This window comes from Mycolicibacterium tusciae, from assembly GCF_002086795.1.
GTDB classification, from domain to species: Bacteria; Actinomycetota; Actinomycetes; order Mycobacteriales; family Mycobacteriaceae; genus Mycobacterium; species Mycobacterium tusciae.
In genome coordinates, this window is the sequence record NZ_MVIM01000006.1 from 56,880 (window position 1) to 171,116 (window position 114,237).

A 114,237-nucleotide genomic window follows, 5' to 3' on the forward strand; every position below is an offset into this window, starting at 1 on the left:
GGCCGCGACAATCGCCTCGACCGCGGGGGCGGCGTTGCCGCCGATGAGACCCTTCAGTCCGAAGAACTGCGTCGGGTCACCGACCACATTGGAGACGTCGTTGCCGAACGCCATCGAGTAGCCGTACAGCACCCACAGCACCGTCACCAAACCCATGGCGCTGAAGCTCATCATGATCATGTTGAGCACGCCCTTGGCCCGAACCATGCCTCCGTAAAAGAAGGCCAGGCCCGGCGTCATCAACAAGACAAGCGCTGCGCTTGCCAGCATCCACGCGGTATCACCGGTGTCCGGTATACCGAGGGTCGGGAATCCATCCACTCGCAGTTTCCTCCTTCGACATGCCACGGCCGCAACGCTTTACGACCGTTGACCTGGTCCAAGACTTTGCTGAGTGGTTGTTTCGTCGAAGACGCCACGGTGTTTCACTCGTGTGAACGGATGGGCACTCGACGTTTCGTCGGTGTTACATCACGTGTTTTGCGGCCGCTGACTAACCGAGCAACGCGTCGACGAATGCCGCCGGCTCGAACGGAGCGAGGTCGTCCGGGCCCTCGCCCAGACCGACGAGTTTGACGGGCACACCCAACTCCTGCTGCACGCGGAACACGATCCCGCCTTTCGCGGTGCCGTCGAGTTTGGTGAGCACGACGCCGGTGATGTCGACGACTTCGGCAAACACGCGGGCCTGTGGCAGACCGTTCTGGCCGATCGTGGCGTCGAGCACCAGCAGCACCTCGTCGACCTCGGCGCGACGGCTCACCACACGCTTGACCTTGCCCAGTTCGTCCATCAGGCCGGTCTTGGTGTGCAGGCGCCCTGCGGTATCGATGACGACCACGTCGGCTCCGGTCTCGACGCCGACGTCGACGGCGTCGAACGCCACCGACGCGGGGTCGGCCCCCTCGGCGCCGCGCACCACCTGCGCGCCGACGCGAGAGGCCCAGCTCTGTAACTGGTCTGCTGCGGCCGCGCGGAAGGTGTCGGCCGCACCCAGCACGACGCGGCGTCCGTCGGCCACCAGCACCCGAGCCAGCTTGCCGACGGTCGTCGTCTTGCCGGTGCCGTTGACGCCCACCACCAGCAGCACGGACGGCTTGTCGGCGTGCGGAAGCGCCCTGATGGACCGATCCAGGTCGGGCTGCAGCTGGTCGATCAAGACGTGGCGCAGCACCGCGCGGGCGTCGGCCTCATTACGCACCTGGCTGCTGGCCATCCGCGCACGCAACGCCGCGACGACCGAATCCGTCGCCGCGGGGCCCAGGTCGGCGATCAGGAGGGTGTCCTCGACGTCCTGCCAGGAGTCTTCATCGAGGTCGCCACCGCCGAGCAGGCCGAGCATGCTGCGGCCCAGCGTGCCCTGCGACTTGGCGAGACGGCCCCGCAGCCTCTCCAGACGGCCCTCGGCCGGGGCGATCTCGTCGAGCGCGGGCGCTTCAGGCTCAGCAGGCGCTTCAGGCTCCGCGGGGGCTGCCGGTTCGGCGGGGGCTGCCGGCGGTTGTTGGACGACCGGCGGCTCCGGCAGCTGTACGTCGGCGATCACCCGCTTCGGGGCGTCCCGCGGAATGGTGGCATCATCGCCGACGGCGGGTAGCCCGTCGGTATCGATCCGTTCGACCGGCTCAGCTGGCGCTGATTGCGAGAACGTGATGGTGGACGAGGCGGTGTAGCCGCCCGAGCGGTCGAGAGGAGTGGCGGTGTCCTTGGACGACAAACTGACCCGTCGGCGCCGGTACCGCACCAGGCCCACAACTAGCGCGGTCACGAGTAGAACGGCGATGACCGCGATCGCGATCCACAACTCGACAGTCACCACGTCATTGTCTCAGGAGGGGTAGCCGGTGACTTCCGCGCCCGGGAACTCCGGCGGCCTCATGGAAACCCGCAAACGACGTCACATCGACGCGTGCCTCGGCGATGCGGTCGAATTCCAGACGGTGACGACGGGGTTGGAGCGCTATCGGTTGCCGTACAACGCGCTCACCCAGACCGACCTCGGGTCCATCGAGTTGGCGACCGAATTCCTGGGCATCCACTTGCGCGCTCCCGTGCTCATCGGCGCGATGACCGGTGGTGCGGAGTTGTCCGGCACCATCAATCGCAACCTCGCCGGCGCGGCCCAGCAGCTCGGTGTGGGGATGATGCTGGGCTCGCAGCGCATCATGCTCGACAACGGTCCGGCCTCCGCGACGTTCCGGGTCCGTGACATCGCACCGGACGTACTGCTGATCGGCAACATCGGACTGAGCCAGCTCACCGCGCAGACGGTGCAGGCCCTGGTCGAGGCCTTGGATCAGATCGGCGCCAACGCCCTTGCGGTGCATACCAATCCGTTGCAGGAAGCCATGCAGCACAAGGGTGACACCGACTTCTCGGGTTCGATAGGACGCCTTCGCGACATCGCGGCAGCCATCGGATACCCGGTGATAGTGAAGGAAGTCGGCCACGGTATCGGGGCCAAGGCCGCTGCCGAACTGTCGGACTGCCCCATCGCCGCGATCGACGTCGCAGGCGCGGGCGGTACGTCGTGGGCGCGCGTCGAGCAGTTCGTCCGCTACGGCGAGATCCGGTACCCGGCGCTGGCCGAGTGGGGCATCCCGACCGCACAGGCACTTCTGGAAGTGCGGCGCACACTGCCCGGAGTCCCGCTGGTCGCCTCCGGCGGCATTCGCACCGGGATGGACGCGGCCAAGGCGATCGCATTGGGCGCCGACGTGGTGTCGGTGGCGCGACCGTTGCTGGCGCCTGCGATCGAATCGTCTGCCGCCGTTGTGGATTGGCTGCAGCGCTTCATCGACGAACTGATGATCTGTCTGCACGGCAGCGGCGCGGCCAACCTTGCCGAACTCCGCGAGGGCGGCGTCACCCCGCTGTGATTCGTGCACGGAAATCGGCGTTCAGCGCCGGAAATCGTGCACAAATCGCGGTTAGTTGGCGGCGCCGACCAGTTCCTGGCCGCGCATGCGCTGACTGATCACCGCGGTGATGCCGTCGTCGCGCATCGTCACGCCGTACAGCGCGTCGGCGATCTCCATCGTCGGCTTCTGGTGCGTGATGATGAGCAGCTGCGACTGGCTACGCAACTGCTCGAACAGCCCCAGCAGGCGGCGCAGGTTCACGTCGTCGAGTGCGGCCTCCACCTCGTCCATCACGTAGAACGGCGACGGCCTCGCGCGGAAGATGGCCACCAACATCGCGACGGCGGTCAGCGACTTCTCGCCACCCGACAGCAGTGACAGGCGCTTGATCTTCTTGCCGGGCGGGCGGGCCTCGACCTCGATGCCGGTGGTGAGCATGTCGTCGGGGTTCGTCAGCAGCAGCCTGCCCTCGCCGCCGGGGAACAACGTCGAGAACACTTGCTGGAACTCACGTTCCACGTCGACGTATGCCTCGGAGAACACCTGGAGGATGCGGGCGTCGACATCGTCGATGACGTCGAGCAGATCCTTGCGGGCCGCCTTGACGTCCTCCAGTTGGGTGGACAGGAAGTTGTAGCGCTCCTCCAGTGCCGCGAACTCCTCCAGCGCCAGTGGATTCACCCGGCCCAGCTCGTTGAGTTCGCGCTCGGCCTTCTTGGCGCGACGTTCCTGGGTGGGCCTGTCGAACGGCATGGGCGCCGGCGCCATCACCTGCTCGCCGCGCTCGCGCGCCTGCTCGTACTCAGCCATCTCCAGCTCCGACGGAGGGAGCGCGACATCGGGGCCGTACTCGGCAACCAGATCCGCCGCCGCCATTCCGAACGTCTCGAGGACATGCTCCTCGAGCTGTTCGATACGAAGTGCCGCTTGCGCTTTGGCGATCTCGTCGCGGTGCAGGGCGTCCGTGAGAGCGTTGATCTTGGCGCTTAGCTCGTTGACCTCCTCGCGCGCCTTCGCCAATGCGGTTGCCCGGTGCTGACGTTCGGCGGCGACGTCGTCACGTGCTTGCGACGCGACGGCCACCGCCGCGCTGAGCCGCTGCGCGACCAGGCGTCCCGACTCCGCCACGGCGGCTGCGACCGCCGCGGCGTGCACGCGTGCCTCCCGGGCACGCTGCGCACGCAAGCGGGCATCACGTTCGGCGGTAGCCGCCCTGCGCATCGAATCGGCCCGGCCGCGAACGGCGTTCGCTCGCTCTTCGGCCGTACGCACGGCCAGCCGGGCCTCCACCTCGGCGCCGCGGGCAGCCTCGGCGGCCGCCGTCGACTCCTGGCGATCGACCGGTTCGGATTCGAGCGTCGGCTCCTCTTGTGCGTTGTGCAGTCGCTGCTCTAGCTCGGCGAGCTCCTGGACGGTCCGATTGCGGCCGGCCTCGAGTTCGTCACGCTGCCGGATCAGCCGCTGCCATTCGTCATCGGTCGCGCGGGCGTCCTGGCCGAGCCGCCCGAGCTGTTCGTAGACCGCCGAGATCGCCGCGTCGGACTCGTTGAGCGCGGCGAGGGCCTGTTCGGCGGCATCTTGACGGGTGGCCTGCTCGGCCAAGGCACCGGCGAGGGCGGCAGACAGTTCTGCGGTCTGTTTCTCAGCGGCTGTGAGCTCTTCGCGGGCCTTCTCGACCTCGGACGCGATCTCCAGCGTGCTGGGCTTGCGATCGGAACCGCCGGTCACCCAGCCCGCGCCGACCAGATCACCGTCGGCGGTGACCGCCTTCAGCTGCGGACGCGCTGCGACCACGTCGAGCGCGGCGGAAAGGTCACTGACCACCGCCACACCCGACAGCAACGCGGTGATCGCCCCTTGCAGTCGGTCAGGTGCGTCGACAAGATCCAACGCCCACTGCGCGCCCTCGGGCGGCAGACCCGCGTTCGGCACCGAGGGGTGGGGCCAGTCACCGAGCACGATGGCCGCGCGGCCGCCGTCAGACTGCTTCAACGCGACGACGGCCGACCGCGCCACACCCGAGTTCTCGGCGGCGACCGCATCCGCAGCAGCCCCCAGCACGGCGGCGATCGCCACCTCGTAACCCGGGCGCACCTTGACCAGATTGGCGATCGATCCGAAAAGCCCTGCGCCACCGTGGTGTTTCTGCAGCCACGCGGCGCCGTCCTTGCGGTCGAGGCCGACGGACAGCGCCTCGATGCGAGCACGCAGCGAGGCCACCTGACGTTCGGCGCCGCGCTCGGCTGCCTGCAGTTCGGCGACCCGCTCGTCGGCGAGCCGCAGCGCGGTCACCGTGCGATCGTGGTGCTCGTCGAGGCCGACCTCACCCGCATCGAGTTGGCCGACTCGGCCCTGCACGGTCTCGAACTCCGCCTGTGTCTGCTGGGCTTTGGCTGCGGCCTCGTCGATCCCGACGGTCAGCCGTGCGACGGTCTCGTCGATCGACTCGACGCGGGTGCGCATCGTGTCCACCTGGCCGGCCAGCCGGGCCAGACCCTCACGGCGGTCGGCCTCGGCGCGGACGGCGGCCAGATGGGCGCGTTCGGCTTCTGCGGCGACACCTTCGCGCGCACTGAGTTCGGCGCGGGCGGCTTCCAGGCGCTTGCGCGATTCGTCCAGCTCCGCAAGCAGTCGGCGCTCCTGGGCGGCGACCTCTTCGGCCTTGGCCTCAAGCTCGTCGGGGTCGGGGCCGGTCGACGCTTCGGGCTCGCTGTCCAGGTGCTGGGCCCGCTCGCTGGCGATGCGCACCGTGGCGCTGACCCGTTCGGCCAACGCCGACAGCGAAAACCAGGTCTGCTGAGCGGATTCCGCGCGCTCGCTGAGGGTGCCGACCGCCGACTCGTGCGCGTTCAGCTCGACGGTACGCGCCTCGAGCCGCGCCGCCAGATCGTCGTGTTCGCGGCGCAGCGTCGTCTCGGTCTGGTTGGTGTTCTCGAACTCCGCCATGCGGACGACGAGGTCGTCGGCCGCCAGCCGCAACCGGGCGTCGCGCAGGTCGGCCTGGATGGTCTGGGCGCGGCGAGCCATCTCCGCCTGCCTGCCCAGCGGCTTGAGCTGACGACGCAGCTCGGTCGTCAAATCCGTCAGCCGCGCCAGGTTGGCCGACATCGAGTCGAGCTTGCGGACGGCCTTTTCCTTGCGCTTGCGGTGCTTGAGGACACCCGCGGCCTCTTCGATGAATGCGCGCCTGTCCTCGGGCCGGGATTCGAGGATCTCGGAGAGCTTGCCCTGCCCGACGATCACGTGCATTTCGCGGCCGATGCCGGAGTCGGACAGCAGTTCCTGCACGTCCATCAAACGGCAACTGGCGCCGTTGATCTCGTACTCGCTGCCGCCGTCACGGAACATCCGGCGGGTGATCGACACCTCGGAGTATTCGATCGGCAGCGAGTTGTCGGAGTTGTCGATCGTTACCGTCACCTCGGCACGGCCGAGCGGCGGGCGCGACGACGTGCCTGCGAAGATGACGTCTTCCATCTTGCCGCCGCGCAGAGTCTTGGCACCCTGTTCGCCCATCACCCACGTGAGCGCGTCGACCACGTTCGACTTGCCGGACCCGTTCGGGCCGACGACACAGGTGATGCCTGGCTCGAAGCGCAGAGTCGTCGGCGAAGCAAACGACTTGAAGCCCTTCAGGGTCAGACTCTTGAGGTGCACGACGTGCCACACTACCGTCGCGCAGGCTAACGCTCGGTGAACCCCGATAGCGTTTCGCCGACTTCTGACCAATCCGCGATCACTTTGTCGACATGGCCCGGCGTATGGCCACCTTGTAGCAGGTCAAGTAACTTTTCGCAGGCCTCGCGCGGGCCCTGCGCGACCACTTGAACGCGGCCGTCGGGCCTGTTCGAGGCGTATCCGGTCAACCCGAGTTCCAGCGCGCGCGACCGGGTCCACCACCGGAAGCCGACTCCCTGCACGTGGCCGTGCACCCATGCAGTGAGTCGTACCTCAGCTAACTCCTGCATCATCTACCTCAAACGTCACTTTGGTACCGGACTTGAGTGTGCGGCCCACCGTGCAGACCTGATCGATCGCCCGCTCCACGACAGTGAGTACCCGCGCCCGCTCCTCTGCCGACAGCCCCGACAGGTCGAGTTCCATCCGCTCCTCCAGCAGCGGGTAGCGCTCCTGCTCGCGATCGGCCGGGCCCGACACCCGGATCGTGGTCGAGTAATCCGCCCCAAGGCGACGCTGCAAGGGGGCGTCGCTGGCCATGCCGCTGCAGGCCGCCAGCGCGATCTTCATCAGCTCGCCGGGGGTGAACACGCCCTCGACATCCTCGCTGCCGACGAGTACCTCGGCACCGCGCGCGCTGCGTCCGGTGTAGCGGCGGGCGCCGGTGCGCTCAACCCACAGTTCAGTCATGGTTCTTTCCTTCCCCGCGAGTGACCGCAAAATGCCATCCTTCGCGGCGTGTCGACGTACAAACACGGTCGCTCGCGGCGGTTATTCCCGCCGGACCCGCGGGCGTGGTTGGCATTTCGGGCAATAGAACGACGAGCGGTTCATGAACTTCTCCCGCCCCATCACCGCGCCGCACCGCCGGCACGGCTCACCCTCGCGGCCGTAGGCGTCCAGCGAACGTTCGAAATAGCCGGACTCGCCGTTGACATTCACATACAGCGAGTCGAAGGACGTGCCTCCCTGGCCGAGCGCCTCGGTCATCACCTCGGCGGCGGCGTCGAGCACCTCGGCCAGCTTCGACCGGGTCAGCGACGACGCCAGTCGCGCACCGTTGACGCGTGCCCGCCACAGCGCCTCGTCGGCGTAGATGTTGCCGATTCCCGATACGACCGTCTGATCGAGCAGCTGCCGCTTGATCTCGGAATGCTTGCGCCGCAACACCGTGACAACGCCATCGCGATTGAATTCCGGGTCCAGCGGATCGCGGGCCACGTGCGCGACGGGAAAGGGAACATCGGTGCCCTCGACGGTGACGAGGTCGGCCAACATCCATCCCCCGAACGTGCGCTGGTCCACGAAACTCAGCGCGGTGCCATCGTCGAGCAGTGCCGCGATGCGCAAGTGATCCTCGCGCGGCAGGGGTCCGAGCAGCATTTGTCCGCTCATCCCGAGATGGACGACGAGCGCTGAGCCATCATCAAGCGTCAGCCACAGGTACTTCCCGCGTCGCCCCGTTCCGACAATCCGCGAATCGAGCAGGCGCGCCGTCAGGTCGGCGGGCCCAGCCTCGTGACGACGCACAGCGCGTGGATGATGAACCCGCACAGCGGTAATGGTCTTGTCGACGACGTGTGCGTCCAACCCCCGGCGAACGACCTCGACTTCGGGAAGTTCAGGCATCTTCGTCTGCAGCGGACGTCAGCGCGTTCCACGCCGCAGCGGCCGCCTTGAGTTCGGCCTCTTTCTTCGTGCGGCCGACCCCCCTGCCGTACTCATCGTCGGCGATGATCACCATCGCGGTGAATTCCTTGTCGTGGTCCGGCCCGGTTGATGTCACCGTGTACGAGGGCACACCCATGCCGCGGGATGCGGTGAGCTCCTGCAGACTGCTCTTCCAGTCCAGCCCCGCACCCAGCGTTGGCGCGGTGTCCAGCAGCGAAGCGAACAGGCGCAAGATCACCTCCCGCGCCGTGACGATGCCGTGCTCCAAATAGATTGCACCGAGCAGGGATTCGACACCGTCGGCGAGGATACTGGCCTTGCCTGCGCCGCCGGAGTTTTCCTCACCCTTGCCCAGCAGCAGGTAGGCGCCGAGCCCGTCGTCCGACAGTTCACGTCCGACGTCGGCCAGCGCATGGGTGTTGACGATGCTTGCCCGCAGCTTGGCCAAATCACCCTCGGTGCGATCGGGGTGGCGGTGATAGAGCTCCTCGGTGATGGTCAGCCCGAGTACAGCGTCGCCGAGGAACTCCAACCGCTCGTTGGTGGGCAATCCGCCGTTCTCGTACGAGTAACTGCGATGGGTTAGTGAAATGGTGAGCAGTTCGTCGGGCAGGTCGACGCCCAGCGCCTTGAGCAGTGGCGTGCGGTCAGTCACGGGTGTCCTCGTCGAACATGCCCGAGAGCTTGGCCCATCGCGGGTCGATCTTTTCGTGCTGGTGTCCCGGTTCGGCCGTCGCCAACGGAACACCACAGTCGGCGCACAGCCCGATGCAGTCGGGGCCGCACAGCGGGACGAACGGCAACGCCAGGCCGACGGCGTCGATGATCGGCTGCTCCAGGTCGACGGTGTCGTCCACCACGCGGCCTAGCTCGTCGGCCTCGGTGGTCTCATCGGTGGCGCTGTCGGGATAGGCGAACAGTTCGGTGATGTCGATGTCAACGTGCCCGGTGATCGGCGTCAGACAGCGCGCACACTCACCGACCGTCGGGGCGGACACCGTGCCGGTGACCAGAACTCCCTCCGAGACGGCTTCGAACCGCAGATCCAGATCCAGCGGGGCGCCCTCGTCGATCGCGATCAGGTCCAGTCCGATACGCATGGGACTGGGCACGGTTTCGGTGACGGTCATCATCGACCCCGGCCTGCGGCCGAGCCTGGAGATGTTCAGCACGAGCGGCGATCGCGAGGCCCGCCGCGCCCCCGACTTCGCATGCGTCGCCATAGGGATCGATCTTACGGCGGCCGTCCCGGGGGCTAGCGAGCTGCGTAGTCGTGCGTCCCCGCCGCGGTCCGCAGCTGATGGCGGCCGCGGCCAACCGACCTCAGCGTGCCGTTGAGGAAGTCCTCGAACTCGGCCAGCTTGCTGTCGACGTAGATGTCGCATTCGCCGCGCAGTCGGTCGGCCTCGGCGTGCGCCGAGTCGATGAGGCGGGTGGCTTCCAGCGTGGCGGTCTGGACGATCTCGGTCTGGGCGACCAGCCGCTGCTGTTCCTTGATGCCCTCCTGCACGGCCTTCTCGTAGGCGAGGTTGCCGTTCTCGATGAGCCGGTCGGCCTCGTTCTTGGCACGTCCCGTGCTCGCCTCGTACTCGCGCTTTGCGGTGGCGGCCAGACGGGAGGCCTCTTCGCGCGCCTCTGCGACCATGCGCTCGCTGTGCTGGCGGGCCTCGCCGACCATGCGGTCAGCCTGGGACTTCGCGTCGGCGAGCAGTCGGTCGGCCTCGGCGCGGGCGTGGTTGACCAGGGAATCCGCCTCGGCTGTTGCCGACGACACCATGGATCCGGAGTGCTCCTTGGCCTCGCGCAACAACGAGTCGCGGGCGTCCAGCACATCCTGGGCGTCGTCGAGTTCGCCGGGGATCGCGTCCTTGATGTCGTCGATCAACTCCAGGACATCGCCGCGGGGCACGACGCAGCCTGCCGTCATGGGCACACCGCGCGCTTCTTCCACAATCGCGCCCAACTCGTCGAGCGCTTCAAATACTCGGTACACGGCAACACCCTCCAGGCGTAGTTGACAGTTACCAGTGTGCCTGGTGTTACGCCTGTGACTCAGCTACCGAACCGGTGTGTCGCGTCTCGACCGGTTTCACTGCGTCACCGCTCCCAGGCCGCAGGCCCGTCTGCTCTGCTTCGCGCAACATTATGTCAACACGCAGAGTGGGCGCGCGCCCCGAGCCGTGAGCAGCGGCGTGGCTAGCGAAGGGCAGCGGAGATCGCGTCACGCGCGCGGTCGAGCATCGAGGCGAACGGGCCCACGGCGAAGTTGGCCTTGGCCGACTCGACGCCCGCGTGCGGACGAGTGGGGGCGATGGCCTCTGCAGCCAATACGGCCTTCGCCATGCGACCGAGGTCATCGGCGTCGAGTTCACGCTCCAATCGGTTGAACTCCTCGAGTTCTTCGCGCTCGGCATGGTCGAGAACCGACCCGCGGAACAGCGACAACTCGTCGAGGAACTCTTGCGAGCCGATGTCCATCGCTTCGAGCGCGGATAGCACTTCCTTGGAGTCGTGCTCCTCCACGAGACGAGCGTCGACGATGATGTCGCCGCCCTCGACCTCGTGGCGCACCCGCGGATGGACCACCATTTCCTCGGCGGTCTCATGCACCGCCAGCAGTTGCCGCAGTTCGGTGAAGGCCTTGCGGCGCGCGTCATCGGACGACGCCGAGAACACTTCTTCGAACATGTCTTTGATCAAATTGTGCTGGTCCTTCAGGAATCTGACGACGTCATCGGTCGACTGAACGAATGTTTCGACCATGGGGTAACCACACTTTCTTGCGATCGAGTTGGGGCGCTATGGGCTGTGCGCCACCTTGTCGGTTACCCGTGTGAGTCCAGATCAACCCTTGAGCTTGGCCTGCAGCCGCACGTTGACGGCCTCGGGCAACAATGCGGAGACGTCGCCGCCGAGCGACGCGACCTCCTTCGCCAGCGAGGACGATACGAACGAATACGTCGGCGTGGTGGCGACGAAGAACGTGTCGACGCCTGCAATGTGCTTGTTCATCTGCGCCATCTGCAGTTCGTATTCGAAATCCGTCCCGGTGCGCAGACCCTTGACGATCGCGGTCAGCCCGCGGTTCTTGACGAAGTCGACCACCAGACCCGCACCGGACTCCGCCCGCAGATTCGGCAGATGCGTCGTCGATTCCTCGATCATCGCGATGCGCTCGTCGAGGCTGAACATCCCCTTCTTGTTCGGGTTGACCAGTACGGCCACCACGACCTCGTCGAACTGGGCCGCTGCGCGCTCGAAGATGTCGACATGGCCGAGGGTTATCGGGTCGAAGGACCCCGGGCATACGGCGCCGCTCATGGGGAACGACGGTACAGGGCGGTCAAGCCCGCTCGGCGAGTTCCAGCCGGGTGTCGCCGTAGGTGCGCGACGGCCACACCTCCCATCCGTCGGGCCACGTCAGTGCCGGTCCCGACGCCGGGCGTTCGACGACGACCACCGTCCCTGTCGTGGTCCAGCCGCCGTGCGTCAAGGCGGACAGCACTCTTTCCAGATCACCCGCGTCCACCGTGTAGGGCGGATCGGCCAGCACCAGGTCGGCGGGCCGCGCGGCGCCCGAAGCCAGCACTGTTGCGACCGCGCCGCGACGCACCGTCGCACGGCTCACGCCAAGAGCGGCGATGTTCTTGTCGATGATGCTCGCGGCCCGCTGGTCTGATTCGACGAATACCGCCGAGGCGGCTCCGCGGGACAGCGCCTCGAGGCCGAGCGCTCCCGAGCCGGCGTACAGATCGAGAACGGAGCGACCGGAAAGCTCCAGCCGCGCCGCCAGCAGATTGAACAGCGATTCCCGAACCCGGTCGGTGGTGGGGCGGGTTCCAGTGCGCGGCACTGTGATTCGCCGTCCACCCAGGGTGCCGGCGATGATGCGGGTCAGCTGACCACCACGAGCAGATCGCCACCCTCGACCTGTGCGGTGGCCGATACGGCGACGCGGTCGACCTGACCGGCCTTGGGCGCTGTGATCGCCGCTTCCATCTTCATGGCCTCGATCGTCGCGATGGTCTGTCCGGCGTCGACCTTGTCTCCCGCGGTCACGCCGACGGTGACGACGCCCGCGAAGGGCGCGGCGACGTGGTCCGGGTTGGACCGGTCGGCCTTCTCGGCGGCGGGTACATCGGTGGCGATGCTGTTGTCACGCACCACGACCGGACGCAGCTGACCGTTGAAGATGCACATCACGGTGCGCATGCCACGGTCGTCGGGATCAGAGATCGCTTCCAACCCGATCAACAGCTCGACTCCGCGTTCGAGCCTGACCCGATGTTCGTCGCCGTGGCGCAGTCCGTAGAAGAACTGGTTCGCCGACAGGCCAGAGGTGTCTCCGTACAGCTCTCGATGCGCCTCGAATTCCTTTGTCGGACCGGGGAACAGCAGCCGATTCAAGGTGGCTTGTCGAGTTGTGCCGGGTTGGGCCAGCGCCGCCTCGTCCTCGTCGGAGAGCTCCTCGGTGGGCGGCGCCGGCGCCCGTCCGGCAAGTGCCTTGGTGCGCAACGGTTCGGGCCAGCCGCCCGGCGGGTCGCCGAGTTCCCCCCGCAGGAATCCGATCACCGAGTCCGGGATGTCGAACCGCGCTGGGTCCGCCGCGAATTCGTCGGCGCTGATCCCGGCGCCCACCAGTGCCAGCGCCAGATCTCCGACCACTTTGGACGACGGCGTCACCTTCACCAGTCGTCCCAGGATGCGGTCGGCCGCGGCGTAATTCTCTTCGATCTCCTCGAAGCGATCCGCGAAGCCCAGCGCGATGGCCTGCTGGCGCAGGTTCGACAGCTGACCACCCGGGATCTCGTGGTGATACACCCGCCCCGTCGGGGATGGAGGGCCAGATGCTGCAACATCGAAGGGCGCGTACACCTTTCGCAACGCCTCGAAGTACGGTTCGAGATCGCACACCGCCGGCAATGACAACCCGGTGTCGTATTCGGTGTGCGCGGCTGCCGCGACGATCGAGGACAACGCGGGCTGACTCGTCGTTCCCGCCAACGGCGCCGAGGCGCCATCGACGGCATTGGCACCCGCCTGCCATGCCGCCACATACGTGGCCAACTGCCCGCCGGGAGTGTCATGGGTGTGCACGTGCACCGGCAGGTCAAACCGCCCGCGCAGCGCCGACACCAACGCGGTGGCTGCCTGCGGCCGTAGCAACCCGGCCATGTCCTTGATCGCCAGCACATGCGCACCGGCGTCGACGATCTGCTCGGCCAGCTTGAGGTAGTAGTCCAGGGTGTACAGGTTCTCCCCTGGATCGGAAAGATCGCCGGTGTAACTCATCGCGACCTCGGCGATCGACGTGCCGGTCTCTCGGACCGCGTCGATGGCCGGGCGCATCGACTCGACATTGTTGAGCGCGTCGAAGATGCGGTAGATATCAATCCCGGTGCCCGTAGCCTCGGCCACGAACGCCTTGGTGACCGATTCCGGATACGGCGTGTACCCCACGGTGTTTCGGCCGCGCAGCAGCATCTGTAGGCAGATGTTCGGCATCGCCTCACGCAACGCGGCCAGGCGCTCCCACGGGTCTTCCTTCAAGAACCGAAGCGCCACATCGTAAGTCGCGCCACCCCAGCACTCCACCGACAACAGCTGCGGGGTCATCCGCGCGATGTAGGGCGCCACCATAAGCAGGCCGGTCGTTCTCAGCCTGGTCGCCAACAGGGACTGGTGGGCGTCGCGGAACGTGGTGTCGGTGACCCCGACCGCCTTCGATTCGCGCATCCAGCGGGCGAACCCATCGGGGCCCAGTTCGGTCAGCAGCTGTTTGGACCCCGACGGCGGCGGCGACGCCAAATCGACGTCGGGCAGCTTGTCGTGCGGGTACACCGTCGACGGTCGCGGACCGTGCGGTTGATTGACCGTGACGTCTGCCAGGTAGTTGAGGATCTTCGTACCGCGGTCGGCCGGGGTGTGTGCGGTCAGCAGGTAGGGCCGGTCGTCGATGAATGACGTGGTGATGCGTCCCGCGCGGAAATCCGGATCGTTGACGACGGCCAGCAGGAACGGGATGTTCGTCGACACCCCGCGCACCCGGAACTCGGCCAGCGCACGGCGCGACCGAGCGAGCGCCGCCGCGTAGTCGCGACCGCGACAGGTCAGCTTGACCAGCAGAGAGTCGAAGTGCGCCCCGATCTCCGCGCCCAAATGTGTGGCGCCGTCGAGCCGGATCCCCGCACCACCCGGCGACCGATAGCTCGTGATGCGCCCGGTGTCGGGGCGGAACCCGTTGGCGGGATCCTCGGTGGTGATCCGGCACTGCATGGCAAAGCCTCGCGGCGCCGTCAATCCGTCCTGGCTCAGTCCGAGGTCCGCCAGCGTCTCCCCGTCGGCGATACGCAACTGACTCGCGACCAGATCGACGTCGGTGATCTCCTCGGTCACCGTGTGCTCGACCTGGATGCGCGGGTTCATCTCGATGAACACGTAATGCCCACGCTCGTCGAGCAGGAACTCCACCGTGCCGGCATACGTGTAGTCGATAGAACGGGCGAAGGCGACCGCATCAGCACACATCTGGTCCCGCAGATCCACGGGAAGGTTTGGCGCAGGAGCCAATTCGATGACCTTCTGATGGCGACGCTGCATGCTGCAGTCACGCTCGAACAGATGCATCACACTGCCGTGTTTATCGGCGAGGATCTGCACCTCGATATGGCGCGGGTTGAGCACCGCCTGCTCGAGGTAGACCATCGGATCGCCGAACGCCGACTCGGCCTCACGGCTGGCCGCCTCGATCGCCTCACGCAGCGCGGAAGGCTCTGTGACGCGCCGCATTCCGCGTCCGCCGCCACCGGACACCGCCTTGACGAACAGCGGGAACTCCATGGTCTCGGACGCAGCGACCAGTTCGTCCACCGACGACGACGGCGCCGACGAGTTCAGCACCGGCAGACCGGCGTCGCGTGCCGCGGCGATCGCGCGGGCCTTGTTCCCCGTCAACTCGAGGATTTCCGCGCCCGGACCGATGAACGTGATCCCGGCATCCGCACACGCCGCCGCCAATTGCGGGTTCTCCGAGAGGAACCCATACCCGGGATAGACGGCATCAGCGCCCGCCTGCTGCGCGATGCGGATGATCTCGTCGACCGATAGGTATGCGCGTACCGGATGGCCGGTCTCACCGATCTGATACGACTCGTCGGCCTTCAGGCGGTGCTGGGAGTTGCGGTCCTCGTGCGCGTACACCGCGATGGTGGTGATGCCCATCTCGTAGGCCGCCCGGAAAGCACGAATCGCGATCTCGCCGCGATTGGCCACCAGAACTTTGGAAATCACGCGCTACCGCCCCCGTCGGGTGTCTAGAGAAGGGTCGACCAGTAGTCCCAGAAGCGCACCAGGATCAATAGAAGAACCCCGGTGAACCACAGCGCCACCAGGGACCAGCGCCACGTATGGAGCACGCGCACAACGCCGTTGGATGCCGCAGCGCGGGATGCGATCGATGTCGCAACCACGAACAACGGAATCGTCACGGCCCACACCACCATGCAGTACGGGCACAGTGCGCCGATGCTGTACAGGCTCTCCCATGCCAACCAGTGCACGAATACGACGCCGAGGAAGGAGCCGACCGCCAGGCCGGTCCAATACCAGCGCGGCAGATCGACATTGGTGAGCGCCAGCACACCGGTCACCAATACGACGGTGAACCCGACGATGCCGATGAGCGAATTGGGGAACCCGAAGACCGACGCCTGCGGGGTGATCATCACCGAACCGCACGACAGCACGGGATTGATGCTGCAGGACGGCACGTAGTCGGGGTTGATCAAGATCTCGATCTTCTCGACTGTGAGGGTCGCCGCGGCGGCCAATCCGAGGACACCGGCGATCAGCACCCAGATCGCGCTGGGCCTGCCGACTGTGACACCCGTCGACTGCGCCGACGCGGGTTCGCTCGGCTCGACAGTGCTGGGTGTGGCGACGGTCATGGGGCAGGCGCGGGTGCGGGAGGTGGAGGTGCCAGCGGTGTGGGCTCGGCCGCCGGGGGCGGTACGCCGGCGTCGAAGGCCGGCAGCTTGCCGACTGTCTCCTCGATCTTGGCGACCAACGCCTCTGGGGTGGTCGGGCGGTAGTCCTCACCGTTGATGCGAATCGTCGGTGTCGAATTCACGTCGGTGGCCGCGGCGAGTCCCGACACCATGTCGGCGTTCGTCTCTTTGTTGATGCACTCGGGAACTTCGCCCGCAGCGCCGGCCTGACGCGCGATTTCGGCAAGGCGGGCGTTGTCGGGGAACGGTCCGACACCCTCCTGGGGCTGTTGGGCGTACAGCGCGGCGTGGAACCGCCGGAATGCCTCGGTCGAATCACCGGCGACGCAGTACGCGGCGTTGGCCGCCCGCGTCGAGTACCCGTCGCCCTGGCGATCCAGGATCGAAACCATGTAGTAGTCGGCGGCCACCGCTCCCGAATCGATCAGCTTGTTGATGGTGGGTCCGAACTCCTGCTCGAAGTTGCGGCAGGCCGGGCACAGGAAGTCCTCGTAGAGCCCCAGCACGACCTTGGGCTCGTCGGTGCCGTCCTTCTTGATCAACTGAGCCGACGTCGACGTGACCCGGATCGGATCCGCCTGGCCCGCGGTCGGCTTTTCGTCGGCCGACAGCACGATGTACATCACGAGCGCCACGGCGAAGATCACCACGATCGCGGTCAGGCCGATCTGGACCGCCAGGTTGCGCTTGCGGTCGGAAGCCTTCAGGTCGTATTTCGGTTTCGAAGCCACGCGCTAAGAGTACCGGCGGCCTTTCCCAGGTTTCTCACATGCGGGCCAGATGGGCCCGCAGCGCGGAGATCGATTCCGCGACGGCCGTCGCGCTGTCGCCCCCAACCGGGAAGAAATTGACGAAGCCGTGGATCAGCGACCCGAACTCTCGGTAGTCGACCGGCACCCCCGCCGCGCGCAGGGCGGCGGCATATTGCCTGCCTTCGTCGCGGAGCGGGTCGAAGCCGGCCGTCAGCACCAGCGCAGGCGGTAGTCCCGACAGGTCGTCGGCCAGCAGGGGCGATACCCGCGGGTCATCCGCGTCGACATCCGCGCCACCGAGATACTTCTCGGCGCCGAACCTCAGATCGCCCCCGGTGAGGAAGAAGCCTTCGCCGAACAACATTCGCGACCGCGTCTGCGCGTTCCACGCGGTGACCGGGTAGAACAGCAATTGCACCGCCGGGAGCTGAACATCCTGGTCACGGGCCCGCAGCGAGACCAGTGCGGCCAGATTGGCGCCGGCGCTGTCGCCTCCTACCGCCACCCGGCGGGCGTCGGCGCCCAACTCTGCAGCGTGATCGAGCGCCCAGGTGAACGCGGCGAACGCGTCGTCGACGCTTGCCGGCGCCTTGTGCTCCGGCGCCAACCGATAGTCGACCGACAACACATGCACGCCGCCATCCCGGCAGATTTGCCTGCACACGTCGTCATGCGTCTCGAGATCGCCGACCACCATCGCGCCGCCGTGAAAGAAGACCAATAGCGGCGCGTCGTCGTCGCCGTCGACCGGTCGGTAGTGGCGCGCAGGGATCGCGCCTGCCGGACCGGGTATGACAAGGTTCGTCACCGATGCGACGGGGAGGTCCTGCCGGAAGGCGTCTGTCAGCTTTCTCAACAGCGCACGAGCCGTCGGGACGTCGTTGTCCAGGATCAGCCTTCCAAGGCCCACCGCGTTCTGGCCGAAGAGCATGAACTGAAGCGTGGTGTCCAGGGTGTTGCCGTCGATGACGACCGACCGACCACCAAGCAGAAGCCGTTTGACCGAGTGCGGAATATGAGGAAGCGCGCGCAACGTAGTGCCGCCGATCTTGGCCAAGCGGGCTTTCCGACCGGTCGGCGTTCGGGCAGCCTGGACTGGCAGACTCGAAGTCATGGCCTCTCCTTCGATCACGCTGAATGACGGTAATCCAATCCCGCAGGTCGGACTCGGAGTTTTCCAGACACCCCCCGATGACACCGAACGCGCGGTGACCACGGCCTTCGAGGCAGGTTACCGGCACGTCGACACGGCAGCGGCGTACCGGAACGAACGCGGTGTCGGGCAGGCGATCGCGAAGTCCGGTTTGCCCCGCGAGGACGTCTACATCACCACCAAGCTGTGGAACTCAGACCAGGGCTACGACTCCACGCTCAAGGCATTCGACCGCAGCATGGACAAATTGGGTATTCCCTACCTCGATCTGTATTTGATCCATTGGCCGTTGCCCGCCAGGAACACCTTCGTCGACACGTTCAAGGCGTTCTCCCGGTTGCGCGACGAAGGACGCATCAAATCGATCGGCGTCAGCAATTTCGAGCCGGAGCATCTGCGAATCCTGGTCGACGCCACCGGCATCGTCCCCGCCGTCAACCAGGTGGAACTGCACCCGCTGTTTCCGCAGGAGGAGTTGCGTCAGGTGCACGCCCAACTGGGCGTCGCCACCGAGGCGTGGGCCCCGTAGGGCCAAGGCGCACTGCTCGACAATCCGAAGGTGACCGAGGTTGCTGAACGGCACGGGAAAACGCCGGCGCAGGTACTGATTAGGTGGCATATCCAACTCGGCAATATAGTCATCCCGAAATCGGTGACCCCCGAGCGAATAGTGAGTAATTTCGACGTGTTCGATCTTGAACTGAGCGAGGAGGACATGGCGTCCATTTCCTCGTTGGGCGATGGAACACGGTTGGGTCCCGATCCAAGGACCTTCGACTTCACAGGTTAGGTGACATGACACCCTCGGCCGCTGCGATCCCCACCGTCACGCTCAACGACGGGAACACCCTTCCGGTGATCGGTCTCGGCGTCGGCGAGCTGTCGGAAGCCGAGACCGAGCAGTCGGTGACCGCCGCGCTCGAGGCGGGATATCGGCTGATCGACACCGCATCGGCCTACGGGAACGAAGCCGCGGTGGGTCGCGCGATCGCTTCGTCGGGAATTCCCCGCGAGGAGGTGTTCGTCACCACCAAGCTGGCGACCAAGGACCAGGGCTTCCAGGCATCGCAGGACGCTTTGAAGGTCAGTCTGGAACGGCTCGGCCTCGAATACGTCGACCTCTACCTCATCCACTGGCCGGCCGGAAACCCCGGCAAGTACGTCGACAGCTGGGGTGGCCTGATGAAGCGGAAGGAAGTGGGCGACACCAGGTCGATCGGTTTGGCGAATTTCCACGCCGAGGACCTCTCCAACGTCATCGACCTGTCGTTCTTCACACCCGCGGTGAACCAGATCGAGTTGCATCCACTGCTGAACCAGGCTGAATTGCGCGCGACCAACGCCGAACACGGCATCGTCACCGAGGCCTACGGCCCCTTGGGCGTCGGAAACCTCTTGGACAACCCGACGATCGGATCCGTCGCGCAGGCGAACGGTAAGACGCCGGCGCAGGTGCTCATTCGGTGGAGCATCCAGCTCGGCAACATCGTCATCCCGCGCTCATCGTCACCGGAGCGGATCAAGTCGAACATCGAGGTCTTCGACTTCGAGCTCAGCGACGACGACATGGCCGCCCTCAACGGGCTGAACGACGGTACGCGTTTCCGTCCGGACCCCGAAACCTACACCGGCAGCTAGCCTTCGTCAGAGCTGGGCGCGTCGTGCTCAACGCCGCCAGAACAGGTGGTGGGTCACACCGCTCGGGCTCGGCACGACCTCATGCTGGTATCGCTCGTCCAGCTCGTCGGGCGACTCCCACAGACGCGATCCGCGGCCGATCTCGATTTCTGAGACGGCGACGTGCAGCGTGTCCACGAGGTCGGCGTCCAGAAACTCTCGAATGACCTTCGCGCCGCCACCGAGGCGGACATCTTTGCCTTGCGCGGCTTCTCGCGCTTGCTCGAGCACGGCGGCCGGCTCGTCGTTGACGAAGTAGAAGGTGGTGTCGGACAACGTGAACGAGGGGCGGTCGTGGTGAGTCATCACGAATACCGGAGTATGAAACGGCGGCTCGTCACCCCACCACCCAAGCCATTCGTGATCGGTCCACGGGCCTCGCTGTGGGCCGAACTTGTTGCGTCCCATGATCTCGGCGCCGACGTTGTGCGCGAAATCTCGCGTGAAATAGTCGTCGAGCCCGCGACTGCCGCCGGGGTCAGTCCGGTTGGGCCAGCTCGCCGTGGCGCCCGCCCAGGAAAACATGTCGGCAGGGTCGACATGGCCGAACGGACGCTCGAGGCTCAGGTTGTCCCCCGCCGCGAAACCATCCCGCGAGACGTTGAAATTCTGGACTCTGAGCAGTTGAACCACGGTTCCCTCCGAATGTTCGATCGACGCAGATTAGACCTTGCGCGCCCAAGAAACTCATCGTCGTTGAATCCCGACGCGGCGCGGTGGGAACCGTCAGCCGACCGGACAGGTTGACGCTGCGCCCCGCAATGCCACCGCCGATGGAGCATCAACCGGCAGCGCGTAGCCACGCAGCACGGCGATGAACTGCATGGCGTACTGGCAATGGAACGCCGCATTGGGCGGCATCCAGGTCGCCGGCTCCTGGTCGCCCTTGTCCTGATTCGCCCCTCCGGCGACGGCGATCAGATTGGCAGGATCGTTGGCGAATCGCAGCCGCTGATCGTCGGTCCAGAAGCGGGCACCCAGATCCCACGCCAACGCCAGCGGCACGATGTGGTCGATCTGCACTGCGGCGCCGGTCTGCTCACCGCGGGTGAACGCGATGTCCGCGTTGGTGTAGGGATCGTGCAGCAGTCCGGTCGCCACAGCGGTGGGACATCGCTTGATCGATACGTAGGCCTTGTCGACGAGGTCCCGGTCGAGGATGTCGTTGCGGGTGTCGCAGCCGTTGTAGCCGCCGGGTGCGGGGTTCTGGTCGGTCCAGCTGTCGCCGAACGCATCCCGGCGATAGTCATACCCGCGGATGCGCACCGGTATCTGGGCGATGCCCGCGAGCACGTCGACTCCCGGCGCGACGGTAGGGATGTCGGCACCAGCGATGAACTGCGACCGGTCGATCGACGAGTTGGTGACCTGAACGGCGACGAACACCGCGATGGAGACGGCCGCAACGAGCCACAGCAGGCGCTTGCGGTTCACGCCTTTTCCAAGTACTCGATGCGGTCGGTGTCGGAGAAGGGCGCGGCCAGTGCCGCCATCCCGGGGTCGCCCGGATTCCTCGAGTAGTGCGCATCGCAGAAGTCGCGCGCGGTCAGAATCAGATCGAGATGCTCGAAGAGCGACAGGAAGCGCAGCGTGATCGGGCGCCCGGATTGGCTGTAACCCAACACATCCCCCTCGCGCCGCTCCACGAGATCGAGATCGGCGAGCTTGAAACCGTCAAGCGTCGAGGCGACCGCTCGCAGGCGCTCCCCCGCCTTCGAGCTCTCCGGCAATTTGGTGACGAGCAGACACAGGCTCGGATGTTGGCCTCGGCCGATGCGGCCGCGCAGCTGGTGCAGCTGGCTGATACCGAACCGGTCGCCGTCCATTACCAACATCACCGTCGCGTTGGGGACATCGACACCGACTTCGATCACCGTGGTGCAGATCAGGACGTCGATGTCACCCGCGCGGAACGCGCCCATCACCGCGTCCTTTTCATCGGCTGACAACCGACCGTGCATGAGTCCCAACCGCAGGCCCGAAAGAGGACCGCTACGCAGCCGCTCGAACAATTCCACGACCGTCGTCGCGGGTGGACCCGCGTCCTTGACCTGGTTGCTTCCCTTACCTTTTCCCTTCGCCTGGGTCTTGTCGTCTTCGTCGATGCGCGACGCGACGACGTAGGCCTGCCTGCCGGCACCGACCTCCTCGATGATCCGTTGCCAGGCACGGTCGAGCCAGCCCGGATGCTCCTTGAGGAAGATCGTGTTGGTACTGATCGGTTGACGACCACGCGGCAGTTCACGAAGTATCGACGTCTCGAGGTCGCCGTAGTGGGTCAGCGCGACCGTGCGCGGTATCGGCGTCGCGGTCATCACAAGCAGGTGGGGCGTAACGCCTTCGGGCGCCTTGGCGCGCAGCCGGTCTCGCTGTTCGACTCCGAACCGGTGCTGCTCGTCGACAACGACCATCCCGAGGCGATGAAACTCGACGGTGTCCTGCAGCAGCGCGTGCGTCCCGATGACGATGCCCGCTTCGCCGGAGGCGACTTCGTCGCGCACTTGCTTTTTCTGCTGCGGCGACATCGATCCCGTCAGCAGCGCGATCCGCGTCGCCTTCTCGGCGCCACCGAGTTGACCGGCCATCGCCAGCGGCCCGAGGACATCGCGAATCGAGCGGGCATGCTGGGCGGCAAGGACTTCCGTGGGAGCCAACAGCGCGCATTGATATCCGGCGTCGACCATTTGCAGCATCGCCAGCACCGACACGATGGTCTTGCCGGATCCGACCTCGCCCTGCAGCATTCGGTTCATCGGTCGGCTCGTCGCCAGTTCGGCAGTCAGCACCTCCAGCACTTCCTTCTGACCTTCGGTCAGTTCGAACGGCATCTGATTGCGCATCGCCGCGACCAGACCGTCGTCCGTTGTGGCCGCGACGGGTCCAGCCTCACTCAGCTCGCCGAAGCGCCGCTGTGCCAGCGCCCATTGCAGTCCTAACGCCTCGTCATAGGTGAGACGCTCGATCGCGGCATCGCGTTCCACGACCTTTTCCGCCGTGTGGATCGCGCGCAGTGCCTCGTCCTCGCCGATCAGATTGTGTTCACGCAGAAACGATTCCGGCAGCGGCTCGTCGATGGGATCGAGAACATCAAGCACCTGGCGCACACACGCGTAGATGTCCCAGCTCTGCACCTTGCTGTCGGCGGGGTAGATCGGGAAGAACTCCCGCTCAAAGGCCTTGAACAAATCGTCATCGGTTGCGCCCGACGCCGAAGCGATGGTCGTGAGCGATTTTGTGCCGATCTGCTTACCCGCCGGTGCGTTCAATACAAGAAACGCGGGGTGGGTCAATTGAAGCGTGCGCCGGAAGTAGCCGACTTCCCCGGAGAGCATCAACCGAGTGCCCTTTTTCAGCTTCTCGATCATCCAGTCTGCATTGAAAAAGGTAGCCGTCACCTCTGGCTTGCGGTCCCCCAACGTCACGCGAAGCCACTTGCGCGACCGGTATTTCTTCGTCTTTTTGTCGAACTGAGGCTTCATTTCGCCGACATGGGTATCGGAAATCTCGTCGACGAACGTGACGTGCTCGCCCTCTTCGAGTTCTTCGCCTTCTTGGAGCACAGTCAATCCGTCGCTGTACTTGCGCGGGTAGTGCCGCAGCAGGTCATTGACGGTGACGATGCCGAAGTGCTCCTCCAGCAGATCGGCGGACTTCTTACCGATGACGAAGTCGAGCCGGTCGGTCAGCTTGGCCACGGTTACTCGACGCCGATCAGCAGAGCGTCGCCGCGATGGCCCGTGTGGTATGTGACGATCTCGGCGGCCAGGTGTTCGCGGTGGACGTGCTCCGCCAACGCCTCTCCGACCGCTGCATCGACACCCGCACCGGTGAGCACGGTGACGAGTTCACCACCGGCGGCGAGCAGCAGATCGATCAGTCCGGCGCCTGCCGTCGCGACGTCCTTGCCCACGATCAGCACCTCGTCGGCGGCAATGCCCAGGCCGTCGCCGGGCTCGCAGGCGCCTGCCCACGTGAGCGCCTCCTCGGTGGCAACACGTACTGATCCGTGCCTGGCGCCCGCGGCGGCCCGCGCCATCGTGTAGCCGTCGTCGACGGCTTGCCGATCGGCGTCGTGCATGGCCAGGGCGGCGAGCCCCTGCACCATCGACGCCGTCGGCACCGGCACCACGTCGATACCCCACCCGCTGGCGGCGGTGCATCCTGCCACCAGTTCCTCGGCGGCGACGTATCCGTTCGGCAACACCATGATCTGCGCCGCACCTGTGTTGACCAGGGCATGAAGCAGGTGTTTGGCGCTGACGGGACCGCCGGCCTGGAGTTGCAACACGTGCGCGCCCTCGCCCGCGAACAGTTTCTCGGCGCCGGCACCGTCGACCACGGCGAGCACGGCCCGCTCCCTGGCCCATCCGCCGGACGGCCGCGCCCCCACCGCACCGGTGAGCGATGTGATCTGGATACGGCTCAGCGTGCCCAGCGACAGCCCCGCTTCAACCGCGGCACCGGCATCATCGGCGTGCACATGCACGGAGTACTGGCCCGCGTCGGCCGTCGTCGCGATCGCCACCGACTCGCCGACCCGGTCGAGGCTGCAGCGAAGGGTCTCCACCCCGGCTGCGTCGCATCCGCTGAGCAGGTACATCACCTCGAACTGGGGCGACGTGCCCGTCGCGGCAGCGACGACGGAGGCCTGCGGCGGAGACGGCACGTACTCCTCGCGATGCCGGACGTGCCCGGTCAGGGTGGCGCTCATCGCATCCAGCAGTACCAGCAGGCCCCGCCCGCCGGCGTCCACCACGCCGGCCTCGGCCAGCACGTCGAGTTGGCTTGTGGTCTTGTCCAGTGCGACGGCCGCGGCGTCGGCCGCCGCCGCGACCGCCGCGGCGATCCCGGAATTGGCGGCCCCCGCGTCCTCGGCGGCACCCGCCGCATCGTGAAGCACCGAGACGATCGTGCCGGGAACCGCTTCACCCATCGAGCTGACGACCAGGGCTACCGAATGCCGCAGTGCCGCCCCGAACAGCGCCCCGCCGACGTCGGCGAGCACGCCGCCGCGATCGGCGGCCGCAGAGGCGGTGACATCGGCGAGCCCGCGCAAGATCTGGGACAGGATGACGCCGGAGTTACCGCGTGCTCCCTGCAGTGCGCCACGCGCGAGCGCGGCGGCGATATCCACCACGTTGTCGGACGCCGCCAGCGCGTCGGCCTGCGCCCACGCGCCACGCATGGTGAACAGCATGTTCGTGCCGGTATCGGCGTCGGCGACGGGGAACACGTTGAGCCGGTTGATCTCGTCGGTATGGGTGATGAGGTCGCCGACGGCGGTGTACGCCCAATCCCTCAATGCGGAGGCGTCGAGCCGCCGATCCGACATGCCCCACCTCCCGCCGCTATGTCGATACGCCGCTGACTCGAGGCGCCGCCGTCGGCGCTAGCCTAGCCATTCGGCCTGACACTGCCTTGGTGAACGTCCGCGCTTGTGGAGACCATTTTGGTGATCCTTGGCGTGGCCGGTATCCTGGTCAGGTTGTCGGGTCGACCCGCCGCCGGTAGCGGCGGAAACCCAGGCCCCCAAGTACTGATTCGAGGAGTTCTACATATGGCTGCCGTGTGCGATATCTGCGGGAAGGGCCCCGGCTTCGGTAAGTCGGTGTCGCACTCCCATCGCCGGACCAGCCGTCGGTGGGATCCGAATATCCAGACCGTGCGCGCCGTAACCCACCCCGGTGGCAACAAGAAGCGCGTCAACGTGTGCACGTCGTGCATCAAGGCCGGGAAGGTCTCGCGCGGCTGACGCGCTGACGGCTTGATCGCCGCGCGCGCTCGAGCTGCCGACGACCAATCCCGGCATCGGGTAGGAGCGACTAGGGAAGGCGCCAGTCAATCGGGTCGGCGCCCATCTTTTCGAGTAGTTCATTCGCACGGCTGAACGGTCGCGAGCCGAAGAAACCCCGCGACGCCGACAGCGGCGACGGGTGCGGCGACTCGATCGCCACGCAATCGGCGCCCAGCATCGGCTTCAACGTGGATGCGTCGCGGCCCCACAACACCGCGACCAAGGGCTGCCGCCGTGCGACCAGGGCCCGGATCGCGCACTCGGTCACCGCTTCCCAACCCTTGCCCCGATGCGACGCCGGTGTCCCCGGCCGGACGGTGAGCACCCTGTTCAGCAGCATCACGCCACGCTCGGCCCATGGCGTCAGATCACCCGTCGTGGGTGCCGGATAGCCCAGATCGTCGACGTACTCGGTGAAGATGTTGGCCAGGCTGCGCGGCAACGGCCGCACCTCGGGTGCCACCGAGAAACTCAGTCCGACGGCGTGGCCCGGCGTCGGATACGGATCCTGGCCGACGATGAGAACCCGCACTTGTTCGAACGGGAAGGTGAAGGCACGCAACACATTCTGACCAGCGGGCAGATATCGTTGGCCCGCTGCGATCTCCGCGCGCAGGAACTCCCCCATCTGGGCGACCTGTGCCCGCGCGGGTTCGAGCGCACTCGCCCATCCTTCTTCGACGATTTCATTCAGCGGTCGTGCGGTCACGATGGGTCAACTTAGCGTGCCCGAACGATTGGAGTCGATCAGAACGACTGCCAGCCCGCTTGCCCGTGCCACGGCTGCCCGTCCAGCAGGACCCTCGCCGGACCATCGAGCACCCGTCCGATCACCCGCCAGCCGGGCGGCGGTGGTCCCGGAAACGTCGCGACCAGCGAATGGTCCTCGCCGCCGCCGAGCACCCAGTCCGACGGATCGACGCCCAGCGCGGCGCCCGCTGCGGCGAGCGGATCGCGGTCCGCGCTCAGCAAATCCGACGACAGATCGATGCCGACGTCGGACGCCCGCGCGATGTGTCCGAGATCGGCCATCAGACCGTCTGATACGTCGGTCAGCGACGTCGCACCGGCTTCCGCGGCGACGCGACCCTGGCCGTACGGCGGCTCCGGTACCAAGTGGCGGCGGCGCAACGCCTCGAAACCGTCAATACCGTTGAGCAACAACGCATATCCGGCGGCAGACCACCCGCTGTCGCCGACGACCGCGATGGTGTCACCGGCTCGTGCACCGTCGAGCCGAACCGCGTCGCGGCCGCCCAGATCGCCAAGTGCCGTCACCGAGATCACCCACTGCGGCGCCGTCACCAGATCGCCACCCACGATGCCGGCGCCGAGGAGCCGCGCCTCGTGCCACAGGCCGTCGGCCAACTCCACCGCTTGTGCTGCGGCTGTTCGGCCCGGCGCCCCGAACGCGACGACGAACGCGGTGGGCGTCGCACCCATCGCCTCGATATCGGCGGCGTTCTGCGCGATCGCCTTGCGCCCGACATCGTGCGGCGTCGACCAGTCCAGCCGAAAATGGCTCCCCTCGACGAGCATGTCCGTCGACACGACCGTCGCCCCGCCGCCGGCCCACACAACCGCCGCGTCGTCACCGGGCCCCAGCGCCACCGAGTCCGGTTGCTCGCGGCCCGCGACAAGCCGGTCGATGACAGCGAACTCACCCACCCCGGCCAGCGTTTCAGGGGGCTCGTCGCTCATCATGTCGCCTCCCCTGAGCTGCGGTACGTTTGTTCCCTGCGGCGTGGAGTCTATGCAGCAAGAGGGAGGACAGCCCGGTGGTCGAGGCGTTCATGCTGATTCAGACCGAGGTGGGCCGCGCTGAAGTCGTCGCCAAACAGCTCTGCGCCCTGTCCGGTGTGGTGTCGGCCGAATACGTCACGGGTCCGTACGACGTGGTGGTCCGCATCGGCGCGCAGAGTGACGACGAACTGCAGGCCAGCGTGGTTCCCAGCGTTCAGCAGGTGCCCGGCATCACCCGCACCCTGACCTGCCCGATCGCCGACGGGGCGCGCCCATAGAGTTTGGGCCGTGGACGACACCGAAACCCGCGACGGCCCGCCAAGGGGCCTGATGATCGCGGCGATCGCCGTGGCCGTCGCCGCCATCGGCTCGATCCTGGTCTTCGCGGCGCTTCGACAGACCCCCACGACTGAAAAGCCCGTCGCGATCGTCGCGGTGCCGGCACCGTACGCCGACAGCGCGGACTGTCGGGCGTTGGTCGACGCACTGCCCGAACGCCTCGGCGACTATCGGCGCGCCGCAGCTGCCGACCCGGCGCCACCGGCCGCCGCGGCGTGGCGTGCGGGTCCCGACGGCGAGGCCGTGATCCTGCGGTGTGGTGTGGACCGGCCCGCGGAGTTCGTCCTCGGCAGCCCCCTGCAGGTGGTCGACAAGGTGTCGTGGTTCCGGGTGGGCGAAGCAGAGGCGGGCGAAGACCCAGGCGCCGACCAAGGGCGCAGCACGTGGTTCGCCGTGGATCGTACGGTGTACGTCGCCCTGACGCTGCCCGCGGGCTCGGGTCCCACGCCAATCCAGGAGATCTCCCGGGTCATCGCGAAGTCGTTGCCCGCCAAGGCGGTTGACCCTGCACCAGTGGGTTAGCGCAGACCAGTGCCGCGCTTGCGTGCTGTTTCGACCATGGTGGCCAACAGCGTCGGGTAGTCGACACCGCTGGCCGCCCACATCCTCGGAAACATCGAGATGGTGGTGAATCCCGGCATCGTGTTGATTTCGTTGATGATCGGGCCGTCGTCGGTCAGGAAGAAATCGACACGGGCCAGACCCTGGCAGTCGATGGCATGGAACGCGCGAATCGCCAACTGTCGCACCTCATCTGCAATGCTGTCGTCGACCTTGGCGGGGACGTCGAGCTCCGCGGCGTCTTCGAGGTACTTCGTCGCGAAGTCGTAGAACGAGTCTTCCCGGCCGCGGACACCCGCCACCCGGATCTCACCCACAGTGCTGGCTTCTACGCGGCCGTCGGGGAATTCCAGTACGCCGCACTCCAATTCACGTCCGAAGACTGCCGCCTCGACGATCACTTTGGGGTCGTGGCGCCGGGCCAGCTCGATCGCCGCGGGCAGCTGATCCCACGCCGTCACCCGGCTCACGCCGATCGACGATCCACCGCGCGCGGGCTTGACGAACACGGGCAGTCCGAGCCGTTCGCGTTGCTCCAGGTCCAGCAGCTCCTGCCGTGACCGGAGCACGACCTGGTCGCCGATCGGCAGGCCCTCCGCTGCCAACAGCTTCTTGGTGAACTCCTTGTCCATCCCGGACGCGCTGGCGAGCACGCCCGCGCCGACGTAGGGCACTCCGGCCAGCTCAAGCAGCCCCTGGATCGTGCCGTCCTCGCCGTACGGGCCGTGCAGCACCGGGAAGACCACGTCGACGGCCTCCAGCACCTCGGGAGCACCGCGGCCGACCGACAGCAGTTCACCACGTCGTCCCGGGTCGGCGGCGAGGGCCAGTTCCTTACCCGATTCGCCGGTGACCTGCGGCAACCGGCCGTCGGCGATGGCCAGGGCGTCGGGCTCCGCGTCGGTGAGCATCCACGCGCCCTCAGGGGTGATGCCGACGGCGACCACGTCGAAGCGTTCCGGATCGAGGTTGCGCAGGATGCTGCCTGCGGAAACGCAGGAGATCGCATGCTCAGAGCTGCGGCCGCCGTAGACGACGGCGACGCGAACACGCCGGGCCGCGCTCAAGCCCGATGTCGCCGCAGGCGTGGCTCCGTGCTCATCGCTGGCAGTCACAACCTAGAGAGGCTACCGTCCAGCCCCACTGCGGGTCGCCTTCAATATCCTGACCTGCGATTTCAGGATAACGCCTGTTCGAAATCGCTGATCAGGTCGTCGGTGTCCTCGATGCCCAGCGAGATCCGGGCGAATCCGTCGGCGACGGGATCGCTCCAGCGCGCGCGGCGGTCCAGCGAGGTGTGGATGCCGCCGAAGCTCGTCGAGGAGATCAGCAGCGCGCTGCGTTCCACGAGGGTGTGCACGGCTTGCGCGCTGTCCAGTTCGATTGCGACGAGCCCGCCGAACCGCTTCATCTGCAGGGCCGCGATCTGGTGTGACGGATCGTCGGGCAACCCGGGATAGCGGACCGAGCGCACCGCAGGATGAGTGCGCAACATCACCGCGAGCGCTTGCGCGTTGTGGCACTGCCGTTCGAACCGCAGGCCGGCGCTGCCCAGACTGCGCAGCACCAGCCACGCCTCGAACGGACCGAGGATTGGACCGGCAAGCAGACGCTCCCGTTCCACGGCGGCCATCAACTCGGGATGGCTGCCTGCGACATATCCCGCGATCAGATCGCTGTGTCCCGACAGCGATTTCGTCGCGCTGGCGACGACGAGGTCGGCGCCAAGGGACAGCGGCTGCTGGCCCAGTGGCGTCGCGGTGGTGTTGTCGACCACGAGCGTCGACCCCCGGCGCCGGCAGTCCATCGCCAACCGGTGCAAGTCGACGACATCGAGCCCGGGATTGGCCGGTGTCTCCGCGAGCACCACGTCCGCATCGGCTGCCGCGGCACACATCTCAGCGCATGCCACCTCTACCACCGTGACCCCAAGTGGCACAAGGTATTCCCTGGCATAGCTGCGAACCTGGTTGTAGCCGTCGGCAGGCACCACGAGTTTGGTGCCGGGCTTGGCCAGCACCCGCAACACTGCGGTGATGGCGGCCATCCCGGAACCGAACGTCAACGCGGTGGCGGCTCCTTCGAGTTCGGCGAGCGCCGACTCCAGTTGTCGCCACGTGGGATTCGAATACCGCCCGTACTTGTCAGACGGCTCCGCCTCGTCCGGGGAGAGATGAAACGTCGACGCGAGCACGGGAGGCGATACCACTGGGCTACCCGAAACCGGTTCCGAGCCAACTGCTTTGACGCTGCGAGTCGAATCGCCGTATAAACCGTCCACGTCCTACTCCGGTTTCGTACTGCGCCCGAGCAGCAGTGCCACCGCCTCATAAACCGATGCGCCTTTGTGGCAGACCCGATTCACGGCATCGGTGAGCGGCATCTCGACGTCGTAGCTGGCCGCAAGTGCGAGTATCGACTGGCACGACGTCACACCCTCGGCGACGTGGCCATCCGCGGCGCGCGTCGCAGACTCCATGGTGCCGCCTTTACCCAGCCGTTCGCCGAACGAGCGGTTGCGGGAGCGCCGTGACGTGCAGGTGGCGACGAGATCGCCGACGCCTGCCAGGCCGGCCAGCGTTGCCGGCTTGGCGCCCAACGCGATTCCGAGTCGCATGATCTCGGCGAGCCCGCGAGTGATGATCGCTGCTGCCGTGTTCTCCCCCAGCCCGACTCCGGCAGCCATGCCGGACGCCAGCGCGATGACGTTCTTGCACGCGCCGCCGACCTCGGCGCCGATGACATCGGCGTTGGTGTACGGACGGAAGTAGCCGGTGGAGAACGCACGCTGCAGCGTCACGGCCCGTCCGGAGTCGCTGCACGCGACGACGGTGGCCGCCGGCTGCTCATCGGCGATTTCACTGGCGAGGTTCGGCCCGGAGATCACCGCGACGCGCGACGGGTCCGCCCCGGTGACCTGAATGATCACCTGGCTCATCCGCATCAGCGTGTCGAGCTCGATGCCTTTGGCCAGGCTTACCAGCGTGGCGTCGCCACCGATCAGCGGAGCCCACTGCACGAGGTTGGCCCGCAACGACTGAGCGGGCACGGCAAGTAACACCGTGCACGCCCCGGTGAGCGCTTCAGCAGGATCACTGGTCGCGCGGATTGTCTCCGGCAGCTCCGCGTCATCGAGATAGAACGGGTTGCGATGGGTGCTGTTGATCTCGTCGGCCAACTCGGGCCGACGGGCCCACAACCGCACCTCATTGCCGGCGTCCGCCAGGACCTTGGCGAGTGCCGTTCCCCAAGCTCCGGCCCCCAGCACTGCCGCGTCGACCACGCCTTCACCCTAGCGCGGCACGGTCTGCTGGCAGGATGGCGCTCATGGGCGGGTCATCGGAAGCCGATATCGGGCTGGTGATCGCGGTCAAACGCCTGGCCGCCGCCAAGACGCGGCTGGCGCCGGTCTTCTCCGCGACCACCCGCGAAGCCGTCGTGCTGGCAATGCTGATCGACACCATCACCGCTGCCGCGGCCGTACCGGCGGTGCAGTCCATCACCGTGGTGACACCCGACGACGTCGCCGGCGACGCCGCCAGGCAGCTCGGTGCACGAGTGCTCCCCGATCCGACGCCGCAGGGCCATCGGAATCCGCTGAACAACGCCATCGCCGCGGCGGAGGAAACGGTGCGGCCCGAGACGTCGAACATCGTTGTGCTGCAGGGAGATCTGCCCGCTCTGCAACCGCAGGAGCTGGGCGACGCGATCGCGGCCGGCCGCGCCTACCCCCGCAGCTTCGTCGGCGACCGCCACGGTACGGGCACCTCGGCGTTGATCGCCCTCGGCGTCGCGCTGGATCCGCGGTTCGGCCAGGACTCAGCCGAGCGCCATCGCCATTCGGGCGCCATCGAGCTGACCGGCGCCTGGCCCGGGCTGCGCTGTGACATCGACACACCGGACGACCTGTTGGTGGCGCGTCGCCTCGGTATCGGCCCGACAACTTCGCAGGCCATCGCCGGTGTCAGGTAACAGTTCTTCATCGCGGTGGCCGCGTGACTACTCAATAGGGAATCATTTGAGAGATGACGGAAGCCGATACCGAGATCCTCGAGACCGACACCGGATCGACGACCGGAACCGCGCAGCCGGCGACGTCAACTCGTCCCGGGTCACCGCAGTCGGGAGATTCTGCGCCTGAAGCACCACCGGCTGCGACATCGCAAGCGGTTGACAACGCGCTGCCGGAAGACCGCTACCTCAACCGCGAACTGAGCTGGCTCGACTTCAATGCGCGCGTGCTTGCGCTCGCCGCCGACCCGTCGCTGCCTCTCCTCGAGCGGGCGAAGTTCCTCGCGATCTTCGCCTCGAACCTCGACGAGTTCTACATGGTTCGAGTGGCGGGACTGAAACGACGCGACGAGATGGGGTTGTCGGTGCGGTCGGCCGATGGCCTGTCACCGCGTGAACAACTACGCCGGATCAACGAGCGCACTCAGCAGATCTCCAACAGGCACGCCCATGTGTTCCTCGACGCGGTGCGGCCCGCGCTCGCCGACGAGGGCATCGTGATTGTCACGTGGGCCGAAGTGGATGAGGGCGAGCGCTCCCGGCTGTCGACGTATTTCCACGAGCAGGTGTTCCCGGTCCTGACGCCGCTGGCCGTCGATCCGGCGCATCCGTTCCCGTTCGTGAGCGGGCTGAGCCTGAACCTCGCCGTCACCGTGCGGCAACCCGAGGACGGCGGACAGCACTTCGCTCGAATCAAGGTGCCCGACAACGTGGATCGCTTCGTCGAGTTGGCGCGCCGCGAAGGTTCCTCCGATGTCGTGCGCTTCCTTCCGATGGAGGAACTGATCGCCGCGTTCCTGCCGGTGCTGTTCCCGGGTCTGGAGATCGTCGAGCATCATGCTTTCCGCATCACCCGCAACGCAGACTTCGAGGTCGAAGAGGACCGTGACGAAGATCTGTTGCAGGCGCTGGAGCGAGAACTGGCGCGTCGGCGCTTCGGTTCCCCGGTACGCCTTGAAGTATCCGACGACATGACTGAGAGCATGCTCGAACTGCTCTTGCGCGAACTCGACGTCGACACCGGTGATGTCATCGAGGTACCGGGGCTTCTCGACCTGTCGTCGCTGTGGCAGATCTATGACCAGGACCGCCCCGCGCTGAAAGACCGTCCCTTCGTGCCCGCGACGCCGCCCGCATTCGGTGAGCGGGAAACGCCGAAGAGCATCTTCTCGACGCTGCGTGACGGTGACGTGCTGGTGCACCACCCCTACGATTCGTTTTCCACTTCGGTGCAGCGGTTCATCGAGCAGGCCGCCGCCGATCCGAACGTGCTGGCCATCAAGCAGACGCTGTACCGGACATCGGGTGATTCACCCATCGTCAACGCGCTGATCGACGCCGCCGCGGCAGGCAAACAGGTTGTCGCGCTGGTTGAGATCAAAGCGCGCTTCGACGAACAGGCCAACATCAAATGGGCCCGCGCCCTTGAACGTGCGGGCGTGCATGTGGTTTACGGCTTGGTCGGGTTGAAGACGCACTGCAAGACCTGCCTCGTCGTGCGTCGCGAGGGATCCACGATCCGGCGCTACTGCCATATCGGCACCGGCAACTACAACAGCAAGACCGCACGCCTTTATGAAGACGTCGGCCTGTTGACGGCTGCGCCGGACATCGGCGCCGACCTCACAGATCTGTTCAACTCGCTGACCGGGTACTCACGCAAAGAGTCGTATCGCAATCTGTTGGTCGCGCCCTACGGTGTCCGCAAGGGAATCATCGAGCGGATCGAACGGGAGATCGCCGCCAAGCAATCGGGAGCGGATGCGGGCATTCGGTTGAAGGCCAACGCGCTGGTCGACGAGCAGGTGATCGATTCGCTCTATCGGGCATCGCAGGCAGGGGTCCGCGTCGAGGTGGTGGTCCGCGGCATCTGCGCACTGCGTCCCGGCGTCGCCGGATTCTCCGAAAACATCACGGTGCGCTCGATTCTGGGTCGGTTCCTGGAGCACTCACGAATTATTCATTTCCGCGCCACCGACGAGTTCTGGATCGGAAGCGCCGACATGATGCATCGTAATCTCGATCGACGAGTCGAGGTGATGGCTCAAGTGAAGGATCCGAGGCTGAGTTCACAGCTGAACGACGTCTTCGATTCCGCCCTAGATCCGTCAACCCGGTGCTGGGAGTTGGACATGGATGGTAAGTGGACCGCGTCGCCGCGAGAGGGCGAGACGGTCCGCGACCATCAGGTGTCGTTGATGGAACGCCATCGGCACCCTTGAGATCCGTCGGCTGTGAGCTCTCGGGGCCCCGAATGACCAGCAGGAGTTGACGTGCCGAGGGACAACCCACCCCGCGCGGTTCCGGCGGGCAAGGCCGTATTTGCCGCGGGCGCGGTGCTGTGGCGACCGGGTGATGATGCCGCCTCACCCGAAGTCGCGGTCATTCACCGTCCCCGGTACGACGACTGGTCCCTTCCCAAAGGCAAAGTCGACCCCGGCGAGACGGAACCCGTGACCGCCGTCCGCGAGGTCGCCGAGGAGACCGGCTACGCGGCGCATCTCGGCCGGCGGTTGGCCGCGGTTACCTATCCCGTCGACCAAAGCACCAAGAAGGTGCGGTACTGGACTGCCCGCGCCATCGGCGGCGAGTTCAGCCCGAACTCGGAAGTCGACGAACTCAAATGGCTTCCCATATCCGAAGCCATCAAGGCGGTCGGATACCCGCACGACCGAAAGGTCCTACGCCGCTTCAAGAAGCTGCCGGCCGATACGAAGACGGTGCTGATCGTCCGGCACGGCACCGCGGGCAGCAAGTCCCGATACAAAGGTGACGACCGCAACCGTCCTTTGGACAAGCACGGCCGCGCCCAGGCCGAGTCTCTCGTCGGACAGTTGTTGTCCTTCGGCGCCGAAACGCTGTACGCCGCCGACCGCACTCGGTGCCATCAAACGATCGCGCCGCTGGGCGAGGAACTCGGTGTCGACGTCAGCAGCGAACCGCTGCTGACCGAAGAGGCGTATGCGGAGAATCGCAAAGCCTCGCGTAGCCGTTTCCTCGAGATCGCCGCCGCCGAAGGCACGCCGGTCATCTGCACTCAGGGCAAGGTGATTCCGGATCTCATCTCGTGGTGGTGCGAGCGTGACGGTGTCCGCCCTGACAAATCGCGTAACCGCAAGGGCAGCACTTGGGTCCTGTCGCTATTCGACGGACGCCTGATCGCCGCCGATCACATCGGCAGTCCGCTCGCCCTCAAGAAATGAACGCTGCGGCCGGCGAAGCGCGAAGCTCGTCAGACACAAACGCGCCGTGGGTCGCATTCGCTTGATTGCCGGCGCGACCCACGGCGTGTTCGATGTCGAACTTACCTGCGGCCCTTCTTGGCCGGGGCGCGCTTCACAGCCTTCTTGGCCGGGGAACGCTTCACGGCCTTCTTGGCGGCAGTGCGCTTCACCGCCTTCTTGGCTGCGGCCTTCTTCACAGTCTTTTTGGCTGCGGTGCGCTTCGCAGCCTTCTTGACTGCTGCCTTCTTCACAGTCTTCTTGGCTGCGCTGCGCTTCACAGCCTTCTTGGCGGCCGTGCGCTTCACAGCCTTCTTGACTGCCGTGCGCTTCACCGCTTTCTTGGCCGCCTTCTTCACTGCGGCCTTCTTCACGGCCTTGCGGGCACCGCCCGCCGTCACGCCACGTTTCACTGCTGGTCCTTCCGACGGGAGGCGCTGTGCCCCAGAAACAACCGCTTTGAACTGTGCGCCGGGACGGAATGCCGGCACGGATGTGGGCTTAACTTTCACGGTCTCGCCGGTGCGCGGGTTACGCGCAACACGAGCAGCACGACGACGCTGTTCGAAAACGCCGAAGCCGGTAATTGTGACACTGTCACCCTTGTGAACCGCGCGCACGATTGTGTCGACGACATTCTCGACCGCAGCGGTTGCTGACCGACGATCCGAGCCCATTTTCTCCGTGAGTACGTCGATGAGCTCTGCTTTGTTCATGCAAAACCTCCGAAAACCAGTAGCCCACTTTGGGCCGACTAGAGGACACGGTAAACCCAATGGCCACTGATTTCCAAGAGCCACGCGCAATTTCAGCAGAATCTAGCGAACTTTCTTGCCCCCCTTGAGCTCCTGCCGGGGGTCCCGATAACGGGTTCTCCGGTGAAGATTTCGGCTCAGAAAGCCAATCCGTCACGCCGGCAAGGTACGCGGTTTCCAGCTCGGACGACTTGCTTCGTACGAATCGATTTCATCGCATTTCCGCAGCGTAAGGCCTATATCGTCGAGTCCTTCGGACAGTCGCCAGGCGGTGTAATCGTCAATGTTGAACGGCACCATGACCGTTCCCGCGACGACGTTCCGATCTTGAAGATTCACAGTAATTTCCATGCCGGGATGCTCCTCGATGAGCTTCCATAAAAGTTCGACATCATCTTGGGCGACTTCGGCCGCCAAGAGGCCCGCCTTGCCCGCGTTGCCGCGAAAAATGTCGGCGAAGCGAGATGAGATGACGACTCTGAATCCGTAGTCCATGAGCGCCCACACGGCGTGCTCCCGCGACGAACCGGTGCCGAAATCGGGACCCGCGACCAACACCGATCCTTTGTCGAACGGGGACAGGTTCAGGATGAAAGACGGGTCGGACCGCCATGCCGCGAACAAGCCATCCTCGAAACCTGTTCGGGTTACCCGCTTCAAATACACGGCGGGGATTATTTGGTCGGTGTCGACGTTGGACCGGCGAAGCGGAACACCGATACCGGTATGAGTGCGGAATGGTTCCATCACAGAGCTCCTATGAGTGAGTCAGATCGGCGGGCGAGGACAACGTGCCGCGCACAGCGGTGGCCGCGGCGACAGCAGGCGACACCAAATGAGTGCGCCCGCCTTTGCCCTGCCGTCCTTCGAAATTTCGGTTCGACGTCGATGCGCAGCGCTGCCCCGGGGAAAGTTGATCTGGATTCATTCCAAGACACATCGAGCATCCGGCCTGCCGCCACTCCGCGCCGGCGGCAGTGAAGATCTCACCGAGACCCTCTGATTCGGCCTGCGCTCGCACCCGCATCGAGCCGGGCACAACGAGCATCCGCACGCCTTCGGCGACCTTGCGACCCTTGAGCACGTCGGCGACCACACGCAGATCCTCGATGCGCCCGTTCGTGCACGAGCCGACGAAGACGGTGTCCACGGTGATGTCACGCATCGCCGTTCCGGCCCGAAGATCCATATACGCCAACGCTTTTTCGGCCGCTTGGCGTTCGCCGTCGTCAAAGATCAGCTCGGGGTCCGGTACCGACGCCGACAGCGGAACTCCTTGCCCGGGGTTGGTTCCCCACGTGACGAATGGGCTCAGCGTCGCGGCGTCGAGGTAGACCTCGGTGTCGAATTCCGCACCTTCGTCGGTGCGCAACTGACTCCACGCCGCCACTGCGGCGTCCCAGTCCGCCCCCTTCGGCGCGTGCGGGCGACCATGCAAGAACTCGAAAGTTGTCTCGTCGGGTGCGACCATGCCGGCGCGCGCCCCGGCCTCGATGCTCATATTGCAGACCGTCATGCGCCCTTCCATCGACAGCGATTCGATGGCGCTGCCGCGGTATTCGATGACGTATCCCTGTCCCCCGCCGGTGCCGATCTTCGCGATCACCGCGAGGATGATGTCCTTCGCGCTCACGCCCGCAGGCAGCTGCCCGTCGACATTGACAGCCATCGTCTTGAACGGCCGCAACGGAAGCGTCTGCGTCGCGAGGACATGCTCGACCTCGGATGTGCCGATGCCCATCGCGAGCGCACCGAACGCACCGTGCGTGGAGGTATGGCTGTCGCCACACACCACCGTCGTTCCGGGCTGGGTCAAACCCAGCTGCGGTCCGATGATGTGAACGATGCCTTGTTCGACGTCACCCATCGGGTGCAGCCGGATGCCGAACTCTTCACAGTTGCGGCGCAGCGTCTCGACCTGAATGCGAGAGACCGGATCGGCGATCGGCTTGTCGATGTCGATCGTCGGCACGTTGTGGTCTTCGGTGGCGATCGTCAGATCGGGCCTGCGGACCGGCCGACCGTTGAGCCGGAGGCCGTCGAACGCCTGCGGGCTGGTGACCTCGTGCACGAGGTGCAGGTCGATGTAAATGAGGTCGGGTTCGCGGGCCGCGCCGTCACCCGATCCCTTCGCGACGACGTGGTCGTCCCACACCTTTTCGGCGAGTGTGCGTGGCTTATCCTGGGCTGCCATCTTGACTTTCTCACATTCTGGGACGGTAGTATCTCCCTGTGAGACAGGATAGCGGTATCGGGGTGCTGGACAAAGCCATGGGGGTGCTGCACGCGATCGCCGATTCGCCGTGCGGATTGGCAGAGCTGTGCGAGCGCACCGGCCTGCCGCGTGCGACCGCGCACCGCTTGGCCGCAGGCCTCGAAGTGCATCGGCTGTTGATCCGCAACGGAGACGGCCAATGGCGGCTCGGGCCTGCACTCACCGAGTTGGCGGGGCAGGTCAACGACCCCTTACTGGCCGCCGGCGCCGTGGTGTTGCCGCGCCTGCGTGAGATCACCGGAGAGAGCGTGCAGATCTATCGCCGCGAAGGCACCGCGCGTACATGCATCGCCGCCTTGGAACCACCTGCCGGGCTTCGCGATACCGTCCCGGTCGGCGCGCGATTGCCGATGACAGCCGGCTCAGGCGCGAAGGTACTGCTGGCCTATGCCGATGCCGCCACGCAACAGGCCGTGTTGCCCAGCGCGAAGTTCACCGACCGGACCCTCGCCGAGGTCCGCAAACGTGGCTGGGCGCAGAGCGCCGCGGAACGCGAGCCGGGGGTGGCCAGTGTGTCGGCGCCGGTGCGCGATGCCACCGGCGCGGTGATCGCCGCCGTATCGGTGTCCGGACCGATCGACCGAATGGGACGTCGCCCCGGAGCACGATGGGCCGCCGACCTTTTGGCCGCCGCCGGTGCGCTTACCCGCAGGCTGTGAATGACTACTTGTACCGCAAGACCCAATCGCCTCGGCACGAGAGCAAGCTCTCTGCGCTCGGCTCACTCGCTTGTACCGCAAGACTCAATCGCCTCGGCACGAGAGCAAGCTCTCTGCGCTCGGCTCACTCGCTTGTACCCCCGATGGGATTCGAACCCACGCTACCGCCGTGAGAGGGCGGCGTCCTAGGCCGCTAGACGACGGGGGCCAGAACTATTTCCGGACAGCCAGCATAGCCCAGGGGGTTATGCGGACCTAATCAGCTTGAGTCCGGTGCTCGTCGCACGAGCGCTCATCGCGAATGGCTGGGGTACCAGGACTCGAACCTAGAATGGCTGAACCAGAATCAGCTGTGTTGCCAATTACACCATACCCCATTGGCTACCTGTAACCGCAGGTCACAGGCCCTTTTCGGCCCGACCAAGCAATCGGCGGCGCCGCCGCGCGTTGTTTCGGGCCGACGTGCAGACTACCAAAGATTCGCCGCCACTTTTCTCACGCCTGGTCTGCGACGGTGGCGGCACGATCGCGTCCCGCGCGTAGCCGTTGCAGGCTGCGGTCCCGACCCAGAAGCTCGAGCGATTCGAAGAGCGGCGGGCTGACCGACGCACCCGTGGCCGCCACACGCAGCGGGCCGAACGCCTTGCGCGGCTTGAGCTCCAGATTCTCCAACAAGGACACCTTCAGAGCGTTTTCGATCTCCCCGGTCCTCCACTCGCCGACTGTTTCGAGCGCGGCGAGCGCGGCCTCCAGCACCGCGACGGCTTCGGGCTTGAGTTCCTTGGCCGCCGACTTCTCGTCGAGCGTGAACTCGGCGTCGTTGAGGAACTTCAACAGGTCCCATGCGTCGCCGAGCACGACGATTCGCGTCTGCACGAGCCGCGCGGCCTCCGCGAATTGAGCTTCGTCGAGTCCCGTGTCGTAGCCGTGGGCAGCGAAATACGCCGCCAGTCGCGCGGTGAAATCGTCCTCACCCAACATGCGGATGTGTTCGGCGTTGAGAGCGTCCGCCTTCTTCTGATCGAACCGGGCGGGGTTCGAGTTGACGTTGACGACGTCGAAGGCGGCCACCATCTCGTCGAGGCTGAATACGTCGTGGTCTTCGGCGATACCCCAGCCCAGCAGCGCCAGATAGTTCAGCAGCCCCTCCGGAATGAAGCCACGTTCGCGATGAATGAACAGGTTCGACTGCGGATCGCGCTTCGACAGCTTCTTGTTTCCGTCTCCCAGAACGCTTGGCAAGTGAGCGAACTCGGGCACCCGGTCGGCGACGCCGATACGAATCAGTGCCTGGTACAGCGCGATCTGGCGCGGCGTGGAGGGGAGCAGGTCCTCGCCACGCAGGACGTGCGTGATCTTCATCAGCGCGTCGTCAACCGGATTGACCAATGTGTACAACGGATCACCGCTGGCGCGGGTCAGCGCGAAATCGGGAACCACACCCGCCGCGAATGTTGTTTCCCCGCGGACGAGGTCATTCCAGGTGATGTCTTCGTCGGGCATCCGTAGCCGGAGCACTGGCCTGCGACCCTCGTCGAGGAACGCGGTGCGCTGGGCTTCGGTGAGTTCGCGGTCGTAGTTGTCGTAGCCGAGTTTGGGGTTTCGGCCCGCGGCGACGTGGCGGGCTTCGACTTCCTCGGCCGTCGAAAACGCCTCATAAGCGTCACCGGATTCCTGCAGCCGTTTCAGCACGTCCCGGTATATCTCGCCGCGTTCCGACTGCCGGTACGGGGCGTACGGTCCACCGATGTCGGGACCCTCGTCGTAGCTCAGCCCCAGCCAGCTCAGGGCGTCCAACAGCGCCAGATAGCTGTCCTCGCTGTCTCGTTCGGCGTCGGTGTCCTCCAGGCGGAACACGAACGCCCCGCCGCAATGGCGCGCGTAGGCCCAGTTGAACAGCGCGGTACGGATCAGGCCGACGTGCGGCGTGCCGGTTGGCGACGGGCAGAACCGCACCCGCATATCGGTCGTCATGACTTTCCTTTGCGCACAACCGGATTGGAAAGGGTTCCGATACCTTCAATCGTGACGGTGACCGTGTCGCCGCCTTCGATGGGGCCGACACCGTCCGGCGTCCCGGTCAGGATGACATCACCGGGCAACAGTGTCATCACCGCCGAAATCCACTCCACGATCGCCCCGACATCGTGAATCATCAGCGATGTCCGGCTGTCCTGTTTGATCTCGCCATTGACCTCGGTGCGCAACGCCACATCGGACGGATCCAGATCGGTGACGATCCACGGTCCGATCGGACAGAACGTGTCGTGGCCTTTCGCCCGAGTCCACTGGCCGTCCTTCTTCTGCTGATCACGCGCCGACACATCGTTGGCGATCGTGTAGCCCAGGATGTTCTCCGCGGCGCGGGCGGCGGGAACGTCCTTGCAGACTCGGCCGATGACGACGGCGAGTTCACCCTCGAAGTGCACCGGGTTGGCGTCGGCCGGCAGCTGAATGGGCACATTCGGACCGACGATCGCGGTGTTGGGCTTCATGAACATCACCGGATCGGGGAAATCTCCCCCGCCCATTTCCGCGACGTGCGCCGCATAGTTCTTCCCGATGCATACGACCTTGCTGGCCAGGATCGGCGAGAGTATCCGCACGTCGGCCAGCGGCCACTCCCGTCCGGTGAAGGTCGGAGTGCCGAAGGGATGCTCGGCAATCTCTTTGGCGACTGCCCGGGCCGAGTCGTCGAGAGGACCCTCGATGCTGACGAAGCAGACACTGTCTGGGCTGGCGATACGTCCAAGGCGCATGCCGTCAGCCTAGTGGCCCCGATCCTCGGCGCTGCGGCCGCTCCCGCCCCGACAGCGTCTCATATATTGGAATATCGGTTCAGACATATGGGATGGCCGTGCGACTATGGAGCCATGTCCGCGGACACGATAAGCACCGCGCGACGCTGGTCGCTGCTTGTCATTGCGCTGACCGCGACGACAAGCGCCAACGTATTCATCAACGGTGTGGCCTTTCTCATTCCAAGCTTGCAGCGCGAGCGCGGACTCGACCTCGGGGCTGCGGGCCTGCTGTCGGCGCTGCCCGGCTTCGGCTTGGTCCTCACGCTCATCGCGTGGGGCTACCTCGTCGACCGGTTCGGCGAGCGCATCGTGTTGAGCCTCGGTTCGGTGCTCATCGCCGCGGCGGCGTTCGCGGCCGCTTCCGTCGACTCGCTGTTCGCCATGGGTGCGTTCCTGATGCTCGGCGGGATGGCCGCCGCAAGTAGCAATTCGGCCAGCGGCCGACTGGTGGTCGGCTGGTTCCCACCGGATCGACGCGGCTTGGTCATGGGCATCCGCCAAACCGCGACACCGCTCGGGGTCGGCCTGGGCGCCTTGGTGATTCCGCGAGTGGCCGACGCGTACAGCATCTCTGCGGCACTGTGTTTTCCGGCGATCGTGTGCGCGCTTTCCGCGGTCGTATGCGCGGTGTTCGTGATCGATCCGCCACGTCCACCACGCTCGGAGGCCCCGCCCGAGCACCTGGCGAATCCCTATCGCGCATCGTCGGTCTTGACCCGGATACATGCTGTCTCTGTACTACTGGTGGTGCCTCAAGCCGTGCTGTGGACGTTCGCATTGGTGTGGTTGATGACCGAACGAGGATGGTCGGCAGCGTCGGCAGGCGCGCTCGTCACGGTGGCGCAGGTGTTGGGTGCAGGTGGTCGAATCGCCGCCGGCCGTTGGTCGGACGTGACGGGTTCACGACTGAGGCCGATCCGCACCATTGCCCTGGCGGCCGCCGCCACGATGGGCCTACTGGCGATGACCGACTGGCTCAGTTCGCCGATCAGCGTGGCGATCATGGTGATCGCCTCGGTGATCACCGTCTCGGACAACGGGCTGGCATTCACCGCCATCGCCGAGATCGCCGGACCGTTCTGGAGCGGAAGGGCATTGGGCACGCAGAACACCAGTCAACTCTTCGCCTCCGCCGCGTCTGCCCCCGTGTTCGGCGCCTTGATCGGCGCCCTCGGCTACCCGGTGGCGTTCGCGGTTTCCGCGCTCCTGCCGCTACTGGCGATACCCGTGATCCCGGTCGAACCAAAGACGGACTGAACTCACTCGCGCTGCGCGCGGCGCGGAAGCATGACCAATGCGGCAACCAGGAAGCACAGTGCGCCGATGAACGTGCCCAGGTTCGCCATCCAGGCATCCGCGGTGACACCGGATTCTCTGACGAAGGCGCCGAGCGCGGACACCGCGAACGCGACGCAGCCGATCATGTTGATCCACTCCCCCTGCCAGTCACGCGATTTCAGCTCGATGATGCCGACGACCGCCGTCACCGCGATCACGCCGAGGACACCGCTGATCAGAAACGCCAGCGACCCCAGAGCGTCCGGCGCCCACACGAGTCGGCGCTCCGGTTTGACCGCATGTGCCCACAGGGCAGAGCCGGTACTGACGTTGAAAAAGATCGTCCCGACGAACTGGGTTGCCGCGGAAAGCCATCCGATGCGCTGCGCGGGAGGGGCCAGCACCAGCTGCATCCAGCCCGCGGTGGTGAAGAACCAGGATCCGATGAAGCACAACAGGTTGGCGATCCCTGCGCCCGCCACTGCGGACAACCCCGGGGTCGTGGCGATCGCGAACAGTGCCGAACCGATCGCGAACAGCCAGCACTGCCGGCTCAGTGTCGCCACGCGACTAGAGATTTGACGCGATCCGATCGCCGATCTCGGTGGTCGACCGCGTCTCGTCACCGCGCGTGGCCAGATGCTGCTCGACGGCCTTGTCGACGCGAGCGGCCGCATCGAGTTCGCCCGCGTGCGCAAGCAACAGCGCCACCGACATGATCGCCGCGGTGGGATCGGCGATGCCCTGTCCCGCGATGTCGGGTGCGCTGCCGTGCACCGGCTCGAACATCGACGGGTTGGTTCGGGTCGCGTCGATATTGCCGCTGGCCGCCAGGCCGATGCCGCCGCACACCGCGGCCGCGAGGTCGGTGACGATGTCGCCGAACAGGTTGTCGGTGACAATGACGTCGAACCGGCCGGGGTCGGTGACGAGGTGGATGGTGGCGGAGTCGACGTGCTGATAGGCGATCTCGACGTCGGGGTACTCGGCGCTGACCTCCTGCACGGTGCGCCACCACAGCGCACCCGCATAGGTCAGGACGTTGTTCTTGTGCACCAGCGTCAGGTGTTTGCGTCGCTTCGCCGCGCGGCCGAACGCGTCGTGCACGACCCGTCGCACGCCGAACGCGGTGTTGACGCTGACCTCGGTGGCGATTTCATGGGGTGTGCCGACGCGGATCGCTCCACCGGTCCCGGTGTAAGGACCCTCGGTGCCCTCACGGACCACGACGAAGTCGATGTCCGGGTTCCCGGCCAACGGACTGCTCACCCCCGGATAGAGCCGGGCGGGACGCAGGTTGATGTGGTGGTCGAGTGCGAACCGGATTCGCAGCAGCAGACCGCGTTCCAGCAGACCACTGGGAACCGACGGATCGCCGATGGCGCCGAGCAGGATCGCATCGTGCGCGCGGAGCTCGTCGAGCACCGATTCGGGCAGTACGTCTCCGGTGGCGTGGTACCGCCGCGCCCCGAGGTCGTAGCTGGTCTTGTCGACACCCGGTACGACGGCGTCGAGTACCTTGACCGCTTCGTCGATGACCTCCGGGCCGATGCCGTCGCCCGCGATGACCGCCAGTTTCACGTCAGGTCCACCACTTCCAGCAGCATGGCGCCGACGGCCGCGGTGATCGCCGCCCGGACGTCTTCGGGTACGTCTCGGTCGATGCGCAGCAGGATCGTCGCGCCCGGACCCTCCGCATCTTCGCTGAGCTGGGCGGCGTGAATGTTGATGTCGGCGGTGCCGAGGAGGGTGCCGATCTTGCCCAACGTGCCCGGCTGGTCGATGTAGTTGACGATCAGGTAGACGCCCTCGGCGCGCAGATCGAAGTTGCGGCCGTTGATCTGGACGATCTTCTCGACCAGCTGCGGACCCGACAGCGTGCCGGAAACATTGGCGACCGAACCGTCGGAGTACACCGCGCGCACGTCGACCACACTGCGGTGGTTCGGGCTCTCCGTGGCGGTGCTGATGTCGGCCTCGACACCGCGTTCGGCCGCCAGCGCCGGCGCGTTGACGAACGTCACCGGGTCCTCGATGACAGCGCTGAACAACCCGCGCAGCGCTGAAAGGCGCAGTACGTCAACATCTTCGGACGCCAGCTCGCCGCGGACCTGAATCGACAGGGACACCGGAAGTTCACTGCACAACACGCCGACCAACAGGCCCAGTTTTCGGACCAGGTCCAGCCACGGCGCGACTTCCTCGCCGACGACGCCGCCGCCGACGTTCACTGCGTCGGGTACGAACTCACCTGCCAGCGCAAGCTTCACGCTCTCGGCGACGTCGGTGCCCGCTCGGTCCTGCGCCTCTGCAGTCGACGCGCCGAGGTGGGGCGTCACCACGACCTGGGGTAGTTCGAAGAGCGGGCTGTCCGTGCACGGTTCGGTGGCAAATACGTCGAGGCCGGCGCCGCGCACGTGGCCGCTGGTGATCGCATCCGCGAGCGCCGCTTCGTCGATCAGGCCACCGCGTGCCGCGTTGACGATGATGACGCCGGGCTTGGTCTTGGCCAGCGCGTCCTTTCCGATCAGGCCGGCTGTCTCCTTGGTCTTGGGCAGGTGCACCGAGATGAAGTCGGCGCGGCCCAACAGCTCGTCGAGGGTGAGCAGCTCGATGCCCAATTGGGCGGCGCGAGCGGCCGACACGTACGGGTCGTACGCCACGACGTGCGTGCCGAAGGCGGCCAGTCGCTGAGCGACCAACTGTCCGATTCGCCCGAGGCCGACGACGCCGACGGTCTTGCCGAAGATCTCGGTGCCGGAGAACGACGAGCGCTTCCACGCGTGCTCACGCAGCGTCGCGTCGGCGGCGGGGATCTGCCGAGCGGCCGAAAGCATGAGCGCCAGCGCGTGCTCGGCGGCGCTGTGGATGTTGGAGGTCGGCGCGTTGACCACCAGGACGCCGCGTGAGGTGGCCGCGTCTACGTCGACGTTGTCCAGGCCAACGCCGGCGCGGGCGACGATCTTGAGTTTCGACGCGGCGGCGAGCACCTCGGCATCCACGGTGGTTGCCGAGCGCACCAGCAGTGCGTCGGCCTCGGGCACCGCGGCCAGTAGCTTTTCTCGGTCCGGACCATCGACCCAGCGCACTTCCACCTGGTCACCCAGTGCGGCGACGGTCGACTCCGCCAGCTTGTCTGCGATCAATACAACGGGCAGGCTCACGCGGTCAGCCTAATGGGATCTAATTGGGCGGTGGACGTCACCGTGGTCGGCAGCGGACCGAACGGCTTGGCCGCCGCCGTCATCTGCGCGCGCGCCGGTCTGTCAGTGCAGGTGTTCGAGGCACAGCCGTCACTGGGTGGCGGCGCACGGACCCTCGCCGACCCCGAGTTCGGCGAGGTCTCCCACGATGTCTGTTCGGCCGTGCACCCGCTCGCGTTGGCTTCACCGTTTTTGGCGGAATTCGATCTGCCCGCCCGCGGGGTGGACTTGCAGGTGCCCGCCGTCTCGTACGCCAATCCGCTTCCCGGTAAACCCACGGCGGTCGGCTATCACGATCTGGACCGCACCTGCGCGGAGCTGGTACACGGCGACTCGTGGCGGCGGCTGCTCGGCCCACTCACCAAGCGCGATGAGGGCGTCGTCGACTTCCTCCTCGGGGACAAGCGCTCGCTCCCGCGCGATCTGATCGCCGCGGCGTACCTCGCGCGAAACATGCTCGAGCAGGGCACGCCGCTGTGGGGCAGGCTCACCGGTGCCGACGCGCGCGCCTTGTTCACCGGCGTTGCCGCACATGCCATCAACCGGATGCCGTCATTCGTCACCACCGGTGCCGGACTGATGCTGGCCACACTCGCGCACACCGTGGGCTGGCCCATCCCGGTGGGCGGCAGCCAGGCCATTCCCGACGCCCTCATCGCCGACCTGCGCGCACATGGCGGTGTCATCACGGCGGGCGAAGCGGTCACCGAACCACCGGGCGGTGTAGTGCTTTTCGACACCGCGCCGACGGCGCTGTTATCCATCTACCGGAATGCAGTCCCCGCGCGATACGCAAAAGCTTTGCGGCACTATCGGTTCGGCCCGGGCGTGGCCAAGGTGGATTTCGTGCTGTCCGACGAGATTCCGTGGGCGGACCCACGTGCGGCCGATGCTCCGACACTGCACATGGGTGGCAGCCGAGAGCAGATGGCGCACGCCGAAAAGGAGATCGCCGCGGGCAGACATCCCGAATGGCCGATGGTGCTCGCCTCGCTGCCGCACCTGGCTGACCCGAACCGCATCGATGCGCAGGGGCGGCGGCCCCTATGGACCTATGCGCACGTGCCCCACGGCTCGCCGGTCGACCAAGCCGAGACGATCACCCAGATCTTCGAGCGTTTCGCACCCGGCTTTCGCGACGTCGTCGTCGCGGTGCGATCGGTACCGGCCTCACGGTTGGCCGAACACAACGCCAACCTCGTCGGCGGCGACATCGGCGTCGGCGGCAACACGCTGCTGCACGCGCTCACCGGGCCGACACCGCGGCTCAACCCGTGGGCCACTCCGATTCCGAAGGTCTATCTCTGCTCGTCGGCGACACCCCCCGGCGGTGGTGTGCACGGTATGGCGGGCTTCTACGCGGCACGCACCATGCTGCGCCGCGAATTCGGAATCAAAACGCTGCCCAGCCTCTCGCCGTAACCGGTTTTGCCGGAAATCGCCGGGGTACCCGGGCGACATGAGTTCGGAGTTTCACAAGGGCGACAAGGTCCAATGGAGTAGCCACGGAAAGACCGTCACCGGGACTGTCGAGGAGAAGATCACCAGCGACCGCGAGACGGCGGGGCGGACGGTGCGAGCCTCACCGGAAGAACCGCAGTACCGGGTGCGCAGCGATAAGAGCGGACGCGACGCCGTGCACAAACCGGACGCTTTGCAGCGGTCGAAGTAGCTGCCTTCGAAAAGTGGCTCAACACAGTGGAATCCAAGGCCATGGGACAGATATCAGGCGTTGAGTCCCGCCCATATGACCGGTTCTAGTTCACCGCGGCGAAGTGGTCGACAGCTTCACGGAGGCTGTTCAGCCGCGACGCGTGAATCCGCTCGATCACCGCATCCCAGCCCGGACCGCCGACACTGACCGAGGCGTGCACGGCGAGGTCGTTGACCGTTTGGAAGTCAGCGGTGTCCTCGGTCTGTGACCACAACAGTGTCGCGACCGGTCGTCCTTTGCGCTGGACCGCATCGAGAAGCGCTGCCCGCGGGACGTCCGCGCCGAGCATCAACGCACCGCGTCCACGTTCTGCAAGGGCCGCGCGCAGCGCTTCCAGTGCAAGAAAGTGCGTTTCGCGCGGCGTGCAGGCAAGAATGATGGACGCCGATTCTTCAGGCGCAGCAAGGGGATAACGCTGCAACGACCGTGTCACGGTCCACGACAGCGCATGCTCGACGTCGATGCAGCCCTCCCCCTGGGCCTGCCGTCGGGCGATATCGTCGAACGCCGGACGTATCAGTTGATCCCACGTGTCGAGCACACCGAAGTGGCGTAGATGACGATCGAGCAACAGACCTGCGGTGAACACATCGAAATCGAAGGCGGAGTCGAGCAGCGCCGCGGAATCACCGCGGGACGGTCGTATCGAGTCGATCGCGGTTCGTGCCGCGCTGCGCGGGCTCGCACCCTCGACGATGAGTTCGTACATCCGCTGCGCAACCGCAATGTCGGTCTCGCTGTAGAGGCGATGCCGACCGGGGCTGTGTTCGGACGGACCCACGCCGTACCGCTGGTTCCAGCTGCGCAGCGTCGCGGTAGGCACGCCAAGACGCTCAGCGACGACGCGGACGGTGTACAGGGGCTCGTCCGCGGTGACGCTCTCGGGCTTATTCGACGTGGTCAACCCCGCCAGAATAGAGCTTCGATCTGGGTATATGGGGTATTCAATGCACAATCGATGCAGAATTTTGCGCCGAACCGTGTCTCACCGCCCATATCGGGTATCTCTTTCGCCGTGACACAGCCCGAGAATCCCCGGCGACCGGCCGGCCTCGACGATGCAACGGTCGAAGCCGTCGGCACGGTTTCCGAGGCGCTCGAATTCGTGGAGCGCGCCCGCGGCCATCTGTATTCGTTCCATCAGCTGATGGGCCATGCCGATCTTCTGCTCGGCAAAGCCTGCGACCAACTGCGTGAGGCCGGGCACGGCGCAGTGGCCGACCGACTCGAGGACGAAGTCGTGGGCCGCAATGTCCTATACGGACGCTGGACGTTCCAGATCGTCGAGGAGTTCGACGACAACTACTGGTCGTTGTTCCGTGACCATGAGCAACGCGTGCGTTCGGAGCTGCAACAGGGCGCGCGCCATGTGTTCGAGGCGGACATGAAGGAGCGGCGCCGCACCCACGGCAAGGCCGGCCACGAACGGCGTCCGTAGCGGCGTTCCCGCCCGCAAGCGATTACGGTTTGCCAAATGACCGATCGGGAAGAATTGTCGTGGGACCAGTTCGGTGCCGCGACACGGCAACTCGCCTCGGCCGTCGTCGACGACGGTTTCGCACCCGATCTCATACTCGCTGTGGCGCGCGGTGGGTTGTTCGTCGCAGGCGCGCTCGGCTACGCGCTGGAGGTCAAAAAGGTGCACATGATGAACGTCGAGTACTACACCGGCGTGGACCAGCGCCTGGATGCGCCTGTCCTGCTGCCTCCCCTGCCCGACGTCGCCGATCTGGGTGGTGCACGCATGCTGATCGCCGACGACGTCGCGGACACCGGGGCGACACTGCGTTTCGTCCGCGACTTCTGCGCCGAACACGTCGCGGAGGTCCGCTGTGCCGTCGTCTACCAGAAGCCGCAGTCGGAAATCGATTGCGAATACGTCTGGCGCCGCACCGATTTGTGGATCGAATTCCCATGGACCGGGGCGATTCCGGTGTAGCCAGTTGCGATGAGCGCGACCGGCCACACCGAAATCACACGGTCAGGCGGTTTCGGTGATGGGGCGATCGACCCAGCTCATCAAGTCGCGCAGCTTCTTGCCAGTCACCTCGATGGGATGCTCGGCGTTCGCCTTGCGCAGTCCCTCGAGTTCCTTGTTGCCGCCCTCGACGTTGGCGACCAGACGCTTCACGAAGGTGCCGTCCTGGATCTCGGCCAGAATCTGCTTCATGCGCTTCTTGGTGTCGGCGTCGATCACACGCGGCCCGGACAGGTAGCCACCGAACTCCGCGGTGTCGGAGACCGAGTAGTTCATCCGCGCGATGCCGCCCTCGTACATCAGGTCGACGATCAGCTTGAGTTCGTGCAGCACCTCGAAGTAGGCCAATTCGGGCTCGTAGCCCGCCTCGACCATGACGTCGAAGCCGGTCTTGACGAGTTCCTCGGTGCCACCGCACAACACGGCCTGCTCACCGAAGAGGTCGGTCTCGGTCTCGTCCTTGAACGTCGTCTTGATGACGCCCGCGCGGGTGCCACCGATCCCCTTGGCGTACGAGAGCGCGAGCGCCTCGCCCTCACCCTTGGGATCCTGGTCGACCGCGATCAGACACGGCACACCCTTACCGTCGACGAACTGACGACGCACCAGGTGGCCCGGGCCTTTCGGGGCAACCATGCCGATGGTGACGTTGGCCGGCGGCTTGATCAGGTCGAAGTGGATGTTCAGGCCGTGACCGAAGAACAGCGCGTTGCCGTCCTCCAGGTTGGGCTCGATGTCGTTTTTGAAGATGTCAGCCTGCGCGGTGTCGGGCGCCAGCAGCATGATCACGTCGGCCCACTTGGCCACCTCGGCGGGCGTGTCCACGTCCAGGCCCTGCTCGGTGACCTTGTCGCGGGACTTCGATCCCTCCTTCAGGCCGACCTTCACCTGCACGCCGGAGTCGCGCAGAGACAGCGAGTGTGCGTGGCCCTGGCTGCCGTAGCCGATGACGCCGACCTTGCGTCCCTGGATGATCGACAGGTCCGCGTCGTCGTCGTAGAACATCTCAACTGGCATTCGTGACTTTCCTTCTCTTTGCTTTTCTACTGATTGGGATTATTTGACGGTGCCGATGCCGCGCGGACCGCGCGACAGCGACACCACACCGGACTGCACGAGCTCGCGGATTCCATACGGCTCCAACACCCGCAGCAGTGCCTCGAGCTTCTCGGGGGTGCCGGTCGCCTCGACGGTCAGCGACTCTGTAGAGACATCAACGACCTTGGCGCGGAAGAGATTCACTGCCTCGATGACCTGGCTGCGCGTGGATGCATCGGTGCGCACCTTGATGAGCGCCAACTCCCGAGCGACCGCATTGTCCTCGTCCTGTTCGACGATCTTGATCACGTTGACCAGCTTGTTGAGCTGCTTGGTGATCTGCTCGAGCGGTGAGTCCTCGACACTCACCACGATCGTCATCCGGGACATGTCCTTCTGCTCGGTCGCACCGACCGCGAGTGACTGAATGTTGAAGCCACGCCGTGAGAACAGCGATGCGACGCGTGCCAGCACGCCGGGCTTGTCCTCGACGAGCACCGACAGGGTGTGGGTGTTGACGGCCATCAGGCGTGTCCCTCTTCGTTGTCGAACAGCGGGCGGATACCGCGCGCGGCCTGGATCTCGTCATTGCTGGTGCCTGCGGCCACCATCGGCCACACCTGCGCGTCGGCGCCGACGATGAAGTCGATGACGACGGGACGGTCGTTGATCTCCCGTGCCTGCTGGATGACGGACTCAACGTCTTCGGCACGCTCACAACGCAACCCGACACAGCCGAGGGCCTCGGCCAGCTTGACGAAGTCCGGGATGCGATGTGAATGCGTGGCGAGATCGGTTTGGCTGTAGCGCTCCTCGTAGAAGAGCGTCTGCCACTGCCGCACCATGCCCAGATTGCCGTTGTTGATGATCGCGACCTTGATCGGCGCGCCCTCGACGGCGCACGTCGCCAGTTCCTGATTGGTCATTTGGAAGCAGCCGTCGCCGTCGATCGCCCACACCTCGGCATCGGGGCGACCGAACTTGGCCCCCATCGCGGCCGGAACCGCGAAGCCCATGGTGCCGAGACCGCCCGAGTTCAGCCAGGTTTTCGGCTTCTCGTACTTGATGAACTGCGCGGCCCACATCTGGTGCTGCCCAACGCCTGCGACGTACACCGCGTCCGGGCCCGCGATCTTGCCCAGGGTCTCGATGACGTACTCGGGCGAGAGGCTGCCGTCGCTCTGTGCGCCGTAGCTCAATGGGTAGGTCGACTGCACGCCGCGCAGATACTCCCACCATTTGTCGGTCTTGATCGAACCGATGCTGCCGTCGCGCCGCAGCACCTCGATCAGGTCGGTGATCACCGCTTTGACGTCACCGACGATCGGCACGTCGGCGTGGCGGTTCTTACCGATCTCGGCCGGGTCGATGTCGGCGTGGATCACCTTGGCTTCCGGCGCAAAGGAATCCAGCTTGCCGGTCACCCGGTCGTCGAACCGCGTGCCCAACGCGATCAGCAGATCGCTGCGCTGCAGAGCGGCCACCGCGGCCACCGTGCCGTGCATCCCCGGCATGCCCATGTTCTGCGGATGGCTGTCCGGGAACGCGCCGCGGGCCATCAGGGTGGTGACGACCGGGATCCCGGTCAGCTCGGCCAGATTCAGCAGTTCGTCGGTGGCCTCGCCGCGGATCACGCCGCCGCCCACATACAGCACCGGCCTGCGGGCCGCCGCGATCAGTTTGGCGGCCTCACGAACCTGGCGATTGTGCGGCTTGGTGTTCGGCTTGTAACCGGGCAGATCGATCTGCGGCGGCCAGCTGAACGTGCACTGCCCCTGCAGCACGTCCTTCGGGATGTCGACGAGCACCGGGCCCGGGCGGCCTGTCCGCGCGATGTGGAACGCCTCGGCCATCACCCGTGCGATGTCGTCGCCGTCGCGGACCAGGAAGTTGTGCTTGGTGATGGGCATCGTGATGCCGGAGATGTCGGCTTCCTGGAACGCGTCCGTGCCGATCAGCGCGCGCCCGACCTGCCCGGTGACCGCGACGACGGGGATCGAGTCCATGTAGGCGTCGGCCAGCGGAGTGACCAGGTTGGTCGCACCCGGACCCGACGTCGCCATGCACACACCGACCTTGCCGGTGGCGTGTGCATAGCCGCTGGCGGCGTGGCCCGCCCCCTGCTCGTGGCGCACCAGGATGTGGCGCAGCTTCTGCGAGTCGAAAAGCGGGTCGTAGACCGGCAACACGGCACCGCCGGGGATGCCGAAGATCGTGTCGACGTCGAGTTCCTCCAGCGACCGGATTACTGCCTGCGCTCCGGTGAGCTGGTGCGGCGCAATGCGTTTGGACGGCGCCGAGCTGGGCTTGGGCGCGGCATGTTTCCCGTTCGGCGCGGTCTCCGACTGCTCGGGCGGTCGCGTGGTGGGTGCGCTCACGATGTTCTCTCTCTGTTCCTGGTTGTTTCTAGGATCTCAAATCGGTGGTGGGGCAAGAAAAAACCCCCGTCAGCTGGGCTGCTGTACGAGGGTCGCGCGTCGATGCTGTTGGCTATGCCCGGGCGAGGGCTAGCGCGGCATCAACGCGCTTCCCAATTACTACGAGCAATCCCGGGGCCTGCATAACACCTGACGGTAGCCTCCGCACAGGTCAACGGTCAAATTCCCGGCACCCTGCCGCAGGGTGCCAAAATGGCCATGTGAGTGCCGACACCGATCAACAGCCCGTCGTCATCCGGATTTCCCCGATGGCACATTTTGCGGTCGGATTCTTCACACTGGGCCTGCTGGCGGTGATTCTCGCCGGTCCGCACTGGGTTGCGCTCCTGCTCGTCATCCCGATTTTGCTGTCGGTCGCGGTGGTCAGGTACCGCACGATCGCCGACAGCGCGACGGTGACCGCTCGGACACTGCTTGGCAGCCAGACCGTCGGCTGGGATGACATCGACGGCCTGCGGTTCGGCAGGTCGTCCTGGGCGACGGCGCAACTCAAAGACGGCAGCGAACTCCAGCTCCCCGCGGTGACGTTCGCGACGTTGCCGCAGCTCACCGAGGTGAGCGCGGGCCGGGTGCCCAACCCCTACGCGTAACGCGCTAACCCAGCGGATTGCCGCCGTTGAGCAGCACCCAGGCCGCGACACCGACACCGACCGCAAGCAGCAACGCGATGAACGAGCCGACGAACGGACGTCGGGCCCAGCCGCGTCCTGCGTCGAGACCGTACCGGCCGGGACCGGTCAGGATGAGCGCCGCCACCGCGCCCGCCAGGAACACCTTGTATTCGTGGCCATCGGTGAGGAACAACGCCAGCCTGGCCTCTTCGTGGGCCGCCATCGCCTCCGCGAGCAGGCCGGTCACCAGGTATGCCAGCGCGCCGGCCGCCGCCACCGGGGTGAACAGACCGAGCACCAGCAGCAGGCCCGCGGCGATCTGACCAAAGGTCGTGACGTAGGTCAGGATGTCGGCGTATTTGAAGCCCATCGCGCTCAGCGAATCGCCCCAGCCGTCCAGGCCGGGACCGTCGAACAAACCGAAGGCCTTCTGCAGTCCGTGTGCGATCAGGATCGCACCGATGCCGAGGCGCAAGAAGAGAAGACCGAGATCCTGGGTGCCGCGGCGGTCATCGCCCCGGGTGTGAGCGTCGATATCCGGCCCGTACTCGGCCGGGTCTGCTCCGTACGGGGACAGGGAATGCCGACCGCCCGGCTGGACGTACGGCAGCGGTTCGGGCTCGTTGAGCAGCCCGAAGCCGCCGGCGGTTTCGGAAGAAGACCGGCCGGAGTCGTACGGCGGGATCGCCGTCGTTTCGAAGTCGCCGGCGTAATTCGCGGACGGAAGATCGTCCTCGGGGTCGACCAGGCTCGCCGACATGGGGCGCCCGGCCGCGTCGTCGGGCCGCTGCCACGCGCTTGGGTCGTGGGGTTGACTGGTCACGACCCCCAGCGTAAGGGCTGTTCGCCTGTGACCCGAGGATTGGCGCGGTGCTTTCTGGCCACCATTTCGCGGGCCTTCTCCATGTGCGACGCAAGCACGTGCGTGGCGCGCACCACCGAACGATCCGTAATCTGGCTCGCATGAGACTGCGGCGGCCGATGCGGACTGTGTTCGCCGTGGTGTGTGCGGCGTTGCTGGTGGCGTCGGGCTGCGCGCGATTCGACGACGCGCAATCGCAACCGTTCACGACCGAGCCGGAACTGAAGCCCGGACCGTCCTCGAAGCCGCCGCCACCTCCGCCGCTGCCGCCCAAGCCGTTCCCGAAGGAATGCCCGGCGCCCGGCGTCATGCAGGGCTGCCTGGAAAGCACCAGCGGCCTGATCATGCTGCCCGACAGCCAGTCCGCGCTGGTGGGTGAACGCACGACCGGCGCGGTCAAAGAGGTGTCGGTGCGCGCCGAACCCAAGGTCAAAGTCGTCCTACCCGTCGACGGGTCCGGTGACGGCGGGCTCATGGACATCGTCTTGTCACCGACGTACGTCCAGGACCGGCTGATGTACGCCTACGTCAGCACCCCGACCGACAATCGGGTCATCCGCATCGCCGACGGCGACATACCCAAGCCGATCCTGACCGGCATCCCCAAGGGCCCGACCGGTAACACCGGGTCGCTGATCTTCACCAGCCCGACCACCCTGCTGGTACAGACGGGCGACGCCGGTGACCCCGCTCAGGCCGGTGATCCTCGCTCACTGGCCGGCAAGTTGTTGCGGATCGAGCAGCCGACGACGGTCGACCAGGCGCCGACGACGACGGCGCTGTCCGGTTTGGGCGCCGGCGGTGGGCTGTGCATCGACCCGTCGGACGAGTCGCTGTACGTCACCGATCGCACACCGACCGGTGATCGCCTACAGAAGATCGCCAAGGACTCCACGGTATCGACCGTATGGACGTGGCCCGACCGCCCGGGCGTCGCCGGCTGCGCGGCACTGGACGGCACCGTGCTGGTGAACCTCGTCAACACCAAACAGTCCGTCGCCGTTCGCATGGCACCGGACACGGGCGCGGTCACCGGCGATCCAGAGGTGGTGCGTCAGGACCAGCACGGCCACGCGTGGGCGATGGCGGTCTCACCCGACGGCAACGTCTGGGGCGCGACCATCAACAAGACGGCCGGTGATGCCGAGAAGCTCGACGACGTCGTCTTCCCGCTCTTCCCGCAGGGCGGCGGCTTCCCGCGTAAGAACGAGGACGCTACGTAAAAATCGCTGCGGCACTTCGGTTTTCGCTGCAGCGCCGAACAGCGAGCCGTTGCGCTTCAGGCCTCGACGAGGCGTAGCCCAACGATGCCGACGACGATGATCGACAGGAACAGCACCCGCGCCACACTGACGGTCTCACAGAACATGACCATGCCTGCCACGGCAACACCGACCGCGCCGATCCCGACCCACACCGCGTAGCCGGTCCCCGCAGGCAACTGCCGAAGCGCCACCGCGAGCAGGGTGAAGCTGAGCGCAGCACCGCCGATACCGATGACACTCGGCCACAGCCGACTGAGGCCGTCGGATTGTTTGAGCGCGGTGGCCCAGACGATTTCGAGCAGGCCCGCGCAGACGAGGATCACCCATGCCATGGTCAGGCGTTCGTGCCGCCGTCGGCGGTGAGCACGGCTCCGGTGATGTATGACGCGGCGGGACTCGCCAAAAACGCGACAGCGTCGGCGATCTCGCGCGCATCGGCGTACCGGCCGAGGGCGGACGTCGCCCGCTGTTCATCGGCCGTGTCACCCTCGACGGGATTCATGTCGGTATCTGTCGAGCCAGGTTGGACGACATTCACCGTGATCCCCCGCTCGCCGACATCACGGGCCAGTCCTTTGGTGAAGCCAATGAGAGCGGACTTGCTCATCGCGTACAGCGCGATGCCCGGATACGGCACGCGCTCGGCGAGATTGCTTCCGATGCTGATGATCCGGCCGCCGGCCGACATGTGTCGCACCGCGGCCTGGCTGGCCAGATACACGGCGCGGACGTGAATGGCGAGGGTGCGGTCGACGTCCTCGGCCGGCACGTCGTCGATGACTCCGAACGGGTAGATGCCCGCATTGTTGACGAGGATGTCCAGCCCACCCAGCTCGTCGGCGGTCTGCTGAACCGCGGTCACCACCTCGTCGGCGGCGGCGTTGTCGGCCTTGACGGCGAACCCCCGGCGCCCGTGGGCGCGGATGCGGTCGACAACCTCGTCGGCCCGCTCCTTGGACTGGGCGTAGGTGATGGCCACGTCTGAGCCCTGTTCGGCCATTCGCTCGGCGATCGCCGCCCCGATCCCCCTGCTCCCGCCGGTCACCAGCGCAACGCTCGATTCAGACATCCCATCCTCCTTTTTGTGTCGTTCGATACAAAATTAAATGCGGAGGCTACACTTGTCAACGAATTCTTTGTCGTTCGATACATAAAAGGAGGTGCGGCGCATGGCAACGCGTGGGAGACCCCGCGCCTTCGACCGCGACGAGGCCCTGCGGCGCGCCATGGAGGTGTTCTGGGAGCACGGCTACGAAGCCACCTCGATGAGCCACCTCACCGCGGCGATGGGCATCAGTTCCCCCAGCCTCTATGCGGCGTTCGGCAGCAAGGAGGAGCTTTTCCGCGAGGCGGTCGCCTTTTACAACGACACCTTGGGCGCGACAGCCGCCGCTGAGCTTCGTGAGCGACCGACTGCGCGGGAGGCGATCTCGGCGGTGCTGCGCCACCACGCCGTCGTCTTCTGCGACCCCGACAATCCCCGCGGATGCATGATCGTGCTCGCGGCGACCACGTCCGGCGACGACACCCGGTCAGTGCACGAGTATCTCGCGCAGTGGCGAATGGCGCTCGAGACCGACTTTCGCGAACGCGTCAAGCGCGGGATCGCCGAGGGCGACGTACCGGCCGGCGCCGACGCCGCCGCGATAGCCGCGTTCTACAACACGGTGAACCACGGGATGGCGATCCAGGCTCGCGACGGCGCCGATGAAAAGAAGTTGTCGTCGATAGCCGAGGGCGCGATCGCGGCGTGGGACGGACTGGTCGGACAGGCGGCCTAGCTGCAGGCGGCCAGCACCAGTTCGCGTACGCGGGCCGCGTCGGCTTGGCCCTTGGTCGCTTTCATCACCGCGCCGACGATGGCGCCGGCGGCCTGCACCTTGCCGCCGCGAATCTTCTCCGCGACATCGGGATTGGCAGCCAGGGCCTCATCGACGGCAGCCTGGATCAGCGAGTCGTCGCGCACGACGGCGAGTCCTCGATCGGTCATCACCTGTTCGGGCTCACCTTCGCCGGCCAATACGCCCTCGACGACCTGACGCGCCAGCTTGTTCGATAGCTTGCCCTCGTCGACGAGCTTCACCACCGCGGCGACCTGCGCGGGGGTGATCGGGAGCGCCTCGAGTTCCACTCCGCCTTCATTGGCCTTCTGCACCAGGAAATTTCCCCACCAAGCGCGGGCAGCGTCACTGGTAGCGCCGTGTTCGACGGTCGCGGCGATGAGGTCGAGAGCTCCGATGTTGACCAGATCGCGCATCACCTCGTCGGAGATGCCCCAGTCCTGCTGAATCCGATTGCGGGTCAACCACGGTAGCTCGGGAATGGTGCCCCGCAGCCGTTCGACGAGTTCTGCACTCGGTGCGACCGGTTCGAGGTCGGGCTCGGGGAAATACCGGTAGTCCTGTGCGGTCTCCTTGCTGCGACCGGCGGTCGTGTAACCGTCTTCGTGGAAGTGGCGAGTCTCCTGAGTGATCTTGCCGCCCGCCTCGAGAACCGCTGCCTGACGCCGCATCTCGTACCGCACGGCGACCTCGACGCTCTTGAGCGAGTTCACGTTCTTGGTCTCGGTGCGTGTGCCGAACTCGGTGGCGCCCTTGGGCTTCAGTGACACGTTGGAGTCGCAGCGCATCGAGCCCTGGTCCATCCGTACGTCGGAAACTCCCAAGGCGCGCAACAGATCTCGCAGCGCGGTTACGTATGCCTTGGCGATCTCCGGTGCGCGTTCGCCGGTGCCCTCGATGGGCTTGGTGACGATCTCGATCAGCGGAACACCGGCGCGGTTGTAGTCGAGCAGCGACGTGGTCGCACCCTCGATGCGGCCGGTGTCGCTGCCCAGGTGTGTCAGCTTGCCGGTGTCTTCCTCCATGTGCGCGCGTTCGATCTCCACGCGCCAGGTGGTCCCGTCCTCGAGCGGCACGTCAAGGTAGCCGTTGACGGCGATCGGCTCGTCGTACTGGCTGATCTGGTAGTTCTTCGGCTGGTCCGGGTAGAAGTAGTTCTTCCTGGCGAACCGACCCCACGGGGCGATATCGCAGTTCAGCGCCAATCCGATCCGGATGGCCGACTCGACCGCGGACTGGTTGAGCACCGGCAACGATCCGGGCAGGCCCAGGCACACGGGGCACACCTGCGTGTTGGGTTCGCCGCCGAACTCGTTGGTGCACCCGCAGAACATCTTGGTGGCGGTGGAGAGCTCGACGTGGACTTCCATGCCCATGACGGGGTCGTAGCGGGCAATGACCTCGTCGTAGTCGAGAAGCTCAGCGGCGGCGACAGTCATGACTCCGATCCTAGTGAGAGGACTCAGCCGAAGAACTCGGCGGCGTCGTCGTAGCGGCTCTGCGGCACCAGCTTGAGCTGGCGCACCGCGTCGGCGAGCGGCACCCGGCCGATCTCCTGACCGCGCAGCGACACCATCATTCCGTACTCGCCCGCGTGTGCGGCGTCGGCGGCGTTGACCCCGAAGCGGGTCGCCAAGATTCGGTCGTACGGGGTCGGGGTGCCGCCGCGCTGGACGTGGCCGAGCACGGTGACCCGCACTTCCTTATTGATCCGCTTCTCGACCTCGATGGCGAGCTGCTGGGCGATGCCGGTGAACTTCTCGTGGCCGAACTCGTCGATTCCGCCCTCGCGCAACCGCATTGTGCCCTCAGCCGGTTTGGCCCCTTCGGCCACCACACAGATGAAGTGGGCGTCGCCGCGGACGAACCGCTGCTTGATCAGCCGGCACACCTCGTCGACGTCGAAAGGCTGCTCGGGGATCAGTGTCATGTGCGCCCCGGACGCCAGACCCGCGTTCAACGCAATCCAGCCGGCGTGGCGCCCCATCACCTCGACAAGCATCACCCGCTGATGCGATTCCGCCGTGCTGTGCAGCCTGTCGATGGCCTCACTGGCGACACCGAGTGCGGTGTCGTGACCGAACGTCACATCGGTGCAATCGATGTCGTTGTCGATGGTCTTGGGCACCCCGACCACGGGCACGTTCTCCTCCGACAGCCAGTGCGCGGCGGTCAGCGTGCCCTCGCCGCCGATCGGGATGAGCACATCGATCCCGTTGTCGTCGAGCGTCTGTTTGATCTGATCGAGCCCGGCGCGCAGCTTGTCGGGATGCACCCGAGCGGTCCCCAGCATGGTGCCGCCTTTGGCCAGCAGCCGGTCATTGCGATCGTCATTGGCCAGCTGAATGCGGCGGTCCTCGAGGAGGCCGCGCCAACCGTCCAGAAAGCCGACGACCTTCGAGCCGTAGCGCACGTCACAGGTGCGGACCACGGCGCGGATCACCGCGTTCAGGCCGGGACAGTCTCCTCCGCCGGTGAGTACTCCGATGCGCATCTGTCCATCCTGCCCCGTCAGAGCGCCGTTGGCAGCGGACCTCGCGCAACTTCATAAGCCGCTCCGACCCGATACAACCTGTCATCGCCCAGCGCGGGCGCCATGATCTGCAGCCCGACCGGCAGGTTGTCGTCGGCCGACAGGCCCGAAGGCACCGACATTCCGCAGTGACCCGCCAGGTTCAGCGGCAGCGTGCACAGGTCGAACAGATACATCGCCAACGGATCGTCGACCTTCTCCCCAATACGGAATGCCGTGGAAGGAGTGGCCGGGGTCACCAACACGTCGACCTTCTGGTAGGCCTCGTCGAGGTCGCGCGCGATCAGTGTGCGCACCTTCTGCGCCTGGTTGTAATAGGCGTCGTAATAGCCCGCCGACAGTGCATAGGTGCCAATCATGATGCGGCGCTTCACTTCTGGGCCGAACCCAGCCGCCCGCGTCATCGCCATCACTTCCTCGGCGCTGTGCGTACCGTCGTCGCCGATGCGTAGTCCGTACCGCATTGCATCGAACCGCGCAAGATTCGACGACACCTCCGACGGCAAAATCAAGTAGTAGGCGGGCAACGAATAGTCGAAGTGCGGGCAGTCGACCTCGCTGATCTCGGCGCCCAGCGCGGTCAGCTGTTCGACGGCGGCGTCGAACGACGCCAGCACGCCCTGCTGGTACCCATCGCCGCGCAACTGCTTCACCACTCCGATCCGGACGCCCTTGAGGTCGCCGGCCGCACCCGCCTTTGCCGCCGCGACGACATCGGGCACCTCGGCGTCCACCGACGTCGAGTCCTTCGGGTCGTGTCCGGCGATCACCTCGTGCAGCAGCGCGGTGTCCAGCACTGTCCGGGCGCACGGCCCACCCTGGTCCAGCGACGACGCGCAGGCGATGAGTCCGTAGCGCGAGACCGTGCCGTAGGTCGGTTTCACCCCGACCGTCGCGGTCAGCGCCGCGGGCTGACGGATCGATCCACCGGTGTCGGACCCGATGGCCAGCGGCGCCTGGAACGCCGCCAACGCCGCGGCACTGCCGCCGCCCGAACCGCCGGGAACCCGGTCGGTGTTCCAGGGGTTGCGGGTCGGACCGTACGCGGAGTTCTCGGTCGAACTGCCCATGGCGAACTCGTCCATGTTGGTCTTGCCCAGGATCGGGATGCCTGCCGCCCGCAGCCGCGCGGTGACCGTCGCGTCGTACGGCGATGTCCAGCCTTCGAGGATCTTCGAGCCGCAGGTCGTCGGCATGTCGGTGGTGGTGAAAACGTCCTTGAGCGCCAGCGGCACACCGGCCAGCGGTGACGGCAGCGTCTCGCCCGCCGCGACCAGATCGTCGATCCGCGACGCCTCGGCCAGCGCCTTCTCCTCGGCCACATGCAGGAAGGCGTGGTAGTCGCCGTCGGTCGCGGCGATCTGATCCAGACAGGCGCGCGTCGCCTCGGTGGACGACACCTCCTTGGCCGCAATCTTGGCGCCCAGCGTGGCGGCGTCGAGCCGAACGATGTCCGAACTCATGCCGGTCATTCCGCCTCCCCCAGGATCCGCGGGACGGCGAACCGGCCGTCGACCGCCTTGGGAGCCTCGGCCAGCGCTTCGTCCTGGGTCAGGCACGGTTCCACGTCGTCGGGACGGAACACGTTGACGTCTTTGAGCGGATTGCCGGTCGGGTCCACGCCGGCCACATCGACGGCCTGGATCTGGCTGACGTGGCTGAGGATGGCGTCCAGCTGTCCGGCGAAACTGTCCAGCTCGTCCTCGGCCAGCGCGAGGCGGGCCAGGCGCGCCAGGTGGGCTACCTCGTCTCGAGAGATCTGCGACACGACTCCGAAGCCTAGTCAGCCAGGCGTCCGTGCTTCCGCGCACTGTCCTCCAGCCGCAACTGCTCGGCGCGCAGCAGGCGGCTGACGGTGCGGAGGTCGCGGATCTGTTGCTCCACGCGGGCGCGTTTGTCGGCGACGAGCCGGGCGCCGTCAGCGCAGTCGATACCGCGGGCGCGCAGGCCTTCGAGCACCTCACGAATCTCGGCAAGGCTGAAGCCGAGCGACTGCATGCTGCGAAGCAACTTGACCTGCTTGGTCAGCGACTGCGGGTAGTCCCGGTAATTGTTGTGCCCTCGCGGTATCTCCCCGAGCAATCCCTCGCGTTCGTAGTAGCGCAGCGCGTGCCGGCCCACACCTGTTGCGGCCTCTAAATCGCTGATACGCATCACAACTCGCTTGACTGTAGACCCAACTTGACACTTTACCATCCGACCACCGGCGAAGAAGGAGCGTGAGATGTATCTACTGGCGGATGCGGCTGTCGACATCGCGTGTACGGACGCGCAAGCATTCGACTACGCCTGCGACCTCGAGAATTTCGCTGAGTGGTTTCCCGGTGTCCTCGAGATCGTCGCACACAACGACGTGGCGTTCGCCGAGCGCGGACGCGAGTACCGCGAGACAGTCGATGTGCCGCTGCGCGGCCGTCGATCGGTGGTCATTCGGGTCGTAGAGGCCGACGCACCGAATCGGCTCGTCACCGATGGCGACCTGTCGATCGTGATGCCTCGGATGGAAATACACATCAGCCAGTCATCGCCCCAGGTGTGCACGGTGCGATGGCGCATGCTCAGCCGCAACCGCAACATCCTCGCCCGTCTGCTGGTGCTGCCGATAGCGCGCATCGTGATGACGAAGCGCGCCTCCACGGGGTTGCACCGCCTCAAGGGACGCCTCGAACGCACTCGCTGCGACGATCATCGGTAAGCGGCTCAGCTGGCCAGACGTCCTCAGCGGCCCCGAGGGGCCGACATGCCGGAATGCTGACTGGCAGGCGCTGTGCAACAGTGTTGCGCGTGCCTTCGTATCTGCTGCGGGTCCAGCTCGAGGACCGACCGGGCAGCCTCGGCTCGTTAGCCGTCGCGCTCGGCTCCGTGGGCGCCGACATCCTGTCGCTCGACGTCGTCGAACGCGGTACCGGCTACGCCGTCGACGATCTGGTGGTCGATCTGCCCCCCGGCGCGATGCCCGACATGCTGATCACCGCCGCCGAGCAGATCAAGGGCGTCTACGTCGACACCATCCGGCCACACTTGGGATTGCTGGAGGCGCACCGCGAACTCGAGCTCATCGACCACATCGCCGCTGCGCCCAACAACAAGAAACTGCAGGTGCTCGCCGATGAGGCGCCCCGCGTCCTGCGCGTCGGGTGGTGCACCGTGGTCCGATTGACCGAGTCCGGACCCCAGCGCATCGTCGGCAGCCACGGCGCCCCCGAGACGCAGGCCGCCGAAACGCCCTGGCTGCCAATCGATCACGCCGCGGCGCTGAATGGCGGTGCCGAGTGGGTGCCGCAGCTGTGGCGCGACATGGACACGACGCTGGCGGCGGCCCCGTTGGGCAACTCCACGTCCGCCGTCGTGCTCGGCCGACCCGGCGGCCCGCAGTTCCGCCCGTCAGAGGTGGCGCGGCTGGGCTACCTCGCCGGGATCGTCGCGACGATTCTTCGCTGAGTCAGGCTCCTGCGGGCACCGGATACCGGTCATTGACGTCGGCGCTACTGTCCTTGCGCGCACAGTGGGCGCAACAGAAGATCGCGTCGGGTGTTTCGATGCCATGGCCCAGGATCCGGCACCCGCAGTGCGCGCATTCCGGCGCCAACTGCGCCGCAGCGCACTCGATACTGTCGAAAGTCGCGCTCTTGTCGTCGCCCCAGGTCACGGTGAACGCTTTGTCGTAGTCATTGCCGCACGTGTCGCAGATCGCCATCACTAACTCCTTCGCAGTCACCGGTCGGGTGCCCGGTGCCGCGCAGCGACAAACGCGTACACCTAGACGCCGTCGGGTCCGTTCTCCAGCAGCCGCGTGAAGCCGTCTTCGTCGAGAACCGGGACGCCGAGTTCGACGGCCTTGTCGAATTTCGAGCCGGGTGAATCGCCGGCGACGACGTACGCGGTCTTCTTGGACACCGAGCTGGCGGCCTTTCCGCCGCGCGCGACGATGGCCTCCTTCGCGTCGTCGCGGGAGTATCCAGTCAGCGAGCCGGTGACGACGATCGACAGTCCCTCGAGGGTGCGTTCGATGCTGGTGTCGCGTTCGTCGGCCATTCGAACACCGGCCGCGCGCCATTTGTCGACTATCGCGCGGTGCCAGTCGACGGTGAACCATTCGGTGACCGCGGCGGCGATCGTCGGGCCCACCCCCTCGACGACCGACAGCTCCTCCTCCGACGCGGCCATGATCGCGTCCAGGGTGCCGTATTCGGTGGCCAGTGCCCGGGCGGCGGTCGGGCCGACGTGCCGAATCGACAGGGCCACCAGCACCCGCCACAGCGGTTTCGCTTTCGCCTCATGCAGATTCACCAGTAACCGCTTGCCATTGGCCGACAGATTGCCGTCCTTGGTCTTGAACAGGTCCGTGCGCAACAGATCTGCGCTGTCGATGGTGAACAGGTCACCTTCGTCCGCGATGACGCCGGCCTGCAGGAGCGCAATGGCCGCCTCGTAGCCCAGACCCTCGATGTCGAACGCGCCGCGGCCCGCGACGTGGAACACGCGTTCCCGCAGCTGCGCAGGACACGATCGCGTGTTGGGGCAACGGATGTCGGCGTCGCCTTCTTTGGCGGGCGCGAGGGTGGTGCCGCATTCGGGACACTCTGTTGGCATGACGAATTCGCGTTCGGAGCCGTCACGCAGATCGACGACCGGTCCCAGCACTTCCGGAATCACGTCGCCGGCCTTGCGGATCACCACGGTGTCGCCGATCAGTACGCCCTTGCGGACAACTTCCGACGCGTTGTGCAGCGTGGCCTGGCTGACCGTGGAACCCGCAACCTTGACGGGCTCCATGAAGGCGAACGGCGTGACGCGGCCGGTACGCCCTACGTTGACCTTGATGTCGAGCAGCTTGGTGGTCGCCTCCTCCGGCGGGTACTTGTAGGCAATCGCCCACCGCGGGGCGCGGGAGGTGGAACCGAGCCGCCGCTGCAGCGCGATTTCGTCGACTTTGACCACCACACCGTCGATTTCGTGCTCGACGTCGTGCCGGCGCTCACCCCAGGACGCGATGTGCTCGGTGACGGCGTCGATGCCCTTGACCTTCGCGGTGTGAGTGGACACCGGTAGCCCCCAATCCCCCAGCGCGCGATAGGCGTCGTGCAGGGTCTTGGGTCTGAAGCCCTCGGTGTGGCCGAGGCCGTGGCAGATCATCCGCAGCCTGCGGCGCGCGGTAACCGCCGGGTTCTTCTGGCGCAGCGAGCCGGCGGCGCTGTTTCGGGGATTGGCGAACGGCGGCTTGCCCTCGGCAACCAGCCCGGCGTTGAGGTCTTCGAAGTCGGCGACGCGGAAGAACACCTCACCGCGGACCTCGAGAACCTTCGGCACCGGGAATTCTTTGGTGCCGGTGAGCTTTTCGGGGATGTCGTCGATGGTCCGCGCATTCAGAGTGACGTCTTCGCCGGTGCGGCCGTCGCCGCGGGTGGCCGCGCGATCCAAGCGCCCGTCGAGATACACCAACGCCAGGGCGACGCCATCGATCTTGAGCTCGCAGAGGTAATGCGCGCCGTCACCGATTTCGCCCTTGGTGCGTGCTGCCCACGCCGCGAGTTCATCGGGGGTGAACACGTTGTCCAGCGACAGCATCCGCTCGAGGTGATCGGCGGAGGTGAATTCGGTGGCGAAGCCGGCACCGCCGACCAATTGGGTCGGCGAGTCAGGGGTCCGCAGCTCAGGGTGCTCGTCCTCGAGCGCCTGCAGTTCACGTAGCAGCTCGTCGAACTCAGCGTCGGAGATGACCGGGGCGTCGCGGACGTAATAGCGGAACTGATGACCGCGCACGTCGTCGGACAGCTCCTGCCAGCGGCGGCGCAGGTCGGCATCGGGGGCATCTTCTGACTGTTCGGCCAGGGTGATCTTCGGGTCACGGGTCGCCTTCGGGCTCACTCTCGCAGGCTAGCCGAGGGCTCAGACATCGCCCCGGACACGTCGTCGGGGGCAGATACCCTGACCGCATGCCACATCCGGTGATGTTCCGCGACGACGACCCGGCGCTGGCGAAGGTGCGCACGATCGCGCTGGAATTCCCCGAGGCGTACGAAAAGGTGTCGCATGGCCGGCCGTCGTTCTTCGTCACCAAGATGTTCTTGATGTACGGCGGCAGCGTCAAACCGGCGACCAAGGGTGCCGGCTATGTCCAGTACCCGCAGTCGATCATGGTCAAGGTCGACGAGAGCGACCGTCGCGCGCTCGAGGCCGATCATCGGTTCTTCTTCCCCGCTTACCTGGGCCCGGCAGGCTGGCTGGGCCTGAATCTCGCGGCGACGAAGAAACCCGATTGGCGCGAGGTCACCGAGCTGATCGACGCGTCGTATCGGTTGACCGCACCCAAGAAGCTCGTCGCTCGACTCGACGAAGCTTGACCCGCGACCGGCCGGTCATGGTTCGATCAGGGTCATGAGCTTCGCGAGCCCATTCCCCGAAGTCGATATCCCATCCTCCAGCGTCTACGACTTCCTGTTCGACCGCATCGCCGAGGAAGACCTCGACCAGATCGCCCTCATCGACGCGAAGTCGGGCCGGGAAACCACCTACCGCGAGATGATCGCGCGTGTCGACGCGTTCGCCGGGGCGCTGACCGGGCGCGGTATCGGCGTCGGGGATGTCGTCGGGCTGCTGTCTCCGAACAGTTCGGCGTTCGCAGTCGCGTTCCACGGCATCCTGCGCTCGGGTGCCACCGCCACGACCATCAACGCGCTGTTCACCGCCAAGGACATCGCCAAACAGCTGACCGATTCGGACGCCAAGATGCTGGTGACGGTCACACCGCTGCTGGCCCAAGCGAAGGAAGCGGCCGCGGCGGTCGGGCTGGCCGACAGCGATCTCGTCGTGCTGGACGGTGAGGGCCATGAGATCGCCGGCCATCCCAACGCCGCTGATCTGATGAAGCCGGGTCTGCCGGCACCTGACGTCAGCTTCGCCCCGTCCTCGCATCTTGCGGTGCTGCCGTACAGCTCGGGCACGACCGGAAACCCCAAGGGCGTGATGCTGACTCACCGCAACCTGGTGGCCAACGTCGCGCAGATCCGACCGCTGCACGGCATGGTCGCCGACGATGTCGTGATCGCCGTGCTGCCCTTCTTCCACATCTACGGGATGACGGTGTTGCTGAACGCCGCCCTGCACGCCCGCGCACGCCTGGTCATCATGCCGAGCTTCGATCTGACCGAATTCCTGGCGAACATCGCGAACCACAAGTGCTCGATCGCGTTCATCGCGCCGCCGGTCGCCGTCGCGCTGGCCAAGCATCCGCTGATCGACGACTACGACCTCGGCTCGCTGAAAGTCGTCATGTCGGGCGCCGCCCCACTGGACGCCGATCTCGGTCAGGCGGTCGCCGACCGGTTGGGATGCCGCGTCGTTCAGGGCTACGGGATGAGCGAGCTGAGCCCCGTCAGCCACATCACCCCGTTCGACGCGGGCGCGCATGACGTGAAGGGCGCCGCGCCGCTGAGCTCGGTCGGCTGGACCGTGTCCAACGCCGCGTCCAAAATCATCGACCCCGAGACCGGCGACGAAATCGAGGTCCCCGCAGAGGGTCTCAGCGAGACGGGTGAGCTCTGGTTCAAGGGGCCGAACGTGATGGCGGGCTACCTGAACAACGACTCGGCCACCAACGAGACGATCGATGAGAACGGCTGGCTGCACACCGGCGACCTCGCCCAGGTCGACGCCAACGGCTGCGTGTACATCGTCGACCGGCTCAAGGAACTGATCAAGTACAAGGGCTACCAGGTGCCTCCCGCCGAACTCGAGGCAGTGCTGCTCAGCCATCCCGGGATCGCCGACGCGGCGGTCATCGGAGTTGTCGACGCCGAAGGCGAAGAGGTGCCAAAGGCTTTCGTGGTCAAACAGGCCGAGCAGGAGTTGAGCGCGGACGAGGTGATGGAGTTCGTCGCCGGTGAGGTGGCGCCGTACAAGAAGGTCCGTCAGGTGGAGTTCATCGAGACGATACCGAAATCCGCGTCAGGCAAGATCCTGCGTAAGGATCTACGAACGACGTAGTCTCTCCGCCGCGTGCGCGGCGCGTGCCTGCCGGTAGCCGAGGACGGCACCTGCGGCCGGGATCAGCAGGAGGCCGGCGACCCCCCACAGCGGGTCCGACCAGTCGACCGGTCGTGGTTCACCCATTTGTTGTGTCAGCACCGGCGCGGCCGGAATCCGGCCCACCCATGGCGGCGCGGGGGCGGGCGCGGGGGCCGGCGGCGGAGGTGGCGGCGGCGCCGCAGGTGCCGGTTCGGCCACCGGGGCCCGCCATTGCGGTTCGGAATCAGGCTGCCGAGTGCCGGGTGTGCGGCCATTGCCGAACGTCACGCGGGGAGGATCGAACCGCGCGTTTGGCACGCCGGCGCGATCCATACCGGACCCACCGGGTGTGCGGCCCGCGCCGACACCGCCGAACACGCCCGCGCCGCCTTGGGCTGAACGCGACTCTGCGCCGTCGTTGCCTGAGCCCGCGGCCAGACTCGGCGCCAACTGGCCGACGTCGGGAGCGTCAATACGGCCTGAGCCGAACCGGACCTCCGGGCTCTCGACACCGCCCTCGTCGGCGTCGCCGTCACCCTCGGCGCCCTTGCCGCCGCGGTCTCCATCGCCGCCGCCGGACCCACCGCGTCCGTTGCCGTCGCCGTTGCCACGGTCAAGACTGTTGTCGCGATCAGATTGCGAGCCGCCCGGGTCCGCGACAGCCACCGTCGCGGTCCCGCCTAGCAGGAGAAACGCCGCGATCACACCGGCACATGCGGTGAGACGCGGGCTGAGTCGGGCCACAATTTCTCCTGCGAGTGGCAAATATGAATCGACGTTGTCGTCAGTGCATTGTTGCACGCGGCGGGCGTGCATAGCGGATCTGTTCGGCGAACGCGCGAAGTTACGTGACGGCCTCTATTTATCCTCGACGAAAGTTCGCAGGCGGTCAATTGCTTTGTCCCATCGTTGCGACAACGCATTCAAGTATTCGCTGGCATCGGCCAAGGGCTTCGGCTCCATCCGCCAGATACGTTCCCTGCCGTGACGCCGACTGCTCACCAGGCCCACCGTCTCCAGGAGCAACAGATGCTTGGTCGCGGCCTGTCGGCTAACAGATACCACCGTGGTGACTTCGGTCGTCGAGCACGGCCCGCCGTCGCACAGGCGGGTGATGATGCGTAGGCGGTTCGGGTCGCCCAAGGCGTCGAACAGCGGCGCCCTGGCGACGACCGACGTACTCACACCTTCTCGCTGAGGGCCAGGTACTTGCGGACCAGTTCGGTCTGCGCCGCCCAGCCTTCGCTGTTGCCCTCGAACGCCGACTGCCTGCGCTCGGCAGGGATGGCGTCGAAACCGGATTCGACGATGCGCAGCAGCACTCCGTCGGCGGTGTCTTCGAGCGTGAACTCGACCAGAGTCGTCGGTTCGTCCGCGTAGTCGGCGCCGTCGTCGACCCCGAACGGATGCCAACGGAACGCGAGCCGGCGTTGTGGTTCCACCGCAACGATGTGCCAGGCGTCCGCCTTTCCGGCGTGCGGCTGCTGCGCCTTGGCGACGTCCTCGTCGACCGTCGTCGGGGTGATCGTCCCCATCACCGAGGTGCCCGGCACGAACGGTCCGTCGAAGCGCACACCGAACCAGCTGCCGAACTCGTCGGCGTCGCTGACTGCGCGCCAGACTCGGTCCAGCGGGGCTTTCAACAGAACTTCCTTCTCGATCCGATCTGGATTCATATGCAACCTCCTGGTTGCTTGTCAGGCTAGCGGCGACGGCGCCGACACGCAACCTTTCAGTTGCTTGTTTTAGATCGCGTCCGGATCCTCGGCGAACACATCGGCCGCCTTCTGCGCGAGTTCGATGGCGATGCGAGCCCATTCCGGGGTGGCTCCGGCGAGCCCGCACGCGGGGGTGACTCCGATCCGCTCACCCAGCACCGACCGTGGGAAGCCGAGTCGGTCGGTGACGGTGACCGCCGCCTCTGCGATCGCCTCGGACGAGGGGCGTGCGGCGGGTGCGGTCGTCGGAACGACCCCGAGCAGGACGGTGCGCCCGCTTTCGACGAACTCGCCGATACCGTCGAGATCGGCTGCGGTGAGCGTGGATACGTCAACCGATAGCGCTTGAATAGAGCTGCGCTGCAACATGTTCCATGGTAGGTCCGCGGCACAACTGTGCAACGCAACCTCGGCGCCTGTGGTCGCGATGCAGTCGTCGATCAACCCGATCGCGATGGGTTCGTCGACCGGATGCACGGGCGACAGACTGGTCACCCCGGTGAGCCGGCCGAGCAGCGCCGCGGGCAACAGCGGCTCGTCGAACTGCACCACCACCGCCGTATCCAGTCGCCTGGCGACCTCGGCCCGATGCCGCGCCATGCCCTCCCCGAGCGAGGCGGCCAGGTCGCGTACCGCGCCCGCATCGGTGATGGCGCGATGCCCTCCGGAAAGCTCCAGCTGCGCCGCCAAGGTGATGGGGCCCGGGGATTGAACTTTGACGGTGCGGTTGCCGCCTCGCAGGCCGGCGTTCTCCCACGCCTCCTCCAGCGCGTCGAGGTCCTCGTTGAGCAGGCTGACGGCGCGGCGAACCACCGCGCTGCGGCCAGGGGCGATCCGGTAACCGCGCGGCACGGTGTCGATCCCGATATCGACGAGCAGCGCACCGGCCCGGCCGATCATGTCCGCACCGACCCCCCGGCCCGGAAGCTCAACGAGATGCGGCAGGGTGTGCAATTCGCCGACGACGATTTCTGCGGCCTGACGGGGCGAGGTGCCCGGCCATGATCCGATGCCGGTAGCGGCGGCGAAAACACTCACTCGCTGAACAGTATTCGATGGGGCTAGTCTCGATCGGAAAGGGGAGGTAGGTCATGCCCGTGGCGACCAGGTCATTTCTGGTCTGGGGTGTGGCGGCGCTCCTTGCCGCGGGCTGCACGCAGTCGGTCGCCGGCACCGCGGTGCGGGCAGTCCCCGGCCTCGACGACGATTCGCGGTCGCCGGTCGACGTCGAGTCGGTAGTCCTCGACCAGTCGCAGATGCGGGCGATCACCGGCGCCGGCGAGGACCTCTCGATCATCCCGAGTATGGACGGCAAGATCCCTGTCGACGTCGATTCACTCGTCAAAGGTGCGCCGCCACAATGTGAATGGCTATTTGCAGAATCCCAGACGTTCGGTCCCGACGTGGAGGAGTTCCACAAGACCACGTTCCAAAATCCCCCCGACGGCGCCCTCATCTCCGAAGGCGTGGCGGCCTATCGCGACACCGAAACCGCCCGGGCGGCCTTCGACAGCCTCGTCAGCAGAGTCGACGATTGCGGCTCAACCGCTTTGGGGTCGGCGCTGGTCGGTGAATGGACAAGCGGCAGCCAGGCCCTGACGATGCGGCCGGGCGCCTGCGGCCGGGACTACCGCGTCAAATCGGTGGTGATGGTGGAGGTCACCTTCTGTCACTTCCCCGGCTCGGTGCCCGACATCGTGATGACGAACATCCTCGCGAATGTGCCGGAGTGATCGCCGTCAGCGGGTGATGGTCGCGCTCCCCAGCACTTCGTCGCCGTCCGGATCGGGGCGGTAGAGGACCATCGTCTGCCCCGCCGCCACGCCTCGAATCGGGGCGCGCAGCTCGACGGCCAGCCGGCCGTCGCGAAGTTCGGCGACACCGTCACCGATCCCGCCGTGCGCGCGCACCTGCACCTGGCATTCCATCGGGCCCGTCGGCGCGTCGCCGGTTGTGAACACCGGCCGTTCGCCGGTCAGCGACCAAACGTCGAGATCCGCGGCGTTGCCGACTTGCACGGTGCCGGTTTCGGCGTCGATGCCGGTGACGTATCGCGGCTTCCCGTCGGATCCGGGTCCGGCGATGCCAAGGCCCTTGCGCTGGCCGACGGTGAACCCGTGCACGCCGTCGTGTTCGGCGAGCACCGTTCCGCCCGAGTCGACAACTGTGCCGCGACGGACCCCGATTCGGGCGCCGAGAAATGCGCGCGTGTCTCCCGAGGGAATGAAGCAGATGTCGTGGCTGTCCGGCTTTTCGGCGACGGCGAGCCCCCGGCTGGCCGCCTCCTCACGAATCTGCGGCTTGGGGGTGTCACCAACGGGGAACACCGCGTGGCGCAACTGCTCGGCCGTCAGCACCGCGAGAACGTAGGACTGGTCCTTGTCGGCATCGACGGCGCGACGCAGCCGTCCGCTCGACAACCGCGCATAATGACCCGTGGCCACGGCGTCGAACCCCAGCGCGAGCGCACGAGCCGCCAACGCGGAGAACTTGATTCGCTCATTGCACCGCACGCACGGATTCGGCGTCTCGCCACGCGCGTAGGACGACACAAAGTCGTCAACCACGTCTTCTTTGAATCGGTCTGCGAAATCCCAGACGTAAAACGGGATGTCGAGCACATCGGCGACCCGTCGGGCGTCGCCGGCGTCCTCCTTGGAGCAGCAGCCCCGTGATCCGGTGCGCAGCGTGCCGGGCGCCGACGACAGCGCAAGGTGCACGCCCACCACGTCGTGTCCGGCGTCGACCATCCGGGCGGCTGCGACCGAAGAGTCCACGCCACCGCTCATCGCTACGAGCACCCGCACTAGTCGACCACTCCTGAGCTTGCCAATGCCGCGTGTCGCGCCCGCTCTACCGCGGCGGGCAGGACGGCCAACGCGGCCTCGACATCTGATTCGGTGGTGGTGTGGCCCAACGACAATCGCAGCGAGCCGCGGGCGCTGGCGGGATCGGCGCCCATCGCGATCAGCACGTGTGAGGGCTGCGCGACTCCGGCGGTGCACGCCGAACCTGTCGAGCACTCAATCCCTTTGGCGTCCAGCAGCATCAGCAGCGAGTCGCCCTCGCAACCGCGGAACGTGAAGTGGGTGTTGCCGGGCAGCCGGTCGCTGCCCGTCGCGCCATTGAGGTGCACATCGTCAATGCTCGACAGCACGCCGTCGATCAGGCGGTCGCGCAGTTCGGTGACGCGTACGCTGTTGGCTTCCAGGCCTTCTACTGCGATCCGCGCTGCGGCGGCCATGGCGACTGCACCGGCGACATCCGGTGTACCCGAACGCACATCGCGTTCTTGTCCCCCACCGTGCAACAACGGCACACATGCCGTGTCGCGGCGCAACAGCAATGCCCCCACCCCGGTGGGCCCGCCGAATTTGTGCCCGGCGATGCTCATCGCCGACAGTCCGCTAGCGGCAAAGTCGACCGGTATCTGACCCACCGCCTGGACGGCGTCGCTATGCATCGGGATGTCGAATTCGGCAGCAATCGCAGCCAGTTTCGCGGTCGGCATGATCGTGCCGACTTCGTTGTTTGCCCACATGACGGTCACCAGCGCCACGTCGTCGTGGTCCCGCAACGCATCCCGAAGCGCCGACGGTGATATCGATCCGTCGGCGTCGACGGGAAGCCAGGTCACCTCGGCGCCTTCGTGTTCGACGAGCCACTCGACGGCATCGAGCACGGCGTGGTGCTCAACGCCAGTGGTGATGATGCGTCGGCGGCGCGGGTCGCCGTCTCGGCGCGCCCAGTAGATGCCCTTGACCGCCAGGTTGTCACTCTCGGTTCCACCCGCGGTGAAGATCACCTCGGACGGCCGAGCGCCCAGTAGCTTGGCGAGCGTCTCGCGGGCCTCCTCCATGCGGCGGCGGGCGGTCCGCCCGGCGCCGTGCAGTGACGACGCGTTACCGACGGTCGCCAGGACTGACGTCATCGCCTCGATGGCCCCGGGGTGCATCGGGGTGGTGGCGGCGTGATCCAGATAGACCGGCAGCGCGCCGCTGGGGCGAAGATCATCTGGCGAGGTCATAGCCGTTCCATGGTAGCGGCCTCTGACCGGCCGGCCAGATCCCGTGGTCAGGCCACCAAGGCGTGACCGTGTCCGCGGCGTGCCGAACGCGTTGCGTCCCCACGCACGGCCGATTCGCAGCGGTTGGCCAGGTCCCGGCGATCGGTGCCCGGCAACTGCAGAGATTCGACCTGCACGCGCACGATGGTGCGCTGTGCGGTGATGAGCCGTTTGGTGGACGCGAGCAGCGTGTCTTCACCGACATAGGCGGCGATGGTCGACGGCTGGCCGTCGCGACCGTGGTAGCTCAGCCGCAGCGGTTGAACCGGCCTGCCCGCATCGACGGCGGCCTGGAACATCGCAGGCCGGAACTGGCCGTACGCCACGCCGCACCAGGTCGTGCCCTCGGGGAACGCGACGACCGTCTGTCCGGCCTGCAACCGGGCGGCAATCATGGAGACGACGTCGGGCAGGCGCCGCAGGTTATCCCGGTCGATCGGGATCACTTTCATCAGCCGAGCCAGGAACCCGAGCCCGGGCCAGTTGATCATCTCGGACTTGGCGACGAACCGGCCCGGCAACACCGAGCCGATCGCGAAGATGTCGACCCACGACACATGGCCGCTGACCACCAGCACGCCCTGCAGGTTTCGAATCGGCCCGCCGGACACCGTGATTCGCACACCCAGACAGCGCAGCATCAGCCGGCAATAGCTTCGCTGCACATGGGAGCGACCCGGTACCGGAATGGCGAGCAGCGGAACGGCGGCCAGAAGCAGGAACGCGAACGTGGCGCGTATCGCGACGCGCCACGCGACGATCACACGCTGGCCGGCGGGCGCGTCTGCCGCAGCTACGCAACTGGCGTCGCACGTGGCGCGCGGCAGCCAGGGGCTGTCGACGCTCATGACGTCATCCCCGCTGCCATCGCGCTCGCCGCACCCACCGACCTCAGGCGCTTGAGATACCGGATGTCGGCCCGGCGTTTGTCCAGCAGCGCCGGGAAGTCGCCGACGCCGAATTCCGGGTCGTGGGCCGGATCGCCGCAGACCTGCGCGCCCAGCCGCAGATAGCCGCGCATCAGCGGCGGTATGGACACCCGCGCGGGCGGATCGATGTCGTCCAGGCCCTTACCGTCGACCGTCACCGGCCGGTACGGATACACCGTGAATTCGGCGGGAGCGGCATGGCGGTGGCGGACGAAATCGCGCACCCCACGGATCTGACTGCCGGGCGCGCTGTCCTCAGCACCGGCGACCGCCACCGATACGCATCCGGCCACGTAGTCGTAGCCACAGCGGTCCAGGTAGGCCAAGATACCTGCCCACATCAGCAGGACGACGCCGCCGTTGCGGTGATCCTCACGAACCACGGCGCGGCCCATCTCGACCAGTGAGGGCCGCAGTGCGTCGAGGCCCTGGACGTCGAATTCAGTTGCGGTGTAAAGGCCTCCGGCGGCGATGGCACCGGGCGGCGGCAACATCCGGTAACAGCCGACGATTTCGCCGGAGTTGTCCTCGCGAACCAGCAGATGATCGCAGTGCTCGTCGAAGCCATCGGCGTCCAGGCCGGCCTGAAATTCCGGGCTGGCGCCGACGAGCGCAAATCCGGGCTCGGAGGTGAACACGTCGTGGCGGAGGCGCTGCGCGGATTCGATGAGCGCGGGGTCGGTGGACAGCAACAAGCTGTAGCGCGGCAGTGCGGAGCCGGATGACGCGCGGGTGTCGATGTCGTCGGGGGCGATGAGTACAGACGCTCTGCTCATGGCTGAACGGTCGCGTGGTTGCATCTCCGTACGGCATCGGGCGTGTGACGTGTCCGTGAGCGCTAGGTGACGAGTTGGGCGCATCTGTGTGCAAAAACACAAATTTGGGCGGCCCAGGATGGCTCAGCTGTCGAGAAACGCGACATTGTCGGGAAAATGGGCTGCGCTCGCGAGGCGAACCACCCTTGAAGTCCGTAGTCGAACGCAAAAGCAAAACCCCCGACCGCAGAGCACGTCGGGGGTTTTGCGGAGCTCTACTGAGTCAGCCCTTGCGAGCCTTGACCTTCTCGGTCAGCTGCGGCGCGACCTTGAACAGGTCGCCGACGATGCCGAGGTCGGCGATCTCGAAGATCGGCGCCTCTTCGTCCTTGTTCACCGCAATGATCGTCTTTGACGTCTGCATACCCGCGCGGTGCTGGATCGCTCCCGAGATGCCCAACGCGATGTACAGCTGCGGAGACACGGTCTTGCCGGTCTGGCCCACCTGGAACTGGCCCGGGTAGTAGCCGGAGTCGACCGCGGCACGCGACGCGCCGACCGCGGCGCCGAGCGAGTCGGCCAACTCCTCGACCACATTGAAGTTCTCGGCGCTGCCGACACCACGGCCGCCCGACACCACGACGGTGGCCTCGGTGAGCTCCGGGCGGTCGCCGGCCACGGCCGGTTCGCGCTTGGTGATCTTCGTGGCATTCTCGGCCTGCGCCGGAACCTCGACGCTGACGACCTCGCCCGCACCGTCGGCAGGTTCGGCGTCAATGGCACCGGGGCGCACGGTGATGACGGCCAGTTCGCCGGTGGACTCGGCCTCGACGGTGTACGCGCCACCGAAGATGGAGTGGATGGCCTTGCCGCCCTCCTGGACCTCCACGACGTCGGTCAGCACACCCGCACCGATGCGCGCGGCCAGCCGGCCCCCGATCTCCTTGCCGTCCGCGGACGCGGCCAGCACCACACCGGCCGGGCTGGCGGACTCGACGAGCGAGGCCAGCACATCCACGTACGGGGTGATGAGGTAGTTGTCGGCGTCATCGGATTCGGCGACATAGATCTTGGCCGCACCGGCGGCCTTGAGGGCGTCGGTCAGTCCTTCGGCCGTGCCCGGCTTGCCCACCACAACGGCGGCGGGTTCGCCCAATTTACGTGCGGCAGTGATCAGTTCGGCGGTGACCTTCTTCGGGGCACCTTCAGCGTGCTCGACGAGCACAAGTACTTCAGCCATGGGTCTTCAGTGTCTTTCTAGGTCTATTAGGCGAGGAATTCGGAGTGATCTGCTCAGATGATCTTCTGGGCGACGAGGTACTCGGCAACCTTCGCGCCGCCTTCACCTTCGTCGGTGACCTTCTCACCCGCGGTCTTCGGCGGTTTCGGAGTCGACGCGTTCACCTTCGTGCCGGCGTTGGCAACGCCCACCTCATCGGCCTCGACACCGATCTCAGCCAGCGTCAGCGTCGTGACTTCCTTCTTCTTCGCGGCCATGATGCCCTTGAAGGACGGGAAGCGCGGCTCGTTGATCTTCTCGTTGACGCTGACCACGGCGGGCAACGACGCCTCGACGGTGAAGACACCGTCGTCGGTTTCGCGCTCGCCGGTGACCTTGCCGCCCTCGACCGCCACCTTGCGCAGGTGGGTGAGCTGCGGCAGGCCCAGGTACTCGGCCACGATCGCGGGCACCGCGCCGCCGACGCCGTCCGTCGCCTCATTACCGGCGATGACCAGTTCCGTGCCTTCGATCGTGCCCAGCGCGCGGGCAAGGGCCCACCCGGTCTGGACCATGTCGGATCCGTGCATGCCCTCGTCCACGAGGTGCACCGCTTTGTCGGCGCCCATCGACAGCGCCTTGCGAATTGCCTCCGTCGCCCGCTCCGGTCCGGCTGTGAGCACTGTCACAGTTCCGCCTGCGTCACCTTCTCGCTCCTTGATCAGCAGCGCCTCCTCGACGGCGCGCTCGTTGATCTCGTCGAGCACGGCGTCGGCCGCTTCACGGTCAAGGGTGAAATCGCCGTCGGACAGCTTGCGCTCCGACCAGGTGTCAGGGACCTGTTTGATCAGGACCACGATGTTCGTCATGAGTCTGGTTCGTCCTCCTCGAAGGGGCCGATGACCGGCCCGCAATACCACGTTTCAAGCAATCACCATCATGTTACTCGCGGGTAACTTTTGGTGGTTCGCAGGAACACCATAGCTGGTCGAAGTTTGTGTTCTAGCAGCACGTAGGCGGTGAACAGTTCGCCAGTGAGCCGTTTCACGTTAGCCTGCCTTCCAATGAGCGCATTCGTCACCGATGGTCCGAACCTGCCCTTGACCGGCGAACGCACGGTTCCGGGCCTCGCGGAGGAGAACTACTGGTTCCGCCGCCATGAAGTCGTCTATGAACGGCTGGCCAGTCTCTGCGCGGATCGCGACGTCCTCGAAGCCGGCTGCGGCGAGGGCTACGGCGCCGATCTGATCGCCGATGTCGCGAACACTGTCATCGGCCTCGACTACGACGACTCCGCTGTCGCGCACGTCCGCGCCCGGTACCCGCGAATCGACATGCGCCAGGGAAACCTGGCTGAGCTCCCGCTTGCCGACGCAGCGGTGGACGTGGTGGTCAACTTCCAGGTGATCGAACATCTCTGGGATCAAGGGCGATTCGTTGCGGAATGTCTGCGCGTGCTGCGCCCCAGCGGAGTGCTGTTGATGTCGACACCGAACCGGATCACCTTCTCCCCCGGCCGCGACACCCCGATCAACCCGTTCCACACCCGGGAACTCAATGCCGTCGAGTTGTCCGAACTGCTCTCCGGCGAGGGCTTTTCGGTGGAGTCGATGCTGGGCGTGTTCCACGGGCCGAGGCTGCTCGAGCTCGACGGCCGCCACGGTGGATCGATCATCGACGCCCAGATCGCGCGTGCGCTCGCGGACGCACCGTGGCCCACTGATCTGCTCGATGACGTGGCATCCGTGACGACTGCGGACTTCGACCTCGTCGACGCCGAGGACGGCGACCGCGATATCGACGACAGCCTGGATCTGGTGGCGATCGCGGTGCGGCCGTGACAGCGAATGAGCCCGTCCCCGGGCTCTTCACCCTGGTACTGCACACCCACCTGCCCTGGCTGGCCCATCACGGACGCTGGCCCGTCGGCGAAGAGTGGCTCTATCAATCGTGGGCGGCGGCCTACGTCCCGCTGATGCGTGTCCTGCGCACGCTGGCCGCCGAGGACCGCCGCCATTTGGTGACGCTAGGCATGACGCCGGTCGTCACCGCACAGCTCGACGACCCCTACTGCCTGACCGGGATGAACCACTGGCTGGCGAACTGGGGCCTGCGCGCCCTCGAGGCGACGACGCTCGGTGATCCGCTGCGGCAGTTCGGTGTTCGCGAGCGGGCCGAAGCCGAGCGCGCACTCGACGACTTTTCGACACTGTGGGCGCACGGCGGCAGCCCGCTGTTGCGCGAGCTCGTCGATGCCGAGGCCATCGAACTGCTCGGCGGACCGCTGTCACATCCGTTCCAGCCGCTGTTGAATCCGCGACTGCGCGAGTTCGCCTTGAGGGAGGGACTCGCCGACGCCCACCAGCGGTTCGCCCATACGCCCGCCGGAATTTGGGCGCCGGAATGCGCCTATGCGCCGGGGATGGAAATCGATTATGCCGCAGCGGGTATCGGCCATTTCATGGTCGACGGGCCGTCACTGCACGGGGACACCGCGTTGGGTCGGCCGGTCGGTTCGTCGAATGTGGTGGCGTTCGGCCGTGACCTGCAGGTCAGCTATCGGGTGTGGTCACCGAAGTCCGGCTATCCCGGCCACGCCGCGTACCGCGACTTTCATACCTACGACCACACGACGGGCCTGAAACCGGCACGCGTCACCGGCCGCAACGTCGACTCCGACGCGAAGGCGCCGTACGACCCGGACCGTGCGGACAGCACAGTCGACGGTCATGTCGCCGACTTCGTCTCGCATGTGCGCCGGCGCCTCGTCAACGAGAGCGAGCGGATCGGCAGGCCCGCACACGTGATCGCGGCTTTCGACACCGAGTTGTTCGGGCATTGGTGGTACGAGGGGCCCGTCTGGCTGGAGCGGGTGTTGCGGGCGCTACCCGAGGCCGGGGTTCGGGTCGGCACCCTGTCTGACGCCATCGCGGACGGTTTCGTGGGTTCCCCAGTCGAATTGCCGCCAAGCTCTTGGGGTTCCGGCAAGGACTGGCAGGTGTGGGCCGGCGAGCAGGTGGCTGACCTCGTCCAGTTGAACAGCGAAGTCGTCGACACCGCACTGACGACAGTGGACAAGGCGCTCGGTGATACGGACACCCCGCCGGCCCGTAACTTCGTCGCCGACCAGATCCTGCGAGAAACGCTGCTGACCGTCTCCAGCGACTGGCCATTCATGGTCAGCAAGGACTCGGCGGCGGATTATGCGCGGTATCGCGCGCACCTGCACGCCCACGCCACCCGCGAGATCGCCGTCGCGATGGCGTCGGGCCGCCACGACCATGCACAACGACTCGCCGACGGATGGAACCGTGCGGACGGCCTGTTCGGCGCACTCGACGCGCGAAGACTGCCACGACCGTGAAGATCCTGATGCTGTCGTGGGAGTACCCGCCGGTGGTGATCGGCGGACTCGGCCGGCACGTGCATCACCTCGCAACGGCGCTCGCCGAGGCCGGCCACGAGGTGGTGGTGCTCAGCCGCCGGCAGTCCGGCACGGACCCCAGCACGCACCCGTCAACCGACGAGATCGCCGAGGGCGTAAGGGTTGTCGCCGCGGCGCAGGATCCGCACGAGTTCGACTTCGGCACCGACATGATGGCCTGGACGCTGGCGATGGGCCATGCGATGGTCCGGACGGGATTGGCCATCAAGGGTCCCCGCGCCAAGCCATGGCGACCCGACGTGGTGCACGCCCACGACTGGCTCGTCGCGCATCCCGCGATCGCGCTGGCCGAATACTTCGACGTCCCCCTCGTCTCCACCATCCACGCCACCGAGGCGGGTAGGCATTCGGGGTGGGTCTCGGGAGCGATCAGCCGACAGGTGCACGCCGTCGAGTCGTGGCTGGTACACGAATCTGACTTACTGATCACGTGTTCGGCATCGATGAGCGACGAGATTACCGAATTGTTCGGACCGGGTCTCGCCGAGACCCGCGTCATCCGAAACGGAATCGACGCCGCGCGTTGGCCGTTCGCGAAACGGCGTCCCAGGATCGGGCCGCCGCACCTGGTGTTCGTGGGTCGCCTCGAATACGAGAAGGGCATCCACGACCTGATCGCGGCGATGCCCCGCATCCGGCGCACCCATCCCGGTACCACGTTGACGGTGGCGGGCACCGGCACGCAGCAGAGGTGGCTCGTCGAGCAGGCGCGAAAGTACAAGGTGCTCAAGGCCGCAACGTTCGTCGGCCATCTCGATCACGAGCGACTCGTGCGACTGTTACACACCGCCGACGCCGCCGTGCTGCCCAGCCACTACGAACCGTTCGGCATCGTTGCTCTCGAGGCGGCCGCGACGGGTATTCCATTGGTGACGTCCAACGTCGGCGGCCTGGGCGAAGCGGTGATCGACGGTCAGACCGGAACGTCGTTCGCCCCGCGCGATATCGCCGGCCTGGCCGCGGCGGTGCGCAGCGTGCTCGACGACCCCGATTACGCTCAGTGCATGGCGACCGCTGCACGGGAACGCCTCACGTCGGCCTTCGACTGGCACACCGTCGCAGACGAGACCGCCCAGGTGTACGTGGCCGCCAAGCGCGGCGAGCGCGAACCTCATCGGCGCCGCCCCATCGTCGAGCACGCCCTGCCCGACCGCTAGGTCGTCGTCAAGCACCTAGCCGCAGCCGCTCGGCGCCCAAGGCGTCGACACCGTGGTAGGCGAAGCGACTCCACAGCGCGCGCATCCGAACGGCCAGTTCGTGATCCACCGGGTTACGGTGCGGGCCAAGCATCGGCGCGCCCGCCCACGCAGACTCCGTACCCAGCAGCAAGGGCAGATCCATGCAGTGGCAGGCACCCAGTGGCGCGTCTCGAGGCGACCAGTCGAGCCGGTACACCGACGCGCGGCCCCCCTCGCTTCGCCACCGATCGGCGAACCGGCCTGCAGGCCCGCTGAAGATTTGACGGGTCATCGTTGCCGAGGCCACCCGTGCGGCGGGTCTCGCGAACGGTCCCAATGCGCGCAACCGCGACGCTCGTGGATTGATCTCGACGAACGGGGCCGCGTCGAGCCTGGTGCAGCCGACGAGCAGGTCGACCTTTCGCGCCACGCGCGCGATCCGGGCGCTCACTTCACCTGCTGGCGGAAGGGGATCGACACCCAGCATCGGCCCAAATGCCATGCCGCTGACGAGGCCGAACGGTTGCGCCGCCACCAGGGCCGCGACCTGGGCACGATGCAGATCTTCGACGCTGGCCGCGAAAGGGTCTGTGTCGCCCAGCGATTCCGCGGCGGCGGCACTCATCGCCGCCGTCATCTCGTCTCGGCCCTCACGCATATCCAGCGGCGCGCTCTGGATGATCGCGCGCGAGTACAGACCGTCGGCGGCCTCCGACAGCATCAGCGAGTACACCGAGTCACCGCCTGCGGACTGCCCGAACAACGTGACGCGCGCCGGGTCACCGCCGAATGCGGGGATGTTGTCGTGCACCCACCGCAGCGCCAGCAGTTGATCGCGCAGACCGAGGTTGTCTTCGTCCACGCCACGAGGGGTGCAGTAGCCGAAGATACCGAGCCGGTAGCTGACCGTAACCACCACGACGCGTCCCTCGCCGACGAGGTCGTCGGGGTCGTAGTTCGGGGACTCACCGCTTCCGGAGACATAGGCGCCGCCGTGGAACCAAACCATCACCGGCAGCCCGTCAGCATCGCTGGGGGCGGTGACACTGAGAACCTGGCAATCTTCGCTGTGTTGCAGACCCTCGGTGACCGGACCCGTTACGAACAACAGCCGCGACGGAAGTTGCGGACACACGGGCCCGCGCACGGTCAGCTCGCGGGGTTCGTCCCAGCGGGTGGGCGACGTCGGCGAGACGAACCGGCTCGCGCTGGCGTAAGGCACACCACGCGCCCGTACCAGCACACCGTCGTCTTCGATGAGGGCAGGGCCCGTCGACAGGTCGACGCGCCGCAACGACAACTGCGAGTTCGTTAGCGCGCGGCTTTCTTGCGCTCGATGTCGGCCAGAGCGGCGGCAAGCTCGGCGCGCTGGGCCGCCGAGGTCTCCCAGGACAGCTTCCGGTTCTTGACGACTTTCGCGGGTGCGCCGACGGCGATCGAGAAGTCCGGGATCTCACCCTTGACCACCGCGTGCGATCCCAGCACGCAGCCGCGGCCGATCATCGTGTTGCGCAGGATCGTCACCTTGGTCGCGACCCAGGTGTCGGGCCCGATGCGCACCGGTCCCTTGATGATGCCCTGGTCCTTGATCGGCAGCTCGACGCTGTCCATCCGATGATCGAAGTCGCACACATAAACCCAGTCCGCCATCAGCACGGAGTCACCGAGCTCGATGTCGAGATAAGTGTTGATCACGTTGTCTCTGCCGAGGACGACCTTGTCGCCGAAACGCAGGGAGCCTTCGTGGCAGCGGATCGTGTTCTTGTCGCCGATGTGCACCCAGCGACCGATCTCCATCGTCGACAGCTCCGGCGTCGCCTGGATCTCCACGCCCTTGCCGAGGAAGACCATGCCGCGGGTGATGATGTGCGGATTGGCGAGCTTGAACTTCAGCAACCGCCAGTAACGCACGAGGTACCACGGCGTGTAGGCCCGATTGGCGATGACCCATTTCAGCGAGGCCATGGTGAGGAACTTGGCCTGGCGCGGGTCGCGCAGCCGCGAACCCCGCCACCGCTTGTGTAGCGGCGCGCCCCACATCGTCGTCATGGCCGGAAAGCCTACGCGAGCCGCCCGGCGCCGAACGGTTACCCTCACTGGGACTTCCAAGGCCATCTTGAACGAAACCGAAAGGGCGTAGTGTTCCGGCGATCGATCGTGCTGGCGTCAACAGTGCTGATCACGGCCGCATTGGCGGGGTGCGGGAACACCGACAGTTGGGTCGAGTCCCATCCCGCGTCGGGCTGGCCCGCCCAGTACGGCGACGCCCGCAACAGCAGCTACGAATCGACCGCGGGCGCCGACGGGTTACGGCTGGAGTGGACGCGCTCGGTCAAGGGCGAACTCGCCGCCTCGGTCGCGCTGGGATCCGGCAGCTACCTGGCCGTGAACGCGCAAACTCCGTCGGGCTGCTCGCTGATGGTGTGGGAGACCGACAATCGTGCCCGGCAGCGCTGGTGCACCCGCTTGGCGCAGGGGCCGGGGCCTGGAGGACCTCTCTCCAGTGCTCTTTTTGATGGCTTCGACAACCTCTACGTCGGTCAGCCCGGCGCAATGCTCTCGTTCCCGCCGACGCAGTGGATCCGCTGGCGTCAACCCGTCATCGGGATGCCGACCACGCCGCGGATCCTGGCTCCGGGGCATCTCCTGGTGGTCACGCACCTGGGCCAGGTGCTCGTGTTCGACGCCCAGAAGGGTGTGGTCGACGGATCTCCCATGGATCTCGTCGCCGGTGTCGACCCCAAGGATCCCGAGCGCGGACTCGCCGACTGTCGACCTGCCCGTTCGCGCTGCCCGGTGGCGGCCGCACCGGCCTTCGCGGAGCAGACCGGAAGCGTCGTGCTCAGCCTGTGGGAGCCGGACACCGACGCTCCCGTTCTTGTCGGGTTGCGCTACCGCCAGGGACAGAACCCGATGCTCACGCGCGAGTGGACCAGCGACGCTGTCGGCGGCGGTCCGATCGCCAGCCCGGTGCTGTCCACGGACGGATCGACCGTGTACGTCAACGGACGCGACGAACACCTGTGGGCGATCAACACCGACAACGGCGAACCGAAATGGTCGGTCCCACTGGACTATCTGGCGCAGACGCCGCCGTCGGTGTCACCCGACGGGCTGATCGTGGCCGGCGGTGGACCCGGCGCGAAGCTGATGGGCATCAGGGATTCCGGTGACGGGGGCGAGGTGGTGTGGACCCGCGATGACGTCGCACCGCTGACGACATCGAGTCAGTCCGGCGCACATACGGCTTACGCCGTCGCACGCGACGGGGAAAGCGGTCAGGCGTTGCTCGTGTTCGACCCGGCAGACGGCCGCACCCTCAACCGCTATCCCCTGCCCAACGCGGGCGGCTGGCCCGTTGGTGTCTCCATCGGACATGACCGCCGCGTCGTCACCGCGACAAGCGAAGGCCGCGTGTACGGATTCGCGCCGGCTTAGCACGACCGTTCGTCGCGCGAAACCGACCGCCTATCGCGGCCTAACAACACTGTCACCGCTTCGTAACAGCCCGCGGCCACAGGCATGCCACCATCCCGGACGTCGCACTTTCCAACAGCGCCAGGGAGGCAACCTTGTCCGAATTCCTCACGACGGTAAACGGTTACGTCTGGAGCAACGCGCTGGTCTACCTGTGCCTCGCAGCGGGCCTGTACTTCTCCGTGCGGTCCCGCTTCGTTCAGGTCCGTCAGGTCCCCGAGATGATTCGGCTGATGCTCAAGGGTGAGAAGTCACCGTCGGGTGTCTCCTCGTTCCAGGCTTTGACGATGTCGCTGGCCGGCCGGGTCGGCACCGGCAACATCGCCGGTGTCGCGACGGCGATCGCGTTCGGAGGCCCGGGGGCGCTGTTTTGGATGTGGACGGTCGCGTTCCTCGGCGCATCGACCTCGTTCGTCGAATGCACGCTGGGCCAGATCTACAAGACCCGCGATCCACTCACCGGCGAGTATCGCGGTGGGCCCGCCTACTACCTCAGTCGAGCGTTCGCGAACACCGCCGCAGCGCCCGCGATGAAGGTGTACGGCTACGTCTTCGCCGCGGTCACCATCCTGGCGATGGGCCTGCTGCTGCCCAGCGTCCAGTCCAACTCGATGGCCTCGGCGATGAACTCCGCCTGGGGTTGGTCCAAGTGGTGGGTGGCCGTCGGCATCGTTATCGTGCTGGCGTTCGTCATCATCGGCGGGGTCAAGCGGATCGCGACCTTCGCGTCGGTCGTGGTGCCGTTCATGGCCGTCGTTTACATCGTCCTTGCCCTGATCATCGTGCTGCTCAACGCCGGCGAGATCCCTGGCCTGATCTCGCTGATCTTCTCCAGCGCGTTCGGGCTCGACTCGGCGTTCGGCGCGATCATCGGCTCCGCGGTGATGTGGGGCGTCAAGCGCGGCATCTACTCCAACGAGGCGGGCCAGGGCACCGGTCCGCACGCCGCGGCCGCCGCCGAGGTCTCGCATCCGGCCAAGCAGGGCCTGGTGCAGGCATTCGCCGTGTACATCGACACGCTGTTCATCTGCACGGCCACCGGCTTCCTGATCCTGTCCACCGGGGCCTACCGGGTGTTCGAGGGCGAGAGTGCCGACGGTGCGGTCATTCGCGAAGGCGGTTCGATCCTGCCCGCCGACGCCGAGGTCGGCCCGACGTTCGCGCAGATTGGTTTCGACACCCTCTGGAACGGCGCAGGAGCGAGCTTCATCGCGATATCGCTGGCGTTCTTCTGCATCACCACGATCATCGCCTACTACTACATGGCCGAGACCAACCTGCGATTCCTGCTGGGCAAGGCCAACACCGTCGACGTCCCGTATATCCGGGGCACGATCGGGTCGAACACTACGATGTTGCTGCAGGCACTGATCCTGGTCTCGGTGACCATCGGCGCGGTGTCGACCGCATCGGACGCGTGGACGCTGGGTGACATCGGCGTCGGCCTGATGGCGTGGCTGAACATCATCGGCATCATCATCCTGCAGCAACCTGCCTACCGCGCACTCTGGGACTACGAGAAGCAGAAGAGGGCGGGGCTGGATCCGGTGTTCGACCCGCGAGCCCTGGACATCAAGAACGCCACCTTCTGGGAGAACTACGACCCCGCCACCGGCAAGGACCGCGAGCCCGCGCGAACGTGACCGCAGCCTAGAGCGCCAGCATCGGCGCGAGAGCCGCCCGCGGCACCGACGCCTGGACCGGTCCCGCCGATTCCGCGAGCATCTGGCCCTGGCTGAAGAAAAACAGCACCTTGTCATCGGTCAGCGCGAAGTTCTGGTAATTGGCCGGATCGAGTCCCACGCTCTGCGGTATCGCGTTCAGCACCCCTTGCGTCTTGAACAGGTCGTCGTTCACCGCGGGGTAGATGACGTCAAGAGGTTTGGTGCCCGGTTTGAACAGCGAGTCGAACGTGATGGGCGCCTTGGTGGCGAGGTTCCAGTTGAACGACTCGTAATAGGTCTGCGGTCGCGCGCCACCGACGTTCTGGTACACCTCGAACACCAAGCTCTCAGTGCCGAGCAAGGGCAATCCCGAACGGTAGCCGGTGCCCTTGGCGTCGAGTACATAAGGCAGACCGCGGGACCCGGGCATCTCCGAGACGTTGACGAAGCCGACGCGCGCCTGCGTCAGGTAGTCGGCCACCGCCCGCTGATCCGGGTACTGCGCCGGGAAGGTGAAGTCCAGGAGGTAGGTGTCGTTTTCGGCGTGCACCCGACAGGTTTGGTCCGGGCCGACGGTACCGCCCAACTCGGCGCACGCCGACTGAGCCATCGCTGTCGGAGTGCCGATGATGCCGGCAACGGCGCTGGCCGCCATGACGGCGGCCGCCACCTTGAGAATGCGCATCGTTGGACGTCCTCGCAGCCGGCTCCGGCTCGACCGCCGGTGCATCACTGTCAGGGTACGTGGACTTTACGCGGACGGCCGAAACGGCAGAAATTCAGCGAGAGGGGCGGCAGATGAATGCCGTTGCCCTGCTTGCGGCCCCAGCACCGAGGCGGGTGATCACCACCGAGACCGCCTGCGTACCGCGCAGTCTGAGCCGCTGCCGCAGCGCGTCGGGATCGACATCGACACCACGGACCAGGATTTCGGCTGCGCCCACGTCGCGGCCCGAAAGCGCCTGACGCAGGCGGCGTTCGCTGTAGCCCAGCTCCTCGAGCACCTCGAAACCACGAACCCCGGTCGGCAACCGATCACCGGACAGGTAGGCGATTTCGGCATCGAGTTGCCACAGATCATGTCTGGCGCCGTAATGGCGCACCAGGCCCGCGCGGACAACCGCACCGTCGGGATCGACAATCCATCGACCGGCCGGCGCGACTGTGCAGTCGTCGGGGTCGGCGTCGGTGATCTCCTCCCCCGTGTCGAGCATGCTGGCTCGGCGGGTCACGCCGGGCGCCGCCAGTCCCGTCGACCACAGGCACGCTTCGCGCACACCGCCGCCCACCGACGTCACCTCGATTTCACCGGTGAAACCCAGTTGCTTGATCCCGTCGAAATCGATTCCCGGCGCGCACTTTACGGCGATATCCCGGTCGCGGTACACGTCGAGCAGCGCATCGAGTCCCGGGGTGTAATCCCGCGGATCGAACCGGCGCCGTCCGCCGCTGCGGCGCGCCGGGTCGAGCAGGACGACACCAGAGGCGGTGATCGGCCGCAGCGCGTCGGCCCGGCACACATCCACGTCCACGACGTTGTTCCGCGCCATCGCCAACCGGACCGGGTCGAGATCGCTACCGACGAGAGCGGCCGCGCAGTTTCGCAGCGCGGCAAGTTCGGTGCCGACGGAACACGTCGCATCGTGCACCACCGCGCCGGACAAGCGTCGGGCCCGGTGAACGGCGACGCGCTGCGCCGTCGCCTGCTGCAGCGCCTCGTCGGTGAACAGCCAGTCTCCGGGATCGTCGAACTTCGCCGCGGCCCTGCGCCGCAAGAGCGTTGTTTCCACCAGAACAGCGGACCATTCACCGAAACGCTTACGCGCCGTGGCGATATCGGCGACCAATGTGGCATCGGTGAGCCGCAGGTCAGCGACGTCGCGCAGCGCCAGCTTCCCGACGGCGCTGCACAGGTACTCGACGTCGTCGAGCGAAAAATCTACGACGGCTTGACCCCGGTGACCATCACGTTGTAGAACCAGCCCTTGGGGACGACCTGCCGCCACAGGTTGTTGTCAACCCAACTCAACGCGATCCAGCTGTTGAAGGCGAATTTCGCGTAGCCCCAACCCAGCCGGCCGGGCGGCACCGCGGCCTCCAGCGTGCGCAACGGCCAGCCGAGCATCGCAGCGGTGAATTCTGTTGTGGCAGTCGATACCTCGACGGCGCCGGCGCTGTGTGCCATGCGCTCCAAGTCGCCGGGCGAAAAGGTGTGCAAGTCGACGATCGCTTCCAGCGCGGCCGCTCGTGAGGACTCGTCGAGCTCCTCCTGCGGGCGGCGCCAGCTCGACAACCCCGGCAGTTTCGTCAGGTTCGTCACCGCGCGCCACGTCAACGTCGACAACGGCCGCGCGTAGTTCTCACCGGCGTTGCTCGGCTCGCCCGCGAAGATGAACCGGCCGCCGGGCTTGAGCACCCGCACGACCTCACCCAGCGACAACTCGACATCCGGGATGTGATGCAACACGGCGTGGCCGACGACGAGATCGAAGGTGTCATCGTCGTACGGAATGCCTTCCGCGTCGGCGACCCGGCCGTCGATTTCGAGGCCGAGGTTCTCGCCGTTGCGCAGAGCCACCTTCACCATGCCCGGCGACAGGTCGGTGACCGAGCCGCGGCGCGCCACCCCGGCCTGGATCAGGTTGAGGAGGAAAAAACCGCTACCGCAGCCGAGCTCGAGGGCACGGTCGTAGGGCAAGTTGCGCAGCTCTTCCTCGGGCACCGTCGCGTCGAACAGATCGCGGGCGTAGTCGACACAGCGCTTGTCGTAGGAGATGGACCATTTGTCGTCGTACGACTCGGCTTCCCAGTCGTGGTACAGCACCTGGGCGAGCTTGGAGTCGTGGCGGGCCGCCTCGACCTGCTCCGCGGTGGCGTGCGGATTGGGGACCGGAGCCGCGTCAGCGGCGACATTAGAGGCAGTGTCAGATTCCTCAAAGCTCATAAGAGGGCAGCCTAAAGGTCGAACGTGGCCTTGGCGGCAGCCAGTACCTGAGCTGGGTGTTCGACGAACCGCTGCGCCCACGCCAGGGCCGCGTCGTATACGCCGTCGGGCGCGACCATCTCGTCGATCAGGCCCAGTGCCAGCGCCTCCTTGGCATCCATGAACCGCCCGCTGAACACCATGTCCTTGGCCTTGGACAGGCCGACCGTGCTGACCAGCCGCGACGTGCCGCCCGCGGGCACCAGTCCGGCCAGAATCTCGGTCACCCCGAACCTGACGTTGTCGCCGGCCACCCGCCAGTCCGCGGCCAGCGACAGGTTCAGTCCCCCGCCCAGCGCGTACCCCGTGATCGCGGCGACCGTCGGCCTCGGGATCGCAGCGAGCGCGTCGACCGCGCCCCGGCACACCCGGGCCGCCTCTGCGGATTCGGCGCTGTTGAGCAGCGACCGCTCGGGCACGTCGTCACCGGCGGAGAAGATCTCGTGGCCACCGAAGACGATGACGGCGCGGACGTCCTCGCGACCGCCGATTTCCGCCGCGGCCGCTTCGAGCTCGCGGTACACCTGCCGGGTGAGGGCGTTGGTCGGCGGTCGGGACAGCAGCAGCGTCGCGATGCCCGGGTGCTGCTCGTTGGTGTGGACGGATACGAACTCGTTCATGCCGACGGTATGTCCCGGCTGTAGCCGTCGGGCGCGCGACGGTTGCGTGCGGCGTTGTACCGGTCGCTGTTGAAGAACTCGATCTCCCAGTTGCCTGTGTCCGTATCGGCCGCAAGATGCGGCTCGACCGGCACGATCTTGCGGTCCACGGCAAGCACTTCGGCGACTGTGCGCCCGTTGAGTGAATCGAGCTGCGTCCACGTGGGCGGAAGCAGGAACGATTTGCCCTCGGCGAACTCGTCGAGACCGGCCTGCGGGGTGCTCCAGAACGCTCTATCGGTTTCGGTGTTCTCACCGTCGGCGCGCTGGCCCTCCGGTAGCGCACCCACGAAGAAGTAGGTGTCGTAGCGTCGGGTGCGCTCCTCCTTGGGCGTCACCCAATTCGCCCACGGGCGAAGCAGATCCGCGCGCAGCACTAGCTTCTCGCCACGCAGGAAATCGGCGAACGACAGCGAGTGATTCGCCAGCGCCGTCCGGGCGTCGCCGTAGATCGATGCGTCACTCACGATCCCATCGGGATCGTCGGCAGGCCCGGCGAACAACACACCGGACTCTTCGAAGGTCTCCCGCGCCGCGGCGCACACCAGCGCCTCGGCCAGATCGGGCGCGACGCCGAATCGTTCCGCCCACCAGGCGGGTTCGGGCCCGTACCACGCGATCTCGGCATTGCGGTCGCGGTCGTCGACGCCACCGCCCGGGAACACCATCACGCCGGCGACGAAGTCCATCGCCGAGTGCCGCCGCATCAGAAAAACCTTGATTCCGGCCGCGGTATCGCGGACGAGCATGACCGTCGCGGCCGGTCTCGGGACCAGTGGATCTTCGGTCATGCTCGCCTCCTGTGCGCCGCGCGGCTTCTGGCCCGTCGCGCGAAGTAGCGTCCGTCGGCGTTCTCGAGAAGGATCGACTGGCCGAACGCCGTGGACAGATTCTCGGCGGTCAAGACGTCGGGAAGCAGGCCGGAGTCGACGACCTTGCCCTCCGACAGGATCAGGCCGTGGGAGAAGCCGCGCGGGATCTCCTCGACGTGGTGGGTGACGAGCACCAGCGCCGGAGAATCCGGGTCGAGAGCCAGGTCCTCCAGCCGCGCAAGGAGGTCTTCGCGACCGCCGAGATCGAGGCCCGCCGCGGGCTCATCGAGCAGAAGCAATTCGGGATCGGTCATCATCGACCGCGCGATCAGCACGCGCTTGCGCTCCCCCTCGGACAGGGTGCCGTAGGCGCGTTCGGCGAGATGCTCGGCGCCGACGCTTTCGAGCATGTCTATCGCCTGCTCGTAGTCGATGTCGTCGTAGCGCTCCCGCCACCGGCCCATCACCGAATATCCGGCCGACACGACCAGGTCGCGGACCACCTCATCGTCGGGCACCCGCTGCGAAAGCGCGGAACTGCTCAACCCGACGCGGGACCGCAACTCTGCCATGTCGGTCCTGCCGAGGCGCTCACCGAGAACCAGCGCTGTGCCCGAGGACGGATGCTCCATCGCGGCGGCGATTCGCAGTAGTGACGTCTTACCCGCACCGTTGGGGCCGATGACCACCCAGCGTTCGTCGAGTTCGACCGACCACGTGATGGGCCCCACCAGAACCTGGCCGCCTCGGCGCAGCGACACCTTGGCGAAGTCGATCAGCAGGTCGGGGTCGGCTGTATCTCCTTCGACGACTGGCACCTGCCCATCGTAGTGTGGCGAATTCGGCGCGCTGACGCACCGCTGCGGACTGTTCGCGCGCCCAATTCGCTGGCCTGCGCGACGTTGGCCCAGCCGCTGACGGCAAGAACACGCTTAGGCGTGATGCGCACGAAGAATTGCACAAGCGGACCGATGCCGAACGCGTAGAGCACGGTGCCGACGCCGACCGTGCCACCGAGCAGCCATCCGATCGCCAGCACGGTCGCCTCGATGGACGTACGGACCAATCGCACCGACAGGCCAGTTCGCACGACCAGTCCAGTCATCAGGCCATCGCGGGGACCGGGACCGAGCCCGGCCCCGACATAGAGCACCGTGCTGAACGCGTTGAGAACGACGGCGCCGACCATCATCGCGATGCGCGCCGGCGTCGACGTCGGCACCTGGATCAGCAGCAGACCGAGGTCGACAGTGACAGCGATGACGATGACATTGGCGATGGTGCCGATTCCGGGCCGGTTCCGCAGCGGTATCCACGCCAGCAACACGGCGACGCCGACCACCCCCGACGCGATGCCGATCGTCATGCCCGTGTGCACGGCCAACCCCTGATGGAACACATCCCAGGGGTCGAGTCCCAGCTCCGAGCGCACCATCATCGCCATCGACAAGCCGTAACCGGCGAGGCCGACCAGCAGCGCCGTACCGCGCAGCGACCCTCGCGTCAGCGCGCCCGTCACGAGTGATGCGGGAAGCGCATGCGGATGAGCTCCACTTCGCGCGCCATGCGTTCGGCGTCGCGGTCGAGGAAATCAACGCATCCGGCCGGCGCCTGCCAGCTGAACATCCTCGCCAGTTCACGGCCCAGTTTTGATAGCCAATTCATTCTCACAAGTCGATAATCCAGCCGACTGGCTTGCTCATCAATAGCCAGTTGGCGCATACTGGCTTGCAAATGACAGTAGAAATGGCTGCCCGAGCGCTCGATGTGGACCTCTTGGCCCGCGAACTGGGCAATTGGCGCACGTCCAGTCAAAGTGGACCCGCCTACCAGGGACTGGCCGACGCGATCCGGTTGCTGATCATCGACGGCCGGGTACCGGTCGGCGCACGACTGCCCAGCGAGCGCACACTCGCCGATGCGCTGCGGGTTTCGCGCACGACGGTCACCGCCGCGTTCACACAACTTCGCGAGGACGGCTATCTCAACGCTCGTCGAGGGGCCAGAAGCACAACGGCACTGCCGGTCGCGCCCCCGGTCAGGAACGTCGCCTTGCCGACCGCACTGAGTCTGGCCGCGGCCGCCCTGTCCGCTCCCGCCGCAGCCGTCATGGAGGCGTTCGTCGACGCCACCCGCGACGTCACGCCGTACCTGCACGAACCGGGACATGAACTCGTCGGGGTGAGCACGCTGCGTCAGGCGATCGCTGAAAGATATTGCGAGCGTGGCCTTCCCACCGATCCCGACGAGGTGTTGGTGACGACGGGGGCGCTGCACGCGATCTCGTTGATCCTGACGACGTACGTGCAGCCGGGCGACCGCGTGCTGGTCGAGCAGCCCACCTATCACGGCGCACTGTCCGCCATCACCACCGCAGGGGCGCGACCGGTCCCGGTCGCGATGACCGACGCCGGCTGGGAGCTAGACGCCGTGCAGGCGGCGGTCCACCAGCTCGCGCCGAACCTTGCGTACTTCATCCCGGACAACCAGAACCCCACTGGGCTCACCATGCCGGTGGAGGACCGGAAACGCTTGGCCCGCATCATCGCCGAGACACGTACCCGCACGATCATCGACGAGACCATCCTCGACATGTGGCTGAACGAGCCGATGCCGACTCCCCTGGCGGCGTTCATGACGACGCGACGCGACCTGGTCATGACTGTCGGCTCGATGTCGAAGTCGTTCTGGGGTGGATTGCGCGTCGGCTGGATCCGCGCCGAGCGCGCCACCATCGCGACGATCGCTGCGCTGCGGCCATCGATCGACATGGGCACCCCGGTGCTCGAACAATTCGCCGCGGCAAGGCTTCTCGGCTCCCGCGAGGAAATCCTGCCTGAGCGCCGCGAGATCCTGCGGACCCGTCGCGCCCTGCTGCAGTCGCTGCTGAGTCGTCACCTACCCGACTGGGAACCCGGCACAGGAGTCGGCGGCATGTCGCTGTGGGTGCGCCTGCCCGCGCCGATGAGCACCGCGCTGTCGGCGGCCGCCTCGCGGCTGGGCCTCGAACTGCCCGCGGGGCCGCGCTTCGGGGTCGACGGGACGCTGGAACGATTCGTGCGCATCCCGTACGCGCTGCCCGAGGAGCAGCTCGCCGAGGCCATCGAATTGCTGGCCCGTGCGTGGCACAGCATCACCGGTTCGGCAGCGCCGGAGCCGACGACCGTCGTCGTCTAAGCCGCCATCCGTGGGCCGTCGATCATGCCCCGAGTCACCACCGGCAATACGATGGCCCCCTGCATCATCATCGGCGAGCGCGCCGCGCAAATGATCAAGGACGCCCACGCGGCCTGAGAAAGGAAACACATGTCGGAAACCAAACTCACCGTTATTTACGACAACCCCACCAACCCTGAGGAATTCGAATCGGCTTACCAGGTCGAACAACTGGAGGCCGCCCGACGAATTCCCGGCCACCTTCGCCTCGAGGCCTCGAAGGTATGGCCCAAAGAGGACGGCAGCCCGACGCCGGCCTACCGCTGCATTGACCTGTACTTCCCGGATTACGACAGCGCATGCGTAGCGGTCACCACGCCTGAGGCGCAGGGCTTCTTCGACGCCTTGAGCCGGCTGGCAACCGGGGGCGTGCGGGTGCTCATGTCAGACATCGAGGTTCGGGCCGTGTGACGCTCGGAAGCGCTCAGTCGGGGATGTCGACGCGTCGCATGAGGCCGTCGCGTGCGTCGGCGGCCTCGATCTCCCCGCGGGTGATGCCCAGGATGAAAAGCACCGTGTCCAGGTACGGGTGGCTGATCGACGCGTCGGCGACTTCGCGCAACGCCGGTTTCGCGTTGAACGCCACACCCAGGCCGGCGGCGGTGAGCATGTCGATGTCATTGGCGCCGTCACCGACGGCCACCGTCTGCTCCATCGGCACCCCGGCCTGGTGGGCGAAGTCGCGTAGCGCCTTGGCTTTGCCTGGCCGATCGATGATCTGCCCCACGACCCGACCGGTCAGTTTTCCGTCAACGATCTCGAGCTCGTTGGCCGCGACGAAATCCATCTCGAGCTCATGCGCCAGCGGTTCGATGACCTGGCGGAAGCCGCCGGACACGATTCCGCAGTGAAAGCCCAAGCGCCGCAACGTCCGTAGCGTCGTCCGCGCACCCGGTGTCAGCTCGATCTGCTCGCCGACCTCCTCCAGCACGTTGGCGGGTAGGCCGGCCAACGTGGCGACCCGACGGTTCAACGACTCGGTGAAGTCCAACTCGCCTCGCATGGCCGCCTCGGTGATTTCGGCGACCGCCGCGTGGGCGCCGACCCGGCGGGCGAGCATCTCGATGACCTCACCCTGGATCAGCGTCGAGTCGACATCAAAGACGATGAGCCGCTTGGCCCGTCGCGAAAGGCTGTAGTCCTCGAGCGCGATGTCCACACCCTCGTTGACCGCCACCCGCGCCATCGCGGCCTGAAGTTGCGCGTATGTATTCCCGGCGGGCACCGATACCCGTAGCTCCAAGCCGGTGACCGGGTAGTCGGAGACCCCGCGGATGAAGTCGATGTTGACGCCCAACGCCGCGACTTCACGGGCCACGACGCCGAAGGCCTCGGCGCTGATCGGACGCCCGAGCACGACGATGGTGTGGGTGGACGGTTCCCGCAGCACGGGTAGCCCATCGCTGGGCTCGATCGTGACATCCAAGCCGAATCCCTGGACCGCCGAGCGCACCTCGTCGTGCAGCGCAGCGCCACCGGCGACCTCGTCAGGACCCGCGACCAGTACGCCCAGCGTCAGTCGAGAGCGAATGACAACCTGTTCGACGTTGAGAAGCTCGACTTTGTGCCGTGACAGGACCTCGAAAAGCGCCGACGTCACACCTGGTTGATCCGGACCGGTGACGGTGATCAACACCGATGAGCGCTTGCGCGAAAATCCGATGGGTGGAGCCACCTTTCGCCCATTCACCCCCGGTAGACCTGCAATCCCGTCAGGTGCGAACGTTCTCGTCGTCCAGTCGCGTCACGTCACCGTCCTCCGGCCCGTGTGCGCGACCCACGTGCGCCTCGGCGCGCATCCGATCCACCATGTGCGGATAGTGCAGCTCGAAAGCGGGCCGCTCCGAACGGATCCGGGGAAGCTCGGTGAAGTTGTGGCGCGGCGGCGGGCAGCTGGTGGCCCACTCCAGCGAGTTGCCGTAACCCCACGGATCATCGACCGTGACCGGCTCGCCGTAGCGCCAGCTCTTGAACACGTTCCACACGAACGGAATCGTCGAGATGCCGAGGATGAACGAACCGATCGTGGAGACGACGTTGAGCGTGGTGAAGCCGTCCGACGGCAGGAAGTCGGCGTACCGGCGCGGCATGCCCTCGTCACCCACCCAGTGCTGGACCAGGAACGTCACGTGGAACCCGATGAAGGTCAACCAGAAGTGCAGCTTGCCCAACCGCTCGTCGAGCAGTCGGCCCGTCATCTTCGGGAACCAGAAGTAGATGCCCGCGTAGGTCGCGAACACGATCGTGCCGAAGAGCACGTAGTGGAAGTGTGCGACGACGAAGTAGGAGTCGGTGACGTGGAAGTCCAGCGGCGGGCTGGCCAGCAGCACGCCCGACAGACCACCGAGGAGGAAGGTGACGAGGAACCCCACCGAGAAGAGCATCGGTGTTTCGAAGGTCAACTGCCCTTTCCACATCGTGCCTATCCAGTTGAAGAATTTGATACCGGTCGGCACGGCGATGAGGAACGTCATGAAGCTGAAGAACGGCAGCAGCACGGCGCCGGTCGCGTACATGTGGTGCGCCCACACCGCCACGGACAGCGCCGCGATCGACAACGTCGCGTAGATCAGGGTGGTGTAACCGAACACCGGTTTGCGGCTGAAGACCGGGAAGATCTCGGTCACGATGCCGAAGAACGGTAGCGCGATGATGTACACCTCGGGATGCCCGAAGAACCAGAACAGGTGCTGCCACAACAACACTCCGCCGTTGGCCGGGTCGTAAATGTGGGCACCGAGATGGCGGTCGGCGGCGAGGCCGAACAGCGCGGCGGTCAGGATCGGGAACGCGATCAGCACCAGGATCGACGTCACCAGGATGTTCCAGGTGAAGATCGGCATCCGGAACATGGTCATGCCCGGTGCGCGCATGCAGACCACGGTGGTGATCATGTTGACGCCACCAAGGATGGTGCCGAGACCACCGACGGCCAGGCCCATGATCCACAGGTCACCGCCCGCGCCTGGCGAGTGGATCGCGTCGGTCAGCGGCGAGTAGGCGGTCCAGCCGAAGTCGGCGGCGCCGCCGGGGGTGATGAAGCCAGCGATCGCGATCAGCGCGCCGAACAGGAACAGCCAGAACGAGAAGGCGTTCAGGCGCGGGAACGCCACGTCGGGTGCGCCGATCTGCAGCGGCAGCACCAGGTTGGCGAACCCGAACACGATCGGGGTGGCGTAGAACAGCAGCATCACCGTGCCGTGCATGGTGAACAGCTGGTTGTACTGCTCGTTGGAGAGGAACTGCAGGCCGGGCATCGCCAGTTCGGTGCGCATGAACAGCGCCATCAGCCCGCCGATGAAGAAGAAGATGAAGCAGGCGACGCAGTACATGATGCCGATCAGCTTGTGATCGGTGGTGGTGATCAGCTTGTAGACCAGGTTGCCCTTGGGGCCCATCCGAGCCGGGAACGGACGGCGAGCCTCGAGTTCTCCTATTGGGGGCGCTTCGGCTACCAACAGTTCCTCCAAACATCCAGTCGGGAAATCCCGGCGGTCTTCACTGATGAATCCTAGCGCCCGGTGTACCCGGAAGTCGTGGTGGTCCTACAAACTGTCGTAAATGATTCGCGACACGGGCTGACCTGCCACGAGGTGCTCGGATGTTACCGTCGGCGGCGTGCTGATCAGCGGACCCCGCGCCGGCCTCGTGGCTGCTCGATCGTTGGGGTCGGCGGCGATCGCGGCCGGGCTCACGATCACCGTTGTCACCGGCTGCGGGTCGCTGGGCGGAAACGCCGCCCCAGCCCCCGGCCAGCAATCCGTCGTCACGAGCACCACGAAGATCGCCAGCGCGGGTGTACTCGGCAATCAGCGCAGGCCAGACGAATCTTGTGCACCCGAGCCCACACCCGTCGACCCCGGACCACCGGACCGCCGGGTCCGCCATGCGGCGGGTGAATCCGAGGTGCGGGCGGATCCGCAGCGCATCGTGGTGCTCTCCGGCGACCAGCTCGACACGTTGTGCGCGCTCGGTCTGCAGACGCGCATCGTGGCCGCCGCGCTCCCCGACGGCTCCAGCAGCCAACCGTCGTATCTGGGCAAGGTCATCCACGACGTGCCCGGGGCAGGCTCCCGCAGCGCACCCGATATCGATGCGATCAAGGCCGCGAACCCCGACCTGATCCTCGGCTCGCAGGCACAGACGCCCGACGATTTCGGTGAGCTGTCGGCGATCGCCCCCACGGTGTTCAGCGGCCCACCCGGCGGCGCGTGGCAGGACAACATGCGGACGGTCGGCGAAGCCACCGGTCGCCTCGACGCGGTGAACGGGCTCATCGATGGCTTCGAAGTGGCTGCCGACAAGATCGGCGCCGAGAACGACGCCACCCATTTTCAGGCGTCGGTCGTCCAGTTCACCGAGACGACGGCGCGAGTGTATGGCACGGACAACTTCCCGGGCAGTGTGCTGGGAGCCGTCGGCGTCGATCGTCCTGCGGCACAACGGTTCAAAGACAAACCGTTCATCGAGATCGGTATCACCGACACCGACTTGGACAACTCGCCCGACTTCTCCGCGGCCGACGGCGACATCGTCTACCTCTCGTTCGACTCCCCCGCGGCCAAAGAGCGGGCGCCGCGCGTGATGGAAAGCGATGCGTGGCGGAAGCTGTCGGCCAACCGCGACAACCGGATCTTCGCGGTCAACAACGAGGTGTGGCAGACCGGCGAAGGCATTGTCGCCGCCCGCGGAATCCTCGCGGACCTTCCGTGGATCAACGCTCCGATCAATTAGCGTGGCGCAGATGTTCCACATCTTGAAGTCCACCTATCTGCAACCGCCCGACGTCGTCAACGAGACCAGGCCCGCCCATCTGGAGTGGCTGAAGGGCGAGGTTGCCGCCGGCCGCATCGTGCTGGCGGGGCGCCTGGAGGACGAGTCCGGGGCAATCCTGATCACAGGCGACCTCAGCGCCGAGGAGGCGCAGTCCATCGTCGACCACGATCCCTACACGGCCGCCGAGGTGGCTCGGTATGAGCAATTGGCGTTCAACGGGGCCTTCCGTGCTCCAGGACTGTAGGAACTAACTCACAGTTTCGGCGGGAAGATCGAGGTCGATTCAGCCGTTTGCCTGAGGGTAGGCCGCATTGTCGCGGCGAATTTCTCTTGTGATTACCCAAGGTGGAAGGCCGTTTTCATGACCACAGTTTCCGCATACGCCGCCACGTCGGCCACCGAGCCGCTGACCAAGACCACCATCACACGTCGCAACGTCGGACCGCACGACGTGGCATTCGACATCCATTTCGCCGGCATCTGTCACTCCGACATCCACACCGTGAAATCCGAGTGGGGTACCCCGAACTATCCGGTCGTGCCCGGCCATGAGATCGCCGGTGTCGTGACCGAGGTCGGTCCGGACGTGACCAAGTTCAAGGTGGGCGATCGGGTCGGCGTCGGCTGCTTCGTCGACAGCTGTCGGGAGTGCCCCAGCTGTCGCGCGGGCGAGGAGCAGTACTGCACCAACCCAGGCATGGTGGGCACCTACAACGCGATCGGCCGTGACGGTGAGCCGACGCAGGGCGGGTACAGCGGCGCGATCGTCGTCGACGAGAACTACGTACTGAGCATCCCCGACAGCTTGCCGCTGGATGCCGCCGCACCGCTACTGTGCGCGGGCATCACGCTGTATTCGCCGTTGCGACACTGGAATGCGGGCCCGGGTACCAGCGTGGCGGTCGTCGGCCTCGGCGGCCTTGGCCATATGGGCGTCAAGCTCGCGCATGCGATGGGCGCGAAGGTAACGGTGTTGAGCCAGTCGCTGAAGAAGATGGAGGACGGTCTGCGGTTGGGTGCTGACGAGTACTACGCGACGTCCGATCCGACGACGTTCGAAACATTGGCCGGCTCCTTCGACCTTATTCTCAACACGGTCTCGGCGAACCTCGATCTGAATGCCTATCTGGGCCTGTTGAAGCCCGATGGCACCTTGGTGGAACTCGGGATGCCCGAGCATCCCATGACCCTGTCGGCGCCGCTCCTGGTCAGCGCGCGACGTCGGCTCGCGGGTTCGATGATCGGCGGCATCGCCGAGACGCAGGAGATGCTGAACTTCTGCGCCGAGCGTGACGTGCGGCCCGAAATCGAGCTCATCACACCGGATTACATCAACGAGGCGTACCAACGGGTGCTGGCCAGCGATGTCCGCTACCGGTTCGTGATCGATACGGAGTCACTGCGCGGCTAGATACCTGCCGTTACACGCCTCGTGAATCAGGGTCTTCGCTGGTATTGAGGTCCGTCAGGCGCAAATGAAGTTGGGCCCGGGATCGGATACCGAGCTTGCGATAGATGTTGCTGAGGTTCATTTCGACGGTCTTGGGAGACACGAAAAGGTGTGCCGCGATTTCGCGGTTCGTCATACCTTCGGCGGCGCGCTGGGCGACACGCTCCTCGGCCGGCGTGAGGCCGATTCCTCCCGACCGCGTGCCCCTGAGTCGGGATAGTTCGGCGCGTGCACGTTGCGCCCAGAGTGGTGCGCCGATCTGTTCGAACGTGCACAGCGCGGCTTCCACGGAGGCCTGTGCCGCCTGCTTGCGACGTCGGCGTCGCTGTATTTGGCCGACTATCAGCTGAGTACGCGCCTCCTCGAACGGCATCGGCAGCTCTCGGTGATGGTCCAGCGCGGCCCGGGCGGACGATTCCGCCGCGTCCAGATCGCCGCTTGCCGCCTGCAACTGGCTGCGTCCACGCGCGGCGGTGAAGAGCATCCACGGCCGACTGAGCCGACGACCATTTTCTTCGAGCGCGTCGATCAAAGGCCGCGCTTCATCCAGGCGGCCCATCCCGGCGAGCGCTTCGATGGCATCGGGAAGGTAGCCGCCGCCCACCATTTCGGTGCCGTGCTCGCGATCGAATGTGGCCAGTAGCGGTCGAAGGCTGTACAATGTCGCGGCGTAGTCGCCCGTCGATACGTTGACGAAGCCGAGGCTGACTGTGGGCGGCCCGGCCAGATAATGTCCACCTGTCTCGTGTGCCAAGGCGATGGCGCTGGTTGCCGCTAGACGCGCGTCGTCGACGCGGCCCGTATAGGCGGCGACCGCAGCCTGGCATGTCAGCGCGGATAGGCGCGCACTGTGACCGCCTAGTTGCTCGGCGCGCTGGGCGACGTCGTCGGCGATCACGGCCGCGTCCTGATAGTCGCCCAACCAGATGCTGATGGTCGTCGCGTGAGTGTCAATCCATAATGCGTCGATCTCATTGCCGCGGTCGGCCGCTTGCTGTTTGAGAACCCGCATATGACGCCGCGCCGATTCGAGACGACCGAGTCCCGCGTCTGTCACGGCTTTGATGGCGTCCGCCCGCGTGTGTACATGGGCGGGATGGGAGTCGCCTTGCAGCTCAATGGCTTCGGACAGAGCGCGATCGGCAAGACCCCGCCCGTACAGGAAGTGCATATTGACCCACAGCGCGCGCGCCTGGCTCCGCAGCGCCGGGTCGGACAGTTGATCGGCGAGTTCAATGGCTTCGCGCGCGTACGCAAGTGATTCTTCGCATTTTCCGGCGACGCCGATGGCCGGTGCGAGCAGCATCAGCGCCTGCAGCCGGAGTGCGGGGCTATCGTCGGCCTGGCCCAGGCTTTCGGTGAGCGCGTCCACCGCTGCGGTGTAGGAGCCATCGTATCCGTCGATGGCACCGCGAAGCATCACTGCCGCTCCGCGTAGAACGCCGGGTGGCAGGCTGTCGGCGACTTTGTCGAGATGGCCGCGCGCGGCGGCGATGGAACCGGCTTCAAAGTGATTACGCGCGGCCAACATTCGACGTATCGGGTTGTCGCCGCCGAGCCCGATGGCTAGCTCGATCAGTTCCGCCGCCGCGGTCGGAGCACCCTGGTCGCGCGTCGTGGCGGCCGCGGCGTCAAGCGCTTCAAGAGTCGCAGGGTCGGCGCTGGATGCCGCCGATGCCAGATGGCGCGCCTTGAGCTCCGGCGGCTCGACGATGTCAGCCAGGCGACGATGCATCTCGCGACGGTCGCCGGACTCAGCACCGGTGTAGACACCTGTCGCCAGAAGCGGATGCGAGAAATGAATGCTGTTGCCGATGATCGAGACGATGCGCGCTACGTCGCCGCGTTCCAGCACTTCGACCACACGTTGTTCTTCGACTTCAGTTGCCCTGGATACCAACGCTACCGTCGGCTTCGGCGAACAGGCGGCGGCCAGCAGCAGCGTCTCTGCTTGCTGATCAAGACCCTTCAGCTGCGTCTCGACCATCGCCGCCAAGGTCTCCGGCAATCGATCGTCGAGTCCTCGGCCGTCGTCAACGGCTCGGGCGAGTTCAAGCGCGTAAAGCGGGTTACCCCCGGATATCTCGTAGATGCGCTGCAACTGGGCGCGCGTGAAGGCCCGTTCCTGTCGGCGGGCCATCAACGCGTCCACACCGCGGCGGGCCAGCGGAGCCATTCGCATCCGGCGGACGACATCCGGACGTCGCATCTGTAGCCACGAGGACGAATCGGGAAATGCGGAGCCTCCTGTGCGTGCGGTGGCAAGTATGCCGATCGACCCCTTGATCCGCCGCGCCACGAAGCGGATGGCGGCGCTGCTCGGCGTGTCCAGCCACGGCACGTCGTCGATGGCGATCAACACCGGCGCACGCTCCTCGAGCCGCTGCACCACTGAATATAGAGCCGCCGCTGACGCCCGTTCGTCGGGAACAACGGGGGCAGCGCTGCCGCGCAGCAAGAGTTGATCCAGCGCCGCTCGCTGAACCGACGGCAGGTCGGCGAACACATCGACGTCGACATCTGCCAGCAAGTCCGCCAGTGCCGCAAACGCGAAGTTCACCTCGCCGGGCGAGCCATGCGCCGCAAGCACCTGGAAGCCCTCGGCGTGGGCAAATTCGATAGCGTCGCGGTACAACGTGGTCTTGCCGATACCGGCTTCGCCTTCGACAAACAGTCCGACCGGGCCGGCAGCCAGATTGGCCAGCAATGCCACGACGGACTTCCACTCTGTCGCGCGCACTGCCGAGCTCACGAGGTCGCCCTCGCGCGACTCCTCACCCCGAGTCACAGCGTCGGTGACCTCCCCGCGCCGGTATGTCGTACAGCGCCGAGCGCCGTACCCGATGTGGGGTAACCCTAAGGCACCCGCGCTGGGAGTTTCCTGGAACGACTGTCGGCTATTAAAGGCGCGAGGGCGCGACGTAACGTACGCCGACCGCGGCACGAAGATCATTCATGAAGTCCAGGCCCATAACTACATGCGTGTTCAATCTGGCGGCTGCCCTGCTCGCCGCGATCCTCCTGATTACCCCAGCAGCATTTCCCTCGACGACGTCGCCGTTCATCCCGGTGGCGTCCGCGCAATGCCCCGATGTCGAAGTGGTCTTCGCTCGCGGGCGCCAGGAACCACCCGGTGTCGGCGCGGTCGGTGATGTCTTCGTCAATGCGCTGCGCTCCACGACCCCGAGGTCCATCGGGGTGTACGGGGTCAACTACGTCGCGGATACGGACGCCGCGGCCGGCGCCACAGATATGCGCATGCGCGTTCAATCGATGGCGAAAACCTGCCCGAATACCCGCATGGTGCTCGGTGGCTACTCCCTCGGTGCCACGGCGGCCGACCTCATGACGAGGGCGAACAGACTGTCCTCAAGTGAAAGGCAGCACGTCGCAGCGGTCGTGATGTTCGGCAACGGCGGCAAGCGGCTCGGTCCGGCCCCGGCCTATGCCGATAGGACGATCGACCAGTGCGCGGACGGCGACCCCATCTGCGGGCGCGGTTTCAACTGGGATTCACACCTACAGCCGTCATACATCGGTTCCGGACTGGTGGAGCAAGCCGCGAGCTACGTCGCGGGCAGGCTTTAGAAGTCCCAGTCCTCGTCTTCGGTGTTGACGGCCTTGCCGATGACGTAGCTCGAGCCTGAACCCGAGAAGAAGTCGTGGTTCTCGTCGGCGTTGGGACTCAACGCCGACAGAATCGCCGGGTTGACGTCGGTCTCGTCGCGCGGGAACAGCGCTTCGTAGCCGAGGTTCATCAGCGCCTTGTTCGCGTTGTAGCGCAGGAACTTCTTGACGTCCTCGGTCAGGCCGACCTCGTCGTAGAGGTCCTGCGTGTATTCGACCTCGTTGTCGTAGAGCTCGAAGAGCAACTCGTAGGTGTAATCCTTGAGTTCGGCCTGCGTGGCGGCATCGGTGTTGGCCAGCCCGCGCTGGTACTTGTAGCCGATGTAGTAGCCGTGCACGGCCTCGTCGCGAATGATCAGCCGGATCATGTCGGCGGTGTTGGTCAGCTTGGCCCGGCTCGACCAGTACATGGGCAGGTAGAAGCCCGAGTAGAACAGGAAGCTCTCCAGCAGCGTGGAGGCCACCTTGCGCTTCAGCGGCTCGTCGCCCTTGTAGTACTGCATGACGATCTCGGCCTTGCGCTGCAGGTTGGGGTTCTCCTCCGACCAGCGGAACGCGTCGTCGATCTCGGAGGTCGAGCACAAGGTCGAGAAGATGTTGGAGTAGCTGCGCGCGTGCACCGACTCCATGAACGCGATATTGGTGTACACCGCCTCCTCGTGCGGCGTCAGCGCATCGGGGATCAGGCTTACGGCGCCGACCGTGCCCTGGATGGTATCCAGCAACGTCAGCCCGGTGAACACGCGCATCGTGAGCTGTTTCTCGTGGTCGTTCAACGTTCCCCAAGAGGGGATGTCGTTGGACACCGGCACCTTCTCCGGCAACCAGAAGTTTCCGGTCAGCCGGTCCCAGACCTCGGCGTCTTTCTCGTCTTGCACGCGGTTCCAGTTGATGGCCGAGACACGGTCGATCAGTTTCACGCCATCGCTCACAAGAACCCCGTTTCACCTGGTCTTCTAGGACTTGGCTATAGAGCTGCTATAGCACCCTCAACACTACAACTGGGGTCCGACTTTCGACCGCAACACAACATCTTGTTTTGGCGTGTCGCGAAGCTACACGGCTACGTGGCTGCTCGCGTCCAGAAATTCGTACTCCGACGTGTCGAAACGACGAGTGGCCAGCCAGTACTGCCATGTCATCCCGCTCCACAGCGTGCGGTTGACGCCGTGTTCATCCATGTACCAGCTGCGGCACCCGCCGGTGTTCCAAACCGTGCCCGCCAGGTCGCGCTGCAACTCGTCGTTGTACGCGTCCTGGGCGGCCCGCGTCGGCGCCAACGCCTGCGCGCCCTTCTTGTCGACGGCCGCGATCGCATGCGCCGCATACCGGATCTGCGACTCGATCATGAACACCACGGAGTTGTGCCCGAGCGCGGTATTTGGCCCGAGCAGGAAGAACAAGTTCGGCATGTCGGCGATCGTGATGCCGCGCAGTGCGGCGATACCCTCACGATTCCACCGGTCGACGAGGTCTTCACCGCGGGGACCCTTGATATCGACGTAGGTGTAGGAGTCGGTGACGTGAAAGCCGGTGGCGGACACCACGACATCGACCTCACGTTCGGTGCCGTCGCTTGCGACGATGCCGGTCTTGGTGAACCGCGCGATGCCGTCGGTGATGACCTCGGTCTTCGGGTCGGCGATGCCCTTGTAGTAGGTGTCGGAGTTAAGGATGCGCTTGCAGCCGGCGCGGTAGTTCGGAGTCAACTTCTTGCGCAGCACGGGGTCTTTGACGGAGCGCCGAATGTTGGCCTTTCCCATCAGTTCACCGAGTTTGAGTAGCCGCGGCTGCTTTGTCATCGCGAAGCCGACACCCTCATGGATCCAGTAGATTCCGGCGCGCATCGCCGCACGCGTGCCCGGCACGTAGGTGAACACCTGCCGCATCCACCGCGGGATCGGATTGTTCGGTCGGGGCATCACCCACGCGGGAGTACGCTGGTAAAGCTGAAGCGCCGCAACGTCCTTCACGATCTCGGGCACAATCTGGATGGCGCTGGCACCCGTCCCGATCACCGCGACGCGCTTACCGGTCAGATCGACGCTGTGGTCCCATTGCGCGGAGTGGAAGACCGCACCCTCGAACTCGTTGAGCCCCTCGAACTCCGGGATGAGCGGGATGTGCAATCCCCCGGCGCCGGAGATGAGGAACTGAGCAACGAACTCGCGGCCATCCTTCGTGAAGGCGTGCCAGCGCATCTCCTCGTCGTCCCAGTGCGCCCGGTCTACGTGGGAGTTGAACTGGATGTAGCGCCGCAGCCCGTACTTGTTCGTCACACCTTGCAGGTAATCCTGGATTTCCGGCTGAAACGACCACATGTGCGACCAGTCGGGCTTGGGCTCGAACGAGAACGAGTACATGTGCGACGGGATGTCACACGCGCAGCCGGGATAGGTGTTGTCGCGCCACGTGCCGCCGATGTCGTCGGCCTTTTCCAGGATCACGAAGTCCACGTTCTGCTGCTGCAACGCGATGGCCATCCCCAGACCGGAAAACCCCGAGCCGATGATCAGCGCGCGGGTGTGCACCGGCTGGGCGGCTGTTACCTCTGGCGTGTCCTGCGCCATCGTCATGTCTTGGACTCCATTTCCTGGGAACGCCGGTACCGGATACTTTAGCCAGTGTCCGCATTGCGGCCCAGGGTGTCAACGCACGACGGCGGCGGGAAGTTGCCACCGGCGTCAGGCGTAGGCCGCCTCCCGTTCGGCGCTGCGGTGCCGGCGCGGGTCAAAAGTCTCGAAGTGTCCCGACCCGACCATGCCGATGCCGCGCTGCGGCATCCGGAAGTCGCCAAGGCGGGCCTGGCGGAGCAGGGGGCCGCTGGGCCCCAGGTCACGGCCGTTGAGGACCGCCTGCGAATCCGAGACGACCCACAACTGGCTGGGCGCCATCATGTAGCACTGCCCGTTGGGTGCGCGGCCCGTCAGCCGAATGTCGCCGACACCAAGCATCGGTCGTGCCACAGCGCTCAGCCGCCGCAGAGCCGCCGGGTCCGTCCAGGCCGATGCGGGCAACCAGTCGCCGATTCTGCCCATCAAACGGGTGGCGGCGACCGACTGCAATTCGACCGTCCACTGCAAACTTCCCGGGATCTCGATGCGCACCGATTGGGGGCCGGTCCAGGTGACGTCGATATCGCACTGCACGGCATCATTCGGCGTGGCCGAGCTGAAATACCGCGCGCAGCTTTGTTGTCCGGGCGTGGTGGCGTAGAACGTCCAGTTGCAGGACGGATCACGGTGCCACACCGACACATACGGCGGTGCGAACGTTGTCGCCGGGATCTGTCGCATGGCCAGGTAGTGCCCGTTGGCGAAGGGCAGACCCATGATCCCGAATCCGACGAATCGCTCGTCGTCTCCAGGGGGCAGGACCGGGTCGGCCAGCAGGGCCGCCACGGCATCTCGGGGGGTGTGTTGTTTCGTCATGCGCCAATGGTGTTCGGCGACATGGCCTCACGACATGAGGCGTCTGCCTCAAATCAGGCGACGGGTTGCTGTCGACGGACAGCGGTGTGAATCGGCTGGTCGGCGTCGATCTCGATGCCGAGCAGCTCCGCGGTGCCGTTGATGGCGCCGACCATGATCGTGGTCATGTGCGCGATGAACTTGTCGGTCGGCATCCGCCGCGGCTTGTCGTCATCTACGCCAAGCCACCAGTCGGTCGCCGACGCCGCGGTACCGAAGATCGCGAACGCCGCCAGCTCGAACGCCTCCGGTTCGGGCGCGAGGTCCTCGAGCTGGGTGCTGATCATGCCGGCGATGGCGAGGGTGATTTCGCTGCCCTTGTTGACGGTCGTCATCGCGGTAGCCGACTGGTCGGCGAACCGTCCCTGCAGCAGGAACCGCACCACGTTCGGATGCTGATCGACCAGCTCCACATAGTGCTCGACGCCACGGCCGACGATCTGGCGGGCTGAGTCGGTCTGCACGTTGACCGACGGGATGATCGCCGCCCACAACATGTCGCGCATCCGCTGACCGATCTCGGAGAACATGTCGGCTTTGTCCGCGAAGTGGCGGTAGATCTTGGGCTTCGCGGTGCCCGCCTCTTCGGCGATCTCGCGCACGCTGACGTTGGGTCCGAGGCGGTCGATCGCGCGGAACGCGGCATCGACTATTTCCGCCCGCACCTTCTTCCGGTGCTCGCGCCAGCGCTCGCTACGGGCGTCCACTTTGACACCCGGCTCAGCGCTGGAATGTGATCTGGACCCTCGTCGCACCCCGTCACTGTACCGCCCGGACTGCGCTGACCTGCTCAGACCATCCCGCGGCGGAGATAATTACCGATGTATTAGGGCATATTTGTCGGTGAGATGCACGGCGTCAGCTTGGGTACTATCTCTGCGATAGCCGATCGACGAGACGAGATTCATGACGCAGCGATACGACCTGGTCATCGCAGGTGGTGGGCCTTCTGGCTCAGCAGCCGCATGGCAGGCCGCGCAGACCGGCGCCAAGGTAGTGGTCCTGGACAAGGCCGAATTCCCGCGCGCCAAGCCCTGCGGTGACGGGCTCACCGCCCGTGCCGTGAGCTACCTGCAAAAGATGGGTCTGGCCGACGAGGTCGCCACCTACCACCGGGTCAACCGTGTGACGGTGTTCAGCCCGAGCGAGTGGGAGCTGTCGTTCCCCAAGCGTCCCGGCATGCCCGACCACGGGCACACCGTCAGCCGCGAACACCTCGACACCACGTTGCTCAAGCACGCCGAGTCCGCCGGCGCCGAGGTCCGTCAGGGCGCCGAGGTAGCCGGACCTGAACTCGATCCCAGCGGCCGCGTGGTGGGTGTGACGCTCAAGAGCGGCGAGAAGGTGTACGGCGACGCAGTCATTGCCGCCGATGGCGCCTACTCACCCATCAAGCGCGCCCTGAAGATCGACTCGGAGTACAACGGCTACCAGGCCATCGCGATCCGGTCGGAGATGCACGCCAATCGGCCCGACTCCGACAGCCTCGACATCTATTTGAAGCTGGCGTTCCAGGGCGACCAGCTTCCCGGCTACGGCTGGGTGTTCCCGATGGGCAACGGTGTGTTCAACATCGGCCTCGGTTACGTCAACAGCTACAAGAACTGGCAGTCGATCAACGCCACCCAGTTCCTCGGCGAGTTCCTGCGCACGCTGCCCGCCGATTGGGAGTTGCCGCCGATCGAGGAGCTGAAGAAGAACAAGAGTGTGCGGGCGTGGCGACTGCCGATGGGCTTCACCGCGTGGCCGCCGTGGCGCCCGGGCGTGCTGTTCACCGGCGACTCGCTGGGTGCGGGCAAACCGGCGTCCGGCGCGGGCATCTCGAAGGCGCTCGAATCCGGGCTCGCCGCAGGCGAATGCGCGATCGCGGCATTGCAGAACGGCGGCCCCGACGATTTCACCAACTACGCGCAGCGCATGGAAGCCGCGTGGGGTCGCGAGTACCGGCGTGGCCGCTACTTCCACAAGCTGCTGGGCCAACCGCGGCTTGCCAATGCCGGGGTGAAGCTCATCGACAACGCCGCATTCCGTGACCGCATGCTCAAGGCGCTGTACAAGAAAGCCCAAGGTCCACAACACACGATCAAGAAGTAGTCGCCGAGCGCACGCTTGTTCGTGGCGCTTCTCGACGTTCGCGTACACAAAGCGTGCACTCGGCACCTAGCGTCGACCGCGCTTTGCCTGGCCGGGCTGCCGGGCGACCTTCCCCGCTGCGGCGCGGGCGGCCTGCTTTGCGAGGGTCTTCTCCCGTGCCGTGCGTTTCGGTGCCGGCTCTGCCTGCGCGCGCGACGACCCGGGTTTGCGGCCCCGCACGATCCCGATGAAATCCTCGATCAACGGAGACTGCGGCCCTTCCGGGACGGCGAGCGCCACCTGGCACGCGGGCGCGTCGGCGATCGGCCGATAGGTGAGGTCCTTTCGGTGATAAAGCCGCGCCAGTGACTGCGGCACAATGAGCACGCCCGTTCCCGCGGCGACGAGTTCTATTGCGCTCTCGGTCGTTTCGGGCCGATGCTCGACCGGGGCGCCGGGAGCGCCTGCCCAGCCGGCGACGTCGTCGAGTGGGATCAGTGTCGGCTCGCCCTCGAGGTCCGCGGCGGTGAGCTCGTCGGCTGCACTGAGGATGTGATCGGACGGCACCACCGCCACCGTGGTCTCTTCGTACAGCGGGATGACCGCCAGACCGGCGGTGTCTGCCGGCAGCCGCAGCACCGCGACGTCGACGGCGCCGTCCCGCACTTCGGCGGCGGCGTCCGCCGCGGCGATCGTTCGCAGCCGCAGCGGTACGTCGGGGTGCCGCTGCGCCCAGATCCGAGCCCACTTCGCGGGCGTCCCGCCGGGAACGTAACCGAGGGTGAGCGAGGGCAGCGAGGGCAAAGCCACCGCATCAGGCTACCGATAGGCTTGCACCATGAGCAGGGCGAACGCGCAGTCCATGAAGCCCGCGACGGCGGCGAAAAAACTGGACGTCTACCTGCCCGCGACGCCCGAGGCGTTCCAGAACAACCCGATCACCCGTGCCGATCTCGCCGCCCTCCAGGCGGATCCGCCGCAGTGGCTGCACGATCTTCGAAAGAACGGGCCGCACCCGAAGAACCTCGTCGCAGCCAAGCTGGGCGTCTCGATCGCCGGTCTTGCGCGCGGCGGCGTCGTCGATGCGTTGACCACCGAGCAGATCAATGCGCTGATCGACGAGAATCCGCCGTGGCTGATCGCCGAACGCGAGAACTACCAAGCTGTGTTGACCGAGCAGCGACGCCTGAAAGCGCAACGTGCAGACCAGGTCCGCGACAGGTGAGCTGACCCGACCTACCTCGACGGCTCGGCCGCCCAGTGGCCACTTGTACGACGAATTCGGGCTCCGAGTGTCCCATAGTTGGACACTCGGCGAGCAGAACGAAGCGCGCTACTTCTTCTTGTTGCGGTCGTGGTCGCCCACTTGTGGGCCGGGGGCAGGCTTAGCCTTGGTGGTCGGCTCGAACTTGCCGCCCTTCTTGGGGTCGTAGCTCTGCTTTTGATCAGCCATCAATCGAGCGTATGCCTGCACCAGCCCCCAGTCGATGGCTTGAGCAATTGCGCATGCCGGAGGCGAACCGCCCTACAGCATGCAGCTGACGCAGCCCTCGACCTCGGTGCCCTCCAGCGCCATCTGACGCAGGCGGATGTAGTACAGCGTCTTGATTCCTTTGCGCCAGGCGTAGATCTGCGCCTTGTTGACGTCACGGGTGGTCGCGGTGTCCTTGAAGAACAGCGTCAGGCTCAGCCCCTGGTCGACATGCTGCGTCGCCGCGGCATACGTGTCGATGATCTTCTCGTAGCCGATCTCGTACGCGTCCTGGTAGTACTCGAGGTTGTCGTTCGTCAGGTACGGCGCCGGGTAGTAGACGCGGCCGATCTTGCCTTCCTTGCGGATCTCGATCCGGCTCGCCACCGGGTGGATCGAGCTGGTCGAGTTGTTGATGTAGCTGATCGAACCTGTCGGAGGAACGGCCTGCAGGTTCTGGTTGTAGATGCCGTCCTTCTGCACCGACTCCTTGAGCCGCGTCCAGTCCTCCTGCGACGGGATCCGGATGCCGGCCTTCTCGAACAGCTGCTTGACCCGATCGGTCTTCGGCTCCCACACCTGCTCGGTGTACTTGTCGAAGAACTCACCCGACGCGTATTTCGACTTCTCGAAACCCTTGAAGTGCGAGCCGCGTTCGATCGCGATGCGGTTTGACGCCCGCAGCGCGTGGTACAGCACCGTGTAGAAGTAGATGTTGGTGAAGTCCACACCCTCTTCGGAGCCGTAGTGAATTCGCTCCCGCGCCAGGTACCCGTGCAGGTTCATCTGCCCCAGGCCGATCGCGTGGGAGTCGTTGTTGCCCTGCTCGATCGACGGCACCGACCAGATGTGCGTCTGATCTGACACCGCAGTCAACGCCCGGATGGCCACCTCGATGCTCTGCGCGAAGTCCGGCGAATCCATGGTCTTGGCGATGTTCATCGAGCCGAGGTTGCACGAAATGTCCTTGCCCACTTGGGCGTAGGACAGATCGTCGTTGAACACCGACGGCGTCGACACCTGCAGGATCTCCGAGCACAGGTTGCTGTGGGTGATCTTGCCGTCGATCGGGTTGGCTCGGTTCACTGTGTCCTCGTACATGATGTACGGGTAGCCCGACTCGAACTGCAGCTCGGCCAGCGTCTGGAAGAACTCACGCGCCTTGATCTTCGTCTTGCGGATCCGTGCGTCGTCGACCATCTCGTAGTACTTCTCGGTGACCGAGATGTCAGCGAACGGCAGCCCGTAAACGCGCTCGACGTCGTACGGCGAGAACAGGTACATGTCCTCGTTCTTCTTCGCGAGCTCGAACGTGATGTCCGGAATCACCACACCCAACGACAGCGTCTTGATGCGGATCTTCTCGTCGGCGTTCTCACGCTTGGTGTCGAGGAAGCGGTAGATGTCGGGATGGTGCGCATGCAGGTACACCGCGCCCGCGCCCTGACGTGCACCCAGCTGGTTGGCGTAGGAGAACGAGTCCTCCAGCAGCTTCATGATGGGGATGACACCCGAGCTCTGGTTCTCGATGTTCTTGATGGGCGCGCCGTGCTCACGAATGTTGGTCAGCAGCAACGCGACACCGCCACCGCGCTTCGACAGCTGCAACGCAGAGTTGATGGACCGCCCGATGGACTCCATGTTGTCCTCGATGCGCAGCAGGAAGCAGCTCACCGGCTCGCCGCGTTGCTTCTTGCCGGAGTTCAGGAACGTCGGCGTGGCCGGCTGGAATCGGCCGTCGATGATCTCGTCAACGAGTTTCTCGGCAAGGATGGTGTCACCCGAGGCGAGCGTCAGCGCCACCATGACGACACGGTCCTCGAAGCGCTCCAGATAGCGCTTGCCGTCAAAGGTTTTCAGCGTGTAGCTGGTGTAGTACTTGAATGCGCCGAGGAACGTCGGGAACCGGAACTTCTTCGCATAGGCGCGACTGATCAGTGACTTGACGAAATTGCGCGAGTACTGATCGAGCACCTCGCGCTCGTAGTAGTTCTCCTTGATCAGGTAGTCGAGCTTCTCGTCCTGATCGTGGAAGAACACGGTGTTCTGGTTGACGTGCTCCAGGAAGTACTGGTGCGCTGCCTCGCGGTCCTTCTCGAACTGGATCTTGCCGTCGGCGTCGTACAGATTCAGCATCGCGTTGAGCGCGTGGTAATCCGTCTCGCCGGCGCCGCCAACGGCGGCCGGGGTGGCGGTTACAGGCTCTGCAGCTGTGACGGTTGGTGGCACGTCTGTTCCTTCCAGAAGTCAGCAAGACCCAGACGGACGGCTTCAACGTCGTCGGGGGTTCCCATCAATTCGAAGCGGTAGAGGTAAGGCACGCGGCACTTGGCGGACACCACATTGCCGGCGTAGGCGAATTCTTCACCGAAGTTGTTGTTGCCCGCGGCGATGACTCCGCGGATCAACGACCGGTTGTGCTCGTTGTTCAAAAAAGCGATGACCTGTTTGGGGACGTAGCCCCCACTGCTGATATCGGGCGTTGCCTTGCCGCCGCCGTAGGTGGGAAGGACGAGCACGTACGGCT

At 66.0% G+C, this 114,237-nt stretch carries 112 protein-coding genes, 2 tRNA genes and 3 pseudogenes (2 of these 117 running past the window's edge); 37 read left to right on the forward strand and 80 right to left on the reverse strand.

The features are described 5' to 3' along the window. Positions 1 to 321 carry the beginning of an ammonium transporter gene (locus BST47_RS12880; RefSeq protein ID WP_234809688.1) on the reverse strand. The gene continues 1,071 nt to the left of window position 1, outside the view, so 321 of the gene's 1,392 nt are visible here — the first part of the coding sequence; it begins with the start codon at positions 319 to 321; its stop codon lies beyond the left edge, outside the window. Positions 322 to 493: 172 nt separating this feature from the next. Continuing rightward, positions 494 to 1,813, reverse strand: coding sequence for a signal recognition particle-docking protein FtsY (gene ftsY / locus BST47_RS12885; RefSeq protein ID WP_083126153.1), 1,320 nt, complete (start codon positions 1,811 to 1,813; stop codon positions 494 to 496). 61 nt (positions 1,814 to 1,874) lie between these two features. Between ftsY and fni the strand changes: the two genes are divergently transcribed. Beyond that, a complete protein-coding gene (fni, locus tag BST47_RS12890; RefSeq protein WP_083125926.1) occupies positions 1,875 to 2,876 on the forward strand; it encodes a type 2 isopentenyl-diphosphate Delta-isomerase in 1,002 nt (333 codons plus the stop codon). A 51-nt stretch (positions 2,877 to 2,927) separates the two neighbouring features. Here fni and smc read toward each other — a convergent pair whose 3' ends face one another. From smc to BST47_RS12960, 14 genes are all read right to left on the reverse strand, one after another. Beyond that, positions 2,928 to 6,515 carry a chromosome segregation protein SMC gene (smc, locus tag BST47_RS12895; RefSeq protein ID WP_165799785.1) on the reverse strand — a complete coding sequence of 1,196 codons (3,588 nt, stop codon included), beginning with the start codon at positions 6,513 to 6,515 and terminating at the stop codon, positions 2,928 to 2,930. Between the two features lie 26 nt (positions 6,516 to 6,541). Next, complete coding sequence (locus BST47_RS12900) at positions 6,542 to 6,826, reverse strand: acylphosphatase (protein WP_083126154.1); 285 nt, start codon at positions 6,824 to 6,826, stop codon at positions 6,542 to 6,544. Further along, entirely contained in the window at positions 6,810 to 7,226 is a 417-nt protein-coding gene (locus BST47_RS12905) for an OsmC family protein (RefSeq protein ID WP_083125928.1), read from the reverse strand. Before BST47_RS12905 ends, BST47_RS12900 begins: the two co-directional genes overlap by 17 nt. Before the next feature lie 81 nt (positions 7,227 to 7,307). Further along, entirely contained in the window at positions 7,308 to 8,165 is an 858-nt protein-coding gene (gene mutM, locus BST47_RS12910; protein ID WP_083125929.1) for a DNA-formamidopyrimidine glycosylase, read from the reverse strand. After that, entirely contained in the window at positions 8,158 to 8,862 is a 705-nt protein-coding gene (gene rnc / locus BST47_RS12915) for a ribonuclease III (RefSeq protein ID WP_083125930.1), read from the reverse strand. The genes mutM and rnc overlap by 8 nt, the downstream gene beginning before the upstream one ends. Then, complete coding sequence (locus BST47_RS12920) at positions 8,855 to 9,430, reverse strand: YceD family protein (RefSeq protein WP_083125931.1); 576 nt, start codon at positions 9,428 to 9,430, stop codon at positions 8,855 to 8,857. Before BST47_RS12920 ends, rnc begins: the two co-directional genes overlap by 8 nt. A gap of 32 nt (positions 9,431 to 9,462) precedes the next feature. After that, positions 9,463 to 10,200 (reverse strand): cell division protein SepIVA, encoded by a 738-nt coding sequence (sepIVA, locus tag BST47_RS12925; RefSeq protein ID WP_083125932.1) that lies wholly within the window; start codon positions 10,198 to 10,200, stop codon positions 9,463 to 9,465. A gap of 203 nt (positions 10,201 to 10,403) precedes the next feature. Further along, on the reverse strand, positions 10,404 to 10,970 hold the full coding sequence (locus BST47_RS12930) for a hemerythrin domain-containing protein (protein WP_083125933.1): 567 nt from the start codon (positions 10,968 to 10,970) through the stop codon (positions 10,404 to 10,406). An 81-nt stretch (positions 10,971 to 11,051) separates the two neighbouring features. Next, positions 11,052 to 11,528 carry a pantetheine-phosphate adenylyltransferase gene (gene coaD, locus BST47_RS12935; protein WP_083125934.1) on the reverse strand — a complete coding sequence of 159 codons (477 nt, stop codon included), beginning with the start codon at positions 11,526 to 11,528 and terminating at the stop codon, positions 11,052 to 11,054. 22 nt (positions 11,529 to 11,550) lie between these two features. Beyond that, positions 11,551 to 12,105, reverse strand: coding sequence for a 16S rRNA (guanine(966)-N(2))-methyltransferase RsmD (rsmD, locus tag BST47_RS12940; protein ID WP_083125935.1), 555 nt, complete (start codon positions 12,103 to 12,105; stop codon positions 11,551 to 11,553). Beyond that, the gene (locus tag BST47_RS12945; RefSeq protein WP_083125936.1) at positions 12,102 to 15,497 is read right to left on the reverse strand and encodes a pyruvate carboxylase; all 3,396 of its coding nucleotides are present in this window, start codon (positions 15,495 to 15,497) and stop codon (positions 12,102 to 12,104) included. Before BST47_RS12945 ends, rsmD begins: the two co-directional genes overlap by 4 nt. 23 nt (positions 15,498 to 15,520) lie before the next feature. Then, on the reverse strand, positions 15,521 to 16,153 hold the full coding sequence (locus BST47_RS12950) for a vitamin K epoxide reductase family protein (protein ID WP_083125937.1): 633 nt from the start codon (positions 16,151 to 16,153) through the stop codon (positions 15,521 to 15,523). Further along, positions 16,150 to 16,944: a DsbA family protein gene (locus BST47_RS12955; RefSeq protein ID WP_083125938.1), complete on the reverse strand. Its 795-nt coding sequence runs from the start codon at positions 16,942 to 16,944 to the stop codon at positions 16,150 to 16,152. The genes BST47_RS12950 and BST47_RS12955 overlap by 4 nt, the downstream gene beginning before the upstream one ends. 34 nt (positions 16,945 to 16,978) lie before the next feature. After that, a complete protein-coding gene (locus BST47_RS12960) occupies positions 16,979 to 18,079 on the reverse strand; it encodes an alpha/beta hydrolase (protein ID WP_083125939.1) in 1,101 nt (366 codons plus the stop codon). Between BST47_RS12960 and BST47_RS12965 the strand changes: the two are divergent. Together BST47_RS12965 and BST47_RS12970 are read left to right on the forward strand one after the other, a co-directional pair. Then, a pseudogene (locus BST47_RS12965) lies at positions 18,078 to 18,908 on the forward strand (aldo/keto reductase). The gene BST47_RS12960 and the pseudogene BST47_RS12965 overlap by 2 nt on opposite strands. A gap of 5 nt (positions 18,909 to 18,913) precedes the next feature. Then, a complete protein-coding gene (locus tag BST47_RS12970) occupies positions 18,914 to 19,756 on the forward strand; it encodes an aldo/keto reductase (RefSeq protein WP_083125940.1) in 843 nt (280 codons plus the stop codon). A gap of 27 nt (positions 19,757 to 19,783) precedes the next feature. Here BST47_RS12970 and BST47_RS12975 read toward each other — a convergent pair whose 3' ends face one another. The 4 genes from BST47_RS12975 to BST47_RS12990 all read right to left on the reverse strand — a co-directional run bounded on the left by BST47_RS12975 (position 19,784) and on the right by BST47_RS12990 (position 25,127). Further along, complete coding sequence (locus BST47_RS12975; RefSeq protein WP_083125941.1) at positions 19,784 to 20,428, reverse strand: dihydrofolate reductase family protein; 645 nt, start codon at positions 20,426 to 20,428, stop codon at positions 19,784 to 19,786. Positions 20,429 to 20,521: 93 nt separating this feature from the next. Next, positions 20,522 to 21,229, reverse strand: coding sequence for an HNH endonuclease family protein (locus BST47_RS12980; RefSeq protein WP_083125942.1), 708 nt, complete (start codon positions 21,227 to 21,229; stop codon positions 20,522 to 20,524). Beyond that, complete coding sequence (recG, locus tag BST47_RS12985; protein WP_083125943.1) at positions 21,226 to 23,490, reverse strand: ATP-dependent DNA helicase RecG; 2,265 nt, start codon at positions 23,488 to 23,490, stop codon at positions 21,226 to 21,228. The genes BST47_RS12980 and recG overlap by 4 nt, the downstream gene beginning before the upstream one ends. Positions 23,491 to 23,492: 2 nt before the next feature. Beyond that, the gene (locus BST47_RS12990) at positions 23,493 to 25,127 is read right to left on the reverse strand and encodes a fatty acid kinase ATP-binding subunit FakA (RefSeq protein ID WP_083125944.1); all 1,635 of its coding nucleotides are present in this window, start codon (positions 25,125 to 25,127) and stop codon (positions 23,493 to 23,495) included. Between the two features lie 225 nt (positions 25,128 to 25,352). On the opposite strand from BST47_RS12990, the gene rpmB reads away from it, so the two are divergent. Continuing rightward, complete coding sequence (gene rpmB / locus BST47_RS12995) at positions 25,353 to 25,547, forward strand: 50S ribosomal protein L28 (protein WP_083125945.1); 195 nt, start codon at positions 25,353 to 25,355, stop codon at positions 25,545 to 25,547. A 70-nt stretch (positions 25,548 to 25,617) separates the two neighbouring features. Here the strand turns inward: rpmB and BST47_RS13000 are convergent, their stop codons facing one another. Next, on the reverse strand, positions 25,618 to 26,298 hold the full coding sequence (locus BST47_RS13000; RefSeq protein ID WP_083125946.1) for a uracil-DNA glycosylase: 681 nt from the start codon (positions 26,296 to 26,298) through the stop codon (positions 25,618 to 25,620). Between the two features lie 38 nt (positions 26,299 to 26,336). Continuing rightward, positions 26,337 to 27,290, reverse strand: coding sequence for a thiamine-phosphate kinase (locus BST47_RS13005; RefSeq protein ID WP_207568607.1), 954 nt, complete (start codon positions 27,288 to 27,290; stop codon positions 26,337 to 26,339). A 77-nt stretch (positions 27,291 to 27,367) separates the two neighbouring features. On the opposite strand from BST47_RS13005, the gene BST47_RS13010 reads away from it, so the two are divergent. Next, positions 27,368 to 27,610: an Lrp/AsnC ligand binding domain-containing protein gene (locus tag BST47_RS13010; protein ID WP_083125948.1), complete on the forward strand. Its 243-nt coding sequence runs from the start codon at positions 27,368 to 27,370 to the stop codon at positions 27,608 to 27,610. A 52-nt stretch (positions 27,611 to 27,662) separates the two neighbouring features. Further along, entirely contained in the window at positions 27,663 to 28,193 is a 531-nt protein-coding gene (locus BST47_RS13015) for a DUF3515 domain-containing protein (protein ID WP_083126155.1), read from the forward strand. On the opposite strand, the gene BST47_RS13020 is transcribed toward BST47_RS13015, so the two are convergent. From BST47_RS13020 to BST47_RS13030, 3 genes are all read right to left on the reverse strand, one after another. Continuing rightward, positions 28,190 to 29,299 (reverse strand): D-alanine--D-alanine ligase family protein, encoded by a 1,110-nt coding sequence (locus BST47_RS13020; protein ID WP_083125949.1) that lies wholly within the window; start codon positions 29,297 to 29,299, stop codon positions 28,190 to 28,192. The genes BST47_RS13015 and BST47_RS13020 overlap by 4 nt on opposite strands. Before the next feature lie 110 nt (positions 29,300 to 29,409). Beyond that, complete coding sequence (locus tag BST47_RS13025; RefSeq protein WP_083125950.1) at positions 29,410 to 30,513, reverse strand: cystathionine gamma-lyase; 1,104 nt, start codon at positions 30,511 to 30,513, stop codon at positions 29,410 to 29,412. 3 nt (positions 30,514 to 30,516) lie between these two features. Further along, positions 30,517 to 31,515 (reverse strand): NAD(P)H-dependent glycerol-3-phosphate dehydrogenase, encoded by a 999-nt coding sequence (locus BST47_RS13030; RefSeq protein WP_083125951.1) that lies wholly within the window; start codon positions 31,513 to 31,515, stop codon positions 30,517 to 30,519. A gap of 44 nt (positions 31,516 to 31,559) precedes the next feature. Between BST47_RS13030 and cofC the strand changes: the two genes are divergently transcribed. The 3 genes from cofC to mutT1 are packed head-to-tail and all read left to right on the forward strand — an operon-like array spanning position 31,560 to position 35,446. Next, a complete protein-coding gene (cofC, locus tag BST47_RS13035) occupies positions 31,560 to 32,204 on the forward strand; it encodes a 2-phospho-L-lactate guanylyltransferase (RefSeq protein WP_083126156.1) in 645 nt (214 codons plus the stop codon). A 53-nt stretch (positions 32,205 to 32,257) separates the two neighbouring features. After that, positions 32,258 to 34,465, forward strand: a complete 2,208-nt coding sequence (locus BST47_RS13040) for an RNA degradosome polyphosphate kinase (RefSeq protein ID WP_083125952.1) — start codon at positions 32,258 to 32,260, stop codon at positions 34,463 to 34,465. Positions 34,466 to 34,516: 51 nt separating this feature from the next. After that, positions 34,517 to 35,446 (forward strand): 8-oxo-(d)GTP phosphatase MutT1, encoded by a 930-nt coding sequence (gene mutT1, locus BST47_RS13045; RefSeq protein WP_083125953.1) that lies wholly within the window; start codon positions 34,517 to 34,519, stop codon positions 35,444 to 35,446. A gap of 101 nt (positions 35,447 to 35,547) precedes the next feature. Here mutT1 and BST47_RS13050 read toward each other — a convergent pair whose 3' ends face one another. From BST47_RS13050 to leuC, 3 genes are all read right to left on the reverse strand, one after another. Then, on the reverse strand, positions 35,548 to 36,180 hold the full coding sequence (locus tag BST47_RS13050; RefSeq protein WP_083125954.1) for an HU family DNA-binding protein: 633 nt from the start codon (positions 36,178 to 36,180) through the stop codon (positions 35,548 to 35,550). Between the two features lie 192 nt (positions 36,181 to 36,372). Beyond that, positions 36,373 to 36,966, reverse strand: coding sequence for a 3-isopropylmalate dehydratase small subunit (gene leuD, locus BST47_RS13055; RefSeq protein WP_083125955.1), 594 nt, complete (start codon positions 36,964 to 36,966; stop codon positions 36,373 to 36,375). A 10-nt stretch (positions 36,967 to 36,976) separates the two neighbouring features. Continuing rightward, positions 36,977 to 38,413 carry a 3-isopropylmalate dehydratase large subunit gene (gene leuC / locus BST47_RS13060; RefSeq protein WP_083125956.1) on the reverse strand — a complete coding sequence of 479 codons (1,437 nt, stop codon included), beginning with the start codon at positions 38,411 to 38,413 and terminating at the stop codon, positions 36,977 to 36,979. A 38-nt stretch (positions 38,414 to 38,451) separates the two neighbouring features. Between leuC and BST47_RS13065 the strand changes: the two genes are divergently transcribed. Continuing rightward, complete coding sequence (locus BST47_RS13065) at positions 38,452 to 39,153, forward strand: IclR family transcriptional regulator (protein WP_083125957.1); 702 nt, start codon at positions 38,452 to 38,454, stop codon at positions 39,151 to 39,153. Between the two features lie 135 nt (positions 39,154 to 39,288). Here the strand turns inward: BST47_RS13065 and BST47_RS13070 are convergent. From BST47_RS13070 to BST47_RS13085, 4 genes are all read right to left on the reverse strand, one after another. Next, positions 39,289 to 39,361: transfer RNA gene (locus BST47_RS13070), tRNA-Glu, on the reverse strand. Between the two features lie 94 nt (positions 39,362 to 39,455). Then, positions 39,456 to 39,530: transfer RNA gene (locus tag BST47_RS13075), tRNA-Gln, on the reverse strand. Positions 39,531 to 39,648: 118 nt separating this feature from the next. Beyond that, on the reverse strand, positions 39,649 to 41,127 hold the full coding sequence (gene gltX / locus BST47_RS13080; RefSeq protein ID WP_083125958.1) for a glutamate--tRNA ligase: 1,479 nt from the start codon (positions 41,125 to 41,127) through the stop codon (positions 39,649 to 39,651). Beyond that, positions 41,124 to 41,912, reverse strand: coding sequence for a fumarylacetoacetate hydrolase family protein (locus BST47_RS13085; RefSeq protein ID WP_083125959.1), 789 nt, complete (start codon positions 41,910 to 41,912; stop codon positions 41,124 to 41,126). The genes gltX and BST47_RS13085 overlap by 4 nt, the downstream gene beginning before the upstream one ends. A 114-nt stretch (positions 41,913 to 42,026) precedes the next feature. On the opposite strand from BST47_RS13085, the gene BST47_RS13090 reads away from it, so the two are divergent. Continuing rightward, positions 42,027 to 43,211: an MFS transporter gene (locus BST47_RS13090; protein WP_083126157.1), complete on the forward strand. Its 1,185-nt coding sequence runs from the start codon at positions 42,027 to 42,029 to the stop codon at positions 43,209 to 43,211. Between the two features lie 2 nt (positions 43,212 to 43,213). On the opposite strand, the gene BST47_RS13095 is transcribed toward BST47_RS13090, so the two are convergent. The 3 genes from BST47_RS13095 to serA are packed head-to-tail and all read right to left on the reverse strand — an operon-like array spanning position 43,214 to position 46,396. After that, complete coding sequence (locus tag BST47_RS13095; RefSeq protein ID WP_083125960.1) at positions 43,214 to 43,798, reverse strand: hypothetical protein; 585 nt, start codon at positions 43,796 to 43,798, stop codon at positions 43,214 to 43,216. 4 nt (positions 43,799 to 43,802) lie between these two features. Beyond that, positions 43,803 to 44,813, reverse strand: a complete 1,011-nt coding sequence (locus BST47_RS13100) for a 3-isopropylmalate dehydrogenase (protein WP_083125961.1) — start codon at positions 44,811 to 44,813, stop codon at positions 43,803 to 43,805. Beyond that, a complete protein-coding gene (gene serA / locus BST47_RS13105; protein ID WP_083125962.1) occupies positions 44,810 to 46,396 on the reverse strand; it encodes a phosphoglycerate dehydrogenase in 1,587 nt (528 codons plus the stop codon). The genes BST47_RS13100 and serA overlap by 4 nt, the downstream gene beginning before the upstream one ends. Positions 46,397 to 46,426: 30 nt before the next feature. On the opposite strand from serA, the gene BST47_RS13110 reads away from it, so the two are divergent. Continuing rightward, complete coding sequence (locus BST47_RS13110) at positions 46,427 to 47,857, forward strand: phytoene desaturase family protein (RefSeq protein ID WP_207568609.1); 1,431 nt, start codon at positions 46,427 to 46,429, stop codon at positions 47,855 to 47,857. 37 nt (positions 47,858 to 47,894) lie between these two features. Beyond that, entirely contained in the window at positions 47,895 to 48,107 is a 213-nt protein-coding gene (locus BST47_RS13115; protein WP_083125964.1) for a hypervirulence associated TUDOR domain-containing protein, read from the forward strand. A gap of 85 nt (positions 48,108 to 48,192) precedes the next feature. Here BST47_RS13115 and BST47_RS13120 read toward each other — a convergent pair whose 3' ends face one another. Then, positions 48,193 to 49,053, reverse strand: a complete 861-nt coding sequence (locus BST47_RS13120; RefSeq protein WP_083125965.1) for a MerR family transcriptional regulator — start codon at positions 49,051 to 49,053, stop codon at positions 48,193 to 48,195. Positions 49,054 to 49,164: 111 nt separating this feature from the next. Between BST47_RS13120 and BST47_RS13125 the strand changes: the two genes are divergently transcribed. Together BST47_RS13125 and BST47_RS13130 are read left to right on the forward strand one after the other, a co-directional pair. Further along, a complete protein-coding gene (locus BST47_RS13125) occupies positions 49,165 to 49,587 on the forward strand; it encodes a hypothetical protein (RefSeq protein WP_083126158.1) in 423 nt (140 codons plus the stop codon). Positions 49,588 to 49,623: 36 nt separating this feature from the next. Continuing rightward, positions 49,624 to 50,088, forward strand: a complete 465-nt coding sequence (locus BST47_RS13130) for a phosphoribosyltransferase (RefSeq protein WP_083125966.1) — start codon at positions 49,624 to 49,626, stop codon at positions 50,086 to 50,088. Between the two features lie 42 nt (positions 50,089 to 50,130). On the opposite strand, the gene ilvC is transcribed toward BST47_RS13130, so the two are convergent. The 3 genes from ilvC to BST47_RS13145 are packed head-to-tail and all read right to left on the reverse strand — an operon-like array spanning position 50,131 to position 53,543. Further along, entirely contained in the window at positions 50,131 to 51,144 is a 1,014-nt protein-coding gene (gene ilvC, locus BST47_RS13135; protein WP_083125967.1) for a ketol-acid reductoisomerase, read from the reverse strand. A gap of 39 nt (positions 51,145 to 51,183) precedes the next feature. After that, positions 51,184 to 51,690 (reverse strand): acetolactate synthase small subunit, encoded by a 507-nt coding sequence (ilvN, locus tag BST47_RS13140; protein WP_083125968.1) that lies wholly within the window; start codon positions 51,688 to 51,690, stop codon positions 51,184 to 51,186. Continuing rightward, positions 51,690 to 53,543 carry an acetolactate synthase large subunit gene (locus BST47_RS13145; RefSeq protein WP_083125969.1) on the reverse strand — a complete coding sequence of 618 codons (1,854 nt, stop codon included), beginning with the start codon at positions 53,541 to 53,543 and terminating at the stop codon, positions 51,690 to 51,692. The genes ilvN and BST47_RS13145 overlap by 1 nt, the downstream gene beginning before the upstream one ends. 308 nt (positions 53,544 to 53,851) lie before the next feature. Between BST47_RS13145 and BST47_RS13150 the strand changes: the two genes are divergently transcribed. Then, a complete protein-coding gene (locus BST47_RS13150) occupies positions 53,852 to 54,193 on the forward strand; it encodes a PH domain-containing protein (RefSeq protein ID WP_083126159.1) in 342 nt (113 codons plus the stop codon). Between the two features lie 4 nt (positions 54,194 to 54,197). Here BST47_RS13150 and BST47_RS13155 read toward each other — a convergent pair whose 3' ends face one another. Continuing rightward, positions 54,198 to 55,037: a DoxX family protein gene (locus BST47_RS13155; RefSeq protein WP_165799786.1), complete on the reverse strand. Its 840-nt coding sequence runs from the start codon at positions 55,035 to 55,037 to the stop codon at positions 54,198 to 54,200. Between the two features lie 140 nt (positions 55,038 to 55,177). On the opposite strand from BST47_RS13155, the gene BST47_RS13160 reads away from it, so the two are divergent. Beyond that, a complete protein-coding gene (locus BST47_RS13160; RefSeq protein WP_083125971.1) occupies positions 55,178 to 56,299 on the forward strand; it encodes a PQQ-dependent sugar dehydrogenase in 1,122 nt (373 codons plus the stop codon). 56 nt (positions 56,300 to 56,355) lie between these two features. Here BST47_RS13160 and BST47_RS13165 read toward each other — a convergent pair whose 3' ends face one another. Beyond that, positions 56,356 to 56,673: a DMT family transporter gene (locus tag BST47_RS13165; RefSeq protein WP_083125972.1), complete on the reverse strand. Its 318-nt coding sequence runs from the start codon at positions 56,671 to 56,673 to the stop codon at positions 56,356 to 56,358. A gap of 2 nt (positions 56,674 to 56,675) precedes the next feature. Beyond that, complete coding sequence (locus BST47_RS13170) at positions 56,676 to 57,410, reverse strand: 3-oxoacyl-ACP reductase family protein (RefSeq protein WP_083125973.1); 735 nt, start codon at positions 57,408 to 57,410, stop codon at positions 56,676 to 56,678. A gap of 100 nt (positions 57,411 to 57,510) precedes the next feature. On the opposite strand from BST47_RS13170, the gene BST47_RS13175 reads away from it, so the two are divergent. Beyond that, a complete protein-coding gene (locus tag BST47_RS13175; RefSeq protein WP_083125974.1) occupies positions 57,511 to 58,122 on the forward strand; it encodes a TetR/AcrR family transcriptional regulator in 612 nt (203 codons plus the stop codon). On the opposite strand, the gene gatB is transcribed toward BST47_RS13175, so the two are convergent. Genes gatB through BST47_RS13200 form a run of 5 tightly spaced genes read right to left on the reverse strand, consistent with a single transcriptional unit; the run spans position 58,119 to position 62,869 of the window. After that, entirely contained in the window at positions 58,119 to 59,621 is a 1,503-nt protein-coding gene (gene gatB, locus BST47_RS13180) for an Asp-tRNA(Asn)/Glu-tRNA(Gln) amidotransferase subunit GatB (protein WP_083125975.1), read from the reverse strand. The genes BST47_RS13175 and gatB overlap by 4 nt on opposite strands. A 23-nt stretch (positions 59,622 to 59,644) precedes the next feature. Next, entirely contained in the window at positions 59,645 to 60,676 is a 1,032-nt protein-coding gene (locus tag BST47_RS13185; RefSeq protein WP_083125976.1) for an ATP-dependent 6-phosphofructokinase, read from the reverse strand. Positions 60,677 to 60,693: 17 nt separating this feature from the next. Further along, positions 60,694 to 62,178 (reverse strand): Asp-tRNA(Asn)/Glu-tRNA(Gln) amidotransferase subunit GatA, encoded by a 1,485-nt coding sequence (gene gatA / locus BST47_RS13190; RefSeq protein ID WP_083126160.1) that lies wholly within the window; start codon positions 62,176 to 62,178, stop codon positions 60,694 to 60,696. A 5-nt stretch (positions 62,179 to 62,183) separates the two neighbouring features. Next, positions 62,184 to 62,483 carry an Asp-tRNA(Asn)/Glu-tRNA(Gln) amidotransferase subunit GatC gene (gatC, locus tag BST47_RS13195; protein WP_083125977.1) on the reverse strand — a complete coding sequence of 100 codons (300 nt, stop codon included), beginning with the start codon at positions 62,481 to 62,483 and terminating at the stop codon, positions 62,184 to 62,186. Between the two features lie 11 nt (positions 62,484 to 62,494). After that, positions 62,495 to 62,869, reverse strand: a complete 375-nt coding sequence (locus tag BST47_RS13200; protein ID WP_083125978.1) for a MerR family transcriptional regulator — start codon at positions 62,867 to 62,869, stop codon at positions 62,495 to 62,497. Between the two features lie 70 nt (positions 62,870 to 62,939). Here BST47_RS13200 and BST47_RS13205 point away from each other — a divergent pair, with 70 nt between their 5' ends. Continuing rightward, on the forward strand, positions 62,940 to 63,410 hold the full coding sequence (locus tag BST47_RS13205; protein ID WP_083125979.1) for an SRPBCC family protein: 471 nt from the start codon (positions 62,940 to 62,942) through the stop codon (positions 63,408 to 63,410). A gap of 80 nt (positions 63,411 to 63,490) precedes the next feature. Then, a complete protein-coding gene (locus BST47_RS13210; RefSeq protein WP_207568597.1) occupies positions 63,491 to 64,156 on the forward strand; it encodes an ACT domain-containing protein in 666 nt (221 codons plus the stop codon). Position 64,157: 1 nt separating this feature from the next. Here BST47_RS13210 and BST47_RS13215 read toward each other — a convergent pair whose 3' ends face one another. Next, positions 64,158 to 64,412: a metallothionein gene (locus tag BST47_RS13215; protein WP_083125980.1), complete on the reverse strand. Its 255-nt coding sequence runs from the start codon at positions 64,410 to 64,412 to the stop codon at positions 64,158 to 64,160. Between the two features lie 62 nt (positions 64,413 to 64,474). Further along, the gene (gene ligA / locus BST47_RS13220; RefSeq protein WP_083125981.1) at positions 64,475 to 66,583 is read right to left on the reverse strand and encodes an NAD-dependent DNA ligase LigA; all 2,109 of its coding nucleotides are present in this window, start codon (positions 66,581 to 66,583) and stop codon (positions 64,475 to 64,477) included. A gap of 68 nt (positions 66,584 to 66,651) precedes the next feature. On the opposite strand from ligA, the gene BST47_RS13225 reads away from it, so the two are divergent. Together BST47_RS13225 and BST47_RS13230 are read left to right on the forward strand one after the other, a co-directional pair. Next, positions 66,652 to 67,059, forward strand: coding sequence for an MmcQ/YjbR family DNA-binding protein (locus tag BST47_RS13225; protein ID WP_083125982.1), 408 nt, complete (start codon positions 66,652 to 66,654; stop codon positions 67,057 to 67,059). Between the two features lie 34 nt (positions 67,060 to 67,093). Then, on the forward strand, positions 67,094 to 68,701 hold the full coding sequence (locus tag BST47_RS13230; RefSeq protein ID WP_083125983.1) for a 4-coumarate--CoA ligase family protein: 1,608 nt from the start codon (positions 67,094 to 67,096) through the stop codon (positions 68,699 to 68,701). Here BST47_RS13230 and BST47_RS13235 read toward each other — a convergent pair. The 4 genes from BST47_RS13235 to BST47_RS13250 form a co-directional block, all read right to left on the reverse strand. Next, positions 68,687 to 69,466 carry a hypothetical protein gene (locus tag BST47_RS13235; RefSeq protein WP_133056209.1) on the reverse strand — a complete coding sequence of 260 codons (780 nt, stop codon included), beginning with the start codon at positions 69,464 to 69,466 and terminating at the stop codon, positions 68,687 to 68,689. The two genes, BST47_RS13230 and BST47_RS13235, sit on opposite strands and share 15 nt — an antisense overlap. Before the next feature lie 114 nt (positions 69,467 to 69,580). Further along, positions 69,581 to 69,907, reverse strand: coding sequence for an ArsR/SmtB family transcription factor (locus BST47_RS13240; protein ID WP_083125985.1), 327 nt, complete (start codon positions 69,905 to 69,907; stop codon positions 69,581 to 69,583). Then, complete coding sequence (locus BST47_RS13245; RefSeq protein WP_083125986.1) at positions 69,904 to 70,398, reverse strand: SRPBCC family protein; 495 nt, start codon at positions 70,396 to 70,398, stop codon at positions 69,904 to 69,906. The genes BST47_RS13240 and BST47_RS13245 overlap by 4 nt, the downstream gene beginning before the upstream one ends. A gap of 69 nt (positions 70,399 to 70,467) precedes the next feature. After that, positions 70,468 to 71,478 carry a uroporphyrinogen decarboxylase/cobalamine-independent methonine synthase family protein gene (locus BST47_RS13250; RefSeq protein ID WP_083125987.1) on the reverse strand — a complete coding sequence of 337 codons (1,011 nt, stop codon included), beginning with the start codon at positions 71,476 to 71,478 and terminating at the stop codon, positions 70,468 to 70,470. 53 nt (positions 71,479 to 71,531) lie between these two features. Here BST47_RS13250 and BST47_RS13255 point away from each other — a divergent pair, with 53 nt between their 5' ends. Then, positions 71,532 to 72,173, forward strand: coding sequence for a sensor domain-containing protein (locus BST47_RS13255; RefSeq protein WP_083125988.1), 642 nt, complete (start codon positions 71,532 to 71,534; stop codon positions 72,171 to 72,173). Positions 72,174 to 72,179: 6 nt separating this feature from the next. On the opposite strand, the gene mnmA is transcribed toward BST47_RS13255, so the two are convergent. From mnmA to BST47_RS13285, 6 genes are all read right to left on the reverse strand, one after another. Continuing rightward, the gene (mnmA, locus tag BST47_RS13260) at positions 72,180 to 73,247 is read right to left on the reverse strand and encodes a tRNA 2-thiouridine(34) synthase MnmA (protein WP_083125989.1); all 1,068 of its coding nucleotides are present in this window, start codon (positions 73,245 to 73,247) and stop codon (positions 72,180 to 72,182) included. After that, positions 73,247 to 74,467, reverse strand: coding sequence for a cysteine desulfurase family protein (locus tag BST47_RS13265; RefSeq protein WP_083125990.1), 1,221 nt, complete (start codon positions 74,465 to 74,467; stop codon positions 73,247 to 73,249). Before BST47_RS13265 ends, mnmA begins: the two co-directional genes overlap by 1 nt. A gap of 47 nt (positions 74,468 to 74,514) precedes the next feature. Next, positions 74,515 to 75,354: a lysophospholipid acyltransferase family protein gene (locus BST47_RS13270; protein WP_083125991.1), complete on the reverse strand. Its 840-nt coding sequence runs from the start codon at positions 75,352 to 75,354 to the stop codon at positions 74,515 to 74,517. Then, complete coding sequence (locus BST47_RS13275; protein ID WP_083125992.1) at positions 75,351 to 76,211, reverse strand: GNAT family N-acetyltransferase; 861 nt, start codon at positions 76,209 to 76,211, stop codon at positions 75,351 to 75,353. Before BST47_RS13275 ends, BST47_RS13270 begins: the two co-directional genes overlap by 4 nt. A 262-nt stretch (positions 76,212 to 76,473) precedes the next feature. Further along, entirely contained in the window at positions 76,474 to 77,430 is a 957-nt protein-coding gene (locus BST47_RS13280) for an electron transfer flavoprotein subunit alpha/FixB family protein (RefSeq protein ID WP_083125993.1), read from the reverse strand. A 53-nt stretch (positions 77,431 to 77,483) separates the two neighbouring features. Next, positions 77,484 to 78,278 (reverse strand): electron transfer flavoprotein subunit beta/FixA family protein, encoded by a 795-nt coding sequence (locus BST47_RS13285; protein ID WP_083125994.1) that lies wholly within the window; start codon positions 78,276 to 78,278, stop codon positions 77,484 to 77,486. A gap of 195 nt (positions 78,279 to 78,473) precedes the next feature. Between BST47_RS13285 and BST47_RS13290 the strand changes: the two genes are divergently transcribed. Genes BST47_RS13290 through BST47_RS13300 form a run of 3 tightly spaced genes read left to right on the forward strand, consistent with a single transcriptional unit; the run spans position 78,474 to position 82,011 of the window. After that, on the forward strand, positions 78,474 to 79,250 hold the full coding sequence (locus BST47_RS13290; protein ID WP_083125995.1) for a class I SAM-dependent methyltransferase: 777 nt from the start codon (positions 78,474 to 78,476) through the stop codon (positions 79,248 to 79,250). Continuing rightward, a complete protein-coding gene (locus BST47_RS13295) occupies positions 79,247 to 80,773 on the forward strand; it encodes a 1,4-alpha-glucan branching protein domain-containing protein (RefSeq protein WP_083125996.1) in 1,527 nt (508 codons plus the stop codon). Before BST47_RS13290 ends, BST47_RS13295 begins: the two co-directional genes overlap by 4 nt. Then, a complete protein-coding gene (locus BST47_RS13300; RefSeq protein WP_107528948.1) occupies positions 80,770 to 82,011 on the forward strand; it encodes a glycosyltransferase family 4 protein in 1,242 nt (413 codons plus the stop codon). The genes BST47_RS13295 and BST47_RS13300 overlap by 4 nt, the downstream gene beginning before the upstream one ends. Positions 82,012 to 82,018: 7 nt before the next feature. On the opposite strand, the gene BST47_RS13305 is transcribed toward BST47_RS13300, so the two are convergent. Further along, positions 82,019 to 83,332, reverse strand: a complete 1,314-nt coding sequence (locus tag BST47_RS13305; RefSeq protein WP_107528949.1) for a carboxylesterase family protein — start codon at positions 83,330 to 83,332, stop codon at positions 82,019 to 82,021. Positions 83,333 to 83,343: 11 nt separating this feature from the next. After that, on the reverse strand, positions 83,344 to 84,081 hold the full coding sequence (locus tag BST47_RS13310; protein WP_083125997.1) for an acyltransferase: 738 nt from the start codon (positions 84,079 to 84,081) through the stop codon (positions 83,344 to 83,346). 90 nt (positions 84,082 to 84,171) lie between these two features. Between BST47_RS13310 and BST47_RS13315 the strand changes: the two genes are divergently transcribed. After that, positions 84,172 to 85,470 carry a BamB-related PQQ repeat family beta-propellar protein gene (locus tag BST47_RS13315; RefSeq protein WP_083125998.1) on the forward strand — a complete coding sequence of 433 codons (1,299 nt, stop codon included), beginning with the start codon at positions 84,172 to 84,174 and terminating at the stop codon, positions 85,468 to 85,470. A gap of 134 nt (positions 85,471 to 85,604) precedes the next feature. Further along, complete coding sequence (locus BST47_RS13320; RefSeq protein WP_083125999.1) at positions 85,605 to 87,152, forward strand: alanine/glycine:cation symporter family protein; 1,548 nt, start codon at positions 85,605 to 85,607, stop codon at positions 87,150 to 87,152. 7 nt (positions 87,153 to 87,159) lie between these two features. On the opposite strand, the gene BST47_RS13325 is transcribed toward BST47_RS13320, so the two are convergent. From BST47_RS13325 to BST47_RS13360, 8 genes are all read right to left on the reverse strand, one after another. Next, entirely contained in the window at positions 87,160 to 87,858 is a 699-nt protein-coding gene (locus BST47_RS13325; RefSeq protein WP_083126000.1) for an esterase, read from the reverse strand. Between the two features lie 94 nt (positions 87,859 to 87,952). Further along, positions 87,953 to 89,155, reverse strand: a complete 1,203-nt coding sequence (locus tag BST47_RS13330; RefSeq protein ID WP_083126164.1) for a THUMP-like domain-containing protein — start codon at positions 89,153 to 89,155, stop codon at positions 87,953 to 87,955. Continuing rightward, positions 89,113 to 90,117 carry a class I SAM-dependent methyltransferase gene (locus BST47_RS13335; RefSeq protein ID WP_083126001.1) on the reverse strand — a complete coding sequence of 335 codons (1,005 nt, stop codon included), beginning with the start codon at positions 90,115 to 90,117 and terminating at the stop codon, positions 89,113 to 89,115. Before BST47_RS13335 ends, BST47_RS13330 begins: the two co-directional genes overlap by 43 nt. 11 nt (positions 90,118 to 90,128) lie before the next feature. Next, positions 90,129 to 90,776 (reverse strand): enoyl-CoA hydratase, encoded by a 648-nt coding sequence (locus BST47_RS13340; protein WP_083126002.1) that lies wholly within the window; start codon positions 90,774 to 90,776, stop codon positions 90,129 to 90,131. Further along, positions 90,773 to 91,606, reverse strand: coding sequence for an NUDIX hydrolase (locus tag BST47_RS13345; RefSeq protein ID WP_083126003.1), 834 nt, complete (start codon positions 91,604 to 91,606; stop codon positions 90,773 to 90,775). The genes BST47_RS13340 and BST47_RS13345 overlap by 4 nt, the downstream gene beginning before the upstream one ends. Further along, on the reverse strand, positions 91,603 to 92,445 hold the full coding sequence (locus BST47_RS13350) for an ABC transporter ATP-binding protein (protein WP_083126004.1): 843 nt from the start codon (positions 92,443 to 92,445) through the stop codon (positions 91,603 to 91,605). The genes BST47_RS13345 and BST47_RS13350 overlap by 4 nt, the downstream gene beginning before the upstream one ends. Beyond that, positions 92,403 to 93,146, reverse strand: a complete 744-nt coding sequence (gene yczE / locus BST47_RS13355; protein WP_083126005.1) for a membrane protein YczE — start codon at positions 93,144 to 93,146, stop codon at positions 92,403 to 92,405. The genes BST47_RS13350 and yczE overlap by 43 nt, the downstream gene beginning before the upstream one ends. Further along, positions 93,143 to 93,349, reverse strand: coding sequence for a hypothetical protein (locus BST47_RS13360; RefSeq protein WP_083126165.1), 207 nt, complete (start codon positions 93,347 to 93,349; stop codon positions 93,143 to 93,145). The genes yczE and BST47_RS13360 overlap by 4 nt, the downstream gene beginning before the upstream one ends. 12 nt (positions 93,350 to 93,361) lie before the next feature. On the opposite strand from BST47_RS13360, the gene yczR reads away from it, so the two are divergent. The 3 genes and pseudogenes from yczR to BST47_RS13370 all read left to right on the forward strand — a co-directional run bounded on the left by yczR (position 93,362) and on the right by BST47_RS13370 (position 95,254). Further along, positions 93,362 to 94,804: a MocR-like transcription factor YczR gene (gene yczR / locus BST47_RS13365; RefSeq protein WP_083126006.1), complete on the forward strand. Its 1,443-nt coding sequence runs from the start codon at positions 93,362 to 93,364 to the stop codon at positions 94,802 to 94,804. An 18-nt stretch (positions 94,805 to 94,822) separates the two neighbouring features. Continuing rightward, positions 94,823 to 94,921 (forward strand): annotated as a pseudogene (locus BST47_RS31760) (GMC oxidoreductase); the annotation flags it as partial. Between the two features lie 12 nt (positions 94,922 to 94,933). Beyond that, entirely contained in the window at positions 94,934 to 95,254 is a 321-nt protein-coding gene (locus tag BST47_RS13370) for an EthD family reductase (RefSeq protein WP_083126007.1), read from the forward strand. Between the two features lie 13 nt (positions 95,255 to 95,267). Here the strand turns inward: BST47_RS13370 and serB are convergent, their stop codons facing one another. Together serB and ctaD are read right to left on the reverse strand one after the other, a co-directional pair. After that, positions 95,268 to 96,518 carry a phosphoserine phosphatase SerB gene (gene serB, locus BST47_RS13375; RefSeq protein WP_207568598.1) on the reverse strand — a complete coding sequence of 417 codons (1,251 nt, stop codon included), beginning with the start codon at positions 96,516 to 96,518 and terminating at the stop codon, positions 95,268 to 95,270. A gap of 37 nt (positions 96,519 to 96,555) precedes the next feature. Then, complete coding sequence (gene ctaD, locus BST47_RS13380; protein WP_083126167.1) at positions 96,556 to 98,301, reverse strand: aa3-type cytochrome oxidase subunit I; 1,746 nt, start codon at positions 98,299 to 98,301, stop codon at positions 96,556 to 96,558. A gap of 160 nt (positions 98,302 to 98,461) precedes the next feature. Between ctaD and BST47_RS13385 the strand changes: the two genes are divergently transcribed. The 3 genes from BST47_RS13385 to BST47_RS13395 all read left to right on the forward strand — a co-directional run bounded on the left by BST47_RS13385 (position 98,462) and on the right by BST47_RS13395 (position 101,030). Further along, a complete protein-coding gene (locus BST47_RS13385; RefSeq protein WP_083126008.1) occupies positions 98,462 to 99,577 on the forward strand; it encodes an iron-siderophore ABC transporter substrate-binding protein in 1,116 nt (371 codons plus the stop codon). Positions 99,578 to 99,587: 10 nt separating this feature from the next. Next, positions 99,588 to 99,863, forward strand: a complete 276-nt coding sequence (locus BST47_RS13390; RefSeq protein WP_083126168.1) for a YciI family protein — start codon at positions 99,588 to 99,590, stop codon at positions 99,861 to 99,863. Between the two features lie 117 nt (positions 99,864 to 99,980). Then, a complete protein-coding gene (locus BST47_RS13395; RefSeq protein WP_083126009.1) occupies positions 99,981 to 101,030 on the forward strand; it encodes an NAD(P)-dependent alcohol dehydrogenase in 1,050 nt (349 codons plus the stop codon). Between the two features lie 10 nt (positions 101,031 to 101,040). Here the strand turns inward: BST47_RS13395 and BST47_RS13400 are convergent, their stop codons facing one another. Both BST47_RS13400 and BST47_RS31630 read right to left on the reverse strand, forming a co-directional pair. Further along, positions 101,041 to 103,245 (reverse strand): helix-turn-helix transcriptional regulator, encoded by a 2,205-nt coding sequence (locus tag BST47_RS13400; RefSeq protein WP_234809689.1) that lies wholly within the window; start codon positions 103,243 to 103,245, stop codon positions 101,041 to 101,043. A 171-nt stretch (positions 103,246 to 103,416) separates the two neighbouring features. Further along, positions 103,417 to 104,022: pseudogene (locus BST47_RS31630) on the reverse strand (AAA family ATPase); the annotation flags it as partial. Positions 104,023 to 104,024: 2 nt separating this feature from the next. On the opposite strand from BST47_RS31630, the gene BST47_RS13405 reads away from it, so the two are divergent. Continuing rightward, a complete protein-coding gene (locus BST47_RS13405) occupies positions 104,025 to 104,657 on the forward strand; it encodes a cutinase family protein (protein WP_083126011.1) in 633 nt (210 codons plus the stop codon). On the opposite strand, the gene nrdF is transcribed toward BST47_RS13405, so the two are convergent. The 4 genes from nrdF to BST47_RS13425 all read right to left on the reverse strand — a co-directional run bounded on the left by nrdF (position 104,654) and on the right by BST47_RS13425 (position 108,921). Further along, positions 104,654 to 105,616 carry a class 1b ribonucleoside-diphosphate reductase subunit beta gene (gene nrdF, locus BST47_RS13410; RefSeq protein WP_083126169.1) on the reverse strand — a complete coding sequence of 321 codons (963 nt, stop codon included), beginning with the start codon at positions 105,614 to 105,616 and terminating at the stop codon, positions 104,654 to 104,656. The two genes, BST47_RS13405 and nrdF, sit on opposite strands and share 4 nt — an antisense overlap. A gap of 135 nt (positions 105,617 to 105,751) precedes the next feature. Then, positions 105,752 to 107,272, reverse strand: coding sequence for a flavin-containing monooxygenase (locus BST47_RS13415; protein ID WP_083126012.1), 1,521 nt, complete (start codon positions 107,270 to 107,272; stop codon positions 105,752 to 105,754). Positions 107,273 to 107,380: 108 nt separating this feature from the next. Further along, positions 107,381 to 108,127: a hypothetical protein gene (locus BST47_RS13420; protein WP_083126013.1), complete on the reverse strand. Its 747-nt coding sequence runs from the start codon at positions 108,125 to 108,127 to the stop codon at positions 107,381 to 107,383. Positions 108,128 to 108,180: 53 nt separating this feature from the next. After that, positions 108,181 to 108,921 carry a TetR/AcrR family transcriptional regulator gene (locus BST47_RS13425; RefSeq protein WP_107528951.1) on the reverse strand — a complete coding sequence of 247 codons (741 nt, stop codon included), beginning with the start codon at positions 108,919 to 108,921 and terminating at the stop codon, positions 108,181 to 108,183. Positions 108,922 to 109,072: 151 nt separating this feature from the next. Here BST47_RS13425 and BST47_RS13430 point away from each other — a divergent pair, with 151 nt between their 5' ends. Next, entirely contained in the window at positions 109,073 to 110,260 is a 1,188-nt protein-coding gene (locus tag BST47_RS13430; RefSeq protein ID WP_083126015.1) for an NAD(P)/FAD-dependent oxidoreductase, read from the forward strand. Between the two features lie 66 nt (positions 110,261 to 110,326). Here BST47_RS13430 and BST47_RS13435 read toward each other — a convergent pair whose 3' ends face one another. Beyond that, positions 110,327 to 111,043: a LysR family transcriptional regulator substrate-binding protein gene (locus BST47_RS13435; RefSeq protein ID WP_083126170.1), complete on the reverse strand. Its 717-nt coding sequence runs from the start codon at positions 111,041 to 111,043 to the stop codon at positions 110,327 to 110,329. Between the two features lie 34 nt (positions 111,044 to 111,077). Here BST47_RS13435 and BST47_RS13440 point away from each other — a divergent pair, with 34 nt between their 5' ends. Further along, a complete protein-coding gene (locus tag BST47_RS13440; protein ID WP_083126016.1) occupies positions 111,078 to 111,464 on the forward strand; it encodes a DUF5997 family protein in 387 nt (128 codons plus the stop codon). Between the two features lie 300 nt (positions 111,465 to 111,764). Here BST47_RS13440 and nrdE read toward each other — a convergent pair whose 3' ends face one another. After that, the gene (gene nrdE, locus BST47_RS13445; RefSeq protein WP_083126017.1) at positions 111,765 to 113,939 is read right to left on the reverse strand and encodes a class 1b ribonucleoside-diphosphate reductase subunit alpha; all 2,175 of its coding nucleotides are present in this window, start codon (positions 113,937 to 113,939) and stop codon (positions 111,765 to 111,767) included. After that, positions 113,906 to 114,237: the 3' portion of a class Ib ribonucleoside-diphosphate reductase assembly flavoprotein NrdI gene (gene nrdI, locus BST47_RS13450; protein ID WP_083126018.1), read on the reverse strand. 112 nt of this gene lie beyond the right edge of the window; the window shows 332 of its 444 coding nt (coding positions 113-444); its start codon lies beyond the right edge, outside the window; it ends in the stop codon at positions 113,906 to 113,908. The genes nrdE and nrdI overlap by 34 nt, the downstream gene beginning before the upstream one ends.

Bases quoted from the DNA above. Each gene is read 5' to 3' on its own strand.
- fni (WP_083125926.1), top strand. From the start codon at position 1,875: ATGGAAACCCGCAAACGACGTCACATCGACGCGTGCCTCGGCGATGCG.
- BST47_RS12900 (WP_083126154.1), bottom strand. From the start codon at position 6,826: ATGCAGGAGTTAGCTGAGGTACGACTCACTGCATGGGTGCACGGCCAC.
- BST47_RS12905 (WP_083125928.1), bottom strand. From the start codon at position 7,226: ATGACTGAACTGTGGGTTGAGCGCACCGGCGCCCGCCGCTACACCGGA.
- mutM (WP_083125929.1), bottom strand. From the start codon at position 8,165: ATGCCTGAACTTCCCGAAGTCGAGGTCGTTCGCCGGGGGTTGGACGCA.
- BST47_RS12920 (WP_083125931.1), bottom strand. From the start codon at position 9,430: ATGGCGACGCATGCGAAGTCGGGGGCGCGGCGGGCCTCGCGATCGCCG.
- BST47_RS12930 (WP_083125933.1), bottom strand. From the start codon at position 10,970: ATGGTCGAAACATTCGTTCAGTCGACCGATGACGTCGTCAGATTCCTG.
- coaD (WP_083125934.1), bottom strand. From the start codon at position 11,528: ATGAGCGGCGCCGTATGCCCGGGGTCCTTCGACCCGATAACCCTCGGC.
- BST47_RS12950 (WP_083125937.1), bottom strand. From the start codon at position 16,153: ATGACCGTCGCCACACCCAGCACTGTCGAGCCGAGCGAACCCGCGTCG.
- BST47_RS12960 (WP_083125939.1), bottom strand. From the start codon at position 18,079: ATGACTTCGAGTCTGCCAGTCCAGGCTGCCCGAACGCCGACCGGTCGG.
- BST47_RS12970 (WP_083125940.1), top strand. From the start codon at position 18,914: ATGACACCCTCGGCCGCTGCGATCCCCACCGTCACGCTCAACGACGGG.
- BST47_RS12990 (WP_083125944.1), bottom strand. From the start codon at position 25,127: ATGTCGGATCGGCGGCTCGACGCCTCCGCATTGAGGGATTGGGCGTAC.
- rpmB (WP_083125945.1), top strand. From the start codon at position 25,353: ATGGCTGCCGTGTGCGATATCTGCGGGAAGGGCCCCGGCTTCGGTAAG.
- BST47_RS13005 (WP_207568607.1), bottom strand. From the start codon at position 27,290: ATGAGCGACGAGCCCCCTGAAACGCTGGCCGGGGTGGGTGAGTTCGCT.
- BST47_RS13015 (WP_083126155.1), top strand. From the start codon at position 27,663: ATGATCGCGGCGATCGCCGTGGCCGTCGCCGCCATCGGCTCGATCCTG.
- cofC (WP_083126156.1), top strand. From the start codon at position 31,560: ATGGGCGGGTCATCGGAAGCCGATATCGGGCTGGTGATCGCGGTCAAA.
- BST47_RS13040 (WP_083125952.1), top strand. From the start codon at position 32,258: ATGACGGAAGCCGATACCGAGATCCTCGAGACCGACACCGGATCGACG.
- BST47_RS13050 (WP_083125954.1), bottom strand. From the start codon at position 36,180: ATGAACAAAGCAGAGCTCATCGACGTACTCACGGAGAAAATGGGCTCG.
- leuD (WP_083125955.1), bottom strand. From the start codon at position 36,966: ATGGAACCATTCCGCACTCATACCGGTATCGGTGTTCCGCTTCGCCGG.
- leuC (WP_083125956.1), bottom strand. From the start codon at position 38,413: ATGGCAGCCCAGGATAAGCCACGCACACTCGCCGAAAAGGTGTGGGAC.
- gltX (WP_083125958.1), bottom strand. From the start codon at position 41,127: ATGACGACCGATATGCGGGTGCGGTTCTGCCCGTCGCCAACCGGCACG.
- BST47_RS13085 (WP_083125959.1), bottom strand. From the start codon at position 41,912: ATGCGCCTTGGACGTATCGCCAGCCCAGACAGTGTCTGCTTCGTCAGC.
- BST47_RS13090 (WP_083126157.1), top strand. From the start codon at position 42,027: ATGTCCGCGGACACGATAAGCACCGCGCGACGCTGGTCGCTGCTTGTC.
- BST47_RS13115 (WP_083125964.1), top strand. From the start codon at position 47,895: ATGAGTTCGGAGTTTCACAAGGGCGACAAGGTCCAATGGAGTAGCCAC.
- BST47_RS13130 (WP_083125966.1), top strand. From the start codon at position 49,624: ATGACCGATCGGGAAGAATTGTCGTGGGACCAGTTCGGTGCCGCGACA.
- ilvC (WP_083125967.1), bottom strand. From the start codon at position 51,144: ATGCCAGTTGAGATGTTCTACGACGACGACGCGGACCTGTCGATCATC.
- ilvN (WP_083125968.1), bottom strand. From the start codon at position 51,690: ATGGCCGTCAACACCCACACCCTGTCGGTGCTCGTCGAGGACAAGCCC.
- BST47_RS13150 (WP_083126159.1), top strand. From the start codon at position 53,852: ATGGCACATTTTGCGGTCGGATTCTTCACACTGGGCCTGCTGGCGGTG.
- BST47_RS13160 (WP_083125971.1), top strand. From the start codon at position 55,178: ATGAGACTGCGGCGGCCGATGCGGACTGTGTTCGCCGTGGTGTGTGCG.
- BST47_RS13165 (WP_083125972.1), bottom strand. From the start codon at position 56,673: ATGGCATGGGTGATCCTCGTCTGCGCGGGCCTGCTCGAAATCGTCTGG.
- BST47_RS13170 (WP_083125973.1), bottom strand. From the start codon at position 57,410: ATGTCTGAATCGAGCGTTGCGCTGGTGACCGGCGGGAGCAGGGGGATC.
- BST47_RS13175 (WP_083125974.1), top strand. From the start codon at position 57,511: ATGGCAACGCGTGGGAGACCCCGCGCCTTCGACCGCGACGAGGCCCTG.
- gatB (WP_083125975.1), bottom strand. From the start codon at position 59,621: ATGACTGTCGCCGCCGCTGAGCTTCTCGACTACGACGAGGTCATTGCC.
- BST47_RS13185 (WP_083125976.1), bottom strand. From the start codon at position 60,676: ATGCGCATCGGAGTACTCACCGGCGGAGGAGACTGTCCCGGCCTGAAC.
- gatA (WP_083126160.1), bottom strand. From the start codon at position 62,178: ATGAGTTCGGACATCGTTCGGCTCGACGCCGCCACGCTGGGCGCCAAG.
- BST47_RS13200 (WP_083125978.1), bottom strand. From the start codon at position 62,869: ATGCGTATCAGCGATTTAGAGGCCGCAACAGGTGTGGGCCGGCACGCG.
- BST47_RS13205 (WP_083125979.1), top strand. From the start codon at position 62,940: ATGTATCTACTGGCGGATGCGGCTGTCGACATCGCGTGTACGGACGCG.
- BST47_RS13215 (WP_083125980.1), bottom strand. From the start codon at position 64,412: ATGGCGATCTGCGACACGTGCGGCAATGACTACGACAAAGCGTTCACC.
- BST47_RS13225 (WP_083125982.1), top strand. From the start codon at position 66,652: ATGCCACATCCGGTGATGTTCCGCGACGACGACCCGGCGCTGGCGAAG.
- BST47_RS13230 (WP_083125983.1), top strand. From the start codon at position 67,094: ATGAGCTTCGCGAGCCCATTCCCCGAAGTCGATATCCCATCCTCCAGC.
- BST47_RS13245 (WP_083125986.1), bottom strand. From the start codon at position 70,398: ATGAATCCAGATCGGATCGAGAAGGAAGTTCTGTTGAAAGCCCCGCTG.
- BST47_RS13255 (WP_083125988.1), top strand. From the start codon at position 71,532: ATGCCCGTGGCGACCAGGTCATTTCTGGTCTGGGGTGTGGCGGCGCTC.
- BST47_RS13265 (WP_083125990.1), bottom strand. From the start codon at position 74,467: ATGACCTCGCCAGATGATCTTCGCCCCAGCGGCGCGCTGCCGGTCTAT.
- BST47_RS13270 (WP_083125991.1), bottom strand. From the start codon at position 75,354: ATGAGCGTCGACAGCCCCTGGCTGCCGCGCGCCACGTGCGACGCCAGT.
- BST47_RS13275 (WP_083125992.1), bottom strand. From the start codon at position 76,211: ATGAGCAGAGCGTCTGTACTCATCGCCCCCGACGACATCGACACCCGC.
- BST47_RS13280 (WP_083125993.1), bottom strand. From the start codon at position 77,430: ATGGCTGAAGTACTTGTGCTCGTCGAGCACGCTGAAGGTGCCCCGAAG.
- BST47_RS13285 (WP_083125994.1), bottom strand. From the start codon at position 78,278: ATGACGAACATCGTGGTCCTGATCAAACAGGTCCCTGACACCTGGTCG.
- BST47_RS13290 (WP_083125995.1), top strand. From the start codon at position 78,474: ATGAGCGCATTCGTCACCGATGGTCCGAACCTGCCCTTGACCGGCGAA.
- BST47_RS13310 (WP_083125997.1), bottom strand. From the start codon at position 84,081: ATGACGACGATGTGGGGCGCGCCGCTACACAAGCGGTGGCGGGGTTCG.
- BST47_RS13325 (WP_083126000.1), bottom strand. From the start codon at position 87,858: ATGCGCATTCTCAAGGTGGCGGCCGCCGTCATGGCGGCCAGCGCCGTT.
- BST47_RS13335 (WP_083126001.1), bottom strand. From the start codon at position 90,117: ATGAGCTTTGAGGAATCTGACACTGCCTCTAATGTCGCCGCTGACGCG.
- BST47_RS13340 (WP_083126002.1), bottom strand. From the start codon at position 90,776: ATGAACGAGTTCGTATCCGTCCACACCAACGAGCAGCACCCGGGCATC.
- BST47_RS13345 (WP_083126003.1), bottom strand. From the start codon at position 91,606: ATGACCGAAGATCCACTGGTCCCGAGACCGGCCGCGACGGTCATGCTC.
- BST47_RS13360 (WP_083126165.1), bottom strand. From the start codon at position 93,349: ATGCGCCAACTGGCTATTGATGAGCAAGCCAGTCGGCTGGATTATCGA.
- yczR (WP_083126006.1), top strand. From the start codon at position 93,362: ATGACAGTAGAAATGGCTGCCCGAGCGCTCGATGTGGACCTCTTGGCC.
- BST47_RS13370 (WP_083126007.1), top strand. From the start codon at position 94,934: ATGTCGGAAACCAAACTCACCGTTATTTACGACAACCCCACCAACCCT.
- BST47_RS13390 (WP_083126168.1), top strand. From the start codon at position 99,588: ATGTTCCACATCTTGAAGTCCACCTATCTGCAACCGCCCGACGTCGTC.
- BST47_RS13395 (WP_083126009.1), top strand. From the start codon at position 99,981: ATGACCACAGTTTCCGCATACGCCGCCACGTCGGCCACCGAGCCGCTG.
- BST47_RS13400 (WP_234809689.1), bottom strand. From the start codon at position 103,245: ATGGCTCCGCTGGCCCGCCGCGGTGTGGACGCGTTGATGGCCCGCCGA.
- BST47_RS13405 (WP_083126011.1), top strand. From the start codon at position 104,025: ATGAAGTCCAGGCCCATAACTACATGCGTGTTCAATCTGGCGGCTGCC.
- BST47_RS13415 (WP_083126012.1), bottom strand. From the start codon at position 107,272: ATGACGATGGCGCAGGACACGCCAGAGGTAACAGCCGCCCAGCCGGTG.
- BST47_RS13420 (WP_083126013.1), bottom strand. From the start codon at position 108,127: ATGACGAAACAACACACCCCCCGAGATGCCGTGGCGGCCCTGCTGGCC.
- BST47_RS13430 (WP_083126015.1), top strand. From the start codon at position 109,073: ATGACGCAGCGATACGACCTGGTCATCGCAGGTGGTGGGCCTTCTGGC.
- BST47_RS13440 (WP_083126016.1), top strand. From the start codon at position 111,078: ATGAGCAGGGCGAACGCGCAGTCCATGAAGCCCGCGACGGCGGCGAAA.